The organism is Pseudoxanthomonas sp., assembly GCF_036845285.1.
In the GTDB taxonomy this organism is placed as follows: domain Bacteria; phylum Pseudomonadota; class Gammaproteobacteria; order Xanthomonadales; family Xanthomonadaceae; genus Pseudoxanthomonas_A.
Genome location: NZ_DAIUEE010000004.1, coordinates 171,522 through 286,864, shown reverse-complemented (window position 1 = coordinate 286,864; position 115,343 = coordinate 171,522). Strand labels below are relative to the sequence as shown.

At 67.7% G+C, this 115,343-nt stretch carries 97 protein-coding genes and 3 pseudogenes (2 of these 100 cut by a window edge); 47 read left to right on the top strand and 53 right to left on the bottom strand.

Translation table 11 applies throughout. The annotated features are described in order from the left end of the window. Positions 1–473, bottom strand: the 5' end (the start) of a protein-coding gene (gene tyrS, locus V7060_RS07620; RefSeq protein ID WP_334178637.1) for a tyrosine--tRNA ligase. It extends 736 nt beyond the left edge of the window; only the first 473 of its 1,209 coding nucleotides appear in the window; it begins with the start codon at positions 471–473; its stop codon lies beyond the left edge, outside the window. A 182-nt stretch (positions 474–655) separates the two neighbouring features. On the opposite strand from tyrS, the gene V7060_RS07615 reads away from it, so the two are divergent. Continuing rightward, on the top strand, positions 656–2,101 hold the full coding sequence (locus V7060_RS07615; RefSeq protein ID WP_334178636.1) for a peptidoglycan DD-metalloendopeptidase family protein: 1,446 nt from the start codon (positions 656–658) through the stop codon (positions 2,099–2,101). Between the two features lie 73 nt (positions 2,102–2,174). Beyond that, a complete protein-coding gene (locus V7060_RS07610; RefSeq protein ID WP_334178635.1) occupies positions 2,175–3,314 on the top strand; it encodes an anhydro-N-acetylmuramic acid kinase in 1,140 nt (379 codons plus the stop codon). On the opposite strand, the gene V7060_RS07605 is transcribed toward V7060_RS07610, so the two are convergent. The 3 genes from V7060_RS07605 to V7060_RS07595 are packed head-to-tail and all read right to left on the bottom strand — an operon-like array spanning position 3,311 to position 5,683. After that, a complete protein-coding gene (locus tag V7060_RS07605) occupies positions 3,311–3,538 on the bottom strand; it encodes a hypothetical protein (RefSeq protein ID WP_334178634.1) in 228 nt (75 codons plus the stop codon). The genes V7060_RS07610 and V7060_RS07605 overlap by 4 nt on opposite strands. Before the next feature lie 46 nt (positions 3,539–3,584). Then, positions 3,585–4,913, bottom strand: coding sequence for an MFS transporter (locus V7060_RS07600; protein ID WP_334178633.1), 1,329 nt, complete (start codon positions 4,911–4,913; stop codon positions 3,585–3,587). Continuing rightward, positions 4,913–5,683, bottom strand: coding sequence for an exodeoxyribonuclease III (locus tag V7060_RS07595; protein ID WP_334178632.1), 771 nt, complete (start codon positions 5,681–5,683; stop codon positions 4,913–4,915). Before V7060_RS07595 ends, V7060_RS07600 begins: the two co-directional genes overlap by 1 nt. A gap of 116 nt (positions 5,684–5,799) precedes the next feature. Here V7060_RS07595 and pyrE point away from each other — a divergent pair, with 116 nt between their 5' ends. Together pyrE and V7060_RS07585 are read left to right on the top strand one after the other, a co-directional pair. Further along, entirely contained in the window at positions 5,800–6,471 is a 672-nt protein-coding gene (gene pyrE / locus V7060_RS07590; protein WP_334178631.1) for an orotate phosphoribosyltransferase, read from the top strand. A 17-nt stretch (positions 6,472–6,488) separates the two neighbouring features. Then, complete coding sequence (locus tag V7060_RS07585; RefSeq protein ID WP_334178630.1) at positions 6,489–7,205, top strand: hypothetical protein; 717 nt, start codon at positions 6,489–6,491, stop codon at positions 7,203–7,205. Between the two features lie 75 nt (positions 7,206–7,280). On the opposite strand, the gene V7060_RS07580 is transcribed toward V7060_RS07585, so the two are convergent. The 3 genes from V7060_RS07580 to coaBC are packed head-to-tail and all read right to left on the bottom strand — an operon-like array spanning position 7,281 to position 11,325. Continuing rightward, entirely contained in the window at positions 7,281–9,620 is a 2,340-nt protein-coding gene (locus tag V7060_RS07580) for a phosphomannomutase/phosphoglucomutase (RefSeq protein ID WP_334178629.1), read from the bottom strand. A 14-nt stretch (positions 9,621–9,634) separates the two neighbouring features. Continuing rightward, positions 9,635–10,099, bottom strand: a complete 465-nt coding sequence (gene dut, locus V7060_RS07575; RefSeq protein ID WP_334178628.1) for a dUTP diphosphatase — start codon at positions 10,097–10,099, stop codon at positions 9,635–9,637. Then, entirely contained in the window at positions 10,096–11,325 is a 1,230-nt protein-coding gene (gene coaBC, locus V7060_RS07570) for a bifunctional phosphopantothenoylcysteine decarboxylase/phosphopantothenate--cysteine ligase CoaBC (RefSeq protein WP_334178627.1), read from the bottom strand. Before coaBC ends, dut begins: the two co-directional genes overlap by 4 nt. Positions 11,326–11,421: 96 nt before the next feature. On the opposite strand from coaBC, the gene radC reads away from it, so the two are divergent. The 5 genes from radC to V7060_RS07545 all read left to right on the top strand — a co-directional run bounded on the left by radC (position 11,422) and on the right by V7060_RS07545 (position 15,884). Further along, positions 11,422–12,096 (top strand): DNA repair protein RadC, encoded by a 675-nt coding sequence (radC, locus tag V7060_RS07565; protein ID WP_334178626.1) that lies wholly within the window; start codon positions 11,422–11,424, stop codon positions 12,094–12,096. An 85-nt stretch (positions 12,097–12,181) separates the two neighbouring features. Beyond that, a complete protein-coding gene (gene argS, locus V7060_RS07560) occupies positions 12,182–13,870 on the top strand; it encodes an arginine--tRNA ligase (RefSeq protein ID WP_334178625.1) in 1,689 nt (562 codons plus the stop codon). A gap of 14 nt (positions 13,871–13,884) precedes the next feature. Then, the gene (locus tag V7060_RS07555; RefSeq protein ID WP_334178624.1) at positions 13,885–14,679 is read left to right on the top strand and encodes an SPOR domain-containing protein; all 795 of its coding nucleotides are present in this window, start codon (positions 13,885–13,887) and stop codon (positions 14,677–14,679) included. Next, positions 14,676–15,098, top strand: coding sequence for a hypothetical protein (locus tag V7060_RS07550; protein ID WP_334178623.1), 423 nt, complete (start codon positions 14,676–14,678; stop codon positions 15,096–15,098). Before V7060_RS07555 ends, V7060_RS07550 begins: the two co-directional genes overlap by 4 nt. Before the next feature lie 36 nt (positions 15,099–15,134). After that, positions 15,135–15,884 carry an SDR family NAD(P)-dependent oxidoreductase gene (locus V7060_RS07545; protein WP_334178622.1) on the top strand — a complete coding sequence of 250 codons (750 nt, stop codon included), beginning with the start codon at positions 15,135–15,137 and terminating at the stop codon, positions 15,882–15,884. Between the two features lie 221 nt (positions 15,885–16,105). Here V7060_RS07545 and speA read toward each other — a convergent pair whose 3' ends face one another. Continuing rightward, entirely contained in the window at positions 16,106–18,007 is a 1,902-nt protein-coding gene (gene speA / locus V7060_RS07540) for an arginine decarboxylase (RefSeq protein ID WP_334178621.1), read from the bottom strand. Positions 18,008–18,297: 290 nt separating this feature from the next. On the opposite strand from speA, the gene speE reads away from it, so the two are divergent. Further along, positions 18,298–19,155 (top strand): polyamine aminopropyltransferase, encoded by an 858-nt coding sequence (gene speE, locus V7060_RS07535; protein WP_334178620.1) that lies wholly within the window; start codon positions 18,298–18,300, stop codon positions 19,153–19,155. A gap of 79 nt (positions 19,156–19,234) precedes the next feature. On the opposite strand, the gene V7060_RS07530 is transcribed toward speE, so the two are convergent. Both V7060_RS07530 and V7060_RS07525 read right to left on the bottom strand, forming a co-directional pair. After that, positions 19,235–20,113, bottom strand: coding sequence for a restriction endonuclease (locus tag V7060_RS07530; protein WP_334178619.1), 879 nt, complete (start codon positions 20,111–20,113; stop codon positions 19,235–19,237). After that, on the bottom strand, positions 20,110–20,448 hold the full coding sequence (locus V7060_RS07525) for a P-II family nitrogen regulator (protein ID WP_334178618.1): 339 nt from the start codon (positions 20,446–20,448) through the stop codon (positions 20,110–20,112). The genes V7060_RS07530 and V7060_RS07525 overlap by 4 nt, the downstream gene beginning before the upstream one ends. A 187-nt stretch (positions 20,449–20,635) precedes the next feature. Between V7060_RS07525 and V7060_RS07520 the strand changes: the two genes are divergently transcribed. Together V7060_RS07520 and V7060_RS07515 are read left to right on the top strand one after the other, a co-directional pair. Then, positions 20,636–20,899, top strand: a complete 264-nt coding sequence (locus V7060_RS07520; RefSeq protein ID WP_334178617.1) for an accessory factor UbiK family protein — start codon at positions 20,636–20,638, stop codon at positions 20,897–20,899. Between the two features lie 10 nt (positions 20,900–20,909). Beyond that, complete coding sequence (locus V7060_RS07515) at positions 20,910–22,409, top strand: YifB family Mg chelatase-like AAA ATPase (protein ID WP_334178616.1); 1,500 nt, start codon at positions 20,910–20,912, stop codon at positions 22,407–22,409. Positions 22,410–22,427: 18 nt separating this feature from the next. Here the strand turns inward: V7060_RS07515 and V7060_RS07510 are convergent, their stop codons facing one another. Then, on the bottom strand, positions 22,428–22,913 hold the full coding sequence (locus V7060_RS07510) for a hypothetical protein (RefSeq protein ID WP_334178615.1): 486 nt from the start codon (positions 22,911–22,913) through the stop codon (positions 22,428–22,430). A gap of 155 nt (positions 22,914–23,068) precedes the next feature. On the opposite strand from V7060_RS07510, the gene V7060_RS07505 reads away from it, so the two are divergent. Beyond that, positions 23,069–25,132, top strand: coding sequence for a S9 family peptidase (locus V7060_RS07505; protein WP_334178614.1), 2,064 nt, complete (start codon positions 23,069–23,071; stop codon positions 25,130–25,132). An 84-nt stretch (positions 25,133–25,216) separates the two neighbouring features. On the opposite strand, the gene aceA is transcribed toward V7060_RS07505, so the two are convergent. Then, complete coding sequence (gene aceA / locus V7060_RS07500) at positions 25,217–26,551, bottom strand: isocitrate lyase (RefSeq protein WP_334178613.1); 1,335 nt, start codon at positions 26,549–26,551, stop codon at positions 25,217–25,219. Between the two features lie 53 nt (positions 26,552–26,604). Further along, positions 26,605–28,236, bottom strand: coding sequence for a malate synthase A (gene aceB, locus V7060_RS07495; RefSeq protein WP_334178612.1), 1,632 nt, complete (start codon positions 28,234–28,236; stop codon positions 26,605–26,607). Positions 28,237–28,346: 110 nt separating this feature from the next. Here aceB and V7060_RS07490 point away from each other — a divergent pair, with 110 nt between their 5' ends. From V7060_RS07490 to V7060_RS07480, 3 genes are all read left to right on the top strand, one after another. Beyond that, the gene (locus V7060_RS07490; RefSeq protein WP_334178611.1) at positions 28,347–29,315 is read left to right on the top strand and encodes a LysR family transcriptional regulator; all 969 of its coding nucleotides are present in this window, start codon (positions 28,347–28,349) and stop codon (positions 29,313–29,315) included. Positions 29,316–29,327: 12 nt separating this feature from the next. Next, positions 29,328–30,035, top strand: a complete 708-nt coding sequence (locus V7060_RS07485; RefSeq protein ID WP_334178610.1) for a helix-turn-helix domain-containing protein — start codon at positions 29,328–29,330, stop codon at positions 30,033–30,035. 70 nt (positions 30,036–30,105) lie between these two features. After that, a complete protein-coding gene (locus V7060_RS07480) occupies positions 30,106–30,456 on the top strand; it encodes a VOC family protein (protein WP_334178609.1) in 351 nt (116 codons plus the stop codon). Position 30,457: 1 nt separating this feature from the next. Here V7060_RS07480 and V7060_RS07475 read toward each other — a convergent pair whose 3' ends face one another. Together V7060_RS07475 and V7060_RS07470 are read right to left on the bottom strand one after the other, a co-directional pair. Next, a complete protein-coding gene (locus V7060_RS07475) occupies positions 30,458–31,453 on the bottom strand; it encodes a hypothetical protein (RefSeq protein WP_334178608.1) in 996 nt (331 codons plus the stop codon). A gap of 83 nt (positions 31,454–31,536) precedes the next feature. Further along, a complete protein-coding gene (locus tag V7060_RS07470) occupies positions 31,537–31,797 on the bottom strand; it encodes a hypothetical protein (RefSeq protein ID WP_334178607.1) in 261 nt (86 codons plus the stop codon). 173 nt (positions 31,798–31,970) lie between these two features. Here V7060_RS07470 and V7060_RS07465 point away from each other — a divergent pair, with 173 nt between their 5' ends. Then, positions 31,971–32,804, top strand: coding sequence for a CHAD domain-containing protein (locus V7060_RS07465; protein ID WP_334178606.1), 834 nt, complete (start codon positions 31,971–31,973; stop codon positions 32,802–32,804). Between the two features lie 226 nt (positions 32,805–33,030). Beyond that, positions 33,031–35,724, top strand: coding sequence for an EAL domain-containing protein (locus V7060_RS07460; RefSeq protein ID WP_334178605.1), 2,694 nt, complete (start codon positions 33,031–33,033; stop codon positions 35,722–35,724). Between the two features lie 6 nt (positions 35,725–35,730). Here the strand turns inward: V7060_RS07460 and V7060_RS07455 are convergent, their stop codons facing one another. Next, entirely contained in the window at positions 35,731–36,474 is a 744-nt protein-coding gene (locus tag V7060_RS07455; protein ID WP_334178604.1) for a hypothetical protein, read from the bottom strand. Next, entirely contained in the window at positions 36,449–36,847 is a 399-nt protein-coding gene (locus tag V7060_RS07450) for a hypothetical protein (protein WP_334178603.1), read from the bottom strand. The genes V7060_RS07455 and V7060_RS07450 overlap by 26 nt, the downstream gene beginning before the upstream one ends. A 202-nt stretch (positions 36,848–37,049) precedes the next feature. Between V7060_RS07450 and V7060_RS07445 the strand changes: the two genes are divergently transcribed. Continuing rightward, entirely contained in the window at positions 37,050–38,156 is a 1,107-nt protein-coding gene (locus V7060_RS07445) for a histidine kinase (RefSeq protein WP_334178602.1), read from the top strand. Further along, on the top strand, positions 38,153–38,932 hold the full coding sequence (locus tag V7060_RS07440; protein ID WP_334178601.1) for a response regulator: 780 nt from the start codon (positions 38,153–38,155) through the stop codon (positions 38,930–38,932). The genes V7060_RS07445 and V7060_RS07440 overlap by 4 nt, the downstream gene beginning before the upstream one ends. 7 nt (positions 38,933–38,939) lie before the next feature. On the opposite strand, the gene V7060_RS07435 is transcribed toward V7060_RS07440, so the two are convergent. Both V7060_RS07435 and V7060_RS07430 read right to left on the bottom strand, forming a co-directional pair. Continuing rightward, complete coding sequence (locus V7060_RS07435) at positions 38,940–39,908, bottom strand: polysaccharide deacetylase family protein (RefSeq protein ID WP_334178600.1); 969 nt, start codon at positions 39,906–39,908, stop codon at positions 38,940–38,942. A 79-nt stretch (positions 39,909–39,987) separates the two neighbouring features. After that, a complete protein-coding gene (locus V7060_RS07430) occupies positions 39,988–40,827 on the bottom strand; it encodes an arylamine N-acetyltransferase (protein WP_334178599.1) in 840 nt (279 codons plus the stop codon). 174 nt (positions 40,828–41,001) lie between these two features. On the opposite strand from V7060_RS07430, the gene V7060_RS07425 reads away from it, so the two are divergent. From V7060_RS07425 to V7060_RS07405, 5 genes are all read left to right on the top strand, one after another. After that, positions 41,002–42,048, top strand: coding sequence for a DUF2272 domain-containing protein (locus V7060_RS07425; RefSeq protein ID WP_334178598.1), 1,047 nt, complete (start codon positions 41,002–41,004; stop codon positions 42,046–42,048). Continuing rightward, positions 42,045–42,428 carry a hypothetical protein gene (locus V7060_RS07420; protein ID WP_334178597.1) on the top strand — a complete coding sequence of 128 codons (384 nt, stop codon included), beginning with the start codon at positions 42,045–42,047 and terminating at the stop codon, positions 42,426–42,428. Before V7060_RS07425 ends, V7060_RS07420 begins: the two co-directional genes overlap by 4 nt. Before the next feature lie 155 nt (positions 42,429–42,583). Next, a complete protein-coding gene (locus V7060_RS07415; RefSeq protein ID WP_334178596.1) occupies positions 42,584–45,715 on the top strand; it encodes a discoidin domain-containing protein in 3,132 nt (1,043 codons plus the stop codon). Between the two features lie 165 nt (positions 45,716–45,880). Beyond that, the gene (locus tag V7060_RS07410) at positions 45,881–46,753 is read left to right on the top strand and encodes a DUF2167 domain-containing protein (protein ID WP_334178595.1); all 873 of its coding nucleotides are present in this window, start codon (positions 45,881–45,883) and stop codon (positions 46,751–46,753) included. Beyond that, positions 46,750–47,475 carry a hypothetical protein gene (locus V7060_RS07405; RefSeq protein WP_334178594.1) on the top strand — a complete coding sequence of 242 codons (726 nt, stop codon included), beginning with the start codon at positions 46,750–46,752 and terminating at the stop codon, positions 47,473–47,475. The genes V7060_RS07410 and V7060_RS07405 overlap by 4 nt, the downstream gene beginning before the upstream one ends. Before the next feature lie 13 nt (positions 47,476–47,488). Here V7060_RS07405 and V7060_RS07400 read toward each other — a convergent pair whose 3' ends face one another. From V7060_RS07400 to V7060_RS07390, 3 genes are all read right to left on the bottom strand, one after another. Continuing rightward, positions 47,489–48,460, bottom strand: a complete 972-nt coding sequence (locus V7060_RS07400) for an HPP family protein (RefSeq protein WP_334178593.1) — start codon at positions 48,458–48,460, stop codon at positions 47,489–47,491. A gap of 90 nt (positions 48,461–48,550) precedes the next feature. Next, positions 48,551–48,868, bottom strand: a complete 318-nt coding sequence (locus tag V7060_RS07395) for a DUF3817 domain-containing protein (protein WP_334178592.1) — start codon at positions 48,866–48,868, stop codon at positions 48,551–48,553. A 261-nt stretch (positions 48,869–49,129) separates the two neighbouring features. Beyond that, positions 49,130–49,507 (bottom strand): hypothetical protein, encoded by a 378-nt coding sequence (locus V7060_RS07390; RefSeq protein WP_334178591.1) that lies wholly within the window; start codon positions 49,505–49,507, stop codon positions 49,130–49,132. Positions 49,508–49,670: 163 nt separating this feature from the next. Here V7060_RS07390 and V7060_RS07385 point away from each other — a divergent pair, with 163 nt between their 5' ends. Further along, on the top strand, positions 49,671–51,692 hold the full coding sequence (locus V7060_RS07385; RefSeq protein WP_334178590.1) for a DUF2075 domain-containing protein: 2,022 nt from the start codon (positions 49,671–49,673) through the stop codon (positions 51,690–51,692). A gap of 243 nt (positions 51,693–51,935) precedes the next feature. On the opposite strand, the gene V7060_RS07380 is transcribed toward V7060_RS07385, so the two are convergent. The 4 genes and pseudogenes from V7060_RS07380 to aceE all read right to left on the bottom strand — a co-directional run bounded on the left by V7060_RS07380 (position 51,936) and on the right by aceE (position 56,588). Further along, positions 51,936–53,039, bottom strand: a complete 1,104-nt coding sequence (locus V7060_RS07380) for a crosslink repair DNA glycosylase YcaQ family protein (RefSeq protein ID WP_334178589.1) — start codon at positions 53,037–53,039, stop codon at positions 51,936–51,938. Positions 53,040–53,175: 136 nt separating this feature from the next. Continuing rightward, positions 53,176–53,454 (bottom strand): annotated as a pseudogene (locus V7060_RS07375) (addiction module antidote protein); the annotation flags it as partial. 73 nt (positions 53,455–53,527) lie between these two features. Next, positions 53,528–53,752, bottom strand: a pseudogene (locus V7060_RS07370) (type II toxin-antitoxin system RelE/ParE family toxin); the annotation flags it as partial. Positions 53,753–53,894: 142 nt separating this feature from the next. Continuing rightward, positions 53,895–56,588: a pyruvate dehydrogenase (acetyl-transferring), homodimeric type gene (gene aceE / locus V7060_RS07365; RefSeq protein ID WP_334178588.1), complete on the bottom strand. Its 2,694-nt coding sequence runs from the start codon at positions 56,586–56,588 to the stop codon at positions 53,895–53,897. A 232-nt stretch (positions 56,589–56,820) separates the two neighbouring features. Between aceE and V7060_RS07360 the strand changes: the two genes are divergently transcribed. The 7 genes from V7060_RS07360 to V7060_RS07330 all read left to right on the top strand — a co-directional run bounded on the left by V7060_RS07360 (position 56,821) and on the right by V7060_RS07330 (position 65,517). Beyond that, complete coding sequence (locus V7060_RS07360) at positions 56,821–58,851, top strand: SpoIIE family protein phosphatase (RefSeq protein ID WP_334178587.1); 2,031 nt, start codon at positions 56,821–56,823, stop codon at positions 58,849–58,851. After that, the gene (locus tag V7060_RS07355; protein WP_334178586.1) at positions 58,823–59,260 is read left to right on the top strand and encodes an ATP-binding protein; all 438 of its coding nucleotides are present in this window, start codon (positions 58,823–58,825) and stop codon (positions 59,258–59,260) included. Before V7060_RS07360 ends, V7060_RS07355 begins: the two co-directional genes overlap by 29 nt. Beyond that, positions 59,257–59,643, top strand: a complete 387-nt coding sequence (locus tag V7060_RS07350; RefSeq protein ID WP_334178585.1) for an STAS domain-containing protein — start codon at positions 59,257–59,259, stop codon at positions 59,641–59,643. Before V7060_RS07355 ends, V7060_RS07350 begins: the two co-directional genes overlap by 4 nt. Before the next feature lie 108 nt (positions 59,644–59,751). Beyond that, positions 59,752–60,138: an STAS domain-containing protein gene (locus V7060_RS07345; protein ID WP_334178650.1), complete on the top strand. Its 387-nt coding sequence runs from the start codon at positions 59,752–59,754 to the stop codon at positions 60,136–60,138. Between the two features lie 337 nt (positions 60,139–60,475). After that, on the top strand, positions 60,476–63,451 hold the full coding sequence (locus V7060_RS07340) for a TonB-dependent receptor (RefSeq protein ID WP_334178584.1): 2,976 nt from the start codon (positions 60,476–60,478) through the stop codon (positions 63,449–63,451). 228 nt (positions 63,452–63,679) lie between these two features. Beyond that, positions 63,680–64,780 (top strand): NADP-dependent oxidoreductase, encoded by a 1,101-nt coding sequence (locus V7060_RS07335; RefSeq protein ID WP_334178583.1) that lies wholly within the window; start codon positions 63,680–63,682, stop codon positions 64,778–64,780. A 122-nt stretch (positions 64,781–64,902) separates the two neighbouring features. Then, positions 64,903–65,517, top strand: coding sequence for a hypothetical protein (locus V7060_RS07330; protein WP_334178582.1), 615 nt, complete (start codon positions 64,903–64,905; stop codon positions 65,515–65,517). A gap of 15 nt (positions 65,518–65,532) precedes the next feature. Here V7060_RS07330 and V7060_RS07325 read toward each other — a convergent pair whose 3' ends face one another. The 4 genes from V7060_RS07325 to V7060_RS07310 form a co-directional block, all read right to left on the bottom strand. Further along, positions 65,533–67,830 (bottom strand): NADP-dependent malic enzyme, encoded by a 2,298-nt coding sequence (locus V7060_RS07325; RefSeq protein WP_334178581.1) that lies wholly within the window; start codon positions 67,828–67,830, stop codon positions 65,533–65,535. A gap of 115 nt (positions 67,831–67,945) precedes the next feature. Further along, complete coding sequence (locus V7060_RS07320; protein WP_334178580.1) at positions 67,946–69,238, bottom strand: hypothetical protein; 1,293 nt, start codon at positions 69,236–69,238, stop codon at positions 67,946–67,948. A 25-nt stretch (positions 69,239–69,263) separates the two neighbouring features. Next, positions 69,264–72,335, bottom strand: coding sequence for a TonB-dependent receptor (locus tag V7060_RS07315; RefSeq protein ID WP_334178579.1), 3,072 nt, complete (start codon positions 72,333–72,335; stop codon positions 69,264–69,266). Between the two features lie 47 nt (positions 72,336–72,382). After that, positions 72,383–73,738 carry a dicarboxylate/amino acid:cation symporter gene (locus V7060_RS07310; protein WP_334178578.1) on the bottom strand — a complete coding sequence of 452 codons (1,356 nt, stop codon included), beginning with the start codon at positions 73,736–73,738 and terminating at the stop codon, positions 72,383–72,385. 137 nt (positions 73,739–73,875) lie between these two features. On the opposite strand from V7060_RS07310, the gene V7060_RS07305 reads away from it, so the two are divergent. After that, the gene (locus V7060_RS07305) at positions 73,876–76,518 is read left to right on the top strand and encodes a PAS-domain containing protein (RefSeq protein WP_334178649.1); all 2,643 of its coding nucleotides are present in this window, start codon (positions 73,876–73,878) and stop codon (positions 76,516–76,518) included. A gap of 22 nt (positions 76,519–76,540) precedes the next feature. Continuing rightward, entirely contained in the window at positions 76,541–77,455 is a 915-nt protein-coding gene (locus tag V7060_RS07300) for an AEC family transporter (protein WP_334178648.1), read from the top strand. A 1-nt stretch (position 77,456) separates the two neighbouring features. Here V7060_RS07300 and V7060_RS07295 read toward each other — a convergent pair whose 3' ends face one another. Both V7060_RS07295 and V7060_RS07290 read right to left on the bottom strand, forming a co-directional pair. Further along, positions 77,457–78,101, bottom strand: coding sequence for a response regulator transcription factor (locus V7060_RS07295; protein ID WP_334178577.1), 645 nt, complete (start codon positions 78,099–78,101; stop codon positions 77,457–77,459). 48 nt (positions 78,102–78,149) lie between these two features. Then, the gene (locus V7060_RS07290) at positions 78,150–79,388 is read right to left on the bottom strand and encodes a flavohemoglobin expression-modulating QEGLA motif protein (RefSeq protein WP_334178576.1); all 1,239 of its coding nucleotides are present in this window, start codon (positions 79,386–79,388) and stop codon (positions 78,150–78,152) included. Positions 79,389–79,470: 82 nt separating this feature from the next. Here V7060_RS07290 and gltS point away from each other — a divergent pair, with 82 nt between their 5' ends. Then, entirely contained in the window at positions 79,471–80,673 is a 1,203-nt protein-coding gene (gene gltS / locus V7060_RS07285; RefSeq protein WP_334178575.1) for a sodium/glutamate symporter, read from the top strand. A 24-nt stretch (positions 80,674–80,697) separates the two neighbouring features. On the opposite strand, the gene alr is transcribed toward gltS, so the two are convergent. From alr to V7060_RS07270, 3 genes are all read right to left on the bottom strand, one after another. After that, entirely contained in the window at positions 80,698–81,942 is a 1,245-nt protein-coding gene (gene alr, locus V7060_RS07280) for an alanine racemase (RefSeq protein WP_334178574.1), read from the bottom strand. Between the two features lie 39 nt (positions 81,943–81,981). Then, complete coding sequence (locus V7060_RS07275) at positions 81,982–84,834, bottom strand: TonB-dependent receptor (protein ID WP_334178573.1); 2,853 nt, start codon at positions 84,832–84,834, stop codon at positions 81,982–81,984. Positions 84,835–84,962: 128 nt separating this feature from the next. Further along, positions 84,963–86,066 carry a serine hydrolase domain-containing protein gene (locus tag V7060_RS07270; protein ID WP_334178572.1) on the bottom strand — a complete coding sequence of 368 codons (1,104 nt, stop codon included), beginning with the start codon at positions 86,064–86,066 and terminating at the stop codon, positions 84,963–84,965. Between the two features lie 741 nt (positions 86,067–86,807). On the opposite strand from V7060_RS07270, the gene V7060_RS07265 reads away from it, so the two are divergent. Next, positions 86,808–87,704, top strand: a complete 897-nt coding sequence (locus V7060_RS07265) for a LysR family transcriptional regulator (protein ID WP_334178571.1) — start codon at positions 86,808–86,810, stop codon at positions 87,702–87,704. 9 nt (positions 87,705–87,713) lie between these two features. On the opposite strand, the gene rsgA is transcribed toward V7060_RS07265, so the two are convergent. Continuing rightward, positions 87,714–88,838, bottom strand: a complete 1,125-nt coding sequence (gene rsgA / locus V7060_RS07260) for a ribosome small subunit-dependent GTPase A (RefSeq protein WP_334178570.1) — start codon at positions 88,836–88,838, stop codon at positions 87,714–87,716. A 101-nt stretch (positions 88,839–88,939) separates the two neighbouring features. Here rsgA and V7060_RS07255 point away from each other — a divergent pair, with 101 nt between their 5' ends. Beyond that, a complete protein-coding gene (locus V7060_RS07255; RefSeq protein WP_334178569.1) occupies positions 88,940–90,220 on the top strand; it encodes a pyridoxal phosphate-dependent aminotransferase in 1,281 nt (426 codons plus the stop codon). Between the two features lie 195 nt (positions 90,221–90,415). Further along, positions 90,416–91,063: an SGNH/GDSL hydrolase family protein gene (locus tag V7060_RS07250; RefSeq protein WP_334178568.1), complete on the top strand. Its 648-nt coding sequence runs from the start codon at positions 90,416–90,418 to the stop codon at positions 91,061–91,063. A 399-nt stretch (positions 91,064–91,462) separates the two neighbouring features. Here the strand turns inward: V7060_RS07250 and V7060_RS07245 are convergent, their stop codons facing one another. Next, on the bottom strand, positions 91,463–92,275 hold the full coding sequence (locus tag V7060_RS07245; protein WP_334178567.1) for a polysaccharide deacetylase family protein: 813 nt from the start codon (positions 92,273–92,275) through the stop codon (positions 91,463–91,465). 54 nt (positions 92,276–92,329) lie between these two features. On the opposite strand from V7060_RS07245, the gene grxD reads away from it, so the two are divergent. Further along, the gene (gene grxD, locus V7060_RS07240; RefSeq protein WP_334178566.1) at positions 92,330–93,259 is read left to right on the top strand and encodes a Grx4 family monothiol glutaredoxin; all 930 of its coding nucleotides are present in this window, start codon (positions 92,330–92,332) and stop codon (positions 93,257–93,259) included. Between the two features lie 188 nt (positions 93,260–93,447). On the opposite strand, the gene V7060_RS07235 is transcribed toward grxD, so the two are convergent. From V7060_RS07235 to V7060_RS07215, 5 genes are read right to left on the bottom strand one after another with little or no spacing between them, the layout of a single operon-like run. Next, positions 93,448–93,987, bottom strand: coding sequence for a DUF924 family protein (locus V7060_RS07235; RefSeq protein ID WP_334178565.1), 540 nt, complete (start codon positions 93,985–93,987; stop codon positions 93,448–93,450). A 33-nt stretch (positions 93,988–94,020) separates the two neighbouring features. Then, the gene (locus tag V7060_RS07230; RefSeq protein ID WP_334178564.1) at positions 94,021–94,389 is read right to left on the bottom strand and encodes a VOC family protein; all 369 of its coding nucleotides are present in this window, start codon (positions 94,387–94,389) and stop codon (positions 94,021–94,023) included. Continuing rightward, positions 94,386–94,532: a hypothetical protein gene (locus tag V7060_RS07225; RefSeq protein ID WP_334178563.1), complete on the bottom strand. Its 147-nt coding sequence runs from the start codon at positions 94,530–94,532 to the stop codon at positions 94,386–94,388. The genes V7060_RS07230 and V7060_RS07225 overlap by 4 nt, the downstream gene beginning before the upstream one ends. Then, positions 94,529–94,999: a hypothetical protein gene (locus tag V7060_RS07220; RefSeq protein WP_334178562.1), complete on the bottom strand. Its 471-nt coding sequence runs from the start codon at positions 94,997–94,999 to the stop codon at positions 94,529–94,531. Before V7060_RS07220 ends, V7060_RS07225 begins: the two co-directional genes overlap by 4 nt. 4 nt (positions 95,000–95,003) lie before the next feature. After that, positions 95,004–95,780, bottom strand: coding sequence for an AMP nucleosidase (locus V7060_RS07215; RefSeq protein WP_334178561.1), 777 nt, complete (start codon positions 95,778–95,780; stop codon positions 95,004–95,006). A 113-nt stretch (positions 95,781–95,893) separates the two neighbouring features. Between V7060_RS07215 and V7060_RS07210 the strand changes: the two genes are divergently transcribed. Next, positions 95,894–97,315 (top strand): amidohydrolase, encoded by a 1,422-nt coding sequence (locus V7060_RS07210; RefSeq protein ID WP_334178560.1) that lies wholly within the window; start codon positions 95,894–95,896, stop codon positions 97,313–97,315. A gap of 113 nt (positions 97,316–97,428) precedes the next feature. Next, positions 97,429–98,685, top strand: coding sequence for an amidohydrolase family protein (locus V7060_RS07205; protein ID WP_334178559.1), 1,257 nt, complete (start codon positions 97,429–97,431; stop codon positions 98,683–98,685). A 13-nt stretch (positions 98,686–98,698) separates the two neighbouring features. On the opposite strand, the gene V7060_RS07200 is transcribed toward V7060_RS07205, so the two are convergent. Further along, positions 98,699–100,375, bottom strand: a complete 1,677-nt coding sequence (locus V7060_RS07200) for a diguanylate cyclase (RefSeq protein WP_334178558.1) — start codon at positions 100,373–100,375, stop codon at positions 98,699–98,701. Positions 100,376–100,637: 262 nt separating this feature from the next. Here V7060_RS07200 and V7060_RS07195 point away from each other — a divergent pair, with 262 nt between their 5' ends. The 3 genes from V7060_RS07195 to V7060_RS07185 are packed head-to-tail and all read left to right on the top strand — an operon-like array spanning position 100,638 to position 102,694. Further along, complete coding sequence (locus V7060_RS07195) at positions 100,638–101,585, top strand: DegV family protein (RefSeq protein ID WP_334178557.1); 948 nt, start codon at positions 100,638–100,640, stop codon at positions 101,583–101,585. 56 nt (positions 101,586–101,641) lie between these two features. Continuing rightward, entirely contained in the window at positions 101,642–101,986 is a 345-nt protein-coding gene (locus V7060_RS07190) for a hypothetical protein (RefSeq protein WP_334178647.1), read from the top strand. Between the two features lie 33 nt (positions 101,987–102,019). Further along, positions 102,020–102,694, top strand: a complete 675-nt coding sequence (locus tag V7060_RS07185; RefSeq protein WP_334178556.1) for an ATP-binding protein — start codon at positions 102,020–102,022, stop codon at positions 102,692–102,694. 563 nt (positions 102,695–103,257) lie between these two features. Here the strand turns inward: V7060_RS07185 and fghA are convergent. From fghA to V7060_RS07160, 5 genes and pseudogenes are all read right to left on the bottom strand, one after another. Continuing rightward, positions 103,258–104,094: an S-formylglutathione hydrolase gene (gene fghA, locus V7060_RS07180; RefSeq protein ID WP_334178555.1), complete on the bottom strand. Its 837-nt coding sequence runs from the start codon at positions 104,092–104,094 to the stop codon at positions 103,258–103,260. Between the two features lie 178 nt (positions 104,095–104,272). Continuing rightward, positions 104,273–105,382: an S-(hydroxymethyl)glutathione dehydrogenase/class III alcohol dehydrogenase gene (locus V7060_RS07175; RefSeq protein ID WP_334178554.1), complete on the bottom strand. Its 1,110-nt coding sequence runs from the start codon at positions 105,380–105,382 to the stop codon at positions 104,273–104,275. A 29-nt stretch (positions 105,383–105,411) separates the two neighbouring features. Continuing rightward, positions 105,412–105,687, bottom strand: a complete 276-nt coding sequence (gene frmR, locus V7060_RS07170) for a formaldehyde-responsive transcriptional repressor FrmR (protein WP_334178553.1) — start codon at positions 105,685–105,687, stop codon at positions 105,412–105,414. Between the two features lie 295 nt (positions 105,688–105,982). After that, positions 105,983–107,419, bottom strand: a pseudogene (locus V7060_RS07165) (IS1182 family transposase). 365 nt (positions 107,420–107,784) lie between these two features. Continuing rightward, the gene (locus V7060_RS07160; RefSeq protein ID WP_334178552.1) at positions 107,785–108,957 is read right to left on the bottom strand and encodes an MFS transporter; all 1,173 of its coding nucleotides are present in this window, start codon (positions 108,955–108,957) and stop codon (positions 107,785–107,787) included. Between the two features lie 204 nt (positions 108,958–109,161). Here V7060_RS07160 and V7060_RS07155 point away from each other — a divergent pair, with 204 nt between their 5' ends. Then, positions 109,162–110,064: a LysR substrate-binding domain-containing protein gene (locus V7060_RS07155; RefSeq protein WP_334178551.1), complete on the top strand. Its 903-nt coding sequence runs from the start codon at positions 109,162–109,164 to the stop codon at positions 110,062–110,064. Positions 110,065–110,217: 153 nt separating this feature from the next. Next, entirely contained in the window at positions 110,218–111,654 is a 1,437-nt protein-coding gene (locus V7060_RS07150; RefSeq protein ID WP_334178550.1) for an IS1182 family transposase, read from the top strand. Positions 111,655–111,884: 230 nt separating this feature from the next. On the opposite strand, the gene V7060_RS07145 is transcribed toward V7060_RS07150, so the two are convergent. The 5 genes from V7060_RS07145 to V7060_RS07125 form a co-directional block, all read right to left on the bottom strand. After that, entirely contained in the window at positions 111,885–112,910 is a 1,026-nt protein-coding gene (locus tag V7060_RS07145) for a hypothetical protein (protein ID WP_334178549.1), read from the bottom strand. Between the two features lie 136 nt (positions 112,911–113,046). After that, a complete protein-coding gene (locus V7060_RS07140; RefSeq protein ID WP_334178548.1) occupies positions 113,047–113,319 on the bottom strand; it encodes a DUF4282 domain-containing protein in 273 nt (90 codons plus the stop codon). A gap of 67 nt (positions 113,320–113,386) precedes the next feature. After that, on the bottom strand, positions 113,387–113,692 hold the full coding sequence (locus V7060_RS07135; protein ID WP_334178547.1) for a hypothetical protein: 306 nt from the start codon (positions 113,690–113,692) through the stop codon (positions 113,387–113,389). A gap of 1 nt (position 113,693) precedes the next feature. Then, positions 113,694–114,485, bottom strand: coding sequence for a hypothetical protein (locus tag V7060_RS07130; RefSeq protein ID WP_334178546.1), 792 nt, complete (start codon positions 114,483–114,485; stop codon positions 113,694–113,696). Next, a protein-coding gene (locus V7060_RS07125) for a hypothetical protein (protein WP_334178545.1) crosses the window boundary here: on the bottom strand, positions 114,472–115,343 show its 3' portion. The gene runs 70 nt beyond the window's last position; the window shows 872 of its 942 coding nt (coding positions 71–942); the start codon falls outside the window, past its right edge; the stop codon is at positions 114,472–114,474. The genes V7060_RS07130 and V7060_RS07125 overlap by 14 nt, the downstream gene beginning before the upstream one ends.

The following is a 115,343-nucleotide window of genomic DNA, read 5'->3' as shown; positions in this document are numbered from 1 at the left end:
TGGGCGGCGTAGCGCTTGGCGAAGTCGTCGCGCTCCAGCATGCGGGCGACGGTGTGCTGGCCGGCGAGGCGGATCATGTCTGCCGCACCCATCTTGCCGAACCATTCGGAGTTGAAGCGGACCTCGGTCTTCTCCCGGTCCAGCACCTTGAACACCTGGTCCTCGTAGGTCCGGGCGTTGGCCAGCACGTCCTCGCGGGTCAGCGGCTTGCGGGTGACGTTCTTGCCGGAGGGATCGCCGATCATCCCGGTGAAGTCGCCGATCAGGAAGACGACCTGGTGCCCGAGGTCCTGGAACTGCCGCATCTTGTTCAGCAGCACGGTGTGGCCCAGATGCAGGTCCGGCGCGGTGGGGTCGAAGCCCGCCTTAACGCGCAGCGGCCGGCCCCGCTTCAGGCGGGCCTCCAGGTCTTCGGACTTGAGGATTTCGTCGGCACCACGGCCGATCAGGGCAAACGCTTCTGCAGAGGACACGGGAGGACGGTTCCAATAGGGGCCACGTGAAGGCCAAGTCAGTGACGTGAAGCTACCGTTAAAACGAAGTAAACAGTGATACCAATCAAAAAAGCTATTTGACTCAATGGTTTGACGCGAAGTCTTCGCGTGTCTATGGTACGCGGATTGGGGCTTTGCCTTGGCCCCGGGATGCAACCTTGATGCAAACTCATGGGGGCGGCAACAGCCGCAAGCAACAATTCCGGGACCGCCTTGGGGTGCTGCGCGATACCGCCATGAAGCGGCATTTGCCGGAAGGGCGCTGGACGCGCCGCCACTGGATCCACGCCAGCCTGTTCACCACCATCGGCGTGTTGATGGCGACCATCGTGCCGGGCTTCTCCAGCGCGATCCAGGCACCGATCTCGGAACCACGCAATACGCTGCTGCTCGATCTGCCGGAATTGTCCGCGGCGCGCCAGGCCGGCACTGCCGGCGACAGCTGGCAGGTCGTACGGGTGAAGCCGGGCCAGACGATGGGGGCGATCTTCGAGGAACTGGGCATTCCGGCCGCCACCCTGCACCGCATCCTGGACAATGCCGACGCCAAGAAAGCGCTGACGCGACTGAAGCCGGGTACCGAGATCGCCTTCGACCTGCCCGTCACCGGCGGCCTGCGCACGCTGCGTTACGACCGCGACCCCAGCCATCGCATCGAATTGCTGGTCGGTAACGACAAGGTCACCGAGCGCGTGATCGCGCGCGAGACCACCACCCGCACCGTCGTGCTGAGCGGCAAGGTGGGGCGCTCCTTGAACCGCTCGGCGCGCAAGGCGGGCCTGACCTCGGCCAACATCAATTCGATGACGGACGAGATCTTCAAGTACGACATCGACTTCAACTCCGACCTGGGTCCGGAAGACCGTTTCAGCGTGGTGGTCGAACAGACCTGGCGCGAGGGCGAACTGATCAGCACGGGTCCGGTCCAGGCCGCCACGTTCACCGTCGACGGCAAGCTGCATTCCGGCTTCCGCTTCACCCGTCCGGGCGGCAAGCCGGAGTACTTCACCGCCGCCGGCCGGCCGCTGAAGAAGAACTTCATCCGCATGCCGATCGCGTATGCGCGCATGAGTTCGAAGTTCGGCGCGCGCCGCCATCCGGTGCTGGGCACCATGCGCATGCACAAGGGCGTGGACTACGCCGCGTCGACGGGCACGCCGATCATGGCCGCCGGCGATGGCCGCGTGCAGTTCGCCGGCTGGCAGGGCGGCTACGGACGCACGGTGATCCTCGATCATGGCCGCGGCCACACCACGCTGTACGCGCACATGTCGCGCATGGGCAACATCAAGCAGGGCCAGCGCGTGGCGCAGGGTACGGTGATCGGCTACGTCGGCACCACCGGCCTGTCGACCGGCCCGCACCTGCATTACGAATTCCGCATCAACGGCGTGCACCGCAATCCGCTGTCGGTGACCATGCCGCCGCCGGAGCCGCTGGCGGGCGCGCAGCTCGCGTCGTACCGCACCTACACCGCCAATGCGCTGGCCCGCATCCGCACCGTGGAAGACATCATCTACGCCGATATCGGCCCGACGGACGACGCCAAGAAGCCGGCGACCGTGGCTGCTGCGAAGGCGGCAACCGGCAAGGGCGGCAAGGGCTGATCGCCGTCCGCGTGGCGGGATGACTGAAAAGGCGGGACACTGTCCCGCCTTTTTCTTCGCCTGACGGTTTCGCATGACCCACGCCGCCGATGCCATCCCCGTCGCGCTCTACCTGGGCCTGATGTCCGGCACCAGCGCCGACGGCATCGATGCCGCGCTGGTGCGCTTCGACGGTGAGGGCCGCACCCTGCGCTGCGAACTGGTGCATGCCCGCACCTTCGGGTGGGACGCGGCCCTGCGCGCGCACCTCGTCGCGCTCGGCCAGGGCGCGGACACGGTGTCGCTGGACACCCTGGGTACGCTGGACGGGCGCATCGCGCAGGCGTTCGCGGAGGCCGCGCTCGCGCTGCTGCAGGAGGCCGGCGTACCGCGCGGCCACGTCCACGCGATCGGCTCGCACGGACAGACCATCCGTCATCGCCCGCATGCGGAACCACCGTTCACCTGGCAACTCGGCGACGGCAATGTCATCGCCGAGCGCTGCGGGATCGCCACGGTGGCCGACTTCCGTCGCCGCGACGTGGCGGCAGGCGGCCAGGGCGCGCCGCTGATGCCGGCCTTCCACGCCGAGCTGCTGGGTTCTCCGCACGAGGACCGCGCGGTACTCAATCTCGGCGGCATCGCCAACTTCACGCTATTGCCGGTCGCCGGCGATGTCCGCGGCTTCGATACCGGTCCGGCGAACGCGCTGATGGACGCCTGGTGCGAGCGCCATACCGGCCGCGCCTACGATGCCGACGGCGCCTTCGCCGCCAGCGGACAGGTCATCGCGCCCCTGCTGGCCCGCCTGCTGGCCGACCCGTGGTTCGCGCTGCCGCCACCGAAGAGCACGGGGCGCGAACATTTCCACCTGGACTGGCTGCAGGCCCGCATGGACGACGCCGGCGTCGCGCCTGCCGACGTGCAGGCCACGCTGCTCGAACTCACCGCGCGTACCGTGGCGGACGCCCTGCAGATGACGCAGCCGGACACGCGGCGCGTGCTGGTGTGCGGCGGCGGCGTGCGCAATCACGTGCTGATGGCGCGTCTCGCCGCTTCCCTGCCGCAGGCCGTCGTGGAATCGACGGCCTCGCACGGCCTGGACCCTGACTACGTGGAAGCGATGGGTTTCGCATGGCTGGCGCGAGAGACGCTGGCCGGGCGGCCCGGCAACCTGCCCGCCGTCACCGGTGCATCGGGGCGCCGCGTGCTCGGCACGGTGTATCCGGCCTAGAAGCCCTTGCCGGAAGGCACGTCCTTCAGGGCGCTGATGGCCTCGGCCAGTGCGTTGACCTCACGATCATCGAAGCCGCGACGCACTTCCGCTTCGCACGCGAACAAGCCCTGTTCCAGCAAATTGAAGATGGTGTCGTGGATCGGCCAGCCGCGGGCGTGCGAGACGCGCCGGATGCGCTCGGCCAGGATCGGGTCCACGTCCTTCAGCACGATGTCGGTCATTCCGCCTTCCCCCGCCTGCCCCTGCCGGAAACTGTAGCGCAGCCGGTCAAGCCTGCGTATCCGGCGCATCGACGCCCGTGGCGGCTTCATGTCCGTTGCCGAACCGGATGCGCGGCGCCAGCCAGAAGAACAGTACGACGGCCGGCACCGCGACCAGCGCGGTGATCCAGAAATACACGCCGTAGCCGGTCTGCTCGACGATGCCCCCGGAGATCGCACTGAGCAGCTTGCCCGGCAGCATCACCAGCGACGAGAACAGGGCGTACTGGGTGGCGGTGAAGCGCTGGTTGACCAGCGCGGACAGGAACGCCACCAGCGTGGTGCCCTGGAACCCCTGCGCCAGGTTTTCGCCGGAAATCACCAGCGTCAGCTTCCACACATCACCGTCGGCCCCGATCAGCCAGACATACAGCAGGTTGCTGACCGCGCCCAGCACGATGCCGGCCAGCAGCGGCCATTTGACGCCCCAGCGCGCGATCGCGATGCCGGCCAGGAACACGCCGCCCAGGCCCACCCAGATGCCGTAGAACTTGGTGACCGTGGCGATCTCGGTCTTGGTGAAGCCCTGGCCGAGATAGAACGGCGCCATGATGCCGCCGCCCAGCGACTGGTCGGAAATCTTCGCCAGCAGGATGAAGGCCAGCAGCGCCAGCGCCAGCGCCGGGCCAAAACGGCGGAAGAAATCGAGGAACGGCTCCACCACGCCTTCCTGCAGGCCTTCCGCCCACGTGGTCATCCTGACCCGCACCACGCCCGGCTCCGCTGCGACCAGCACCGCGACCACCGGGATCAGCATGAAGACCGCCATGGCGAGGTACACCTGCGGCCACGGCACGTGGTCGGCCAGCACGAGCGCCAGCATGCCGGTGATGATCAGTGCGATGCGGTAACCCAGCGAATACGTGGCGAGCAGCGCACCCTGCGATTCCTGCGGCGCGATCTCGATGCGGTACGCATCCACGGCGATGTCCAGCGTGGCGCCGGCGAACGCCGTCATCAGGGTGACCCAGATGAAGGGCGCCAGTTTCCCGGGCGTCAGGTGCGCCATCAGCAGCAGGCCGACGATGACGATCGCGAGCGCCAGCAGCAACCAGCCGCGACGCTGCCCCAGCCGCCCGAGCAGCGGCAGCCGCCAGCGGTCGACCACCGGCGCCCACAGGAACTTCAGCGTGTACGCCAGGCCGGCGCTGGCGATGAGGGTGATGTTCTTCAGCTCCAGTCCGTTCTCGGTCAGCCAGTAGGCCAGGGTGCCGGCCACCAGCAGGAACGGCATGCCCGAGGCGAAGCCGAAGAAGAACATCGTCCACGCCGACGGCTGCGCGAAGGCCCGCCACACGGAGGGCTTGGCCGGGCGTTCGCTGGCGGGAGTCGTCATCAGGTGTAGTCCACCGTGAAGGGGGCATGGTCGGAGAAGCGCTGCTCACGGTAGATCGAGCAGGCGGTGAGGCGGTCGCGCAACGACGGCGTGACGAACTGGTAGTCGATCCGCCACCCCACGTTGTTGGCGCGCGCGGCGCCGCGGTTGCTCCACCAGGTGTAGTCCTGCCCTTCCGGATGCAGTGCGCGGTACGCGTCGACCCAGCCGCCGTCGTCCACGCACATGCCGTTCAACCAGTCGCGTTCGGGCGGCAGGCAGCCGGAGTTCTTCTGGTTGCTGGTCCAGTTCTTGATGTCCAGCCGGCTGCGCACGATGTTCCAGTCGCCGCACAGCACGTAGTGCCGGCCGCTGCGGCGCCATTCGTCCAACACCGGCGCCAGCCAGTCCATGACCTTGAACTTGAAGCCCTGGCGTTCGTCGCCCGACGAACCGGACGGAATGTAGAACGACACCACGCTCAGGTCGCCGAAGCGCGCCTCGAGGTAGCGGCCTTCCTCGTCGAAGTCCGGCCAGCCCAGCGCCGTGCGGACCTCATCGGGTTCGCGTTTCGCGTAGATCGCCACGCCGCTGTAGCCCTTCTTGGTGGTCGCGTCGCGGAACCAGGCCGTGTAGCCGGCCGGCAGGAATTCCGGCCCGGCCAGCTGGTGTTCCTGGGCCTTGGTCTCCTGCACGCACAGCACATCGGCGTTCTGCTCGGTGAACCAGTCGAAAAAACCCTTGGTGGCGGCCGAGCGCAGGCCGTTGGCGTTGAAGCTGATGATGCGCATGTGCAGGTCGTTCGTCGGAAACCGGGCAAGCGTACCCGAACCGGCGCATTCGACGCGCGGCCTCGACCGAGGGGCGGTTATCCTGTCACCTCACCTGTTCAGTCCCGCCGCCGCCCATGACCGATCACCGCGCCCGCTTCCTCCAGCTCGCACTGCACGCGCAGGCCCTGCGCTTCGGCCAGTTCACGCTGAAATCGGGGCGGCAGAGTCCCTATTTCTTCAACGCGGGACGCTTCGACAGCGGCGCACGGCTGGCCGGCCTGGCCGCCTGTTATGCCGATGCGGTGGATGCGTCGGGCGTGCAGTTCGACCTGCTGTTCGGGCCGGCCTACAAGGGCATTCCGCTGGCGACCGCCGTGGCCTGCGAATTCTCGCGCCGCGGCCGCGACCTGCCGGTGGCGTTCAACCGCAAGGAAGCCAAGGACCATGGCGAAGGCGGCCTGCTCATCGGCGCACCGATGGAAGACCGCCGCGTGCTGATCGTGGACGACGTGATCACCGCCGGCACCGCGATCCGCGAGGCGCTGGGCCTGATCCGCGCCGGCGGCGGTACGCCGGCCGGGATCGTCGTCGCACTCGACCGGCAGGAAGTGCTGGGCGAACCCGGTACCGACGGCGCACGCCGCTCCGCCGCGCAATCGGTGGCCGAGGAAACCGGCGTGCCGGTGATCGCCGTCGCCAGCCTGCACGACCTGCTTGCTTTTGCCGGCGAAAGCGCCGACCTTGTCCACCACCGCGACGACCTGCTGGCCTATCGGGCCCGCTACGGCAGCGCGGCCCAGGACTGACCGCAGTGGGGACTGCCATGACCGTCCGTACCACCTCCTATCTGCTGGCTGCGCTGCTGGTGGCCGCGCCGTTGGCGCACGCCCAGGGCAACAAGGGCGCTGCCGCGCCGGCCAACAAGAAACTCTTCTGCTGGGAAGAGAAGGGCCAGCGCGTCTGCAGCGACGCGCTGCCGGCCGATGCCGTCAACATCGCGCGCGACGAGATCAGTGCGGCCAGTGGACTCCGCACCGGTGGCGTGGACCGTGCCATGACCGACGAGGAACGCGCGCAGGCCGCCGTCGCGGCGCAGCAGCAGCTCATCGACGCCGCCGCCGCGGACATGCGCCGGCGCACCGACGCCGCGATGCTGCTGTCGTACCGCAGCGAGGAAGAACTGCGCCGGGTCTTCAACGAGCGCACGGCCATCGTCGACAACAATGTCCGTACCGCCCGCTACAACACCATCAGCCTGCGCGACGGCCTGATCAGCCTGCTGCAGACCGCAGGCGACAACGAACTGGCGGGGCGCCCCGTTCCCAAGGAAATGGTCGCCTCCATCCACCAGCGCCACGCCGAACTCGTCCGCACCCGCCGCCTGCAGCAGAGCTTCGAGAAGCAGCGCGCGGAACTGGACGTGGAGATCGCCGATATCCTGCAGCGCTTCCGTTCGATGAAGGGCATCACGCCGGAACAGGCGGAAGAGGCCGCGCTGGACTCCGCCGCGCCGCAACCTGCCGCGCCCGTCCGCAGGTAAGCCGGCCGCGCCACCCTGGAAACGACAGCGCCGGGCAATGCCCGGCGCTGTCGTGATGGCCTGTCGCGATGACGATCAGAACGTCATCTTCAACTCCGGTGCCAGCGCCTGCAGGCGCGTGCGGAATTCCGTCTTGATGCGCTCCAGCGCGGCGGTGTTGTCCGCTTCGAAACGCAGCACCAGGATCGGCGTGGTATTGGATGCGCGCACCAGGCCCCAGCCGTCGTCCCAGTCCGCGCGCAGGCCGTCGATGGTGGACAGGCGCGCGCCTTCGAACTCGGCACCGTCGACGAAGCGCTCGACGATGGCGTGCGGCGTGCCGTCCACCACGTCGACCTTGATCTCCGGCGTGGATACGCCGTCCGGCAGGTCGGCCAGCACTTCGGATGGTGTCTCCGTCCGGTTGGCCAGGATCTCCAGCAGGCGCGCGGCCGAGTACAGGCCGTCGTCGAAGCCGTACCAGCGCTCCTGGAAGAAGAAGTGGCCGCTCATCTCGCCCGCCAGTTCCGCGCCGCTCTCGCGCATCTTGGCCTTGATCAGCGAGTGGCCGGTCTTCCACATCATCGGCGTGCCGCCATGGCGCAGCACCCAGCCCTGCAGCTTCCCGGTGCACTTCACGTCGTAGATGATGAGCGCGCCCGGATTGCGTTCCAGCACGTCGGCGGCGAACAGCATCAGCAGGCGGTCGGGGAAGATGATGTCCCCTTCCTTCGTCACCACGCCCAGGCGGTCGCCATCGCCATCGAAGGCCAGGCCGATGTCGGCATCGAACCGCTTCACCGTCTGGATAAGGTCTTCCAGGTTGTGCGGCTCGCTGGGGTCGGGATGGTGGTTGGGGAAGGTGCCGTCGACTTCGCAATACAGCGGAATCACGTCCGCGCCGATCGCTTCCAGCAACTGCGGCGCGATGTCGCCGGCGACGCCGTTGCCGGCGTCCACCACAACCTTCAGCGGACGCTCCAGCTGCACGTCGTCGGCGATGCGCTGGATGTAGTCGGCGGCGATGTCGCGCTGCTGCAGGTCGCCTGGCACGCCCGCGATGTACAGGCGGTTGTCGCGGATGCGTTCGTACAGGTCGGTGATGGCGTCGCCCGACAGGGTCTGTCCGCCGACGACGATCTTGAAGCCGTTGTAGTCCGGCGGATTGTGGCTGCCGGTGACGGCCACGCAGCTGCCCGCACGCAGGTGGTAGGCGCCGAAGTACGCCACCGGCGTCGGCGCCAGGCCGATGTCGATGACGTTGCGGCCCGCCTTGCGCAGACCCTCGATCAGGCCACCGACCAGGTCCGGGCCGGACAGGCGGCCGTCACGGCCGACGACGATGTCGGGCAGGTCTTCGTCGCGCATCACCGAGCCGATGGCCAGGCCGATCAGCTCGGCCACCTCGACACTCAGCGATTTGCCGACGATGCCGCGGATGTCGTAGGCACGGAAGATGCCGGGATCCACCTCGACCGCCTTGCCTTCGGCCTGTCGATAGGCCCCGTCACCGCCCTCCTCGGCGACCACGATGGTGCGCCCGGCGGCGGGGACGGGATCGCGCAGCAGCGCTTCACCCAGGGTCGGCTCATCCATGTCGTGCATCTCGGTCCCTTTCACGCCAAAACGTCCCACACGCATACCGCCGCGTGCGACCAGTGCGGCCACGATCGCCAGGCCGGCCAGCAACGCCGCCACCACGAGTGCCGGAATCGCGCCAAGGCCGAGCGGGCCGGAATCGCTGTCGGGCGCCGCCGTCGCCACGCGCAAGCCGGTCTTGCCCACCGCGTGGGCCATGCGCTCGGCGCCGTCTTCCAGGCGCGTGTCGCCGCGCTGCTGGATCGAGTAGGCGCCCTGGCGCAGCGCCAGGTAGCCGCCGGCCGGCATCGCCACGCCATCAAAGCCCTCGGTCAGGCGGGCCAGCGGCACGCGCACGTACAGCACGCCCTGCGGGACCGCCGCGGCCATGCCGAACGCGGTCTGCTTGCCGTCCTTCACCACACGGGCCGCCACGGCGTTGCCCTGCATGCCCGCTTCCAGCAATGCCAGCTTGCTGAAACCGAAGGTCGCGGCATCGCCATACGCGGCCAACAGCGCGCCATCCAGGATCTCGACCTGCTCTGCGTCGGCCCACCCCTCGCGGATGGCGGCGACGGCGGCCGCCGTATCGTTCGCCGCCAGCGCCGCCTTGACCGGCGCGGACGCCAGCCGCTGTTGCAGCTGTTTGACCTGTGCCGCATGACTGGCCTGCACGACCTCGACCGCCCGGTCGCGCGCGCGCTCCGTGTCTTCCAGCAGGCCGGCATCTCGCCACTGGCGGACACCGCTCCAGGCCAGCAGGACAGCCAGCAGGGCGAGCAGCACCGCCAGTTTCGGCAACGCGCTGCGCAGGTCGCCCACGGGAATCCGCACGCGGTTCTCGTTCGTCGTATTCATCGGTTTGTCCCCTGTCACCGCACGCCGGTGTGGCCGAAGCCACCCGTCCCCCGTGCGCTGTCGGCGAAAGTATCCACCACTTGCAGGCTCACGCGCACGACCGGCAGCACCATCACCTGGGCGATGCGGTCGCCGGGCTGGATGGTGAAGCTCTCGTGCCCCCGGTTCCACACGCTGATCAGCAGCGGCCCCTGGTAATCGGCATCGATCAGGCCGGTGCCGTTGCCGAGCACGATGCCGTGGCGGTGGCCCAGGCCGGAACGCGGCAGCACCACCGCGCACAGGTGCGGGTCGCCCAGGTGCAGGGCGATGCCGCTGGGCACCAGCGCCGCATCGCCCGGCTCCAGCACCAGCGGCGCATCGAGCGCCGCGCGCAGGTCCATGCCCGCGCTGGCCTCGGTGGCGTAGGCCGGCATCGGCCACTCGTCGCCGAAGCGGGGATCCAGCAGTTTCACTTCCACCGCGCGCGCTGCGCTCATGCGTTCAATCGCTCCACGATCAGGTCGATCAGTTCGTCCGCCAGCCGGGTCTTGGGCGCGGAGGCGAAGCTGCGCTCGCCGTCCTTCCAGTAGGCGGTCATCGCATTCTGGTCGCTTTCGAAACCGCCGTCGGCGATGCCCACGCGATTGGCCACGATCATGTCCAGCCGCTTGGCGTCCAGCTTCTTCCGTGCGTACTCGGCCACGTTGTTGGTTTCGGCGGCGAAGCCGACCACCAGTTTCAGCGCCTGCGTCTGCGCGGCGACCTCGGCCAGGATGTCGGGCGTGCGTACCAGGTCCAGCGCCAGCGACTCGCTGGACTTCTTGATCTTGTTGGCGGCCGGCTCGCGCGGGGTGTAGTCCGCCACGGCGGCGGCACCGATGTAGATGTCGGCCGGCAGGGCGGCGAACACGGCATCGTGCATCTGCGCGGCCGAGCGCACGTCCACGCGGTTGACCCCGGCCGGCGTGGCCAGATGCACCGGCCCGGCGACCAGGGTGACGCGGGCGCCGCGCTTGGCGGCGCTGGCGGCGACGGCGAAGCCCATCTTGCCGCTGCTGCGGTTGCCCAGGTAGCGCACGGGGTCCAGGTCTTCATAGGTCGGGCCAGCGCTGACCACGACCTTCAGCCCGGCCAGGTCCTGCGGTTCCGCCGGTGCGGCGGCGCCCTGGCCGACCAGGGCGGCGACGATCTGGTCCGGTTCGGCCAGCCGGCCGGGACCGGACTCGCCCTCGGCGAGCGGGCCGTCGTTCGGACCCACCACCTGCACGTCGCGGCTGCGCAGCGTGGCCAGGTTGGCTTGCGTGGCCGGGTGCTGCCACATGCGGTGGTTCATCGCGGGCGCGATCGTGACGGGCGCGGTGGTCGCCAGGCACAGCGTGGTCACCAGGTCATCGGCCAGACCGTGCGCCAGGCGCGCCATCAGGTCGGCGGTCGCAGGCGCGACGATGACCCGGTCGGCCCAGCGTGCCAGTTCGATATGTCCCATCGCCTGCTCGGCGGCGCTGTCCCACAGCGTGGTGCGCGTGGGCTGCCCGGACAGGGCCTGGAAGCTCAGGGGCGTGACGAACTGCTGGGCGCCTGCGGTCATCGCGACCTGCACCTCCGCGCCCGCATCGCGCAGCCGGCGCACCAGTTCCAGCGCCTTGTAGGCGGCGATCCCGCCGCCCACGCACAGCAGCAGCCGTTGCCCCGCCAGACCCCGCGTCTTGTCCGATCCACTCACGTCGGCCCATTCCTACGTCGATACAGGCGATTAGCTTACCCGAACGCCCCGTGACGCCCGATGCGTGCGGACATGCGGGCGGACGATGCTGCAGCCATGCACATCCGCGACTGGCCCCACGACGAACGTCCCCGCGAGAAGCTGCTCGCCCGCGGCCCCGCCAGCCTCAGCGACGCGGAACTGCTGGCCATCTTCCTCGGCTCGGGCCTGCGCGGACGCGACGCCGTCGCCACCGCCCGCGAGCTGCTGGCCCAGCATGGTCCGCTGCGCGCCCTGCTGGAGCGCCCGCCGGCCGAACTGACCGCCCTGCCAGGCCTTGGGCCGGCCCGGGCCTGCGCCATCGGCGCCGCGCTGGAACTCGGCACCCGCCTGCTGCACGCCTCGCTGGCCCGCGGCGACGCCATCGGCGACCCGGAGGCAGCCGGCCGCTACTTCGCGCACCGGCTGCGCGGCCGCCCGCACGAGGTGTTCGCCGCCCTGTTCCTCGATACCCGCCATCGCGTGCTGGCCTTCGAAGAACTGTTCCAGGGTTCCGTGGACAGCGCGGAGGTGCATCCCCGCGAAGTGGCCCGGCGCGCGCTGGCGCTGAACGCCACGGCGCTGATCGTGGGCCACAACCACCCGTCAGGCTGCGCGGAACCCTCGGCCGCGGACCGGGCGGTGACCCAGCGGCTGAAGCAGGCACTGGCCCTGGTGGACGTGCGCCTGCTGGACCATTTCGTCGTCGGCGACGGGCCGCCGCAGTCGATGGCCGCGCGCGGCTGGGTCTGACACGGGCATCGCTGAACCGGCCGATCCCACGCAGGGACCGGGAAAACCTAGAATAGGCGGTTCCCACGCAACACGACGGTCTTCCGTGAAAGCTTCCCTCCGCGCCTTGATCGCCCAGGGCATCGATGCCCTGCGCGCCGCCGGCACCCTGCCGGCCGACACCGCCACGCCGGATTTCGTGGTCGAGCGGCCCAAGACCCGCGAACACGGCGACTTCGCCACCAATGCCGCGATGCTGCTGGCCAAGGCCGCCCGCAGCAACCCGCGCGCGATCGCCACGGCGCTGGTCGCGGCCCTGCCGGCCAGCGACGACGTGGCGAAGGTCGAGATCGCCGGCCCCGGCTTCATCAATTTCCACCTCGGCCCCGGCGCCTACCAGCGCGAAGTGGCGACGGCGCTGGCGCAGGGCGCCGCCTATGGCCGCAACGACAGCGGGCAGGGCCGCACCGTGGGCGTCGAGTACGTCTCGGCCAATCCGACCGGTCCGCTGCATGTCGGCCATGGTCGCGCCGGCGCCATCGGCGACTGCATCGCGCGCGTGCTGGCCGCCAACGGCTGGGATGCGAAGCGCGAGTTCTACTACAACGATGCCGGCGTGCAGATCGACAACCTCGCCCGCTCCACCCAGGCCCGCGCGCTCGGCAAGACGCCGGACAGCGAGGGCTGGCCGGAAGATGGCTACCGCGGCGACTACATCGCCGACGTGGCGCAGGCCTACCTCGATGGCGATTCGGTCGAGGTCGAGGGCCACGTGGTCACTGGCGAAAAGGATCCACAGGACCTCGACGCGATCCGCCGCTTCGCCGTCGCCTACCTGCGTCGCGAACAGAACCTGGACCTGGCCGCGTTCGGCGTGTCGTTCGACCGCTACTTCCTGGAGAGTTCGCTGTACGCCGACCAGAAGGTCGAGGAAACCGTGCGCAAGCTGGTCGCCTCCGGCCATACCTACGAGGAAGGCGGCGCGCTGTGGCTGAAGTCCACCGACTTCGGCGACGACAAGGACCGCGTGATGCGCAAGTCCGACGGCAGCTACACCTACTTCGTGCCGGACGTGGCCTACCACCTCAGCAAGTGGCAGCGCGGCTACGAGCGCGCCATCACCGAACTGGGTGCCGACCACCATGGGTCGCTGGCCCGCGTGAAGGCCGGCCTGCAGGCGCTGGGCGAGGGCATTCCGCAGGGTTATCCGGAATACGTGCTGCACCAGATGGTCACGGTGATGCGCGGCGGCGAGGAAGTGAAGCTGTCCAAGCGTGCCGGCAGCTACTTCACCCTGCGCGACCTGGTCGAGGAAACCAGCGCCGATGCGACGCGCTGGTTCCTGATCGCGCGCAAGCCGGATTCGCAGCTGACGTTCGACATCGACCTGGCCCGCCAGCAAAGCAACGACAATCCGGTGTTCTACGTGCAGTACGCGCACGCCCGCGTCTGCAGCCTGCTGCGACAGGCCGGCGAGAAGGGCTACACGTACGACCAGGCGAACGGCTTGGCCCACCTGGCCCTGCTCGATGACGAGACCTCGCTGCAGTTGATGGTGGAACTGTCGCGCTATCCGGAAGTGGTGGAGGCCGCCGGCGAATCGCTGGAGCCGCACGTCGTGGCGCAATACCTGCGCGAGTTGGCCTATGCTTTCCACACGTGGTACGCCGGCACGCCGGTGCTGATCGACGACGCGGCCGCGCGCGATGCGCGACTGGCGCTGGCCTTGGCGGTACGCCAGGCGCTGGCGAACGGACTGGACCTGTTGGGCGTCAGCGCGCCCGAGAAGATGTGAGCGGAGAGCAGTAGATGGCAGCAAGGCGCGGCAAGAACCAGGCCACCCGTAACTCCGGCCATGCCACCCCGCCATGGGTGTGGCTGGTCCTCGGCCTGCTGATCGGCCTGGCGGTGTATTTCATCGTGCCCGGCCTCGGCAAGAAGGACGGCGACGGCTTCTTCCGTCCGCAACCCAATCCCGATGCGCAGCCGGCACCGATCGACAGCGCCGACGTGGAATCGGTCGTGCCCGACGCACCCTCCGGCGACACCCCGGCCACCGCCACGACGCCCGGCGAATCCGCACCCAAGGAAACGCAGTACGACTTCTACACCCTGCTGCCCGGCAAGGAAGTGCAGATGTCCGACGCGGAACTGGCGGCCAGCGCACGCGAAGAAGACGCCCGCAAGGCGCGCGCGGCGTTGAACGGCCAGGCCACGACGCCCGTCGCCGCGGCGCCGACCACCGGCACCGCGCCGGCCCAGCCGACGCCGATCAACGAAACCGAACCCGCGCGCACCACCGAAGCACCGCGCGCTGCGGACGTCGCGGCAACGCCCAGGCCGGCGGCGACCGTGGCCAGCACCGATGCCGGCGCGCGCTACATCCTGCAGGCCGGCGCCTTCGGTGCCTCCGGCGATGCCGAAGCCACCAAGGCCAAGATCGCCATGCTCGGCCTCAGCGCCCGCGTGGAATCGGCGCAGATCAATGGCAAGACGGTGTACCGCGTGCGCATGGGGCCGTACGGCACCGCCAGCGAACTGGCCGAAGCGAAACAGAAGCTCGCCAGCGGTGGCCTGCCGGCGATGGCGGTGAAAGCGCAGTGAGCGTCGCGCGGCCGACATGGCAGCGCCTGATGCTGGCCACGGCCGCGGCGATGGTCTCGCTGCTCGTCGCCTCGTGGCTGGTCGGGCGCGTGCTGCCCTCCGCATGGCAGGAGGTGGTGCAGACCCGCTGGGGATTCCTCACGCCGGCCAGCTACCTCGTCACAGCCGCCTGCATGGGGTTGGGCGGCGCACTGGCCGGCCATCGCTTCCTGATCGTCGCCGTCGGCCTGACGCTGGCCGTGTGGATCGCGACACTGTCGGTGCTGGCCGGCATCGCCGGCTCGGCCTCGGACATCGCCTACCCGCTCGGTTACCTGCTGCGGACGAACGCGCTGAGCGCGACGCTGTCCGTGGCGGCGGCCGCGTCCGGCACCTGGCTGGGCACCCTGTGGTACACGCGGCAGACGGCGCGACGCTGACCACGATCCCCTGTTCGCTTCCCCCAAGGAATCCGCATGACCCGCATCGCCCTCATCACCGGCGCCACCTCCGGCTTCGGCGCCGCCGCCGTCCGTCGCTTCGCCGCCGCGGGCTGGCGCGTGGTCGCGACGGGGCGACGCACCGAGCGCCTGCAGGCACTGGTGGACGAAATCGGCGCCGACAAGGTGCATGCCGCCGCCTTCGACATCCGCGATGAAGCGGCGATGGACGCCGCCCTCGCCGCGCTGCCGGAAGGCTTCCGCGACATCGACCTGCTGGTCAACAACGCCGGCCTCGCGCAGGGCACGCTGCCCGCGCAGCACGCCCTGCTGTCGGACTGGCGCACCATGATCGACACCAACGTCACTGCGCTGGTCGTGCTGACGCACCGCCTGCTGCCGCAGCTGGTCGAACGCAAGGGCGCCATCATCAACATCAGCTCGGTCGCCGGCGTGTATCCGTATCCGGGCGGCAATGCCTATGGCGGCAGCAAGGCCTTCGTCAGCCAGTTCTCGCTCGGCCTGCGCAGCGACCTGCACGGCACCGGCGTGCGCGTGACGACGATCGAACCCGGCATGGCCGAAACCGAATTCACCCTGGTGCGCACGCACGGCGACCAGGCCGCGTCGGAAAAGCTCTACACCGGTGCGAATCCGATGACCGCCGAGGACATCGCCGAGTCGATCTTCTACGTCGCCACCCTGCCGCCGCACCTCAACATCAACCGGCTGGAAATCATGCCGGTGACGCAGTCGTTCGCGGGATTCCAGGTGGCGCGCGACTGAAGTTCGTGGCGTGCGCCATGCGCACGTCACGCGGCATCGGGCATCCTGAGGTCGTGCGCGCAGCGCACGCTACGCCAGGGGCCAGATTTAACCACCCGAACCGGCTTGCAGCCCATCGGTGATAGGTCTGATCGCCCGCCGTGAAGACGGGCGCCACGTAGCGTGCGCCATGCGCACGTCACGGGGTATCGGGCATCCTGAAGTCGTGCGCGCAGCGCACGCTACGACAGCGGTTCGTCCGACAAGTAGGTGTAGCCGGTGAGGCCCGCTTCCAGCGCATCCGCCAGCCGTTGCGATTCCGCCGCCGGCAATCCGGCTTCTTCCACGCGCTGGCGATAGACGGCGCGCAGATCGGCGAGCTGGTAGCCGACGTAGTCGAGCATCACGTCGGTGGTGTCGCCGCGACGCTGTTGGGCGATCAGATAACCATTGCCGGCATCGGCACTGACTTCGACCGCATCGGTATCGCCGAACAGGTTGTGGATGTCGCCAAGAATTTCCTGGTAGGCGCCGACCAGGAAGATGCCGAGGCGATAGCTCTCGCCCGGCTTCATCGCGTGCAACGGCAGCGAGGAGTCCAGGCCCTCGTTCTCGACGTAGGTCTTGACCATGCCGTCCGAATCGCAAGTCATGTCGGCGATGATGCCGCGCCGCGCCGGCGCTTCGTCCAGGCGCTCGATCGGTACGATCGGGAACACCTGGTCGATCGCCCAGACATCGGGGATCGATTCGAACACGCTGAAGTTGACGAAGTACTTGTCGACCAGACGCTCGTTGAGTTCGTCCAGCAGGTCGCGATGGCTGCGCTCGTCACTGCTCAAGCGCGCACGCACGGCGTGTGCGATGGCGTAGAACAGGTCGTCGATGCGCGCACGGTGGACCAGGTCGATCTGGCCCAGCGCATACAGCGACAGGCCTTCGCTGTGGTGGTGCTGCGCTTCGTGGAACAGTTCGACGGCCGGGCGCGTATCCAGCTCGCCATGGATTTCGCGCAGGTGGCGGATCACCGCCGGTTCGTCGTCATGCGACGGCGGCACGCGGCCTTCCGGCGCCTGCTCGACTTCCGACACGTTGACCACCAGCACGGCGTGGTGCGCGGTCATGGCGCGACCGCACTCGGTGACGATGCGCGGCGGCGTCAGGCCATGCTGCTCGCAGGCTTCGGCCAGCGGCTGCACGATGTTGCTGGCGTACTGGCCGATGCCGTAGTTGATCGAGCAGTAACTGCGCGAACGGGTACCTTCGTAATCGATGCCGAGGCCGCCACCGACGTCGACATGGCTGATGGTGGCGCCCAGTTTCGACAGCTCGACGAAGTACCGCGTCGCCTCGCGCATGCCGTTGGCGATGTCGCGCACGTTGCTGATCTGCGACCCCATGTGGAAATGCAGCAGGCCCAGCGTGTCCTGCAGGCCCGCCTCGCGCAGTTGCTTCCACAGGTCCAGCACCTGGCGCGGCGACAGGCCGAACTTCGCCTTGTCGCCGCCACTGTTCTGCCATTTGCCGGCGCCCAGCGTGGCCAGCCGCATGCGCACGCCCAGGCCCGGCTTCACGCCCAGCGCGCGCGACTCTTCGATGACCAGCGCCAGCTCGGACGGCTTCTCGATGACGATGAAGGTCTGCAGGCCCAGCTTGCGGCCGATCAGCGCCAGGCGGATGTATTCGCGGTCCTTGTAGCCGTTGCAGACGATCAGCCCGCCGGGGCGCGACAGCGCCAGCACGGCCATCAGTTCGGGCTTGCTGCCGGCCTCCAGGCCGAAACCCTCACCCGCATGCGAGGCCAGCGTGCCCGCGACGCCGCGATGCTGGTTGACCTTGATCGGATAGACCGCGGTGTAGCCGCCCTTGTACTCCCAGTCGGCCTGCGCCTGCGCGAACGCGGCCTGCAGCTTGCCGAGGCGGTCGCCGAGGATGTCGGGGAAGCGCACCAGCAGCGGCAGCTGCGCGCCCTGCGCGCGCGCGGCGTCGACCACCTCCGGCAGCGGGATCAGCGGACCCTGCGCGCCCTTCGGCGACACCACGATGCGGCCGGCGGCGTCCACGTCGAAATACCCTTCGGCCCAGTGCGGGACGGAGTAGGTCTTGCGGGCGTGGTCGGTGGACCAGATGGGGCTGGAAGTCATGGCTATTCGCTGGGCTGGCGCGTGGCGACGCGTTCGTCGATACCGTAGCGGGGAGTCCACTGCGGCGCGGAGGCGCATTCTACAGGCTGCGGTCACATGGGTCCGTTACAATGCGCGCCCGTCATCCGCCCCCTCCTCCGCTTGCGGGGGAGGGTCGGGGTGGGGGCAATCGAAGCACGTCGCGCCTGTCGATGCAGCGTGCGTAAGGCCATGCGATCCGTTCGCCCCCATCCCAACCTTCCCCCGCATGCGGGGGAAGGAGCCGTCCCCTTCATCCGAGGAATCTCCCCATGACCGCCAACGACACCTGGTTCATCGAACACTTCTCGCACACCGGCTCGGCCATCGGTTTCCGCACCACCGGCAAGCTGGACGAGGTGCAGTCGCCGTTCCAGAAGATCGAGATCTACGACAGCACCGACTGGGGCAAGTTGATGGTGATCGACGGCGCGATGATGCTGACCACGCGCGACAACTTCTTCTACCACGAGATGATCAGCCACCCGGTGCTGTTCACCCACGCCGCACCGAAGCGCGTGGTGATCATCGGCGGTGGCGACTGCGGCACGTTGCGCGAAGTGTTGAAGCACCCGGGCGTGGAGAAGGCCACGCAGTGCGACATCGACGAGCAGGTCACGCGCATGGCCGAGAAGTATTTCCCCGAGCTGTGCGAGTCGAACAACGATCCGCGCGCCGAACTGCTGTTCGACGACGGCGTGGCGTACATGGCCAACTGCGAACCCGGCAGCGTCGACGTGGTCATCGTCGATTCGACCGACCCCGTCGGCCCGGCGGAAGGCCTGTTCAACAAGGCGTTCTTCGAGAGCTGCCATCGCGCGCTCAAGCCGGACGGCCTGCTGGTGCAGCAGTCGGAGTCGCCGCTGGCGCTGCTGGACCTGATCAAGGACATGCGCGCCGAGATGGGCAAGGCCGGTTTCCAGTCGTTCAAGACGCTGCCGTTCCCGCAGCCGTGCTACCCGACCGGCTGGTGGAGCGTGACCATCGCCAGCAAGGCGGCCGGCGCCGACTTCGCGTTCCGCCAGGCGGACGCCGCGGCCAAGCCGTTCGACACGCTGTATTACACCGCGCACCTGCACACGGGCGTGCTGGTCGCGCCGCCGTTCGTGGCGAAGGCGCTGGGCGAGTAGGCACCAAGACGCGCGTACCAAAAAAGCCCCGCAATGCGGGGCTTTTTTGTCTCGATTCATTCTGCGGCGCCAAAACGCTTCATTGTCGCTGTGATCTGAACTGCTCGAAGAAGGCATAGTCGATCTCGATAATCTGCTTGGGCCGCACACCCAGCCCGACATCCTCGAAAAGAGATACCAGTCGATCTCCGTCCACAAGCTCTATGGGAATGACGCCATCACGGGCAGCCTCCATCTCCGCGTCAGACGTGAAACGCCCTGTAGTTATGAACACGCCTTTCTCCGCACGTCCCAGCAAAGCGTTGCGGAATTCTCCGACAGCAGCCCTACCCACAACATCCTTATAGCGCTTAGCCTGAAATGCCACCTTGAGACTGACGAACGCACTTAATCTCAGAACACCATAGCCATCAATCCCGCCATCCCTGGATTTTTGCGTAACAGACACCGACTCAAAGCCATGTTCACGCAGCAGGCGCTCGCACACGAGCTCAAAGCCATAAGGCGGCAAGGACTGGAGCACCTCAAGTAACGACTGTTCTTGCTGCTCATCTAAAGGAAGCTCATCCACAGGCAGTGCAATCGTGCTCTCTGCCTCTGCCGGGAGGCGGCGTGTCTCTTGGTATTGCTTCACCGTGGACAGAAAAATCGCTCGACTGGAAGCGTCGTCAAGATGAGTTTTCCATCCCAGCGGTGTCAGCGTCCAAACTCCCCTGCGCGAGTCATCTATCAGTCCCTGCCAGACCAAGTACTGTCTGGCCCATTGAACCTGATTATGGAATCTGTTTGCCCCGGACTTGATCGTCAGATCCGTGATTTCCGGCGGCAAGTCCAACGTCTTTGCAATCCAACTCGACACTTCTTTCGGCTTGGCGGACCCACCGACCGAGCGAAGACAGTCAAGCAACGGCCCCATCCAGCGAACGAACTCGGTCGTTCCTTTAGTCCGCTTGCTCACAGCGCGTCAGCATCCAGTTCACCCGTCCGGATGCGCACTACCCGCTCCAGGTCATAGACGAACACCTTGCCGTCGCCGATCTTGCCGGTACCCGCCGCCTTCACGATGGCTTCGACCACCTGCTCCGCTTGGTCGTTGGTGACCGCGACCTCCAGCTTCACCTTCGGCAGGAAATCCACCACGTACTCGGCGCCGCGATACAGCTCGGTGTGGCCCTTCTGCCGGCCGAAGCCTTTCACTTCGGTGACGGTAATGCCGGCGACGCCGGATTCCGCCAGCGCTTCGCGCACGTCGTCCAGCTTGAACGGTTTGATGATCGCCATGACCATTTTCATGCAAGGTGCTCCCATCGATGCTGCCCGCAGGATAGCGCGACGCGACGGCGTGCGGTTGCGGCTGCGGGCCGTATCGCGGTTCAATGGCCGCCTCGCCGCCGGATTTTCCCGACAGCGCTGCGCAGCGAATCCCGATGGCCGGCACGGCGTCGGCCTCGCAAGCTCGATGCACTGCCGGAGAACAGACATGATCGACCTCAACCACATCGACGACCTCGCCCGCCGCCTCAGCCAGCTGGTGCCGCCCAGCCTGCGCGACTCGCAGGAAGAACTGCAGCAGACTTTCAAGTCTGCGCTGCAGGCAGGCTTGGCGAAGCTGGACCTGGTGACGCGCGAGGAGTTCGACGTGCAACAGGCCGTGCTGCTGCGCACGCGCGAGAAGCTGGAAACGCTCGAACGCACCGTCGCCACGCTGGAAGCCCAGCTGGCCGACAAGCCCGCCCAGTCCTGACCCCGCCGCCATGAGTCTGGCCCTGGTGAACAGCCGGGCACGGGCGGGCGTGTCCGCGCCCCCGGTCCGGGTGGAAGTGCACCTGTCCGGTGGCCTGCCGTCCACGCAGATCGTCGGCCTGCCCGAGGCCGCGGTGCGCGAAGCGCGTGACCGTGTGCGCGCCGCGATCCTGTGCGCGCAGTTCGAGTTCCCGACACGCCGCATCACCGTCAACCTCGCGCCGGCGGACCTCCCCAAGGATGGTGGACGTTTCGACTTGCCGATTGCGCTTGGCATCCTCGCCGCCAGCGGACAGATCCGTCGTGAGGCGCTGGCGGAGTACGAATTCCTCGGCGAGCTGAGCCTGACCGGCGAACTGCGCGCCGTGGATGGCGTGCTGCCGGCGGCGCTGGCTGTCGCCGCGTGTGGGCGGACGCTCGTCGTGCCGGAACCCAGCGGTGCCGAGGCGGCGCTGGCGCAACAGGGCCGGGCCTTCACTGGACGCACGCTGCTGGAGGTGTGCGCCCTGCTGGAGGGCCGCAAGGTTTTGCCTTCCGCCGTCGCACCACCACCGATGCCATCCTCCATCCCCGACATGATGGACGTGCGGGGGCAGGTAATGGCGCGCCGCGCACTGGAGGTGGCCGCTGCCGGTGGCCATCATCTGCTGCTGATCGGTTCTCCGGGATGCGGGAAGACGCTTCTGGCATCGCGCCTGCCGGGCCTGCTGCCAGAGCCCGACGACACCGAGGCGATGGAGAGCGCCGCCATCGCCTCGGTCAGTGGCCGTGGACTGGATCCGGCACGCTGGCGACAACGGCCCTACCGCGCGCCCCATCACACCGCCAGCGCGGTGGCACTGGTCGGTGGTGGCGCGCAACCACGGCCCGGCGAAATCTCGCTGGCACACAATGGCGTGCTCTTCATGGACGAACTGCCCGAATGGTCGCGGGCCGCACTGGAAGTGCTGCGCGAGCCGCTGGAATCAGGCACCGTCACCGTCTCGCGCGCCGCGCGGACCGCCGAGTTCCCCGCACGCTTCCAACTTGTCGCCGCGATGAACCCATGCCCCTGCGGCTGGGCCGGCGATGCCAGCGGGCGCTGCCGCTGCGGCCCCGACGTGGTGCGTCGCTATCGCAGCCGCCTCTCGGGACCATTGCTGGACCGCATCGACCTGCACGTGCACGTACCGCGCCTGCCTCCGCATGAATTGCGCCCCGATGCACCGGACGGCGAATGCACGGCCGCGATACAGGCCCGCGTGATTGCAGCGCGTATGCGGCAGCACGCCAGGTGCGGCCGCCCCAACGCACGCATGGGACAGGCCGAGACGATGGCGCATTGCCGCCTGTCGGCACGCGACCAGGCGTTGCTCGAACGCGCGGTCGAGCGCCTGCAACTCTCCGCGCGCAGCCTGCATCGCATTCTTCGCGTGGCGCGGACTATTGCGGATCTGGCCAGCAACGACATCATCAGCACAGCGCACCTGACCGAAGCGCTGGGTTACCGGAGTCCTGAGCGTTCCGCCTGACGGCAGCACGCCGGGCAATCAGTTGCAGCTGCCGGGTCCCAAGGGAGAACGGCTGCACTCCAGATTGCGCTTGCCCATCTGCACGCGGACGTCCTCGCGCTCGGCACGACGCTCTGCCACCGTCTTGCAGATGGTCTGGGGTCGGTTGCTGCCGATCGGTCGGTGCCGCTCGCACACCATCCGCTCGTCTTCGGCTGCGTTGACGATCGCCTCGATCGACTCCAACGCATTGAACAGCTCGATCTGCTGCTCCTCCTTCAACTCGGTCGTCTGCGCCACGCCCTCGGTCAGCCGCATCACCACCGCTTGCCTCTGCCGCAGTTCAGAGCGACGCGCTTCGCTCAGGTCCTTGTAGCGCCCCGATCGCAACTCGGCTTCCACGCGGATCTGCTCCTGCTGCTTCCGGATCGCATGCGCATCAGTGTTCGCATGCTGGGTGTTGGAAAACGCCGGTGCGGCAGCCAGCAGGCTCACGACCAAGCCGATGATAAGGTGTCTCCGCATACCTGCTCCCCTCCCACGGTCAGGTGACGTTAGCGCGTGATCGATGACGGGTCCAGTGCCCGAACCCTGCGGGCCACGCTCAGCCCTCTGTATGCTGTACCGACGCCGCGATGGCCCTCGTCCGCGCTCGTCCCAATCCGCCCAAGGAGACGCCCATGCGTAGTTTCTCGTTTCCCGCATCCCTGCTGCTGTCGACGGCGCTAGCCACAAGCCTCGCCGCCCACGCTGCCCCCACCGCCGCCGACCGCATTGCCGGCACCGAGCTGATCGCGCGTGATGCGCTGTTCGGCAATCCCGAGCGGGCGAACGTGCAGATCAGCCCCGACGGCAAGTACCTCAGCTGGGTGGCCGCCGTCGACGGCGTACTCAACGTCTGGGTCGCGCCGGCCGACAATCCGTCGCAGGCGAAGGCCGTCACGCAGGACAAGGCACGCGGCATCCGCAGCTATTTCTGGTCCTACCAGCCCGACACGCTGCTGTACCTGCGCGACAGCGGCGGCGACGAGGATTTCCACCTGTATGCGGTGGACCTGAAGACCGGGCAGGCGAAAGACCTGACGCCGTTCCCGAAAACCACCGCCCAGGTGGCCGGTGTCAGCCCGACGCAGCCCGGCACGATCCTGATCGGCATGAACGACCGCGACACCAAGTGGCACGACATCTACAAGGTCGACCTGGCCAGCGGCAAGCGCACGCTGCTGGAGAAGAACGAATCCGGCATCGGCGGCTACATCGCCGATGCCGACTACCAGTTGCGCTACGCCACGCGCTCGCGCCCCGACGGCGGCACCGACGTGCTGAAGCGCGGCGCGGCCGGCGGCTGGGAGAAGGTCGAGGACATCCCGTTCGAGGATGGCCTGACCACCAGCCCCGGTGGCCTGACGCTGGACGGCAAGACGTTGTATTTCACCGATTCGCGGGGCCGCAACACCGCCGCGCTGTTCGCGGTGGACGTGGCCAGCGGCAAGCGCACGCTGGTGATGGAGGATACGCGCGCCGACGTCGGCGGCACACTGGCGGATCCCGCCACCGGCAAGGTGCAGGCGGTGTCGGTGGATTACCTGCGCGACGAATGGAAGGTCGTCGATCCGGCGATCCGCGCCGACCTGGAAAAGCTGGAGGCGATCGGCCCGGGCGACGTGTCGGTCAATACGCGCACGCTGGACGACAAGACCTGGATCGTCGCGTACTCGGCCGCCGAAGCGCCGCTGGTCTACTACCGCTACGACCGTCCGGCGGGCACGCTGACCAAGCTGTTCTCCGCGCGACCGAAACTCGAAGGCAAGCCACTGGTGCCGCAGTGGCCGGTGGAAATCGCTTCTCGCGACGACAAGACGCTGGTCAGCTACCTGACCCTGCCGCGCAGCGCCGATGCGAACAACGACGGCAAGGCCGATGCGCCGGTGCCGATGGTGCTGCTGGTGCATGGCGGTCCGTGGGCGCGCGACTCCTATGGCTATGGCGGCTACAACCAGTGGCTGGCCAACCGCGGCTACGCGGTGCTGTCGGTCAACTTCCGCGGCTCCACCGGTTTCGGCAAGGACTTCACCAACGCCGGCAACGGCGAATGGGCCGGCAAGATGCACGACGACCTGGTCGACGCCGTGCAGTGGGCGGTCGAGCAAGGCGTCACCACGCAGGACCAGGTCGCCATCATGGGCGGCAGCTACGGCGGTTACGCCACGCTGGCTGGTCTGACGTTCACGCCCGACGCCTTCGCGTGTGGCGTCGATATCGTCGGTCCGTCCAACCTCAACACCCTGCTCAGCACGGTGCCACCGTACTGGGCCAGCTTCTTCGAACAGCTGGCCAAGCGCATGGGCGATCCGCGCACCGATGCCGGCAAGGCCTGGCTGACCGAGCGCTCGCCGCTGACCCGCGCGGACCAGATCAAGAAGCCGCTGCTGATCGGCCAGGGTGCCAACGACCCACGCGTGAAGCAGGACGAGAGCGACCAGATCGTCAAGGCGATGACGGCGAAGAAGATTCCGGTGACCTACGTGCTGTTCCCCGACGAAGGCCATGGCTTCGCGCGTCCGGAAAACAGCAAGGCGTTCAACGCGGTGGCCGAAGGCTTCCTCGCCCAGTGCCTGGGTGGCCGCGCAGAACCGATCGGCAAGGACTTCGCCGGCTCCAGCATCAGCGTGCCGACCGGTGCCGCCGACGTGCCGGGCCTGGCCGATGCATTGAAGGGGCACACGCAGGAAGTGAAGAAGTAAGCCGGTTCTTTCTTCCCGCAATGCCAGAAAGAGAAACGCCGGCGCAAGCCGGCGTTTCTCTTCGCGCATTCCTGCAAGCGGCGGTCAGGCCGCCTTTTCCTTCTCGTAGAACTGCTCTTCCTCGGTCGAGCCCTTCAGCGCAGTGACGCTGGAGCTGCCGCCCTGGATGACGGTGGTGACGTCGTCGAAGTAGCCGGCGCCCACTTCCTGCTGATGCGAGACGAAGGTGTAGCCCTTCTCGCGCGCGGCGAATTCGGCTTCCTGCACCTGCTCGACGTAGTGCTTCATGCCTTCGCCGCGGGCGTAGTCGTGGGCGAACTTGAAGGTGTTGAACCAGTTGATGTGGATGCCGGCCAGGGTGATGAACTGGTACTTGTAGCCCAGTGCCGACAGCTCGTCCTGGAAGCGGGCGATCTGCGCATCGTCCAGGTTCTTCTTCCAGTTGAAGCTGGGCGAGCAGTTGTACGACAGCAGCTTGCCCGGGTGCTTCGCATGCACGGCCTGGGCGAACTCGCGGGCGAAGCCGATGTCCGGCGTGCCGGTCTCGCACCACACCAGATCGGCATACGGCGCGTAGGCGATGCCGCGGCTGATCGCCTGCTCCAGGCCGTTCTTCACGCGGTAGAAGCCTTCCGGCGTGCGCTGGCCGGTGACGAAGGGCTGGTCGTTGGCATCGAAGTCCGAGGTCAGCAGGTTGGCGGCTTCGGCATCGGTGCGCGCCAGCACGATGGTCGGCACGCCCAGCACGTCGGCGGCCAGGCGCGCGGCCTGCAGCTTCTGCACGGCTTCCTGCGTCGGCACCAGCACCTTGCCGCCCATGTGGCCGCACTTCTTCACGGCGGCCAGCTGGTCTTCGAAGTGCACGCCGGCGGCACCGGCGATGATCATGTTCTTCATCAGCTCGTAGGCGTTCAGCACGCCGCCGAAGCCGGCCTCGCCGTCGGCGACGATCGGCAGGAAGAAGTCGATCGCATCCTTCTCGTCGGCCTTGCCGTCGCAGAGGTTCTTCCACTGGATCTCGTCGGCGCGCTGGAAGGTGTTGTTGATGCGGCGGACCATGGTCGGCACCGAGTCGTAGGCGTACAGCGACTGGTCCGGGTACATGGTCTCGGAGGTGTTGCCGTCGGCGGCGACCTGCCAGCCGGACAGGTAGACGGCTTCCAGGCCGGCCTTGGCCTGCTGCATCGCCTGGCCGGCGCTGATCGCGCCGAACGCGTTGACGTAGCCCTTCTTCGCCTCGCCGTTGACGAGCTTCCACAGCTTCTCCGCGCCGCGCTTGGCCAGGGTGTGCTCCGGCTGCAGGCTGCCGCGCAGGCGGACGACGTCCGCGGCGGCGTAGTCGCGCTTCACGCCGGTCCAGCGCGGGTTGTTGTCCCAGTCGTTCTGGATGGCATCGATCTGCTGTTGCTTGGTGCTCATGGCGGGCTCTCTTTCGTCGTGGGGCGTCGTGGTGGGGGTGATCAATCGATGGGTCAGTCGATGCGGTCGTATGCGGGCAGGGTCAGGAAGTCGACCAGCTCGTCGGCACGGCTCAGGTGGTCGAGCAGGGCGATGGCTTCGGAGATGCGTTCGCCGCCGGGCAGGCGCGAGTGGTCGCCCAGCTTCGCGGGCAATGCGGCCAGCGTGCGCTGCAGCAGCGCGTAGTCGATCTGGGTGCCGTCGCACAGGTGCACGTCCGGCGTATGCAGCCATTGCCAGATCTGCGTGCGCGAGATCTCGGCGGTGGCGGCGTCTTCCATCAGCCAGTGGATCGGCACGCAGCCGTTGCCATCCAGCCACGCGGCCAGGTAGCGCACGCAGACTTCGACGTTGCCTTCGAAGCCGGCGCGCGTGATGGTGCCGGTGGACGGGCGGATCAGGTCATCGCGCGTGACCGCCACGTCCTCGCGCAGCACGCCACGCTGGTTGGTCTGCGGCATGTGCTCGTCGAAGATCGCCTTCGCCACCGGGATCAGCGCCGGATGCGCGACCCAGGTGCCGTCGTGGCCGGCGGTGACTTCGCGCAGCTTGTCGGCGCGCACGCGGGCCAGCGCCTGCTCGTTCGCCGCTTCGTCGTTGTTGATGGGGATCTGCGCGGCCATGCCGCCCATCGCATGCGCGCCGCGGCGGTGGCAGGTCTGGATCAGCAGTTCCGAATACGCCTTCAGGAACGGCTGCGTCATCGTCACCTGGCCGCGCTCCGGCAGCACCTTATCGGCGTGGCGCCGGAAGGTCTTCAGGTAGGAAAAGATGTAGTCCCAGCGGCCGCAGTTCAGGCCGACGATGCGCTCACGCAGCGCGTACAGGATCTCGTGCATCTCGAACACGGCCGGCAGCGTCTCGATCAGCACGGTGACCTTCATCTGCCCGTGCGGCAGGCCCAGCGCTGCCTCGATGTGCGACAGCGCGGTTTCCCACAGCGCCGCCTCTTCCATGCTCTGCAACTTGGGCAGGTAGAAGTACGGGCCGCGGTCCTTCGCCTGCAGCGCGCGGGCGTTGTGCCAGGCGAACACGGCGACGTCGAACAGGCCGCCGGCGATCGGCGCGCCATCGATCAGCACGTGCTTCTCGTCCAGGTGCCAGCCGCGCGGGCGCACCAGCAGCACGGCCTGCTCGTCCTGCGGCTTCAGCGCGTAATGCTTGCCGGTGTCGCCCGTGAAGGTCAGGTCCCCGGCCACTGCGCCGATCAGCGCGCGCTGGCCGGTCAGCAGGTTCTGCCAGGTCGGCGAGGTGGAATCCTCGAAGTCCGCCATGAACACCTTCGCACCAGAGTTCAGCGCGTTGATGACCATCTTCGGATCGACCGGACCGGTGATCTCCACGCGGCGGTCCTGCAGCGCATTCGGCACCGGCGCCACGGTCCAGTCGCCGTCGCGGATGGCGCCGGTGTCGTCGCGGAAGTCCGGCAGGCCGCCGGCATCGAAGAAGGCCTGGCGCTCGCGGCGGGCCAGCAGACGCGCCTGGCGCTCCGGCTCGATCGCACGGTGCAGCGAGACCAGCAGGGCCAGGGCGCCGGGGGGCAGCAGGTCGTCCTGGCCCGCCACGTTGGCGGTCAGGGCGATGCCGGGGGTAGGACGGTCGGCGCGTACATCGCGCGGCGGCAGGGCGAAAGCGGTGGCGGACATGGGGGTCTCTTGGCGGCTTGCTGGAGACGCACAGTGCTCCCTGTCCGAATTATTTGACAAAACAGTTTTGTCAATGCACTAAATAAGCTCTGCTTATAATTGACTAGACCGTGAGCTCTAAAGAAGCGCCAACCCCGCGATTCCCTTACAAATCAGACCGCCTGAAGCCGCTCCGCGCCTTCTGCCAGACAGTGCGGCTGGGGTCGGTATCGCGGGCAGCGGAGGCGCTTTTCGTCAGCCAGCCGGCCATCACCCTGCAGTTGCAGGCGCTGGAACGGGACCTGGGGGTCACCCTGTTCGAGCGCAGCGGGCGCCGGCTGACCCCGAGCCGCGAGGGCCAGGTGCTGTACGAACTGGCGCAGCCGCTGGTGGCCGGCCTGGACGGGCTGGACGCAACCTTCCGCGAGAAGGTCAGCGGGCTGGAGGCCGGCGAGTTGAACGTGGCGGCCAACAGTTCGACCATCCTCTACCTGCTGCCGAAGATCGTGGAGCACTTCCGCCGGCAGCACCCCGACGTGAAGCTGACCCTGCACAACGCGGCGTCCGCCGACGGTACCGACCTGCTGCGCTCGGACGCGGTGGACCTGGCGGTGGGATCGGTGCTCGACGTGCCGGCCGACCTCAGCTACGCGCCGGTCTACCGCTTCGAACCGATGCTGATCACGCCGCCGGACCATCCGCTGGCGAAGAAGCGCGACCTGCGCCTGGAGGATCTGTCGCCGCATGGCCTGATCCTGCCGCCGAAGCGCTTGGTCACCTACCGGCTGGTCGACCTGGTGTTCCAGCAGGCGCGCGTGCCCTACACCGTCGCGCTGGAAGTCGGCGGCTGGGAGGTCATCAAGCAGTACGTCAGCATGGGCATGGGCATCTCGGTCATCGCCTCGATCTGCCTGACCGACAGCGACCGCGACCGGCTCGCGGCGCGCTCGCTGGCGCAGTGGTTCCCGTCGCGCAGCTACGGCGTGGTGGTGCGCAAGGGCAAGTTCCTGTCGCCGCAGGCGCGCGCCTTCATCGAACTGATCCAGCCCCACCTGTTCGAGCGCCGCGACTACGATGAGAGCGGGCATTCCGAACGTTGACTCGCTGCCTGCATGAGCGGCCGTTACCGACAACACGACCTTGCGCCCGGCCAGTCCCTGCTGTGCCGCTGGGATTACGTGCAGGGAGCGCAGGCCGCGCCTGCACTGGTGCTGCCGGATGCCTGCGTGGACCTGTTGTGGGACGGCACGTGCCTGAGCATCGCCGGACCGGATACGCAGGCACAGTACGCGCACATCGCGCCGGGCCACCGGCTGCAGGGCCTGCGATTCGCGCCGGCCGCCGCCGCGCGCTGGCTGGGTGTTCCGCTGCACGCGCTCGCCAACCAGCGCGTGCGCCTCAGCGATCTCGGCATGCCGCACCTGGCCGCGCTGGGGGACCGCATGGCGGAATGCGACGACGCGATGGCCTGGCTATCCGACCGGATCCTGGCCGACACGCCGCCACGCGACTGCGCAATGCAGGCCGTGCATGTGCGCCTCGCGCGCACGCAGCCCGACTCGGTCGCGCGGCTCGCGCGCGATCTCGGCATGACCGAACGCACGCTGTTGCGGAGGTGCGACGAGGCGTTCGGCTACGGACCGAAGCTGCTGGCGCGCATCCTGCGGCTGCAACGCTTCCTGCGGCGGCGGCACCCTCACGCAACCCTGCTGGAGGCCGCACTCGATGCCGGCTACTACGATGCCGCGCAGCTGGCCGGCGACGCGCGCCGGCTCACCGGCCTAACGTCCACCCAACTGCTCGCACAGGTCGCGGACTGACTGTCCGATTTCGCCAAGACAGGGCGCGCGGACTCGGACAGACTGGCGGCCTCCTCCACGGACACCCGCCATGAGCACCGCCGAACAGCACCACCGCATCGATTACATCGAGTTCACCGTCGCTTCCATCGCCGCGTCGAAAGCCTTCTACGGCGAGGCGTTCGGCTGGACGTTCCAGGACTACGGTCCGGATTACTGCGAATTCCGCGACGGCCGCCTGACCGGCGGCTTCGCGCATGGCACGCCGCGGCCGGGCGGCGCGCTGGTGGTGCTGTATTCGACTGCGCTGGAAGACAGCCTGGCGAACGTGCAGAACGCCGGCGGACGCATCACTGCCCCGATCTTCGCGTTCCCCGGCGGTCGCCGCTTCCAGTTCGCCGATCCCGATGGCTACGAACTCGCGGTCTGGTCGACGACGTGACTCAGCGCGCGTCGTAACGCGTGAGCAACGCACGGTGGCGTGAGCGCCACTGCGCGAGTTCGGCGGACGAGCCGCCGTAGGCGGTGTCGATGAAGGCCAGCGACAACGACTCGGTCGCCTGCTTGACCTGTTCGCTGACCTCGCGCGAGTCGAAGTAGCGGTGGTCGGTGAACACGTTGTGGGTGCCGTGCCGATAGACCGCCAGCACCTTGTGCGCGCCACCGATGGCATCGAACACCTTCAGGCGGTCGTCGACGCCCGAACCGAAACCGGGGATGCGGATGATGTCGTCGGCGGTGGTCACATGCAGCGTGGGAATGGCGATACCGGCCAGGATCGGGCGGAAGTCGTCGTCGCCGTAGAACGGCGGCGCGGAAATGACGATGGCGGCGCTGAAGCGCGGATCGTGCAGGTCGATCACCTTGCCGTCGCGCACCACGCGCGCGCCGGCCGACATCAGCGTGGTGTTGGCGCCGTAGGAATGTCCGGCGGCGACAATGCGTGTGCGGTCGACGTGTACGCCCCATTCGCCCGCCAGCAGCTGGTCCAGCGCGAACCGCTGGTCGCGCACGCGCGCCACTGCCTCGGCTTCGCTGGCAGCGTGCCGGAAGCGCGACACCAATCCGAACGGGTTGCCCTGCCACAGCGCGCGGTCGCTGCCGACGTGCTGCACGTGGAGGCTGGCGATGCCGTGCTTCGCCCAGTACTGGCCCAGGTACGTATAACCATCGCGCGCGCTGCCGATGCCGTGCGAGAACACCACCAGCGGCACCTTGCCGGTGCGCGCCGCATCCGGCCAGAACAGCTTCACCGGCACGGCGCGGCCGCGTGCGGGATCCACCCAGTCCAGGTCCTGCACGCGGTAGCCCGCCTGCATCCCGATGCCGGCATCGCTGCGCACAGGCACGTGCGACGACGCCACCAGCATCGGCGCCAGCAACAGCAGGGACAGCAGGACCACCACGCGATGGCGGCGGAGCAAGGTGGCAACGTTCATCGGCAACACATCCGCGACAGTGGAATCCCACGCGCCCGGCAGCGCATGGACAGGACAACACGGCTGCCGCGCGGGCGCGGCCTCTACGTCTTCTTCGGGCGGCCGGCCTTGACCGGCGCCAACGCATCCAGCGCCTTGGCAAGCGCCTGCGGCGACAGGCCGGACAGCGCATGCAGGCCGGCGCGCAGCAGTTCGCTCTTCTTCGCCGGACGCTGCACCTGCAGCGCACGGCCCTTCAGCACATCGACCAGGGCGAAATCGTCGGCCGGCATGGTGAAACTGTCGCGGACCAGCGTGGATGCGGCGGCCGCACCGTCGGCCGCCGCGACGGCCGGAGGGCGCACTTTCCGTGACTTCGGCATGGCACCCCCTAAATCGTATAAACGATTTATACCTTTTCGCCCGGCGTCCGCCAAGAGGGGTCGGGCCGACGAGCGGCGCATGTTCAGCCGGAACGGACCGCAGGCCTGCCACGACTGACCCTAGACTGTCGCTTTTCCGCCACGGTGGTCGCCCCATGAGCCCCCGCGCCGCCCCTTCCCGCGCCGGCGAACGCGCCGCCGCGCTTGCCGCCGACGACGCTGGCGGACTGGCCGCTGCGCTGGTGGTCGCACCTGTCGATGCGGCCGGCGTGCATGAGGCGCGCAAATGCGTGCGTCGATTGCGCTCGCTGCTGGCGCTCGGTCGCCGCGCGCTCGGCAGGGAACGCGTCGATGCGATCGACCACGAGCTTCGCGCATTGGCCAGGGGCCTCTCCGCGCTGCGCGACGGGCAGGTGGTCCAGGACACGGCACGACGGCTCGCGCGCGATGCCGACGATGCCGACGATGCCGATGAGACGTCCAGCTGGGACGCCCTGCTGCCCTTGCTCGCGCAGCACCAGCACCAGCGGCTCGCCGATGCGCTGCGCGAAGACCCGGGTTTCATCCGCCGGCAGGCGCTGGCGCATCGCCTCGCGGAACAGCTGCAGCGGCTTCCCTGGCACCGCGTGCATGGCGACGACCTGAACCAGGCACTGGCGCGCTCGCGGCGGCGCCAGGCGGATGCGCAGGCGGTGGCCCTGGCCTCCGGACGCGCCGATGACCTGCATGACTGGCGCCGCCGGTCGCGCCGGCTGCGCATGCAGCTGTCCGCGCTGCGCAAACTGCGGGTGAGTGCCCGTGCGGGTGGACACGACGTCACCCCCAGCCTGCGCCATGTCGCCAGGCTGGTGGACGAACTCGGCGTCCTGCAGGACCTCGCCCTGCTGCGGCAGGCGCTCGACGCCCTGGAACGGGCCGAGGCGCCTGCCGCGCGGCCGCCTGCGCGACACCGCAAGGCGAAACCCGTGCAGCTGCGGCCGCTGGGCTAGGCGCGTTCGTACCGCCCAACGCGCCAGGGCGGGTGCGTCAAGAACACCCCATCCGGGCCGATAGTGACCCATACGGTCCTTCCGGACCGCGTGCAGGAGTCCGCACGCCCCCGGAAGGCCGTGGATCCGGTGTTCCGGCATGCCGCCGGTTTGGCACGAAGCCTGCTTCCCTCCATGGAACGGCCCGTGCCAACCGCCCCCCATTACGCAGGATCAAGGCCCGCAGGTGGATTCCACCCCTCCACGTTCCGACGACGCCCTGGCGCCGTCGGCCCCGCCCTCCCGTCGCGCCGGCCTGCCGCCGCTGGCATGGTCGGCGGCTGTCCTGCTGCTGGGCGTGGCCTGCACCTCGATCGTGGCCTTCCGCGAATGGCACGACCTGCACCAGCGCGGGGAGGACGCCCGCCATACCTTGGCCGATACCGGCGCCGCCCAGCTGCGCGTGCCGCTGGAACAGGCCGCATCGATGCTGCGCGCGATGCAGACGGTGTACCTGGCCAACGACCGGATGGACCAGGCCCGCTTCAGCCAGTACCACGCCAGCCTGCGCAGCCCGCTCGCACCGGGCGCCTACACCTCCGTGGCCTTTGCGCGCCGCCTGCCCGTGGACCAGCCGCTGGCCGACCAGGTGTCGTACCGCTACGAATTCGTCTCGCCCTACCAGGCGAACGCGTCGCTGGTCGGCTTCGACATGGTCGGGCAGAAGGCGAACCTGGCGGCCCTGCTGCGCGCCCGCGACACCGACACCGTGGTGATTTCGGCACCGTTCGCCCTGCGCCAGAGCACGCCCGCCGGCCAGAACCCGCTGGGCGTGACCATGCGGCTGCCGGTGTATTCCGGCGGCCCGTCCCCGACCACGCCGAACCAGCGGCGTGCCCGCGAACTCGGTGCACTGGCCATCGGCATCCGCCTGCAACCGCTGGTGGAGACGGCCATGAGCGGCAAGGTGCTGGACGGCTTCCGCGTGCGCCTGTACGACGCGACGGCGGACGCCCACCCGTTCTACGACTCCGCAACGCCGGTCGAGGCCGGCCTGCCGATGCAGCAACGCCGGCTGGACTTCGGTGGCCGCCAATGGCGCATCGAGATGCAGCCACGCCCGCAACCGCTGGACGCCGGGCGGCTGCAGGCCATCCTGGCCGGCGGTGGCGTGATCAGCCTGCTGCTGGCCGCCCTGACCTGGTCGCTGACCACCACCAGCCGGCGCGCGATGGCGCTGGGCGAACAGATGAGCCGGCGCTACCGCGAGAGCGAACTGCGGTTCCGCGCACTCAACGAACTGCTGCCCGCACTGGTGCTGCTGGCCGATGCCGACGACGGCAGGATCGTCTACGCCAACCAGGCGGCCCGACTCCATCTGGGCGACCCCACCGGCCTGCCGCTGTCCGCGCTGTTCTCCGATCCGCAGCTGCAGGCGCGCGCGCGCGACACCGCCGCCATCGGCAACAACTGGGGCAACCTGGAAGCAGTGCTGCTGAGCCCGGGCGGCGGCGCGTTCTGGGCGAGCGCCTCGATCGCACAGGTCGACATGGATGGCGCACCGCACCTGCTGATGGTGGCGACCGACATCTCCGAACAGCGCGAACTCACCGAGCGCCTGAGTTACCAGGCCACGCACGATGCGCTGACCGAGCTGTGCAACCGCCGCGAGTTCGAGCGCCGCATCGATGAAGCGCTGGCCGAACGCAAGGGCCGAACGGTGTGCGATCCGTGCGCGCTGCTGTACATCGACCTGGATCAGTTCAAGCTGATCAACGACGTGTCCGGCCACATGGCCGGCGACCAGTTGCTCGCCCAGCTCGCACTGGCGATGCGCCAGCAGTTGCGCGGCGGCGACGTGCTCGCGCGCCTCGGTGGCGATGAGTTCGGCCTGATGGCCTTCCACGTGGATGCCGAGGGCGCACGCGCCTTGGCCGAGCGGCTGCGCGAACGCATCGAGGCGCTAATGTTCGTCTGGCAGGACCGCACCTACACGGTCAGCGCCAGCATCGGCGTGGTGGTAGTCGACCAGCAGGAGCCGACGTTGAAGGACCTGCTGGCCTGGGCGGATACCGCGTGCTACCTGGCGAAGGAGAACGGCCGCAACCGCGTGCACATGTACCGCGAGGACAACGAGACCACGCGCCGCCACGGCGAGATGGAATGGGCCAACCGCCTGCGCTGGGCGTTGGAACAGGACCGGTTCCTGCTGGACTACCAGCAGATCGTGCCGCTCGACGGGCGCGACACCGCGACCAGCATCGAACTGCTGCTGCGGCTGCGCGACGAGGAGGGCGGCATCGTGCTGCCGGGCGCCTTCCTGCCTGCGGCCGAACGCTACGGGCTGATGCCGGCGATCGACCGCTGGGTGATCCGCAACGCACTCGCCCACTTCGGCCAGCTGCACCACTCGGGCATGCGCCTGGGTACCTGCGCGATCAATCTGTCCGGCGCCAGCATCGAGGACGAAGGGCTGGCGGATTTCATCCTCGCGCGCATCACCGAATACGCGGTGCCGCCGCACGCGCTGTGCTTCGAGATCACCGAAACGGTCGCCGTGCGCAGCCTGCTGAAGGTGGTGGGCGTGATCGAGCGCCTGCGCCGCGTCGGCTGCCGCATCGCGCTGGACGACTTCGGCGCCGGCATGTCGTCCTTCGGTTATCTCAAGAACCTGCCGGCGGACCTGATCAAGATCGACGGCAGCTTCATCCGCGACCTCGAGACCGACCCGATGAGCCGCACCATCGTCAGCGCCATCGCGCAGATCGGCCACCAGCGCGGCCTCAAGGTCGTGGCCGAATGGGTCGCCAGCCCGAAGATCTGCGATGCCCTGCGGTCGCTCGGCGTGGACTACGGCCAGGGCTACGCCCTGCACCGCCCGGAGCGCGTGCTGTTCCAGCGCGACGAACCCTCGCCGCGCCGGCTGGCCGTGGTGCGCTGAGGCGGCTTATTCCGCCGTTGCGTCGACCGCGCGCGGCCGTATGTACTCCAGCAGGCTGACCAGGGTCTTGCCCGGCTCCTCCCACGGCATCATGTGCGCGGAATGCTCGAACCAGACGCCCTGCCTGTAGGGCGCCTGCACGCGCGCCCGCCAGGCCGCGGTCGGTTCGGACGGCGTGGTGTAGTCGTGCCGCCCATGAACATCACCACCGGGATCGGGAACCGCTCGACGCCGCTGAAATCGACCTGCAGGAATCGTCCAGCAACCGGCCGAGCGAGAACACGCTGCGCGCAATGATGATGCGCTCGCAGGTGATGGGCTGGTCACCGGAATACCGCGCGATGGATTCCATCTCGCGCACGGCAGCGCGGCCAGCAGCGTCCGCTTGCCGGCACCCGGGCGCATCACCCGCAGCACGCGGTCGGCGCGTCGCGGCTGCATCGTCGCCAAGTGCTTTCCCTCGACATGGAAACTGGGTGCATTCCACTTGATGGCTTCGCCGATGCGCGCATCCGTTGCCAGGATCGCTGCGCACAGCGCACGGATCGTGGCATCCATCACGTGCGCGGCCTGGTGCAGGGAGGTGTCGACGCCGGGCGAAGCGGCAGACTTCCCGGCGGGCATGGAGATCCCTTCGATGGTCCCGCACGGACGGGACCGTGTCGCAGACGGTACCGCGTGGGTCGGCCACCGCACAGTGTCCGTGACGCTCGTTTGCGCCCCGTCACTCGCCGGTGTGCCGTGCGGCACGCGCCGCATCCTGTTGCACGGCAACCATCGCCTTCGTTGCCTGCGCACGCAGCGGCTGGATGCGCAGCCCATGATGGCGGCACAGGTCAATGGCGGGATACACCGCGCGGCGACCATTGACGAACTCCACCTCCACGTCGTGCACGCACTGGTCGCTGGCGAGTTGCACGGTCACCGCGTCGCCACCGCCGGTGATGGTGTCGCCATGGAGCAGTTCGCGCCACGCCGAGCCACCGACCGGCGTCGTGGCGACCGAGACCACGCGATCGTGCGCGCGGTTCACGAGGTACAGGTAGTGGGTACGTTCGCCTGCCTGGACGTTGGCGATCGGACTGGCGGCGATGAGCAGGGCGATGACGGACAGACGGGGCATGGCGTGATCTCCGGTAGTGAAGGCGCCACCGGTGACGCGGGATTGCGTACGGGGCGACCGCATCTCGCGCCCATCCGGCCAGGCCGGCAACGGATTCGTGTCGAATCGTCGTGCCGCCGGGATGAATCGTAGTCGGCGCCATCGGTGGCTTCCCGTCCCTCGCGCGTGGCCCTACGATGCGGACGCCGATTGGGAGGGCCGCATGAAAATCCGTCTGGGCAATACCGAGATCGGCCTGTTCCGTTACCTGGCCCTGTGGACGGCGGTCGCGCTGCTGTTCACCCTGCAGACGAAACTCAACAATGGCCTGCATCGTCCCACCTGGCCGCTGTGGGACCTGATCCGCTGGTCGCTTATCCAGTGGTACACGTGGGCGGCGCTGGCTCCCCTCGTATTCCGCCTGGCCGAGCGCTACCCGGTGAGCAGCCCGCTGCGCTTGCGTGGGCTGGGCAAGCAACTCGTGGCCAGCCTGTGCACGACCTTCATTGCCATGATGATCGGCGCGCTGGTCTCCACGCTGTTCGAACCCAGCGGTTTCTTCGAACAGCTCGGCTACTTCCTGGAGCAGCATTTCGCCATCGGCCTGCTGACCTACTGGCTGCTGTTCGCCATCCAGCAGGCCATCCAGTTCCACGCCGAGAAGGCGCGGCGCGAACTGGAAGCCAGCCAGCTGGCGACCGAACTGGCGCAGTCGCGGCTGCAGGTACTGAAGACCCAGTTGCAACCGCACTTTCTGTTCAACACGCTGCATGCCATCGTCACCCTGCTCGACGAGGACAAGGTGTCCGCCGAAGACATGCTGCTGCGCCTGAGCGAACTGCTGCGCGCGTTCCTGGAGGACTACGACGGCCAGGAAATCCCGCTGCGGCGCGAACTGGAACTGCTCGAGCTGTACCTCGGCATCCAGCGGCATCGCTTCAAGGACCGGCTGACCACGCGCATCCATGTCGCACCGGATGTACTGGATGCCGCCGTCCCCAGCCTGGTGCTGCAACCGATCGTGGAGAACGCGATCCGCTACGGGATCGGCCAGCACGTCGGCGACGACTGCGTCGAGATCGACTGCCGGCGCGAAGGCGGCGTGCTGTGCATCGACGTCCGCAACTTCAACAGCACCCTCGACGAAGGCGGCCACGCCGGCGGTCACGGCATCGGCCTGTCGAACACGCGGATGCGCATGCGCGAACTCTATGGCGGCGAGGCCAGCCTGCGGCTGGACCTGATCGTGCCGCGCGGCGTCGCCTGCCGGTTGCGCCTCCCGTTCCACGAACTGGAAGACGACGCACTGACGGAGCACGTGCCGGCATGAGCCTCACCGCGCTGGTGATCGACGACGAACCGATCGCGCGCCATGCGGTGGTGCGGCTGCTGCGCGAGGATCCGGACATCCAGGTGGCCGGCGAATGCGGCGATGGCGTGTCGGCCGTGGCGGCGATCCGCGAGCTGTCGCCCGACCTGGTGTTCCTGGATATCCAGATGCCGGCCATCACCGGCCTGGACGTGGTGGCGACGATCGGCGTGGCGCGCATGCCGGCGACCATCTTCGTCACCGCCTATGAGCAGTTCGCCGTGCGCGCGTTCGAAGCGAACGCGGTGGATTATCTGGTGAAGCCGTTCAGCCGCGACCGCTTCGCCGAAACGCTGCGCCGGGCGAAGCAGCGGCTGGCCACCGCGCGCGGCGCGGATGCCGACACGACGTCGCGCATCATGCAGGCGCTGGCCTCGCTGCAGCAGCGCGATGCCTACGTGGAACGGATCCCGGTGCGCGAGGACGAGCGCGTGGTGCTGGTCGACGTGGACGACATCGTCTGGATCAAGGCCAGCGGCAACACGGTGCGGCTGCACCTGGCCGACCGCGTACATGAACTGCGCGAGACCATGGCCGCGCTGGCCGCGCGCCTCGACCCGCGCCGCTTCGCCCGCGTGCACCGGTCGGCCATCATCAACATCCGCCGGGTCAAGGACATCCATCCGTGGTTCAACGGCTACCACGTGGTGACGATGGACACTGGACAACAACTGCGCATGAGCCGCTACCAGCACGAGGCGTTCCTGAAGCTCGCCACGCTGCGGCGCGACGACTGACGCGGCGTTATTCCGATTCCACGCCCGCCAGCGCCAGCACCCAGCCCGGCACCACCGGCTCGCCGGCATAGAAGTCCTTGGGCTTCTTCTCGGCCATGGCCCAGCGATGCAACCAGCTGGGGCCGTAGCGGCCGTTGTATCCGTCCTCGCCACGCGCGTATGCCGGATCGCGCATCGCTTCGTCCAGCGTCACCACGCGGTAGCCGCGACGCTGCACGCCGGCCACCAGGTCCGCGTAGGCGACGGCGTTCAATTCGTTGGCATGCAGCAGCCATACCTGCGGCAGCGCATGGCCCAGCAAGGCCTGCGATTGCGCTTCGTAGTAATCGACCTTGTTGAGCATGTACGGGAGGTAGCCGCGGCGCAGCCGCTCCAGGGTGGCGGCGCGCTCGGGCGTGTCGGGCTGGCCGTCGAGCACGTTGGCGTAGGCGAACGCCCATACCCACTCGCCGTTGTCGACGGTGACGGGCGCGATGCGGTAACCGTGTTCGCGGAGAAAGGCCGACAGCACCGCGCGATCCTCCGGCGTGCGGCCGGCGCGCAGGTAGGGATGGCGGAACCAGCGCGGTACCTGTCCGCGCTCGGCGAGCAGCGGCCGCAGCACGCGCTCGCCGTCCAGGATGTCCTGCTGGAAGGCCGGCAGCCCCACCGCATGCAGATCGAGATGCCCGTGCGTGTGGTTGCCGAGTTCATGGCCCGCGTCGAGCCAGTCGCGCAGCATCGCCACGCGCGCCGGCTGCACCTGGCCATCGACCTCCAGCTTGCCTTCGTTGACGAAGCCCACCACCGGCACGCCGGCCTGCTTCAGCTGCGCCATCAGCTGCGCGTGGCGCGAGGCCAGTTCCGCCGTCGGCGTCTTGTCCACGCGTTGCCATGGCAGGTCGTCGATGGTGATGGCGATGCGGCGATCAGGCTCGGCGGCATGCGCCGCCAGGGCGGCCAGCGACAACACGATGACGCTCAGGAGAAAGCGCATCCGCGATCCGGGGTGGGTGAGGGAGGGGCGAGCTTACCTGTCGCCGCCGTCGCGCGACCACCGTGCCGCACGGGATCGCTCATGTATCGGTGTGCGCATGCGCCTGCAGCCATCGTGCGATCGCCGGCTCCAGCGCGGGATGGTCGGGCACGCGAAGGCCGAAGCCCTCCCGTAGCTGCGTGATCACTGCGTCGACATCCACCAGCCGCGTCCGCTCGCTGGCCTGGCCGATGCGGTGCAGCGCGACGCTCCCGTTGCCCAGCGTCCTGCGCCAGCCCGGACCGGTGCGCGCCACGCGCAGCTGGCCAAGGAACGGGGAGTCCGGATGCGTGCTGACGAACCAGTTGCCGACGACGTAGTCGATCTCGGCCTGCGGCTGCAGGTCGAACACGTACAGCGCGCGCCATGCGCCGGCCACCTGCGCCTGCAAGGTGTACTGGTCGCCGTGGCGGGCGAAGCGATACGGCTCGTGCGGCGTGGACTGCGCATCGTCGCGATCCAGTCGCAGCGGTGCGGTCGGGACCATGCCGCCGAAGCCGACATCGACGGTGTAGCGCACGCCGCCGATGGTCACCAGCGACAGCAGGTGGGTGCGCGCCGTGACGGTACCCTCCGCCTCGCCCATCATCACGCGACCAGTGATGCCGCGCGCGTCGTACCCCAGCGTCGACAGCAATGCCAGGAACACGCGGTTGAGTTCGTAGCAGTAGCCACCCCGCCCTTCATGCAGCAGCTTGTGCTCGATGGCGTGCAGCTCCATCGGCACCGGCTGGCGCAGCAGCGTCGACAACGTTTCGAAGGGGAATGCCGCCGTGTGCCGGAGCTGCAGCGCACGCAGGGTGTCCAGCGTCGCCGGCGGGGGCCGGTCGTAGCCGAGCCGTTGCAGGTACCGCGCCGTGTCGGTGAGAGAGGAGGGCATGACGGCTCCAAGAGTGACGTTACGCCGACGGTGCACCCTCAACCGCGATTGAGGTCAAGCCTGCACGGCCCTCGCGCCAGACCTTTTCCATACCTTCATGCCGCGTGATGACGTGGTGTCCTGCCGATGCGGCATGATGCGTAACAAGGATCACCGACCCCCAAGGACCCTCTGATGCGTGCATGGCTGTTGCTGCCCCTCCTGCTGCTGACCTCCGGTGCCGCGTTCGCGGCCGATGCCTGCCCGCAGTTGTCGCAACAGACACCGTCGGACGTCGCCACGCGCATCGCCGCGGTCGCCTGCCGCGAACATGTGCTGTGGTACCGCCCCTTCATCGACCGCAACGGCCGGCTGGCGAACGCGCCGGTGATGGAAGCCGAGTCGTCGCTGCTGTCGCTGGGCGACGACCGCGCCTGGCAGCGCGTCGCGCGCTACTGGCGCGACAGCGGCCTGCTCGCGGCGATCGGCCACCGCCGCGGCGCGACCGACTGCCTGTACGCCTCCGCGACCGGCCCGCAGGCCGAAGCCTGCCGCGGCTTCGTGGTGGACACGCCGTGGTCGGCCGCCTTCATCTCGTGGGTGATGCGCGAAGCCAGGGTGCCGGGCTTCCGCGGTTCCGGCCGCCACTTCACCTACGTGCAGGCGGCCTACCAGAACCCGTCGACCAACGCCTTCGACGTCATCGATGTGGCGAAGGCCAAGCCGGTGGTCGGCGACCTGATCTGCTATGTGCGCCAGTCCGGCCGCCTGTTCGGCTACGAGGGACTGGTGCCGCTGCTGCGCAGCGGCAGCTCGCTCGACATGCATTGCGACATCGTGGTGGCGGTCAACCCGAACAACGACAACACCGCGTACGCCATCGGCGGCAACGTGCAGCAGAGCGTGACCATGCGGATGCTGCCGCTCAACCGCAATGGCGAGTTCTGGGGCGGCCTGCCGCTGCGCATCGGCGACGGCACGCTGTGCGCGCCGGACAACGAGGCCGCGTGCAACATGAATCGCCAGGACTGGGCGGCGATCCTGCGGCTGAAGTCGCCGGAGCAGTTGGCGAAGCTGCAAGGCTACCTGCCGCCCGCACAGGAAGCGCCGGGCAGCGAATCGCCGGAAAAGGCGGAATGCTGCATTCACTGTGTCGTCGGATCCGGTGTGCCAAGGTGCCCCGCGGAATCGGCCGCTCCTGCCGGCGCCGCCCCGACCTCCGACACGGAATCGCCCCGATGATCCTGCGTCACCGCACTCCCTTGCTTGCCGGGCTGGCCGTCGTCACGGCGCTGCTGCTCGGCGCCTGCACGACCACGCCGACCGCCACGCCCAGCGCCACCCTGGCGGCCGGCCAGCAGGCCACCGTCGACGGCACGATCGTCAGCGTGGACACCACGCCGTGGACCTACGACGGCAGCGCGATCGTGAAGATCGCCGCGGACAACGGCCAGGTCGACGTGCACCTGCCTGCCCGCTGGAACCTGTGCAAGGCGCCGCCGCCGGACGACGTGCAGTCGCTGAAAGCCGGCGACCGCGTGCAGGCGACCGGCACCGTCACCGACGACGGCGCCCTGGTGGTCTGCGAGAACGCGGCGCACGGGCTGCGCAAGACGCCCTGATCCGGCGCGGACCGCGCGTCACCGATCGCGGAAAAAACGGTTCGTCCATCGTCGCGTCCGGCCACGGAGATGGTGCAGCGCAGCTCGCATGTAACCGTTTTCATGGCTAGTGTCCGGCGCTCCCGGGTCGCCCCACGCCTGCCAGGAACCGCCGCATGAACCCCACGCCGTCGCCTCGCGCGCTGCCCGTTTCCCTTCACGTCCTCGCGCTCGTCCTGGGCGTGCTGACCGCCGATGCCGCCCGCGCTGCGGACGGGCTGCCGCCCCGTTCGACCTGGGTCGCCAGCAGCTCGGCCAGCACCACGGTGGAGATGGCACCGGCGAAGGCGATCGATGGCGATCCCGCCACCAAGTGGGGCGGTGCGTTCTCGCAGGGCCACTGGTACCAGGTCGATCTCGGCAAGCGCACGGCCGTCGGCGCGCTGGAACTGCACTGGGAATGGGGCGGCGCGCGCACGTACACGATTGAGGCCTCCGACGACGGCGAGCACTGGCGCACCGCGTTCCGGACGCGCGACGGCGTCGGCGGCATCAGCTACGACGTCTTCCCTAGCGTGCAGGCGCGCTACCTGCGGCTGGCCGCGCCGGACCGCACGGCCGACTGGGGCGTGTCCGTCTTCGAATTCCAGCCTTATGCAGCGGGCGACGCGCCGCGGATCCGCGGCGCCGGCAGCAAGGCGGCGACCCTGTGGACGGGCGACGGTGTGCAGGCGATGCAGGGCGCTCCGGCGAAGGACGGCACACGCCAGGTGGAGATCGACCTGCCGCGCCCGCTGTCGCTGGCCGGACTGGAGGTGTTCTGGAAGGACACGCCGGGCAGCGCGCGCCTCGAGGGCCGCGAAGCCGGCTCCGACCACTGGATCACGCTGGCCGAAGATCCGCGCGCCTACGGCGACAGCGCGTTCCTCGCCGATACCCAGGCGCGCACGCTGTCCGCGCTGCGGTTGAGCGTGCAGGCCACCGATGCGCGCGCGCCCACGCTGCAGCGCTTGCGGCTGATCGGACCCAAGCGCGTGATGACGGCGATGAAACGCTACGAACTGGCGGCCTCGCGCGAGTACGCAGACCTGTTCCCGTCGTCGCTGCACCAGCAGCAGGTGTACTGGACGGCGATCGGCATTCCCGCAGGCCGGCAGAAGTCGGTGCTCGACGAGTTCGGCCACGTCGAAGCCTTCAAGGGCGCGCCGCTGGTGCAGCCGATCTGGCGAGATGCGTCAGGCCGCGCCAGCGCCGCCAACACGCAGACCGCGATCACGCACACCCTGCGCGACGGCTGGATGCCGATGCCGTCGGTGCAGTGGTCGCCGCAACCGGGACTCGAACTGACCACCTCGGCGATCGCCATCGAACAGCGCGGCGCACCGGTGACGCTGGTGCGTTACCGCCTGCACAACACCGGCAGCACGCCGGTGGCCGGCACGCTCAACCTGCTGACGCGCCCCATGCAGGTCAGTCCGCCGTGGCAGAACGGCGGGCCGTCGCCGATCCGCGACATCGCCATCGACACAGCGGCCGGCAACACCGCGGTGAAGGTCAACGGCCGCACGCTGTTCCAGTCGCTGGTGCCTGTGCAGCACGTGTCGGCGTCCGCCTTCGGCGCGCATGGTGAAGGCGAGATCACCAGGTTGCTGGTCGCCGGCACGCTGCCGGACAGTCGCCAGGCGCACGAAGACAGCGGTCTCGCCGCCGGGCAGGTCGGTTACGACGTGGCACTGGCCGCAGGTGCCACACAGGACATCGTCATCGCGTTCGCGCTCGGCGATGCGCGTCTCGATCCGGCCAAGCCATTACCGGCCGCGCCCGCGATCGACCTCGCGCCGCTGATCGGCGACGACGCCTTCGACAGACTGGGCGACCAGGTCGCGAAACAGTGGCAGGCACGCCTCGGACGTATCGGCCTGTCGCTGCCGGATGCCTCGCTGGTCGATATGCTGCGCGCGCAGGCCGCGTACATGCTGATCAACCAGAGCGGCCACGCCATGCAGCCCGGTCCGCGCAACTACAACCGGTCCTTCATCCGCGACGGTGCTGCCACTGCCGCCACGCTGGTACGGATGGGCATGCCGAAGACCGCGCGCGACTACCTGCAGTGGTACGCCGGGCATGCCGTGCACGAGAACGGCCTGGTCTCGCCGATCCTCAACGACGACGGCTCGGTCAACACCGGCTTCGGGTCCGACATCGAATACGACAGCCAGGGCCAGCTGATCTGGCTGGTCGCCGAGATCGCGCGGCTCGACGGCGGCGCGGCCAGCGTGCGTGCGTACCAGGACAAGGTGACGCGCGCGATGAAGTTCATGCAGGAACTGCGCGAGCGCACGATGGTGCCGGGCTACCTGGCCGACCAGCCGTCGCCCGAGCGTTTCCACGGCATCCTGGCGCCCTCGATCAGCCACGAAGGCTATCCCGTTCCCACGCACAGCTACTGGGACGACTACTGGGCGCTGAAGGGCTGGCACGACGGCGCGTGGCTGGCCGAACAGTGGGGCGATGCGAAGACCGCCGCCTGGGCGCGCCAGCAGTACGCCGCCTTGCGTGCGTCCCTGTCGGCCTCGATATCGGCGACGATGACGTGGAAAGGCATCGACACCATTCCGGCCGATGCCGACATGGGTGGCAGCGATCCGACCAGCCTGTCCATCGGCCTGGATCCGGCCGGCCAACAGGACGTGATGCCGGCCGATGCGCTGAAGACCACGTTCGACCGCTACCTCGACGAGGTGCGCAAGCGCGATGCGCCCGATGCGCTGTACGCGTACACGCCGTACGAGATCCGCAACGTGCTGACCTACGTGCACCTCAACCGGCCGCAGGAAGCGCACGAACTGCTGATGCGCTTCCTCGGCGACCGCCGCCCCGCGCCGTGGCAGGTACTGGCGGAAGTGGTGTACTCCGATCCGCGCCACGCGATCTATCTCGGCGACATGCCGCATACGTGGATCGGCTCGGAATACGCACGCGCGATCTTCGGCATGCTGATGCACGAAGGCGACGACGCGTTGTCGCTGCTGCCCGGCACACCACCGGCATGGGTCGCGGGCGACGGCCTGCACGTTGACGGCCTGCCGACCGCCTACGGCACGCTGGCGATGGCCGCAAAGCAGGAAGGCCAGACCCTGCGCATCACGCTGGGCGCGGGCCTGCGCAAGGACACCGCGTTGAAGGTCAGTTGGCCGAACCGCACCAAACCGTCGCGGGTGACGGTGGATGGCAAGGCGGTGACCGACTTCGACGATCAGGGTCTGCGCACGACGCGACCGTTCAAGGACCTGATCGCGACCTGGTGATGCGGTGCGCGCCACGCGCGCCGAAAACCTGAGAAGAGGATGGCCGCTTTCGCCCCCAGGCGGCCTGCTACGCTTGCATCCGTACCGCTGTCGCCGGCCAGCGATACGGCCGGCCGATGCGGCAGGGCTGGGGAGTCCGGCACGCCAATGGGGAGGGAACCACCGATGCGTACTTACTGCGCGGCGCTGCTGGCCGCGGTCTTCATGCTGCTCCTGTTTTCCGGCACCGCACGTGCACAGGAAGATGCCGCGCCGAATCCGATCGGGGAACTGCCCTGGCAGGTCGGCCCCGCGACCGGCAAGATCGGCGCCCGCGCCACGATCGACGTGCCCGAGGGCTACGCCTTCCTGGACGTCGACGGCACGCGCCGGCTCAACCAGTTGCTGGAGAATCCCCCGGACGGCAGCGACACCTACACGCTGGCGCCGCACGACCTGTCGTGGATCGGCTTCTTCTCGTTCCGGGAGATGGGCTACGTCAAGGACGACGAGAAGGTGGATGCCGATGACGTGCTCGAAAGCGTCCGCAAGGGCACCGAGCAGGGCAATGAAGAGCGACGCAAGCGCGGCTGGGAGACGATGCGTATCCTCGGCTGGTCGTTCAAGCCGCAGTACGACGAACAGCTGAAAGCGCTGGAGTGGGCCATCCTCGCCGAGACCGGGACGAGCAAGAGCAAGATCGTCAACTACAACACCCGCGTCCTCGGCCGTCGCGGCGTGATGGAAGTGATCGTGGTGGCCGATCCGGAAACGCTGCAGCCGGCCATCGCCGACTTCAAGCGGCTGATGCCGGGTTACAGCTTCGCGGCGGGTGAAAAATACAGCGAGTTCCGCGCCGGCGACCATGTCGCGGAAGTCGGCCTGGCGGCGCTGATCACCGGTGGTGCCGCCGTGGTGGCCTCGAAGAAGGGCTGGCTGGCCGCAGCCGGTGTCATGCTGGCCAAACTGTGGAAACTGCTGTTGATCGGCTTCTTCGGCGTGGTCGCCGCGGTACGCGGCCTGTTCAAGCGCAAGCAGCAGGACAAGACGGTCCGGTGAGTTTCACCAGCGAGTGGCTGCTGGTCGCCGGCATCCTGGCGTTCTACGTCCACGATGCCGCGCGCCTGGCCTACTTCGACGAGGTGGTGGTAGCGGGCGGACGGCAATGGCGGGTCGCGGTCGAAGCGGCTGTCGAGATGCGCGGCCGCTTCCTCTGGATACCGTCTCCACTGCTGCCCGCACGCACGGCCTTGCGTGCGAGCTGGCTGGCGCCTGCCGATCAGGGCGATACCGACACGCAGGAAAGCTTGGCGACCTTCGCCCGCTCCCTGTGGCCGATCCGCGCGGGCTGCGTCGTGGCCGGCATGATCGTGCTGATCGCGCTCCCCGCGCTGCTGTTGTGGGCGGCGCCGCCGACCTGGCTGCTGGCGTGCCTGGTGGCGTGGCTGCTGGTGAGCCTCGCGCTGGTGGGTACGGTCGTCGCGCAGCGCCGACGCCTGGGCCTGAGCGGTCGCCAGGTGGCGTCGCTGGCGACCGAGTGCCTGCTCTGTCCGCCCTATACCGCCAACCTCTATCGCAAGCTGTGCGACCTGCGCGGCTTCCGGGGCGATCCCATCGCCTTTGCCGCCACGCTGCCGGCCACGCAACGGCAGGCGTTGCTGGCCGCCATCGAATGCCGCATCGCCCTGTTCGGAACGTCCGACGGCGAAGTCGCGTGCAAGTTGCAACAGGCGCGATCGCGGATACGGATCGCGCTGGCAACGCCTGGCATCGAACCCTAGAACACCTGCCGCGCTACGGACGCGCAGTGGCCTCGTCCGCCTTCATCCACCGTCCGTTGTCCTGCAGCACGACTTCGAAGCGCGCCCACTGCCGGAACTCGTCGGGGCTGGCCGACCCCGAGCTGCCGGTCTGCTCGCCCGCAATGACGCGGTACCGCAGCGCAGGAGCCTCGCCTTCCAGCACATGGCGCACGCTCCACAGGCGGCCGAGTTTGCCATTGCTGTAGAAACGGCCGCGGACGATGGCGTCCGGATGCGTGATGTTGCGCTCGGCGTGCTGCTTGGCCAGCTCCAGCAGTTCGGTGAGGTTTTCGGTGGTGATGTCGACGTAGGAGTTGAGCTGCTCCATCGCCGCGGAGAAATCTTCCTGCGTCAGTTCGAACTGGCGCGCGGCCGGACGCGTGGCGGGAATCGGCTGGCGGCGTTTGTGCAGGTGCGCCGGGTAGCGGCGCCACGGGAACAGCGCGTTGAAGGCGATGGCCATGGACAGGATTGCGGCCACGTTGATCAGCACCGGCATCAGCAGGTAGCCGTAGTCCAGCGCATGCACCTGCGTGCCTCCGATCACCGCCGCCAGCGCGGTGGCACCACCGGGCGGGTGGATGCAGCGCAGGTAGTACATCGCCAGCACCGCCAGGCCCACGGCGATGGCGGCGGTCCAGGCGTGGCCGGGAAACAGTTTCTGGCAGCTCACGCCGATGAAGGCGGACAGCAGGTGGCCACCCACCACCGCCCACGGCTGCGACAGCGCGCCCTGCGGCACGGCGAAGAGCAGCACGGCGGAGGCGCCCATCGAGGTGACCATCAGCGCGCCACCGACGGCACCGGCCGCGTGCTCGGGGAACGTCCAGCGGGTCAGCCAGTACACCGCCACGATGCCGAGCAGTGCACCGATGCCGGAGATCCACTTCTCACCGTGGCGGGTGGTGTTGCGCTCGATACCCAGCAGCAGGCGCAACTCGGTCAGGCGGGACGGCGTGCTCATGGGCGGACGAACAATGGGGAGGCGACGCAGTCTATGCGAAGGCCGCGCCCGTCCGTCGTAGGGTGGGCCTTGGCCCACCGCCTCCGGATGTCAGACGCGCGCGCTGAGCAACCCGATCCGGCGGAACCACATCTCCAGCGGCACGGTCACCAGCGGCGGCACGGCAGCGATCACCGCCAGCAGCGTGGCCCACCACGGCCAGCGCAGCCGCAGCGCGGACAGCACCGTGACGACGACGTAGAACAGGAACGCGCCGCCATGCAGCGGCCCGAAGATCTTCACCCCCAGTTCGTTGCCCACCGGCCCGTACTTGAGCCACATGCCGATCAGCAGACCGGCCCAGGTGAAGCCCTCCAGGAAAGCAGCTACAGCGAACAGGCGCCCGGCGGGCGCAAGGGGGATGGACATGCAGGAACTCCAGTGAGGGGATGCCGGATGCGATGGCGGCTGCGGCGCTCGCTGGCGTGCGGACTTTAGCGCTTCAAACCGAAAATACGTAGGGTGGGCCTTGGCCCGCCATTGCCGCCCTGCGAATCGCATTGGCTACTGAATGAAGTGTGGCGGGCTTGAGCCTGTGAGATGCGGTGTACTCGTCTCCAAGACCTCAGCGGGCCCGTCCACGCTGCAACTATTTCACAGGGGCAGATGTAGGACGGCAATAACGCAGGATCATAAGAAGCAGTTCGGAGACAGGCGAACGTCCCAGCGACCAGCCGCGGAAGAAAATCTTTCTAGCAGACTCGCAAGAGTCGTTTCAACCCGAAAGGATTCCCGATCTTCAATTGTGGCCAAGCGCAGACAAACAAATTCATGGAATGCATGATCCATGTCGCTTGGCCCATCGCCACAATCCTTCCAATGCTTCTGGCAAAGCGCGGGAATCGATACCTGCTCAGCGACAAATGTCTTTCCCGAACCTAAGGACTCTAGAATTCTTGCTTCCGCCGATTGATCAAATCCAGTCAGCAGCACAATTCCATAGGTCTTCCAGTTTCCAGCATCTCGATATACGTATTCAAATACGGAGAAATCGCCATCTTGCACCATGATTGCTTCCTGTCGTCAGTTTCTTGCAGGCTGCCCTGGGGATGTCTTAAAAGTTGCGACTGTCGACAGCGTTCATGGCAGACAGATAGAAGTCATTGACGGGACATTCTGTTCATAGCCCTTGAGCTGATACCCTGCGCAAATCCAAACGCAACCAAACAGCATGGACCACTCGAGCGCAACGACTCTGCCTATCCCGCCACGCCGCTGGCTGTACGGTGCCGGGTTTCGCCAGTTCCTCGATACCGATCCAGACCACATCCTCGGTGAACTGGTTCGGTATACCGGCGCCGACGTTGATCACAACCAGACGAATGCTTGGTTAGAACAGATTCGGCTGCTCAAGATTCTGGAATTGCCAGCCCATCTTGCTGACACAGCAAAACTCTACTTTGAGTACACCATTCCCCGCTTGGGCCGACGCGTTGATGTGATCCTTATCGTGGGGCATGCTCTGTTTGTCATCGAGTTCAAAATCGGCGAGCGGCACTTCACTTCCTCGGCCTTGGATCAAGCCTGGGATTACGCACTGGACCTCAAGCATTTCCACGAAGCCAGCCACGGACTCAGCATCGCGCCGCTGGTGGTGGCGACCGAAGCACCCCAGCAACCCATCGAAGTCCAAGCAACCCTGCATGACGATGGCCTTGTACGGCCAGTGTGTACCAGCGGCAGCAACCTATCCGCCGCGATCGACCAATGCCTGTCTTTCTTTGACGCTCCTGATATTGATGCACAAGCTTGGGAGCATGGCCGATATTTACCCACGCCATCGATCATCGAAGCCGCCCGAGCGCTCTATGCAGGCCATTCGGTCGATAGCATCTCGCGCAGCGATGCCGGCGCTCAGAACTTGGCCGTGACGTCGCGCGCAGTTGACCAAGTTATCGAGCAGGCCCGCAAACAGGGTCGAAAGGCCATCTGCTTTGTCACGGGCGTCCCCGGCGCAGGAAAGACGCTTGTGGGCCTAGATGTCGCCACCCGGCATATGGATAAGGACGATGCGACTTACAGCGTATTCCTGTCTGGCAATGGACCATTGGTCGCTGTACTACGGGAGGCGCTGGCAAGAGACAGCGTCGAACGCGCCGCCACATCGGGCGAGACCTTGCTCAAAGGCAAAGCTAGGCAGGAAGTATCGGCATTCATTCAGAACGTTCATCACTTCAGGGATGACTGTCTAAAGGATTCAGCAGCGCCACCGGAGCATGTAGTTCTGTTCGACGAGGCACAGCGGGCCTGGACGTTGGAAAAGACTGCTTCGTTCATGGCGCGAAAGAAAGGTCTTCCAAACTTTGATAAATCCGAACCTGCCTTCCTTATTTCTTGCCTAGACCGCCATCAAGATTGGGCTGTCGTAATTTGTCTGGTAGGCGGCGGACAGGAGATCAATACCGGTGAAGCGGGCATTCGGGAGTGGTTGGAAGCGATACTGACGCACTTCACTGCATGGGATGTGCACTTACCACCACAGCTCAACGAATCCGAATATGGCAGCCGTGACGTGTTGGAACAGGTGCTTACCCGTCCTGACACTTATCCAAATCCAGCCCTCCATCTCGCTACCTCCATGCGCTCGTTCCGAGCAGAGTCTCTGAGTAAGTTTGTCAGGGAGGTTCTTGACCTTGAGATCGAAGCAGCTCGCGCCACATTACTCGAGCTGCAGTCACGCTATCCCATTCGGATTACGCGCAACCTTCCCCGTGCCAAGCAATGGCTATGCGATCAGGCGCGCGGGACCGAGCGCTACGGCATTGTTGTTTCATCACAGGCACAACGCCTGAAGCCGCATGCCATCGACGTTCGAGTAAAGACCGATCCTGTTCGCTGGTTTCTCGATGGCAAGGAAGACGTGCGTTCCTCCTACTACCTAGAGGACGTATCTACTGAATTTCAGGTGCAGGGCCTAGAGCTTGATTGGACCTGCGTAGTCTGGGATGGGGACCTGCGACACGTAGGCGATGCGTGGTCACACCACGAATTCAAAGGGACTCGCTGGAATCGCATCAATAAGCAAGAGCGGCGTGCGTACTTGAAGAATGCTTATCGCGTTCTCTTGACGCGCGCCCGGCAAGGTATGGTGATCGTCATCCCGGAGGGCAGCGCCAATGACCCAACTCGGGCCGCCGGCTACTACGATGGCACATACGACTACTTGCGACTGCTAGGGATTCCACACATCTAGCTAAACAGCTTGTAAGCTGAAGCCAGCGTAGATCGACGACCGCGCCGGGAGCTTTACGTAGCTCCAAGATTCTCCCCGATTGGCCGAAGAGCAACGGATACGCTGCACTTGCTAGGGCTGCGCATAGCCAACGCTCACTTTCGACCCTTAACCTGTTTCCAGTCCTTAGGTTGCGCTAGCTTCATCAACCCGGCATGACCTGGCTTCAATGCGAAGACGCCGGGTTAATGAAACCAACCAAGCTTACGTAATGCTGGGTCCTAGGAATGTCCGGACGCGCTCCAGCTCCTCCTCAAGCGCAACACGAAAAGCGACATCCCTCGGCCCACGCCCCTCCACATACCCAAACGTCGACCGCAACTCCCCATCGACAACGCCAAGATTTGCCCACCCAACTACCCGGTCGCCCCACAGCACCGGTAGCGCGTAATACCCCAGCTTCCGCTTCGGTGCCGGTGTGTACGCCTCGAAGCGGTACGTCCAGCCCCAGAACATCTCGAAGCGGCGCCGATCCCACACCACCGGATCGAACGGCGTCAGCAGGCGCACGTGGTCGTCCGGCTTCCAGCGCCGCGAGCGCGGATCCTCATCCGCCGGCCAGTACCAGTCCACCCCGTCGACCCGCGCCGTCCCCAGGCGCTGGCGCGCACGCTTCAGTGTCGTCGAGCGCAATCCCTCCCATTGCGGCACCCCACGGCGCAGGTAAGCCAGCAACTGGCCCAGGCTGGCCGCCGGCAACGGTGCGTACTTGTTGACGATGATGTCTAGCAACGCATCCAGCCGCGCCTCCGCATCGGACACCGCGACCGGCGTCGCATCGCCGATGCGCGGCGCGTAGACACGCGTGCCACCCTCGCGACGCGCGACCCGCAGCAGCCCGCGGTAATGCATGCCGTCCAGCAACTGCGTGCTCGCGTTGGACGAGCCGCCGAACCAGTTGGTCGTCTTGCCATGCCCGAAATGCGCGTCCACGTCGCGAGGATGCGCGGTGCCACGCTCACTGACGAAATCGAGCACCGCGCGCGCCTGCTTCCAGCGCGCGGGCGTCCACGCCTCGCGGGCCGTGCGCGGATGCATCAGCTGGTGATGCGCGCGTGGCAGGAAACCGTAGTTGACGAAGAAGTCTTCTTCCAGCGGCAGGCGTGGATACCGCCGCTCGAGGTCGCCGGCGCGATAGCCGGCGACGCGGTGGCGCAGGGTCAGGTCCTGCGCGCGTGCCGGCGCCCGGATCGGGTCCGCCTGCACGAAGCCCAGCCGCTGGATCGCACGCGCCAGCGTGGTCGGTTTGAACAGACTGCGGGCGACGGCATAGCGGCGCAGGTGGTCGAGGGTGAGTGTCATGCCCAAGGCGCACGCTGCCGGACGGTGTTGGCACTCATCCCTGCTTGGCCTGCGCGACACGCCGCTTGCCCGCACAGGTGGGCGCGTCCGGTGCCACGGCCTGCTTGCCTACCCTGCGACCCGGCTTGGCCCGCTTGCTGACCAGCGCAAACCGGTAGCCCATCGCGTCGGCCACTTTCAACACCGTGCCGAAGCTGGGGTTGCCGTTGGTGGACAGCGCCTTGTACAGGCCCTCGCGCGTCAAACCGGTGTCGCGCGCCAGCTGGCTCATGTTGCGCGCCCGCGCCGCCACACCCAGTGCATGCACGAGGAAGGCCGGATCGTCGCCGGCCTCCTTGAAGCACGCGTCGAGATAGGCGGTGATGTCCGCCTCGGTTTTCAGGTACTCCGCCGAATCCCAGGGCGTGGTCTTCAGTGCCATGTCGGTTCTCCAACGCGTTCGCGAGCGCCAATGCCACCTTGATGTCCGCACGTTGCGATGCCTTGTCGCCGCCGCACAACAGCACGAGCCATGCATTGCCCTGCCGCACGAAATAGACGCGGTAACCCGGACCGCAATCGATCTTCATCTCGCACAGCCCACCGGCCAGCACGCGGTGCTGTCCGGGGTTGCCGACTGCAAGACGATCGATCCGTGCCTGTATGCGCATCCTCGCCTGCCGGTCGCGCAGCGAAACGAACCAGTCCTCGAATATCCGCGTCTTCCGGATCTCGATCATGCCGCGTCATCCTTGACGTCCATTCGGCTTGAACTGTGAACCACGGTTCACGGACTGTCAATCGATCCGGCAACAAAAAAGCGGCCATGGGCCGCTTCTTCGTCCAGTCATCCTCTCCGCGTGCGGAGAGGAACGACGTGCATCACACGGTGACCGGGTTCGCCTTGTCCACGTCGATCTTGTACTGCTTGATCGCGCGGGCGACGTCCTTGCCGGTCATCTTGCCTTCCTTCGCCAGGGCGGCGATGGCGGCGTGGGCGATGTAGTAGCGGTCGACTTCGAAGTGGCGGCGCAGGTTGGCACGGGTATCGCTGCGGCCGAAGCCATCCGTGCCAAGCGCCGTGTACGCCGCCGGAACGAACGCGCGGATCTGGTCGCTGTAGGCGCGCACGTAGTCGGTCGCGGCGATCACCGGACCCTGGCGGCCTTCCAGCAGTTCCGTCACGTACGCCTTGCGCGGCGTCTTCGCTTCCGGGTTCAGGCGGTTCCAGCGCTCGGCGTCGAAACCGTCGCGACGCAGCTCGTTGAAGCTGGGGCACGACCAGATGTCGGCGGTGACGCCGAAATCCTTGTCCAGCAGCTCCGCCGCCGCGATCGCCTCGCGCAGGATGGTGCCGCTGCCGAGCAGCTGCACGCGCAGCTCGCCCTTCTTCGGCTTGCCGGCATCAGTCAGCAGGTACATGCCCTTGATGATGCCGTCGGCAGCACCTTCCGGCATGTCCGGGTGGGTGTAGTTCTCGTTCATCAGGGTGACGTAGTAGTACTCGTCCACCTGCTCCTGCAGCATCTTCTGCATGCCGTGCTGCAGGACCACCGCGACCTCGAAACCGAAGGTCGGGTCGTAGCTGCGCACGTTGGGGATGCTGCCGGCGATGACGTGGCTGAAGCCGTCCTCGTGCTGCAGGCCTTCACCGTTGAGCGTGGTGCGGCCTGCGGTGCCGCCGAGCAGGAAGCCGCGCGTGCGCATGTCCGCTGCCTGCCACGCGATGTCGCCGATGCGCTGGAAGCCGAACATCGAGTAGTAGATGTAGAACGGCAGCATCGGCACGTTGCTGACCGAATAGCTGGTGCCCGCCGCCATCCACGACGACATCGCGCCTGGCTCGCTGATGCCCTGCTGCAGCACCTGGCCCGACTGGTCCTCGCGGTAGTACATCAGCTGGTCGGCGTCGACCGGCTTGTACTTCTGGCCGAACGGCGCGTAGATGCCGATCTGGCGGAACATGCCTTCCATGCCGAACGTGCGCGCCTCGTCGGCGACGATCGGCACCAGGCGCGGGCCGACCTGCTTGTCGCGCAGCGCGATGTTCAGGCCCTGCACGAACGCCATGGTGGTGGAGATCTCGCGCTCGCCGGTGCTCTTGAGCAGGCGCTCGAAGGCTTCCAGCTTCGGCGTCTCGAACGACTCGCTGGCCTTGCGGCGACGCTGCGGCAGGTAGCCGCCGAGCGCGGCGCGGCGCGACTTCAGGTACTGGATCTCCGGCGAGTCTTCGCCCGGGTGGTAGAACGGCACCTGCGCCGATTCTTCCAGCTGCTTGTCGCTGACCGGGATGTTGAAGCGGTCGCGGAACGTGCGGATGGCTTCGTCGTCCAGCTTCTTGGTCTGGTGGGTCGGGTTGAGCGATTCGCCCGCCGACCCCATGCCGTAGCCCTTCACCGTCTTGGCCAGGATCACCGTGGGCATGCCCTTGGTGTTCACCGCCTCGTGGTAGGCCGCGTAGACCTTGTGCGGATCATGGCCGCCGCGGTTGAGGCGCCAGATGTCGTCGTCGGACAGGTTGGCGACCATCGCCGCCGTCTCCGGGTACTTGCCGAAGAAGTTGTCGCGCGTGTACTTGCCGCCGAACGCCTTGCAGTTCTGGTACTCGCCGTCGACGGTTTCCATCATCAGCTTCTTCAGCACGCCGCTGGTGTCGCGCGCGATGAGCGGATCCCAGTAGCTGCCCCACAGCAACTTGATGACGTTCCAGCCGCCGCCGCGGAACACGCCTTCCAGTTCCTGGATGATCTTGCCGTTGCCGCGCACCGGACCGTCCAGGCGCTGCAGGTTGCAGTTGACCACGAAGATGAGGTTGTCCAGGCCTTCGCGGCCGGCCAGCGCGATGGCGCCGAGGGTTTCCGGCTCGTCGCTCTCGCCGTCGCCGATGAAGCACCACACCTTGCGGTCGGACTTCTCGATCAGGCCGCGGTGCTCCAGGTACTTCATGAACTGCGCCTGGTAGATCGCCGCCAGCGGGCCGAGGCCCATCGACACGGTCGGGGTCTGCCAGTAGTCCGGCATCAGCCACGGGTGCGGGTACGACGAAATGCCCTGGCCATCGACTTCCATGCGGAAGTTGTCGAGCTGCTGCTCGCTGATGCGGCCTTCCAGGAACGAACGCGCGTAGATGCCCGGTGCGCTGTGGCCCTGGATGAACAGCAGGTCGCCCGGATGGCTGTCGCTGGGCGCGCGCCAGAAATGGTTGAAGCCGACGTCGTACAGCGTCGCGCCGGAGGCGAAGCTGGCGATGTGGCCGCCGAGGTCGCCGGGCTTGCGGTTGGCGCGCACGACGGTGGCCATCGCGTTCCAGCGGATGATCGAACGGATGCGCCATTCCAGCGCGGCATCACCGGGGCTCTTGGCCTCGTTCTGCGGCGAGATGGTGTTGACGTATTCGGTGGTCGGCGAGAACGGCAGGTAGGCGCCGGCGCGGCGGGTGACTTCGACCATGCCTTCGAGCAACTGGTGAGCACGCAGGGCGCCGTTCTTCTCGATCACGGCCTGCATGGAATCGATCCATTCACGGGATTCCTGCGGATCCGGATCGCTCTGCAACATCTCGTTCAACCAGTTCATTCCCACTCCTGTTGCGCCGCGCGTGGGGCACGGCGGTGCCGTTCTTGTAGAGCGTTGAAGTGTAACGCACGCACCCCGCGCGGCACTTGGCTACGCAGGCGTATGGAAAGGACGTTGCGTGCCTGTCCCGGGACAGTGGCAACACCAAAATCAGACCTTTGGATTATTGCGATGCAGCACATGAAGTCGGCTTATGATCGGCGTCCGGGGGGAAGGCGACGATAGGGTCGGCATGCGCAACGCAGTGCCCAGCAGTGTCGTGCCAGGACAGGATGCCGCCGGTGCCGCGCACTGGCGCAGCAGCCTGCGCACGCGCATCGCGCTGTGGGCCGGGCTGATCAACGTGGTGCTGCTGGTGCTGCTGGTGCTGGCGACGGCGTGGTTCGCGCGCCGGATGATCCTGGACGATGCGCGCCGCGATACCCACGCGACCGCACAGGAAGCCGCGCAACGGCTCGACGGTGCGCTGCACGTGGTGACGATCACCACGCACGGCATATCCGATCTTGTCGGCAGCGCGCAGCTGTCGCCCGACGAACTGATCGCCACGCTGCGCGCGATGGTGAAGGCCACGCCCGGCTGCGCCGGCGGCCTGCTGGTGCTGGAGCCGCGCGAGCGGGGCGACATGCCGTTCGCGCGCTATGTCGCCGCGGCCGGCAACGACCGCGACTTCATCGCCGACGGCTATCCGTTCCGCGACCAGGGCTGGTACCAGCGCACGGTGGCCTCGCCCGGTGGCTGGTGGTCCGAGCCCTACATCAACCAGACCGCCGGCGGCGTGTGGATGGTCACGTACAACATGCCGCTGCGCGAACCCGGCCGCGGCGCACGTACGCGCGGCATGGTCAGCCTGGACCTGCCGCTGGCCAACCTGACCGACCCGGTGGACTCGCTGGCACACCTGCCCGGCTGGCGGGTGTCGCTGGTGGCGCCCGCCGGCACGCTGGCGCTGGATCCGGAGGTCGGCATCGAACGGCGGGAAACCCTGGACGACTACATCGCCCGCGCCGGCCGCAGCGACTTGCGCCAGGCCGCGCAGGCCGTGCGCCTTCGCCAGCCGCTGCAGTACGCGCACGCGGACGCCGTGAGCGGCGAACGCCGCTACACCGTGGTCGAGCCGATCGGCGACAGCGGCTGGAGCTTGCTGGTCGCGCAGTCGTACGACCTGGTCACCGACCGCCTGGCGCAGGCGCTGTGGCTGCTGGTCGCGATCGGCGCGCTGCTGGCGCTGGTCTGCATGCTGGTGGTCCGCCGCCTGGCGCAGCACATCAGCCAGCCGGTGGAAGGCCTGTCGTCGGCCGCCGCGCGGCTGGCGTGCGGCGATTACGACGTGCCGGTGCCGCACGTGCACCGGCCCGACGAAGTCGGCCAGATGGCACGCACGCTGGAGCACGCACGCGGCTCGATCCGGCAACAACTGCGCGAGATCGAGGACATGACCGCCGCGCGGCAGAAGCTGGAGAGCGAGCTGTCGATCGCACGCGAGATCCAGCAGGCGATGCTGCCGCCCGGCCTCGTGATCGACCGCGAGCACGCCCACCTGGAAGCCTACGCACGGCTGGAACCGGCGAAGGCCGTCGGTGGCGACTTCTACTGCTTCATCCAGACCGATCCGGACTGTCTGTGGTTCGCCATCGGCGATGTGTCCGACAAGGGCGTGCCGGCGGCGCTGTTCATGGCGCGCACCGTCACCGTGCTGGAGGTCGCGGCCAGCACGCATCCCTCGCCGGAACGGGTGCTGGCCGAAGCTTCGAAGCGGCTGGTGCAGGGCAACGATGCCTGCATGTTCGCCACCGTGCTGTGCGGGCGCGTGGACGTGCGCAGCGGTGCCTGCGTGCTCGCCAGCGCCGGCCACGACGCGCCGCTGCTGCTGCATGCCGACGGGCGCCACGAAATGCTGTCCGTGCCGCCCGGCCCGCCGTTGGGCTTCGAAGTGGGCGATGCATTCCCGCTGTGGTCGGGGCAGCTGCCCGCGGGCGCGACACTGCTGGCCTGGACCGACGGCATCACCGAGGCGTTCGACGGCGACAACCGCGCATTCGGTCCGGAGCGCATCCCCGAGGCCCTGCTGCCCGGGGCGACCGCGCGCGCGCAATGCGAAGCGCTGATCGCCAGGGTTCACGCATTTACCGACCCCGCGCCCCAGTCGGATGACATCACCGCACTCGCCATCCGCCGCCGGCTGGACGGTGCCCCGCTTTCCCCCGAAGCTTCGCCGACACAGGAGACCGCACATGCAGATGCGACTGTTCATCCCGCGTGAGCACGCCCGCGTGGACGACCTCAACGCCTCGCTGGAAGCCGTGCTGGCCAACAACGGCGTCAGCCGCGCCATCCAGGGCGACGTCCGGCTGATCGTCGAGGAACTGGCCAGCAATGCCATCGAACATGGCGACGTGGCGCGCGTCGATGCCGAAGAACACGAGCTGTGCGTGGACATCGCCATCCGCGACCACCTGCTGACGCTGGAATTCCGCGAAAGCGGCGTACCGTTCAACCCGCTCGAGCAGCCCTCCCCGGACCTGGATGCCGACATCCTCGACCGGCCGACCGGCGGCCTGGGCCTCCACCTGGTGCGCCAGGTGGCCGAAATGGCCGTCTATCAGCGAATGGGTAACTACAACGTCCTGCGCCTGTCCCTGCGCATACCGACCGAGGAGAATCCCGCATGAGCCTGACCATCGAACTCCACCCCCCGGGCAAGGGCAGCCAGCGCGCCGAGGTGCGTGGCCGCCTGGACACCCATACCTACGAAGACCTCGACGAAGCCCTGGCGCCGCTGCTCACGCGGCACCTGCATTCGCTGGTGCTGGACCTGTCGGGGCTGGACTACATCAGCAGCGCCGGCATCCGCTCCCTCTTCAAGGCACGCAAGGCGCTGGCACCGCACGGCGGCAAGGTGCTGCTGGTCAACCCGCAGCCGCAGATCCAGAAGGTGCTGGACATGGTCAAGGCGGTGCCGTTGAACGAGATCTTCTCGTCCACGGCCGAAGCGGATGCCTACCTGGACGTGATGCAGCGGAAGATCCTGGATGCAGGCGAGGACGACGATTGAGGCGCATTGCACCGGCCGCACCATCGCCTCGCATTTGTTTTACGATCCAGCGTCACGCCTCCGCCTCCCCGGGCTATCCCACCCGGCATATCCGCGACACCGAGATGCCTGATGACACTGGAGATTGAGGTCTACCCACCGGTCAACGGCAACCAGTACGTGCTGCTCGGCGGCCGGCTGGACACCGTGAGCCACGTGCAGCTCGACGAGGCCCTGGCGCCTATGCTGGCCGCACGCCCGCAGGCGCTGGTGCTGGACCTGGCGCACCTGGACTACATCAGCAGCGCCGGCGTGCGCAGCATCCTCAAGGCACGCAAGGCGCTGGCGCCGCACGAAGGCCGCCTGCTGGTGGTGCATCCGCAGGAGCAGATCCGCAAGGTCATCGAGATCGTGCAGGCCGTGCCGATGGACGAGATCTTCGAATCCAGCGCCGACGCCGACGCCTACCTGGATGCGTTGCAGCGGCGAATCCTGGATGGCGAGGAAGAGGGCTAACGGCTGTTGTAGGAGCGACGTCAGTCGCGACCGCACACTGTCAGACACTCTGGACGCTGGATTCATGCGGTTGCGACTGACGTCGCTCCTACAACAAGCATGACCCACCGAAGCAAAACGCCCCGCATGCGGGGCGTTCTGCTTTGCAGGTCCGGACCGGTCAACCCATCGGGGCCGCCGTTCACCATGCCCTGCCGGAAGTCACGATGACCTCCGGCGACCGCGCTTTTTCATCCTGACCACACGCATTCGCGGGGGCGCATCGCGCTGCCTAACGTCGCGACCTCTGGCCACCACCCGGCGCGCCAGTCCCGTCGATTGCCATTGGAAAGGAACGATGAACAGAGGTCGCATCCGCACGCAGTTCCGCATCACCACGCTCAGCCTCGCGCTGGCCACCTGTTTCGCCGGCGGCGTACAGGCGCAGTCCAACACCACCGGTTCCGTGTTCGGCCAGGCGGCCGATGGCGACCGCATCACCGTCACCCACGTCGGCACGGGCCTGGAGCGGTCGGTCAGCGTCGGCAACGGTGGCGACTTCCGCATCGGCGCGCTGCCGCCGGGCCAATACCGCGTCACCCGCACCGATGCGGACGGCCAGGTCACCACCCGCGACATCGTCGTCACCACCGGCTCGGGCAGCAACGTCTCCTTCGTCGCCCGCGACGCCGCCACGCTGGACGCGATCACGGTACGCGGCACGTCGGCGGTCAATCCGATCGACGTGTCGTCGGTGGAGTCCGTGACCATCTTCACCGAGGCGCAGATCGACCGCCTGCCGGTGTCGCGCGACATCACCAACGTGGCGTTGCTGGCGCCCGGCACGGTCAAGGGCGATCCGCGCTTCGGCAATGTCGCTTCGTTCGGCGGCAGCTCGGCGGCGGAGAACGTCTACTACGTCAACGGCTTCAACGTCACCAACATCGTCACCGGCCTGGCCTTCAACCAGGTGCCGTTCGAGGCCATCGCCGAGCAGCAGATCAAGACCGGCGGCTACGGCGCGGAATTCGGGCGCTCGCTCGGTGGCGTGCTCAACGTCACCACCAAGCGTGGCACCAATGAATGGAAAGGCGGCGCCAATGTCTTCTGGAGTCCGGATTCGCTGTCCAGCGGCCGCGCGCTCGCGCACGATCCCGACCGCGACGGCGACTACCGCATCGTCGAGAGCGGCTCGAAGATCGACTCCACCGTCTACAACGTCTACGGCGGTGGCCCGCTGGTGAAGGACAGGCTGTTCTTCTTCGGCCTGTTCCAGGGCCAGCAGGACAAGGAGGTGCTGGACTACGAGAACGGCCACGAGCGCTCCACCATCGACTCGCCGCAGGGCCTGGTGAAACTCGACTGGTACATCAACGACGACCACCGCCTGGAACTGACGGCGTTCCGCGACAAGGCGGTCGAGGACGGCGTCACCCACCAGCGGCCGGCGGGCGACCTGTCGGTCGGTGGCGGCGATCCCATCGGCACGTTCCGCCGCACCACCGGCGGCGACAACTACATCGCCAAGTGGACCGGCTACATCACCGACGACCTCACCCTGTCCGCGCTGTACGGCTACGGCAAGTATTCGCGCGGCAACGAGAACTCCAACGCCGAGAACTGCCCGTACATCTACGACGGACGCAGCACCGGCCTCCCGCCCATCGGCGTGGCCGGCTGCTACATCGACGCGCTGCCGGGCATCGGTGGCGCGGGCGACACGCGCAAGGCGTGGCGCTTCGATGGCGAATGGGCGCTCGGCGACCACACGCTGCGCTTCGGCCTGGACAACGAGGAGTTCATCACCGTCGATGGCAGCGCCTATTCCGGTGGCGAGTACTGGCGCTACTACAACACCACGCCGGGCTCGACCGTGGCGCCGGGCGTGGTGGTGCCGGTGGGCGTCACCGAAATGGTCCGCCGGCGCGTGCTGCAGAACGGTGGCACGTTCACCACCCGCAACACCGCGTGGTACCTGGAGGACACCTGGCAGGTCAGCGACCGGTTCATGGCCTCGCTCGGCATCCGCAACGAGGGCTTCGAAAACCTCAACGCGGAAGGCGGCTCCTTCATCGACATCCAGGACACGTGGTCGCCGCGCCTGGGCTTCTCGTGGGACGTGCGCGGCGACTCCAGCCTGAAGGTGTTCGGCAACATGGGCCGCTACTACATCCCGGTCTACGCGAACACCAACGTCCGCCTGGCCGGCGCCGAACTGGACTACAACGAGTGGTATACGTTCACCGGCATCGACCCGGTGACCGGCGTCCCGGTGGTGGGTCCGCAGGTGGGGCCGCGCAATTACACCAGCGACGGGGAGATCAAGGATCCGCGTACGGTCGTCGACAACAACCTGGAGCCGATGTACCAGGACGAATTCATCGCCGGCTGGCAGTGGCAGTTCGCGCCTAACTGGACGCTGGGCATGCGCGGCGTCTACCGCGAACTGAAATCCGGCATGGACGACATGTGCGCCGGCAGCGGCGCGCACGACTGGGCGCTGGCCAACGGCTATTCCGCCGCGCACGCCGACGCCATCGCCGACGCGCTGTCGCACTGCTTCCTGACCAATCCCGGCAAGGACATGTCGGCGAATGTCGACCTGGACGGCACCGGCCAGCTGACGGTGGTGGACATCCCGGCGAGCGCCCTCGGCCTGCCGGCCGCCAAGCGCAAGTACCACGCGCTGGAGTTCATGGTCGAACGCGCGTGGGATGACCGCTGGTTCATGCAGGCCTCGTACACGTGGGCCAAGAGCCGCGGCAATACCGAAGGCTACGTGAAGTCGGACATCGCCCAGGAAGACGCCGGCATCACCCAGGACTTCGACTTTCCCGGCCTGATGGACGGCGCCTACGGCGACTTGCCGAACGACCGTCGCCACAGCCTGAAGGTGTTCGGCGCCTACCAGATCAACGAGCAGTGGCGCGTGGGCGCGAACCTGATCGCGCAGAGCGGACGGCCGGTGAACTGCTTCGGCATCTATCCTGCCGATGGCCCTGACGGCGAGGCGGTGCAGTACGGGGCCGCGTCGTTCTACTGCGGCGAAGGCGTGCAGTCGCCGTACTCCATCGACGACAGCCTGCGTCCGCGCGGCACCTCGGGCCGCGTGCCATGGGCGACCACGATGGACCTGCGCGTGGACTACCAGCCGACGTGGGCGAAGGGCCTGACGCTCGGCCTGATGCTGCAGAACGTGTTCGACAGCCAGGACTACTACCGCGTGGTCGAGGTGTGGGACGCGGGCGGCGGTGCGAAGGCGTACGACTACAAGCACCCGCGCAGCTTCGTCGATCCGCGCCGGATCACCCTGAGTGCCAGCTACGAGTTCTGAGCCTCCCGGCGGGTATCGCGCACGCGATACCCGCCTTTCCCACGGCAACCCCCATGCCCATCTGCTGCTTCCACTATGTCGGCGAAGTGCACGCCCGCGTGCAGCGCCTGACCTCGCGCCACCGTCCATCCTCACCGACCGTGCTCCCTGCGGAGCCGCGCGTGGCCTGCGCGCCACGTGTTCCGCGTTCCCCTGCTCTACAGGGGCTTTTGCTTGGACCAGGATCCGGTGACACCGACGACATGCCTGGGCGTACGCACGCCTGCCCCCGCTGACTCCTTCGATGCCGCGCGCGATGCGGCCCCCCTCAACACCCGCCTCGTGCTGGCGCATCGCCCGGTCGACCGCGACATCGCCGAGTGCTTCCGCATCGAGCACGTCCCGCTGCCCGCGCTGCGCGATGGCCAGGTGCTGCTGAAGACGGAACAGATTTCGATCGACATCTGCGCGGCCGGCCGCATGCACGAGAACGCACCGGACGGCGACATCCTGGCGATGGGGGGCGTCATGCCCTGCAGCACCGTGTCGCGCGTGCTGGCATCGCGCCATGTCGGCTTCAAGGAAGGCGACTGCGTGCTCGCGCACAGCGGCTGGCAGAGCCACGACCTGGTCGATGGCGCCGAGATCCGGCGCAAGCTGTATGCCGCCGTGGCGCCCGTCGGCGCCGCCCTCGGCGTCTACGGCCTGTATGGCTTCATCGCCTGGTCGGCGGTGCGCGAAGTCTGCGTGCCACGCCCGGGCGACACCATGGTGCTGGCCGCCGCCAGCGGACCGATCGGCGCCACCGCCGGGCAACTCGCGCAGCAGCACGGCGCACGCGTCGTCGCGGTGACCAGCAGCGACGAGAAGTGCAGGCATGTGCGCGAGCAGTACGGCTTCGAGGTGGCGCTGGACCGCCACGCACCGGACTTCGCCGACCAACTGCAGGCCGCCTGCCCCGACGGCATCGACATTTTCCTGGAAGGCGTGCACGGCCACTGCATCGATGCGGTGATGCCGCTGCTCAACGACGGTGCGCGCCTGCCGCTGTGCGGCATCATGGAAGGCGAACTGTGGCCGTCGATGTCGGCGGACCGGCTGCCGGCCTTCTTCAACGCCGTGCTGATGCGGCGGCTCGTCGTACGCTCGTTCACCCACCGCGACATCACCCGCCTGCATCCGCAGCACCTGGTGGACCCCGCGTTCCTCAGCGACATGGGCGCGCTGTTGCGCAACGGCCAGGTGCACTGGCACGAACAGGTCCTCGACGGACTGGAGCAGGCGCCGCGCGCGCTGGCGCTGCTCGCGCGCGGCGACAACCTCGGCAAGCTGATCGTCCGCATCGCCTGACCCCTGCCGGATGTCATGGTGACCTTCAGCGACACGCGTTGGTCCGGAGGACTTCATGACGTCGTGCGAGGTCGCCGTGCTGCCTACAGTCGGAGGCCCTCGACTTCCCAGGCGACATCGCGATGCCCCGCTTCCCCTGCACCCTCCTCCTGGCCGGCAGCGCGTTCGTCGCATCCGCGGTTCAACCCGCGCTGGCGCAGATGCCCGACCCGTCCGTGTTCGCGCAGGCCGCGAACGTCGCGCGCCTCAGCGATTCCGATGCGACCTGCGAACAGCTCTACGCTGAAGCCGAATGGCTGGGCACGCGCATCGCCGCCCTGCCGCAGGCGGCCGATCCGATGGTGCTGTCGCGCCAGGCTACCGAGGACATGCGCCAGGCACAGAAGAAGATGATGGGCGGCCAGCGCGCGCGCAGCTTCGGCAGTGCGCTGCTCGGGCTGGTGCCGGGCGCCGGCATGGCCGCCGGCGCGCTGTCCTCGCTCGGCGGGCGTCCCAATACCGACGCCATGTACGACGCGATGGACAAGACCATGAAGGCGCAGCAGGACAGCATGGCGACGATGGCGCAGCACGCACAGCTGCATGGTCGCCGCGAACACGTGACCGACCTGTTCCTGAAGCGGTCCTGCAAGGTGTCCACGCTGGACCGGACCGCGGTGTCACGGGCCACGTCGGAGCTGGATGCGGGTGTCGCACCCGGCGCCGGCGCCGCACCGGATGCGTCCGTCACGGAGTGACGGACGCCGTCGGGATCAGCCCGGGCCGGTACGTTCCGCTTCGCGCTGCAGGCGGATCTGCGCATCGACCGCGGCGATGGCGGTCATGTTGATCACGCGGCGCGGCGTGGCACTGGTGGTCAGGATGTGCACCGGCTTGGAGATACCCATCAGGATCGGCCCGATGGCCACGCCGTCGGTCACCACGCGCACCATGTTGTAGGTGATGTTGGCCGCATCCAGGTTGGGCATGACGAACAGGTTCGCGCGGCCCGACAGCGTGCTGCCCGGCATCATCCGGCTGCGCAGCACCTCGTCCCACGCGGTGTCGCCCTGCATCTCGCCATCGACGTTGAGGTCGGGCTTGCGCTTCAGCAACAGCTCGCGGACCTTGCGCATCTTGATCGAACCCGGCGTCTCGTGGCTGCCGAAGTTGGAGTGCGACAGCAGCGCGATGCGCGGCTCGATGCCGAACAGCTTCAGGCGGTACGCGGCCTGCAGCGTCGCTTCGGCGATCTGCTCGGCGGTGGGGTCGTCCTGCACGTGGGTGTCGAGGAAGAAGTACGCGCCCTGGTTATTGATCACGCCAGTCATCGCCGAGGTCGACTGCACGCCCGGATCCAGCGGGATCATGCTGCGCACGTAGCCCAGCTTCTTGTGGAAGCGGCCGACGATGCCGGTGATCATCGCATCGGCTTCGCCGCGCGCCACCATCACCGCCGCGATCAGCGTGGGCCGCGAGCGCATCAGGTTCTTCGCGGCCGACGGCGTGACGCCACGGCGCGAAGTCAGCGCGTGGTAGTGCTGCCAGTAGTCGTTGAAGCGCGGATCGTCGTCCTGGTTGGTGATCTCGAAGTCGACGCCGGCACGCATGCGCAGGCTCAGCCGCTGGATGCGCGCCTCGATCACGTCCGGGCGGCCGATCAGGATCGGGAACGCCAGGCCTTCATCGATCACGGTCTGCACGGCGCGCAGCACGGTCTCTTCCTCGCCTTCGGCATAGACCACGCGCTTCTTGTCGGCGCGCGCACGGTCGTAGACCGGCTTCATCATCAGGCTGGTGCGATAGACGAACTGGCCCAGCTTCTCGCGGTACGCCCACATGTCGGGGATCGGGCGCAGCGCCACGCCGGAGTCCATCGCCGCCTGCGCGACCGCGGCGGCCACTTCCACCAGCAGGCGCGGGTCGAACGGACGCGGGATGAGGTATTCGGGGCCGAAGCACGGCACGTCGTCGCCGTAGGCGCTGCCGAGGTCGGACGCCTCGCGCCGCGCCAGCTTGGCGATGGCGTGCACGCAGGCGACCTTCATTTCTTCGTTGATCACCGTGGCGCCGACATCCAGCGCGCCACGGAAGATGTACGGGAAGCAGAGCGCGTTGTTGACCTGGTTCGGGTAGTCGCTGCGGCCGGTACCGATGATGACGTCCGGGCGCACGGCCTTGGCGTCCGCCGGGGAGATTTCGGGGTTCGGGTTGGCCAGCGCCAGGATGACCGGCTTGTCCGCCATCGTGGCGACCATCTCCGGCTTGAGGATGCCGCCGGCCGACAGGCCCAGGAAGATGTCCGCACCTTCGACGATCTCCGCCAGCGTGCGCTTGGCGGTGTCGCGTGCGTAACGCGCCTTGTCGGGGTCCAGGTTCGGACGACCGGTGTAGATGACGCCGTCGCGGTCGAAGGCCAGGATGTTCTCCGGCTTCAGGCCCAGCGCGACCAGCATGTCGAGGCAGGCGATGCCCGCCGCGCCGGCGCCGCTGGTGGCCAGCTTCACGTCGCCGATCTTCTTGCCGATCACTTCCAGCGCGTTGACCACCGCCGCACCGACGATGATCGCCGTGCCGTGCTGGTCGTCGTGGAAGACCGGGATCTTCATCCGCTCGCGCAGCTTGCGCTCGACGATGAAGCACTCCGGCGCCTTGATGTCTTCCAGGTTGATGCCGCCGAAGGTCGGCTCCAGCGAGGCGATGATGTCGACCAGCTTGTCGGGGTCGGTCTCGTCGATCTCGATGTCGAACACGTCGATGCCGGCGAACTTCTGGAACAGCACGCCCTTGCCTTCCATCACCGGCTTGCCGGCCAGCGCGCCGATGTTGCCCAGGCCGAGCACGGCGGTGCCGTTGGTGACCACGGCCACCAGGTTGCCGCGCGCGGTCAGTTCGCTGGCGGTCTTCGGGTCCTCGACGATCGCCTCGCAGGCATAGGCCACGCCCGGCGAATACGCCAGCGCCAGGTCACGCTGCGTCAGCATCGGCTTGGTGGGGGCGACCTTGATCTTGCCCGGCGGAGACAGGCGGTGGTATTCCAGCGCGGCCTGCTTGAAATCGTCGTTCGTCATTGCGGAAACGGTGCCTGTGGTGAAGGCGGGGGAGCAGCGATTCTACCCCTTCCCCGCCGGGGCCGGACCCGGCCGGTTACGGTGCTGCGTCACGCCACGGTCATGCAGCCTTCGCTCAAGGGGCGATGAAGCGGCAGGCATCGCGTGCCTGCGACACACGGCCGCAGGTATCCGCGAATGCGGTGGCGGCGGGCCGTTTGCCGCTGTCCAGCCACTGTTCGAGCACCTGCAATGCGCTGGCGTATGTCGCATCCTGCAGCCGGCTGTGGTCGCTTTCGTCGGTGAGGGCCTGCAGCAGCAGGTCGCTGCGTCCGGCCGCTTCCACGGTGGCGGCATAGATCGCCTCGGCCTCGTACGACACGGTCGGATCGTGGCGCGCGTGCACGGTGACGGTCGGCCGCACGATCAGGCCAGACAGGTCGGCGTCGTAGGCGAGCATGGCGACGGCCGCGGGATCGGCGCTGAAACGCTCGACGCCGGCATTGAGCGCGCGGTCGTCGCGCGATCCGCGATACACCGTCTTGTGGTTGTCGAACGGGTTGCGGCCGCCGAGCCGCTTCTGCACGACGTCCTGGAAATGGAACGTGCCCCAGGCGAGGTGCGCGACCAGCTGTTTCTCGGCCACGCCGGTGACGGCGAGGATGTCGCGCAGGTTCGCCGCCTGCGCCGGCGTGCGCTTCGACGCCGACTGGTCGACACCGGTGCACGCGTCCACGCGCGTGCGCAGGTCGTCGCGCGTCATCTTCGCGCCGGCCGGCAGCCCTTGCCACAGCGGGTACTGTGCTTCATCGGCCGCCGGATGGTTGCGGCAGTAGTACTGGTAGACCGCGCGCAGGTCGGCGCGGAAGCCGTAGCCGCGCGTGCCGCCGGACAGCAGCCCGTTGGTGGTCAGCACGCCGTCGTAGTTGGCGCGTCCGTCGATGTCGAGCGCATACAGCTCGGCCACCTTCGCCGCCACGTTGCCACCCCACGACTGGCCGTGCAGCAGCGTGCGCTCCGGGCGGCCCCAGCGCGACCAGAACACGCGACGGCTGACGTCCACGTCGGCGGCCGCCATGCGTACGCCATAGCCACCGCGGCGGTAGGTGCTGCCGATCCACGCATAACCGCTGCGCACCATCACCGCGAAGCGGTCCAGGTCTTCCGCAGAATCGCCCGCTTTAGGCGCACCCAGCCGCGGCCCGCCGTGCGCGTGCACGATGAGCCGGCGGTTCCACGTCTTCGGCATCGCCACCAGCAGCCATGCCCCGTTCGCATCGCGGGCCTCGTGGCAGTCGACCTGTGTGCCGACCGAGGCGGGACAGGCGACCGGAGCGAACGTCGCCTTGCCGTCGGCATCGGCCGCCCCGGCAGGCAGGGCGACCGTGCCCAGCACGGCAAGCACGGTGGCGATCCAGCGACGGCTCATGCTTCGCATCGTGCCTGCGTCCTCCTCAGAACGAACGGGCGATGTTGACGTACCAGTAGCGACCCCACGGATTGTGCAGCGAACCGCGGTAACCGCCATCGGCCAGCGACGGGCCTTCGTCGGTCAGGTCGCGCACGCCCAGGCGCACGGCGGTGCCATCGGGGAAGCGGTACTGGCCGTACAGGTTGTGGGTCAGGCGCTGGTCGACCACCCACGGGTCGCCCGAGAGACCCAGCAGCTGCGGCTGTTCGAACGAACTCATGTACTGCGCCGAATAGCCCACGCGCCATGCCGCCTTGTTCCAGGTCAGCGAACCGCTGGCACGCCATTCCGGGCGGCCGTTCTGGCCGATCAGCTGGCTCGGGTCGGGCAGCGGCGTCAGCGGATCGATGGTGCCCGCCGCACGCGCCGCATACAGCGCGTTGACGATGTCGCCCGGATCGCGGGTGAACTCCAGCAGGCGGGTCGCGTTGAGGTTGACCGAGAACGAACCGAAGCGCGTGCGGCGCAGCGACCAGTCCAGGCCGAAGTCCAGGCCACCGGCGGTCTGCGGCTGCAGGTTGATGAAGCGGTCGTTGATGGCGGTGACGCGGCCCACGGGATCGATGCCGGTGCCGGCGAACGCGTCGATGTCCTCCTGCGTCGGCGCCTCGCGCACCACCAGCGGGTTGCTGCCGCCGCCGACGCGCGCCAGGTAGTCCACTGTCAGCGCGGTCTGCGCGCCCAGCAGGCCGACGATCTTCTCCTGCTCGATCTTCCAGCGGTCGACGGTGAAGGTGAAGCGGCCGAAGCGCTCAGGGATGAAGGTCGGCTGGAACACCACGCCGAACGAGGTGTTGGTGCTCTCTTCCGGTTCCAGGTCCGGGTTGCCGGCCACCAGCAGCGACGCGCCCGAGGTGCTCTGTCCGCAGGCGCTGAACGAGGCGATGCGGCCGGCACGCAGGTCGGCCTCGCAGCGGATGTGGTCCACGCCACTGGCCAGGCGTGCGTACTGGGTGGCGTTGGTCTGCTCCAGGTTCGGCGCGCGGAAGCCTTCGGAGTAGGAACCACGCAGGCGCAGGCCCTCCACCAGGTCCCACGCCAGCGCCACCTTGGGCTTGGCGACGGAGCCGAAGTCGGAATAGTGCTCGTAGCGGCCAGCCAGCTGCATGTCGAGGCGATGCACCAGCGGGATGCCCATGTCTTCCGACACCAGCGGCACCGCGAATTCGACATAGGCCGAACCGACGTTGCGCGAGCCGCGCGTATCGGGGTTCGGGCTGACCGCCGCGACATTGCTGAGGTTGGTGGCGCCGGTGACCATGTCCGTGAAGGTGTAGGTGCCATCGAGGTTGGCATCGCGATCGTCGCGCTGCGTCTCGCGGCGCGCTTCCGCACCGAACGCCATGCCGACACTGCCGGCCGGCAGCGCGAACAGGTCGCCGCGGCTCATCTTGAAGTCGGCCATCGTCAGCGTGGTGCGCGACTCGCGCACCAGGTCGAACACGATGCCGTCAATCGCCGCCTGCGAACTCGGCGAGCAGTCGCCGTAGCTCGGCGTGGACACGCAGCCGCCGCTGAACGGGTTGTAGGCGTCCGGCGTCGCCAGCGCCAGCTGCTGCTGCAGCTTGGTCATGTTGATGTTGGGCGAACGGTCCTCGGCCTCGGCTTCGGAGTACAGCAGCGCCGTTTCCCAGTTCCAGCCGTTCCACTCGCCGCGCAGGCCGGCGAGGAAGCGCGCCTGGTAGTTCTCCACGCGCACGCGCTGGAAGCCGGCGTCGACGTAGCGGTAGTTGCTCATCTGCACGGGCAGGCCGGCGGCGGGCACGCCGGTCAGGCCGGGCAGGCGGTTCGGGTTCGGCGAACCATCGGGCAGCGTGGCGGCACCGAACGGATTCCAGTAATTGGTAGCCGGGATCCACAGGCTGTTGAGGTTGACCACCGGCGGCTGCGTCGCTTCGCTGACCGCGTGGTAGAAGCCGACTTCGCCGAACGCCTCGACGTTGTCGCCCACGTCGTAGTGGCCGGTCAGGAACAGGTTGATGCGCTCCACCGACGGCCGCACGCTGGTGCCATGGCGCGTGTCGTAGCGCATCTCGCGATTGGTGGTGTTGAAGTTGTGGTTGCCGCTGGCCAGGCACAGGTCGTTGCCGAGGCTGACGCCGCAACCGAAGCTCGACGGCTGGACGCGGAACGCGCCGGCGGTGTTCGTCACCGCCACGCCATTGGACCGGATCACCGCGCGCGGCCCGACGGTCAGGCGCGCCCACGGCGTATGCGACGAACGGCCGTCGAGCGCGGCCAGCCCGGCGAAGTCCGGATAGTCCGCGAACAGCGCGCGCAGGTCGTCGGTCGCGGTGAAGTCCTGGTCCGATGCCATCAGTTCGGAGCGGTCGGTGTAGTTCAGGAACAGCGAGACGTTGCCGCGGTCGACGTTGTGGCCGGCGAACAGGTTCACCTCGAACTCGTTCATGCCCGTGCCTTCCGCACCGCCGTAGCGCGTGCTGGCGCTGACGCCGTCGAAGTCGGTCTGCAGCACGGTGTTGACCACGCCGGCCACCGCATCGGCGCCGTAGATGGCCGCCGCGCCGTCGAGCAGGATCTCCATGCGGTCCAGGCCGGAGACCGGGATCGCGTTGGAATTGAAGCTCTGCACCGGCACCGTGCCGGTGTCGGACGTGCCCTGGCTGGTCGGGTGCTGCACCAGCCGACGACCGTTGAGCAGCACCAGCGTGTTGCCGACGCCGAGCGAGCGCAGGTTGACCGAATTGACGTCGCCGCGCGCGGCGTTGCTGGTCTGCGGATTGTTGGACGCGTCGAACAGCACGTCGCCCATCTGCGGAATGGTGCGCATCAACTCGTCGCCGGAGATCGCGCCGGAGGCATCGATCTGGTCCGCGCCGACCACCAGCACCGGCAGCGCATCGGTGGTGGCCGCGCCCTGGATATGCGAGCCGACCACGGTGACCTTGTCCAGCGTGGTGGCCGGTTCCTCCGCGGGCGCCGACTGCGGTGCCGGCGCGGCCGGTGGCGTGGTGTCCTGGGCGGCGGCGGCATGGATCACCGCCAGCAAGGCCAGGGTCAGACTGCTGCGCAACGGGGTGCGGCGTGGGTTCAAGGCATGCATCGTTCAGTCCCTCCTCTGAAGACGTGGTGCGGCCAGCGTCAGTCGGCCGTGAGTCGTGTCGGATCGCCCGGGCCTGCGGCCGGATCGGGTGCGGCGGCGATCGGGGCGGACGGTCCGCCCAGCGCGCGCGCCAGCGCATCGCGGTCGAGCGCGTTCTCCCAGCGCGCGACCACCAGCGTGGCCACCGCGTTGCCGGTGAAGTTGGTCAGCGAGCGGCATTCGCTCATGAAGCGGTCGATGCCGAGGATCAGCGCCATGCCGGCGACCGGCACTTCCGGCACCACCGCCAGCGTCGCGGCCAGCGTGATGAAACCGGCGCCGGTGACGCCTGCGGCGCCCTTCGAACTCAGCATCGCCACCAGCAGCAGCATGATCTGGTGGCCCAGGCTCAGTTCGGTATTGGTGGCCTGCGCGATGAACAGCGCGGCCAGCGTCATGTAGATGTTGGTGCCGTCCAGGTTGAACGAGTAGCCGGTCGGCACGACCAGGCCGACCACGGACTTCGATGCGCCGGCGCGCTCCATCTTCTCCATCAGCGACGGCAGCGCGGACTCGGACGACGACGTGCCCAGCACCAGCAGCAGTTCCGCCTTCAGATAGCGGATCAGGCGGAAGATCGAGAAGCCACACCACCACGACACCAGGCCGAGGATGACGACCACGAACAGCAGCGAGGTCAGGTAGAACGAACCGACCAGCCACGCCAGGTTGACCAGCATGCCGACGCCGTACTTGCCGATGGTGAAGGCGATGGCGCCGAACGCACCGATCGGTGCGGCGCGCATCAGGATGTGTACCAGCCGGAAGACCGGCGTGGTCAGCGCTTCCAGCACGGTCAGCACCGGGCGGCCCTTCTCGCCGACCAGCGCCAGCGACAGGCCGAACAGCACCGCCACGAACAGCACCTGCAGGATGTTGTCGCCCACCAGCGGGCTGACCAGCGTCTTCGGGATGATGTCCATCAGGAAGCCGACCAGCGACAGCTCGTGCGATTTCTGCACGTAGTCCTGCACCGCGGACTGGTCCAGGTCGGCCGGATTGATGTTCATGCCGGCGCCGGGCTGCACCACGTGCGCCACGATCAGGCCGACCACCAGCGCCAGCGTGGAGAAGAACAGGAAGTACGCCATCGCCTTGGCGAACACGCGGCCGACCGTACGCAGCTGGGTCATGCCGGCGATGCCGGTGACGATGGTCAGGAAGATCACCGGCGCGATGATCATCTTCACCAGCTTGATGAAGGCATCGCCCAGCGGCTTCATCGATTCGGCCAGCGCCGGCTCGAAATGCCCCAGCGTCGCGCCCAGCACGATGGCCACGATCACCTGGAAGTACAGCTGCCTGTACAGCGGCACCTTCGGCGGCGGCACGTAGGGGGTATCGGCCAGGTGCATGGGGGACACTCCGTGGATGGCGACGCCACCCGGATCGGCGGCCGGCATGTTGTACCCCCGCATCGCCGCCGCGCCGATAACCTATTGGTACTAGCCCGCCCCGATGCTGCGCCGCACCTTTTAGACTGCGGCCCATGCTGCGTGCCCGCCGCCACCGCCAGATCCTGCTGGTCCTGCTGTCGATCCTCGGCGGCGCTGCGCTGGTGATGGCGCTGGCCTACCATGCGGCCGGCACGCGCGCGCAACGTGCGGAAACGGCGCAGCTGGAGCGGCAGCTGGACCTGCATGCGCAGGCGCTGCAGCAGCGCATCGACCGCTACCGCACGCTGCCGCAGGTGCTGGCGCAGGACCCCGACCTGCGCGCGGCGTTGCTGGCGCCGGTGGACGACGCGCGCCGCAACGCGCTCAACCAGCGCCTGGAGGACGCCAACAGCGTCACCCGCTCGTCCACGCTGACGCTGATCGACCGCCACGGCATCGCGCTGGCAGCCAGCAACTGGCGCGCGCCGACCAGCAACGTCGGCGAGGACTACAGCTTCCGTCCCTACGTGAAGCAGGCGCTGCGCGACGGGCAGGGGCAGTTCTACGGCATCGGCCTGACCACCGGCGAGCCGGGCTATTTCCTGTCGCAGGCAATCACCGGCGATGGCGGCGACGTCATCGGGCTGATCGTCATCAAGATCGAACTGGACGCGCTGGAACAGGAATGGCTGCAGACGCCGGACATCGTGCTGGTCAGCGACGCGCACGGCGTGATCTTCCTCGCCAGCCAGGATGCCTGGCGCTATCGCACGCTGCGGACGCTGACCGATGCCGATCGCCGCGAGCTGGCCGCCACCCGCCAGTACGCACGGCAGACGCTCACGCCGCTGCAATGGCAGGACCTGTCCGCGCCGGGCGATGGCGCACGCCGCGTGCAGCTGCGCGATCCCGCGCTTCCCGGCACGGTGCTGTGGCCGTCGATGGCGCTGCCGGAAGAAGGCTGGCAACTGCATCTGCTGCACGACGCGTCGGCGATCACCGCGGCGGGGCGCACCGCCGCCCTGGCCGCCGGCGGCGCCTGGCTGGCGCTGTCGTTCCTCGTGCTGTTCATGCAGCAGCGCCGCCGGATCGCACTGCTGCAGCGGCGCAGCCGCGAGGAACTGGAAACCGTATTGCAGCAGCACGCGCAGGAACTGCGCACCGCCCGCGACGGCATCGTCGAGGCCGCGCGCTCGGCCGATGCCGGCCTGAGCCGCAGCCTGGAGCACCTGCCGCAGGGCGTGGTCATCATCGATGCCGACCTGCGCCTGGTGGCGTGGAACTCGCGCTACATGGACCTGTTCCGCTTCCCGCCCGAGCTGATCCACGTCGGCCGACCGATCGAGGACGTATTCCGCCACAACGCGCGTCGTGGCCTGCTGGGACCCGGCCCGGTGGAAGAGGCGATCCAGCGCCGGCTGGACCACCTGCGCAGCGGCAAGCCGCACATGCGCGAAAGCGAGAAGGACGACGGCGTGGTGCTGGAGATCCGCGGCAATCCGCTGCCGGACGGCGGCTTCGTCACCAGCTACGCCGACATCACCAGCTACAAGCACGCCGCACGCGACCTGCGCTCGCTGGCCGATGCGCTGGAACACCGTGTCGAAGAGCGCACTCGCGCGCTCGCCGAGGCCACGCAGGCGGCGGAGAACGCCAACCGCTACAAGACGCGCTTCGTCGCCTCCGCCGTGCACGACCTGCTGCAACCGCTGAACGCCGCGCGCATGTTCGTGTCGGCGCTGCGCGGCCGGCTGCACGACGACGAGGCGCATCGCCTCGCCGACCACGTCGACAATGCGCTGGCCGCGCAGGACGCCATCCTCAACAGCCTGCTCGACATCGCCCGGCTGGAATCCGGCACGCTGCCGACGCAGGTGCGCGACTTCGCGCTGGCGCCGCTGCTGGAAACCCTGCTGCGCGAGTTCGGCATGCTCGCCGAAGGCCGCGGCCTGGTACTGGACGGCGTCGCGACCCGCGCCATCGTGCGCAGCGATGAAGCCTTGCTGCGCCGCATCCTGCAGAACTTCCTGTCGAACGCGCTCCGCTACACGCCGCGCGGGCGCGTGCTGCTGGGCGTGCGCCGGCGCGGCGATCGCGTGCGCATCGAGGTGCACGACCAGGGACCGGGCATTCCGGACAGCCTGCAGGCGGAGATCTTCGAAGAGTTCCGCCGCCTCAACGACGGCGTCGCCAACGACCGCGGCGCCGGCCTGGGCCTGGCCATCGTGGAGCGCATCGGTCGCCTGCTCGGCCACCGCATCGGCCTGCGCTCGCAGCTCGGCCGCGGCAGCGTGTTCTGGGTGGAACTGCCGCGTGGCACCGCCGGCATTGCGGCCATCGACGCACCACCGGCGCAGGCCGACGTCGACGACGGGTCGCCGCTGCGTGGCCGCCACGTGTGGTGCGTGGACGACGATCCGCGCGTCTGCGACGCCACCCGCGCACTGCTCGAACGCTGGGAGTGCCACGTCGGCCTGGCCGCCGGTCCGGCCGATGCGATGGCGGCGGGGGTGCCCGGCCAGGCGCCGGACCTGCTGTTGCTCGACGTGCGGCTGGGCGACACCGACGGACCCTCGCTGTACGTACGCCTGTGCGAGCGCTGGGGCAGTGCGCCACCGGTGATCCTGGTCACCGCCGAGCGCGACGAGGCGCTGCGCGCGCTGGCGCTGGAACACGGCTGGGGGTTCCTCGCCAAGCCGGTGAAGCCGGCCGCGCTGCGCGCACTGATGACCCAACTCCACGTGCGCCGCGCACGCTGAGGATCGACCCGATGCCGTGCCAATGCTGACCTACGTCATTCCCGTCCTCGCCATCGTGCTGCTCGGCGCCGCGCTGCGTCGGGTGCGGCGCGTCCCCGACGGCCTGTTCCCGGCGATGGAGTGGTTTTCCTTCCACGTGGCGTTCCCTGCGCTGCTGTTCGTCGGCGCCGCACGGCTGAAACTGTCGGCCAACGATGCGCTGGACCTGGCGCTGGCCGCGCTGCTGCCGACGCTGGTGCTGACCGGCGTGGTGCTGCTGGCGCTGCGGCTGGCGCCACGCCTGCCCGGCCCCAGCCGCTCATCCGTCGTGCAGGGCGCGGTGCGGCCCAGCAGCTACTTCGGGCTGGCGGTGGCGGCGCTGCTGTTCCCGCCGGAGACCACCGCGATGGTGATGCTGGCGCTGGCGATCTGCCTGCCGGTGGTCAATGTCATCGCCGTCGTCGCGCTGGCGGTGTGGGGCAGCGGCGATGCCAGCGCGCGTGGCATCGCGCTGGCGCTGGCGCGCAATCCCATCATCCTGTCGACGCTGGCCGGCCTGCTGTACAACCTCAGCGGTCTGCCGCTGCCCGTGCCGCTGGCCGCGGCGCTGGACATCCTCGCCGATGCGGCACTGGCGCTGGGGCTGCTGTGCGTCGGCGGCGGACTGCAGTTCCGGCGCGACCACGTGCGGCCCGCGCTGCTCGGCGCGACCTCCGCATTGAAACTGCTCGCGCTGCCGCTGCTCGCCGTGCTGGTGTGCCGGTGGCTGGACGCCAGCACGCCGGTGACGGTCGCGGCGTGCTTCTACGCGGCGCTGCCGACCGCATCGAACGCCTACATCATGGCGCGGCAGATGGGTGGCGATGCGCCGCTGATGGCCTCGCTGGTGACGTGTCAGACGCTGCTCGCCGCCGCGACGGTGCCGCTGGCGATGCAGCTGCCGGCCTGGCTCGGCTGACTCACTCGACCGGCGGGCCTTCCGGTTCCAGCGACTTCACCAGCACCGCCGCCTGCGTGCGGCTATGGCATTCCAGCTTCTTCAGGATCGCGGTGACGTGCACCTTCACCGTGTTCTCGGCAAGGCCAAGTTCGTGCGCGATCTGCTTGTTGAGCAGGCCGTCGGCCAGGCACAGCAGCACGCGGAACTGCTGCGGCGTCAGCTGCGCCAGGCGCGCCGCGAGCGCCGCATCCTGCTCGGAGCGCTCGACGGTCAGTGGCGGAAACCACGCGCCCCCGTCCAGCACCGCCGCCACCGCCTCGCCGATGGTCTCGGCCGGCGACGACTTGGGAATGAAACCGGCCGCACCGAACTGCTGCGCGCGCCGGATCACCCGCGGATGTTCGTTCGACGAGATCACCACGACCGGCACCTCGGGATGCTCGCCACGCACGTGGAGCAGTGCGGAGAATCCGTGCGCGCCCGGCATGCTCAGGTCCAGCAGTACCAGGTCGGTATCCGGCCGCGCATCCAGCGCCTGCCCCAGGCTGGCCGCGCTGGCGGCCTCGGTCACGCCGGCACCGGGCAACGCGCCTCGCAGCGCGTGGATCACGGCGGTGCGGAACAGCGGATGGTCGTCGGCGACGAGGATGGCGGGCGAACTCATGCGCCCAGTGTGCCATCGGCGGCGGACGGGGCGCGTAGCACTTTGTGGCTAGGCCGCCGGGCCCAGCTTGTCCAGGCGGATCCGGTTGGCGAACAGCGAGAACGCCAGCATGCCCGCCAGGCCGTTGGCGCGGCTGACCCAACTCGGCAGCCAGCGCGGCGGCACCAGCACGCCGGCATCGAACATCGGCTCGAACGCGGTCACGTCCTCCAGCGTCATCTTGCCGGCGAACAGGCGGCGGCACAGGCGCAGCCGGTCCTGCTGCAGCGAGCGGCGGAAGAAGGTGTGCACGCCGATCAGGCCGCGCAGGTACACGGTGTCCTTGGTGAACGCCGCGCCACCGGACGTCGGCACGCCACGGAACACGCGCTGCGCCGACGAGAAGCTTTCCGCCGCGTTCTGTCCCGCATCGGTGAAGTAGCGGAACACCTCGATGAAGTCGGCGCCTGCCAGCGCCATCGCGACCGCCTCGATGCGCAGGCTGATGCGCTTCATCCGCTCGATGTCGATGCTGCCGGTGATCTGCTCGGCGAACGTCGCCAACCCTTCCTGGGTGGCGGTGACGCGCGGCGAGGCCAGCGCCAGGCTCGGCAGCACCGCCTGCTCGCGCCCGTTCAACGCGGTCAGCGAATGCACCAGCGCCTCGTGCTGCAGCAGCTGGCGGCGGTCGTAGTCGCTGAAGGCGGCGCCATGCCGCAGCCGGATGCGGGTGGCGCCGGCGGCGGCCTTGGCGATCAGCTGGCGATCCAGTTCCACGGTGATGACGCGGCCATCGAAGAAATCGTCCAGGTCCGCCTGCAGCTGCAGCTGCAACGCAGTGGCGGACACGGGCACCTGCTCCTCGGGCGACAGCAGTTCGTGATCCAGCTCGTTGGCAATGGCGATGAAGTGGCCGGCGGCATCGCGCGTGGTCGGGCCATCGCCCGGCAGGCAGGCCTCCGGCGTGCCGAACAGCGCGATCGAATGCGTGGTCACCGCCGGCGTACCCAGCGATTCCAGCAATTGCGCGGCGATGTCCCAGCTGTGCACCGACTCGCGGAGGTAGCAGCCCAACGGATGCGACGGGTCTGCGGCAGCGGCGATGCCGGCGAGTTCGCGTCGCGCGTCACCGAAATCGAGTCGCGGATAGTCGATGACCGGCAACACGGGCTGGCCACGCTCGAAGCCTTCCAGGAACGGCGCCTGCACCTCGGCAGGCCAGCTGGCCAGGCTCAGCAGCTTGATGCCGCGCACGGCCTTGACCAGGCGCGCATCGAGCGCGGCGTGATGGGCGATGTCGGGCTGCATGGGATCCTCCGGGCGTCACTGTAGCCCACGGCGCCCGTCACTCGACTATGCTCGGGTCTCGTCCAACAGTTGCGGGGGCAGCATGCTGGAGCTTGATGCGGTGCAGACCCTGGCCTTCGCCGGCCTGGCGCTCTTCCTCGGCTATGCGCTGTGCCGCGTGGTCCCGCTGTTCTCGAAGTACAACCTGCCGGCGCCGGTGATCGGCGGCCTGGTGGTGGCCGTGGCGGTGCTGATCGCGCGCCGCTACGAGGTGACGCTGTTCACGCTGGACACCAGCCTGCAGACGCCGCTGATGATCGCGTTCTTCACCACCATCGGCGTCAACGCCAGCGTGGCGCTGCTGAAGCTCAGCGGACGCCAGGTGGTGATCTTCCTGCTGCTGGCCAGCGGCTTCGCCATCGTGCAGAACCTGCTTGGCATGGCAGTGGCGATGGGCTTCGGTCTGCATCCGCTGTTCGGCGTGCTGGCCGGCTCCACCACGCTGACCGGCGGCCCGGCGACGGGCCTGGCGTTCGCGCCGCTGTTCGAACAGGCCGGCGTGGAAGGCGCCGCCACGATCGCGGTGGCCGCGGCGATGGCCGGCATCCTCTGCGGCGGCCTGATCGGCGGACCGGTGGCCACCGTGCTGATACGCCGGCACAAGCTGTACGGCGGCGTGCGCCTGGGCGCACCGGACGAATCCGCCGCCGAGCCGACCGGCGCACGCGACACGCCCGATTTCGCCACGCGCGAGTCCGCCGCGCTGAAAAGCATCGTGGTGATCCTGGTGGCGATGTGGCTGGGCGCCGGCGTCAGCCAGGGCCTGGCCGCCGCCGGCCTCACCCTGCCCGCCTACGTCGGCGCGATGATGGTCGGTGCGCTGATCCGCTACCTCGACGACCGCACCGGCTGGATCGGCCTGCCGGTGGCGACGACGGACCTGATCGGCAACGTCTGCCTGGCGCTGTTCCTGGCGGTGGCGCTGATGAACCTCAAGCTGTGGGAACTGGCCGGCCTGGCCGCGCCGCTGCTGGTCAACCTCGCGCTGCAGGTGGTGCTGGTCGCACTGTTCTGCGGGGTGGTGTTCCGCGTGATGGGCCGCGACTACGACGCGGCGGTGATGGGCGGCGGCTTCATCGGCTTCATGCTCGGCACCACCGCGAACGCGATGGCGGTGATGCGCACGCTGGTCGAACGCTACGGCATGGCGCCGCGCGCCTTCCTCGTCGCCCCGCTGGTCGGCGCGTTCTTCATCGACTTCACCAACGCGCTGATCATCACCGGCTTCATCAACCTCTGGGATTAAGCGCGCCGTATCGCCGCGGCACGTTCAGCGGCGCAGCCGCTTGGGATTCGTGGCGCCCCAGACCGTGTACTGGTCGGCAAGGATGACGCCGGTCAGCGCCTCGATCTCGGCCTGCGTGATCTGGTCATCGCCCTGCCTGCCGAACAACACCGCTTCATCGCCGGCTTCGACGCCCGGGATGTCGGTCACGTCCACCATCGTGGTGTTCATGGTGACGCGGCCGACCACCGGGGCGCGCCGCCCGCGCACCAGCACGCTACCCTTGTTGGAATAGGCGCGGCGGTAGCCGTCCGAGTAGCCCACCGGCAGGTTCGCCAGCAGCGAGTCCCGCTGCAACACGAAGGTACGGTCGTAACTGACGGTTTCGCCGGCGCGATAGGCGTTGACCGACGCCACCCGCGACTTGAATGCCGCCACGTGCGCGAACGGGGGCTTGTCGGTGCCCCCGTAGCCGTACAGCGCGCCGCCGGTACGGGTCATGTCCAGATGCGCCTCGGGCACGTGGAGTGTGGCGAACGAATTGGCGGTGTGCAGCAGCACCTCTTCGCGCCGCAGCGCGGTGTTCGCGAACAACCAGGCGGTTTCCTGCCCGAACGCGTCGAGCACCTTCAGCACGTCCGCGCGTTCCTCCACCGGAAAGTGCGTCATCATGCCGACGACGCGCAGGCCCGGTGTTTCCACCAGTTCGCGCGCGTCCTGCCGGTCACGCTCGGTGACCATGTCCAGGCCGTTGCGGCTCATGCCGCCGGCGTTCAGCGCCAAGTGCACGCGCAACGCGTGGCCGCGCTTGCGGGCACGCGCGCCCATCGCGAGCGCCACGTTGAGGTTGCCCACGAGTTCCTCGACCCGGTAGGGACGTGCGGCCTCCACTTCGTCCGGGGTGCCGGCGCGCACGCGCATCACCGCCCCCTTGAAGCCGCAGGCCCGCACCATGCGGGCCTCCTCGTTGCTGGCGATACCCACGTACGGCACGCGCGCCTTGATGAGGCTGGGCATCACCATGTCGATGCCGATGCCGTACGCATCGGCCTTCACGATGGCGCACAGCCGCGCGCCACCCGCCAACGCCGCCTGCACCAGGCCCAGGTTGTGCTCGAACACCACCGGATCGACTTCGATCCACGCATTGGCCGCGACGGCGCGCCGCTTTCCCGGCATGCCAAGCAAAGGCGCTGCGTGCGCATCGAGTGCGGCGGCCACGGTCGTTCCCATCACCGCCGCGATGAAACTGCGGCGGCCGAAGGAGGCCACGGGGCGCTTATCCGCCATGGCGGCCTCCCACCGGCGCCGCCTGGACGGGGCGCCGCCTCATTCGAACCGGTACTCCACCGACAGCGCGAACGAGCGGCCGCGCGGATCGGCCACGCGCGGCTCCCAGGCCGCGCCGGAAGCGAAGTCCACCTGGTGCGCGGTGAACGGCGGGTCCTCGTTCAGCAGATTGCGCACCACGAAGGTGAACTTCGTGTTCTCCAGGCCGGCCCAGCTCAGGCTGTAGTTGTAGGTGATGTAGTCGTCGACATCAGGGTTCCAGTTCGGCGGCGTGTAGGTGCCCCCGGCCACGCTGACCGGCAGTTCGTCCTTGTAGCCGGCGCGGTAGACCTGGGTCAGCGTATGCGCCCAGGCGCCCTTGGCCCAACCGAAGGTCAAGGTGTGCTTCCACTCCAGCGGCAGGTTGTAGAACTGGACGTAGTCGCCCACCTTGTTCTTGCCGTACGGCTCGTTGGAGAGCGCCTTCTCCTTGAAACTGTCGATGTAGCTGCCGTTGAGGTTGGCGTACCAGCGGCCGCCGGCCAGTTCGCCGCTCAGGTTGGCGTCCAGTTCCACGCCGGTCATCAGGGTGCCGCCGGAGTTGATGAACCGGCGGTCGATCGCGGTCACCGCGCCGCTGCCGTTGCGGATCCAGTTGGCGGAGAACAGGTCGTAGTTCTCGATCAGCGTATCCAGGCTGGGCGAACGAATGGTGTTGGTGCGCTCGATCTGCCACCAGTCCAGGCTGACGTTGAAGTTGCTGGTGGGCGCGAAGACCAGGCCCAGGCTCTTCTGCTTGGATTCTTCCGGCTGCAGGTCGACCTTGCCGCCGGTGATGATGGTCGGCTGGATCAGCTCGCACCCCGGCACCGCCGAGTTGGCGACGCCGCTCGGGCACGTGGCCGGATCGGCCAGATCGCGGCCGAAGTAGTCCACCTGGTTGACGCCGGCGAACAGCTTGGTGAACTCGGGCACCTTGAACCCGGTGCTGTACGCACCCCGGAAGGCCAGCGATTCGATCGGCTGCCATTTGAACGACATCTTGGGATTGGTGGTGCCACCGAAGGTGTCGTAGTCATCGCGGCGCACCGCCAAGGTCAGGTCCAGCGCTTTCACCACCGGCAGGTAGACCTCGGCATAGATCGCCTTGACGTCGCGGCGCACCTGCGGCAGTTCGCTGGTTTCGTCGAACGGCGCCTGGTAGATGGTGTTGTAGTTGAGCGGCAGTCCGTTCAACTCCTGGACCCCGCCGAACTTGAACTCTTCACGGCGAGCCTCGACGCCGGTCGCCAGCTGCACCTCGCCTCCCCACAGGTTGAAGCCCAGGCCGCCGCTGGCGCTGGCGTCGACGGTGGTGACGACGGACTCGCCGCCGTAGAGGCTCACGCCGGTGGCCGACGCCGCCTGCAGTGCGGCCATGCCTTCGGGGCTCTGCTGCTGGCCCGGCATCAGGAACGGGTTGAGCAGTCCGCTGCCGAGCGCCTGCTGCAGTCCGCTGGAGAAGTAGTACCCGCCCATCAGCATCGATTCCGCGTTGCTGGACGCGCGCGACAGGCCGACGTCGTAGTCCCAGTCGCCGAAACTGCCTTCCACCCCGGCAAGCAGGCGATAGGCCTTGGTGGTGGTCTCGATCTGGCGTGGACCACAGGCCATGCAGCGCCAGCGGTAGGGAATGCGGTTGCCGTACACCAGGTTGGCCGAACCGAAATAGCCGGCCAGGGCGTTGAAGATGGTGTTGTAGGTGCTGCGCGTGCTGTCGTTCAGCGGATACCACGTGCTCGGGTTGAGCACGGAGGTGGCCGATGCGCTGGACGTGAGCTGCAGCGGCTCGTACTCGCGCCGGGACTCCACCCTCGACCCCATCGCCTCGGCATAGACACGGTGGTTCTCACCGATCCTGAACGTCGCTCGCCCCAGGACCTGCAGGCTCTCCTGCGGTTGCTGCAAGGCCTGCGCCGCCGGGTAGTCCCAGGCGCAGGCGTACTTGGAGCTGGCGCTGTCCCACAGGCGGTAGTCGTAAGGCCCCATCGCGGGGCCGCCATTCTCGCAGCCGGCCCCGCCGGGCAGGTTGAGGATGTTGATGAAGCGCTGGGAGCCGCCGCCGGCCGGATCGGCCAACGATCCATTGATGATGCCGCCGGTCGCATTGGTCACCGTGGCGAACGGCGTGCCGCGCGTGTCCGGCGATACGCCGCGGTCGGGCTGGAAGCTGTTGGCGAAATCCCGCTGGTAGCTGCGCAGGATCTCCGCCTGCCGGTAGGTGACCGTACCCCAGGCGTTCCAGCCGTCCGCATCCAGGTCGCCCATGCCGCCCAGCACGCTGTACGTATAGATTTCGCCACCGCCGTCCTGCGGCACGTCGAAGCCCGCATTGACGGTGACGCCGCGGTAGTCGGTGCGGGTGATGAAGTTGATGACGCCACCGATGGCGTCCGTGCCGTACACCGCCGAGGCGCCATCGCGCAGCACTTCGACGCGGTCGATGGCCGCGAACGGGATCGAGTTCAGGTCCACGGCCTGGCCGCGCAGGCCGTGCGTGGCGACCCGGCGCCCGTTGAGCAGCACCAACGTGGCATCCGAACCCTGCCCTCGCAGGTTGGCGCCGGACACGCCCGCCGTACCGCGCAGTTCGCCCAGGTCCATGTCGACAGCCGCCGAGGTCAGGCCGTCGGCGCCATTGCCGGCGATGTTGAGGAACTGCAGCAACTGTTCCGCCGAGGTGATGCCCTGCGCATCGATCTCCGCCTTCTGCACGATGGTGATCGGCAGTGCCGCCTCCACGTCGGTGCGCTTGATGCGCGAGCCGGTGACGGAAACCCTGTCCAGTGTGGTCGTCGCCGGCGCCTGTCCGCCGTCCTGCGCCATCGCGGGCACGGCCATCGCGGCCAGCAGGGCCGTACTAAGGAGGTTCAAGCGGAGGACTTGGTGCGTTTGCATGGCGTTACCTTCGGGGTGGGCTGGGCGATGGAGGGACAGGATCGATACACAGGTCGGGCGGCATCGCCGAGGGCGGGATGCGGACAGCACGGCGCACGCCCCGGTCAATGCGGTTCGGGCGGTTCGCCGTCCAGGAACAGCGCGCCGATCGCCATTGCGGTGTCGTATGGCGTCGGGTCGTTGCGGTTGCTCAGCAGGATCACGGTCAGGCGCTGCTTCGGCCAACGCACCAGGGTGTTGCGGAAGCCGATGCTCTCGCCGCTGTGCCACTGCCGGCTGCCGTCTTCGTTGATCCGCCAGCCGTAGCCGTAGTAGGTCGCTTCGGGACCGTCGGCGACCTTCACCTGTTTGCCGAAGGCCTGCGCGCGGGTGGCCGCACTGAGCAGACGATCGTCGTCGAGGGCCGCATCCCAGCGTGCAAGGTCGTCGATGCTGGAATAGATCCCGCCGTCGCCGAGCACGGCACTGTACGCATTCTGGTCGGTGCGCTCCCACCCCTCGCCGGTCGCGCTGTATCCCCAGGCACGGTGCGGCACCTCGGGGCCTCCGTCGACGCGCGCCAGCGAATCGCGCATGCCGAGCGGCGCGAAGATGCGGGCATGCAGGAACTCGGCGAAACTCATGCCCGAAGCGCGCTCGACCACCAATGCAAGCAACGCGTAACCGCTGTTGCTGTAGCGGTAGGTGCTGCCGGGCGTGAAGTACAACCGGTCCTGTGCGGCCAGCAGCGCGAGCACCCCGGCGTCGCTGATCTGGCCCTCATAGGGCTTGGCCATCAGGTCTTCGTAGTCGAGCAGGCCGGAGGTGTGGGTAAGCAGGTGACGCACGGTGATGGCATCGTCCGATGCCGGCAGCGAAGGCAGCCACGTGCGCACGGGATCATCGATCGCCAGCCGGCCATCCTGCACGAGCAGCAGGACCGCGGCGGAGGTGAACTGCTTGGTCACCGACGCGAGCCGATAGTTGGTCGACGGCCCGGCCTCGACCTGCCGCTCCAGGTCGGACCGCCCGTAGCCCTGCCTCACCACGGCTTGGCCGTCCTTCAGCACGAGCAACGACGCGCCGGGGACGTCGCCGTCGTAGGGATGCATCAGGCGGCCGATCTCGGCCTGCTGTACCGCGGACAGGGCAGGCACGCTTGGCGCGCCAGCGGCCTGCACCAGGCAAGGGGTCGCACACAGAACGAGGAGGACGAGGAAGCGCCTCATGCCGGAGGCCTGCCATAGCGTCCCGCAGCGCTCCAAACCCGCGCGTGAGGGCGGGCCGATCGGCGGTAGTGCCGGATTCGCATAGCGGCTCCCGGACGAAAGAATCAAGACGGTTGGAAAGTGGCGTTGGCTTGCGAAGCCGGAGCGGTGGGCGGGCGTGCATCCCCACGCTCCGTGTTGCTGTCTTGAACTCCTGTCGATCCGGTTTCCCCTCGGATCGCATCGCATGTGCCGCCGTCGTTTTCCAGCTGTTTAGCATGGCGTCTTCGAGAACGTCAACGCGCCGGCAGAGGCGTGTTCCCACCCCGCGAAACCGCACTTCCGCACCATCGCCGGCGCACGCCATGCGAGGGCGGAAGGCATCCTCCTCCGTGCGGAAAACCCATCGAATCTGCTGCTTATCTCGTGTGCCCCGACCTCCGCGACACCACCGGGCGGCACACGCCCGCACGCCGGCTGGCCACGCACCGAACGCGCAGCCCATAACCTGCAGTTGGTACTCGCAGAACGAATATGAGGGGAAACGACATCCCAGACGTCATGCACGCGGCACGGCCTTCGTGCGAACACTTTCATTTGTCACCAATCCGGGGACGGAGGAACGACCACGACGACACGCCCACCGCAACCCGGCGAGACCCACGGCGCTTCCGGCGCGGGCTTCGCGCCGTCGCCGAACGGCTATAGTCGCGGCGTCGAGGCCCGCTTTTTTTGGTGGGTCGCCATCCATGATCGAGCCCCATGCGTTTCCGCCAGATCGAAGTCTTCCACGCGGTCTACACCACCGGATCCATCAGCGCCGCCGCCCGCGTGCTGCACGTCTCCCAGCCCTCCGTGAGCAAGGTGCTGCACCACACCGAACAGCAACTGGGCCTGGCGCTGTTCCGGCTGGTGCGGGGCCGGCTGGTCGCCACCGACGAGGCGCACGCACTGTTCGTCGAGGCCTCGGAGGTCTTCAAGCGACTGACCTCGCTGCAGAAGACCGCCGACAACCTGCGTGACCAGGCCGATGGGCGCATCCGGCTGGCGGTGGTGCCATCGCTGGGCCTGCACATCGCACCGCTGGCGATCGCGCGCTTCCGCGAGCGCCATCCGGACACGACGTTCGTGGTGAAGACCCTGCACCACGACGAGCTGTTCGAAGCCCTGCACGAGCGCACCTGCGATATCGCCATCGCCTACGACCCGCCGCCGCACCCGCGCCTCAAGCGGCGCGAGCTGGATACCGCGGAGCTGATGTTGATCTTCCGCCAGGCCAGCCTGCCCGGTGTTGGCGAACGCATTCCCCTGACCCGGCTCCAGGGCCAGGACATGATCGGCCTGACCGTGGGCGGCCCGGTCGGTGACCTGTTCAACCACGAACTGCGGCACCATGACGTGCAGGTGCGCGAAGTCGTATCCAACCAGACGTTCTACGTGGCCGCGGCGCTGACCCGTTATGGCGCCGGCATGGCGGTGGTGGATGAATTCACCGCACGCGCAAGCGCGGGCATGGACGCGAACGTGCTGTACCGGCCGTTCTCGCCGCCCATCCGCTACACCATCCAGTGCGTTCACCTGGACGACCGCCCGCCCTCGAAGGCGGCCAGCCAGTTCATCACCCTTTTCTCGCAGGTCTTGCGCGAATCGCGGGGTTGACGCGCGCCTTCAGCGGCGGCCGTACTTGTCCGACAGCCGCTTGTTCAACGCCTTGTTCTGCACCTTGGCATTGGACTTGTCTGCCAGCCGCGAGGCGAGCTTGTCGGCGGCGGCGGCGACTTCGTCACGCAGCTTGAGGTAGTTGAGGAAGCGGCCTTCGTCCAGCTCCTCGCGCTCGATCGCCGCGCGCACCGCGCAGCCGGGCTCGCGGTCGTGCGAGCAGTCGCGGAACTTGCACTGCTCGGCCAAGGCCTCGATATCGGCGAAACCGCCGTCGGCCAGGTCTTCCTCGCCGGTCGGCTTCAGTTCGCGCATGCCGGGCGTGTCGATCAGGCAGGCGCCCGCCGGCAACGGGATCAATGCGCGGAACGTGGTGGTGTGGCGACCACGCGAATCGCTCTCGCGCACTTCGCCGGTCTTCATGCGCTCGTCGCCGAGCAGCGTATTGGTCAGCGTCGACTTGCCCGCACCCGACGAGCCGACCAGCACCACGGTATGGCCCGGGTCCAGCCAGGGCGCCAGCTGCGCCACGCTGTCGGGGTCCTTCGCATTGACGGTGAACACCGGCACGCCCTGCGCGGTGAGATCGGCCAGCACCTCGACCGCGTCGTCGGCGTACTCGGTGCGGTCGGCCTTGGTCAGCACCACCACCGGCTGCGCGCCACCGCCGCCGACCAGCAGCAGGTAGCGCTCGATGCGGCGCGGATTGAAGTCGGCATCCAGGCCGCAGACGATGAATACCGTATCGATGTTCGCCGCGATCACCTGCTGGTGGTAATGCTCGCCGGCCGCGCCGCGCTTGATGCCGGTATGGCGCGGCAGCAGCGCGACGATGCGCGGGCGCTTGGAGGCCGCGTCTTCCAGCAGCACCCAGTCGCCGACCGCGGGGCGCTCGTGGGCGGGAAACCGCGGACGCTGCCATTCCGGCAGCGATTCGGCCTTCACCCCCACGCCGGGCGCATCGGCCACCACGTAGCCCGAGCGGTGCTGCTCGCTCACCCGCGCCGGGGTGGCCGCCGGATGCGCGGCCATGGCGTCCCGCCATACGGGGTCCGTCGGCTCGCCCGTGTACGGCCAGCCGATGGCGCGCAGCAGGGTGATGTCGGACACGCTGGGGACGGGGGTTTCGGGCATGGCGCGCATTCTAGACGGGGGCCGGGTCTGGCGGGGCCGGGCCGGCGAATATCCGCTAAGCTGGCCGCCCCTTCCTGTTCCGCCCTCTCGCGGTCGCCGCCATGTCCACTCCGCCCGTCAAACCGCTCGCCACGCGCGAACGCCTGTCCGAAGTCCGCTACGAGATCCGGGGCGAACTGGCACGGCGAGCGCGGGAGCTGGAAGCGCAGGGACAGAAGCTGATCAAGCTCAACATCGGCAACCCGGGCGCGTTCGGTTTCCGTGCGCCGGAGCACCTGCAGCGCGCGATCGCCGACGACATGGGCCGCACCGATCCGTACACGCACCAGCAGGGCCTGCCCACGGCGCGCGAGGCCATCGCGGCGGCGTACGCCAAGCGCGGGGCACCCGACGCGCACCCGGACCGCGTGTTCGTCGGCAACGGCGTGTCGGAACTGATCGACCTGTCGCTGCGCGCCCTGCTCAATCCCGGCGACGAAGTGCTGGTGCCGTCGCCGGACTACCCGCTGTGGTCGGCCGCGACCATCCTCAACGACGGTCGCCCGGTGTACTACCGCTGCGATCCGGACAACGACTTCCTGCCCGATCCCGGCGAGATCGAGCAGCTGATCAGCTCGCGCACCCGCGCCATCGTGCTGATCAATCCGAACAACCCGACCGGCGCGACCTATCCGCGCGAGCTGCTGGAGCGCATCGTCGCCATCGCCGCCAAGCACCGCCTGCTGCTGATGGTCGACGAGATCTACGACCAGGTGCTGTACGACGGCGCCACGTTCGTGCCGGTCGCACCGCTGGCCGGCGACGTGCCGTGCATCACCTTCAGCGGCCTCAGCAAGGTGCACCGCGCCTGCGGCTGGCGCGTGGGCTGGGGCGTGGTATCCGGCCACGGCGACGTGGTGCGCGACTTCCTGCATGCGATGGACCTGCTCAGCGCACTGCGCCTGTGCGCCAACGTGCCTGGCCAGTACGCCATCGAGGCCGCGGTGAATGGTCCCGACACCATCAGCCCGCTGTGCGCACCGGGTGGCCGCCTGTATGAAACCCGCCGCGCGGTGATCGAGGCCTGCGAAGCCAGCGCGCACCTGGACCTGGTGAACCCGGCCGGCGCGCTGTACGCGTTCCCGGCGGTGGTCGGCGACGCGGCGAAGCACTTCGACGACCACGCGTTTGCGCTGGAACTGATGGAAACCGAAGGCGTGCTGGTCGTGCCCGGCTCCAGCTTCAACGTGCCCTACCGCCACCACTTCCGCGTCACCCTGCTGCCGGAAGCCGACACGATGCGCGAAGTCTTCGCCCGCATCGACCGCGCCCTCTCGCGCCGCGCCGAAGCGGCCACCAAGGTGGTGCCGATCAAGGGCAAGCCGCGGCCGGCGGCGGCGTAACAGACGCCGCTGTCCCCCTGTAGGAGCGACGTGAGTCGCGACCGCACGCCGTGACGCATCGCTCAATGTTTGATCGAGCGGAAACGCGACTCCGTCGGCAGTGTTCCAAAGGACCGACATCGTCTTGGCTGTGTTGGTTCGCGGTCGCGACTCACGTCGCTCCTACAGAAGACGGGAAGGGCGCATGATGTCGCCATGACGACCACCATCCGCCCGCACACCACCGCCCTTACCACCGAGCTGCGCTACCTGGCGCTCGGCGATTCCTACACCATCGGCGAAGCGGTGGACGAAGCAGGCCGCTGGCCGATGCAGCTGGCGCGCCTGCTGCGCATGGAAGGCGTGCTGCTCGGCGATCCGCGCATCATCGCGACCACCGGCTGGACCACCGACGAACTCGACGCCGCCATCACCGCCTCCGAACCACTGGGCGAGCATGACTTCGTCACCCTGCTGATCGGCGTGAACAACCAGTACCGCGGCCGCGACGTGGAGGAATACCGCACGCAGTTCGCCGCGCTGCTGTGGCGCGCGATCGGCTTCGCCTGCAACCGCCCGGACCGCGTGCTGGTGCTGTCGATCCCCGACTGGGGCGTCACCCCGTTCGCCGCGCAGTCCGGCCGCGACACCACACAGATTGCGCGCGAGCTGGATGCCTACAACCTCGCTGCACGCGAAGTCTGCGCACAGCGCGGCGTCGCCTTCGTCGACATCACCGCTGTCAGTCGTGCGCGCGGCGGCGAAGCGGAGATGCTCGCCGACGACGGCCTGCATCCCTCTGCCGCGATGTACACCGAGTGGACGCGACTGGCATTCCCGATCGCGCATCACCTGCTTTCGTAGCGTGCGCCGTGCGCACGACGCGCGGTGACAGGACCCATGTCGTGCGCATAGCGCACGCTACATCGGCATCGCGCCCTCAAGCCCCTCTCCCGCCGGGAGAGGGGTTGGGGTGAGGGTCCGGCAGCATCATCGGCGGTGAACCGTCCTGACGTTGCCGCACCCCATCCGGCACCGCGCCACCCCGCACGATGGCGCGATGACAGATCAATGCGTCGCGCGCGCAGCGCACGCTACCTGGCCGGAGTCCCTCCCGCCGGGAGAGGGGTTGGGGTGAGGGTCCGGCGGCATCATCGGCAGTGAACCACCCCGGCGCCGCCACACCCGCATCCGCCGCTGCGCGCCACCCGGACGTAGCGTGCGCCATGCGCACGACGCGTGGTGACAGGCGCATGGCGCGCGCTACGCGGCGGCGATGGCGGTCACCGGCGCCGCGTCCGATTCCGGCACCACCGTGCGATAGCCCTGCGCGTCCAGCCATGCCAGCAACTGGGCCAGGATCGCCACGTTGTGTCCGTGCGTCGCGCCCTCATGCAGCAGCACGATGGCGCCGGGCGCGATGTCGCGGGTGATGCGGGCCAACACCTCGTCCGGCTGGCAATCGACGCCGTCGAAGCCGCGCGCGCTCCACGCCACGCGTGCCAGCGCATGCCGCTTCAGCGACAGGCCGACGAAGGGATTGGTCATGCCCACCACGCTGCGGTACCAGCGCGGGGTGTCGCCGGTGATGGCGGTCAGGATGGACTGGTTGCGGCCGATCTCGTCTTCCAGCGCCCCCGGCCCCAGCCGCCAGAAGCGCGTGTCCGGATGGCTGGCACTGTGGTTGCCGATGCCATGGCCGCGGTCGCGGATGGCCTGCACCAGTTGGGGCTGCGCCAGCGCCCGCTCGCCGACGAGGAAGAAGGTCGCCTTGGCGCCATGCCGGTCCAGCAGGTCCAGCATCGCGGCGGTATCGGCCGAGGGACCATCGTCGATGGTCAACCACACCACGCGTTCGCCGGTCGGCAGCCGCGACAGCGCGGGGCAGAACAGGGCGGCGCGCGGATACAGCGTCGCCCAGACCACCAGCAGATGGGTGGCCATCATCGCCGACAGCCCGACCGCCCAGCCGTAGCGCCACCACAGCCAGGCCACGCCCACTTGCGACAGCGCCAGCAGGCCCAATATCAGGCCGGGACGGCGCGGCGGACGATGCAGTGTTCCTGTCGTGCTCATGCCCCATGATGCCACGGGGCGTAAAATCCCCTTCCCGCTTACCGGTAGCCGTTCATGTCCCTCGATCCCGCCCTGCGTTCGCGCATCGAATCCCTCCTGCAGTCCAACCGCGTGGTGCTCTTCATGAAGGGCCAGCCGACCATGCCGCAGTGCGGCTTCTCGGCGAAGGCGGTGGGCGCACTGTCTGCGCTGGGCGTGGACTACGCGCACGTCAACGTGCTGGCCGACCAGGAAATCCGCGAAGGCATCAAGGCCTACGGCGACTGGCCGACCATCCCGCAGCTGTACATCGACGGCGAACTCGTCGGCGGCAGCGACATCATCGAGCAGATGACCAACTCCGGCGAACTCGCCACCGTGCTGGGCCTGCAGGCACCCGACCGCACGCCGCCGGCGATCACCATCACCCCGGCCGCCGTCGAAATGCTGCAGAACGCCGTGGCCGACGCCGGCCCGGGCGCGGCGCTGGCGCTGTCGATCAACGCGCAGTTCCAGCCCAACTTCCAGCTGGCGCAGTTCGACGCCAACGCGATCGCCAGCGAATCCAACGGCGTGCGCGTGCAGTTCGACCTGGCCAGCGCGCGCCGCGCCGACGGCATCACCATCGACTGGGTGGACGACATCCGCGGCAAGGGCCTGGCCATCGACAACCCCAACGCGCCGAAGCCGGTGCAGGCGCTGTCGCCGATCGATGCGGACGCGAAAGCCCGCGCCGGCGAGGTGTTGATCGTCGACGTGCGCCCGGCCGACGAGCGCGCCGTCGCCTCGGTGAAGCTGCCCGTCAAGACCTTCGACGGCGCCGGCCGCACCGAGCTGGAAGCGCTGCCGAAGGACACCGCGCTGGCCTTCCTGTGCCGCAGCGGCGGCCGCAGCCAGCAGGCGGCAGAGGAATTCCGCGCGCTCGGCTTCTCGAACGTCTACAACATCACCGGCGGCATCAACGCCTGGGCGGACGACGTGGACGGCACCATCAGCAAATACTGAGCCGGCGGGTTCATGCGGCACACGGGAAAGCGGGCTTCGGCCCGCTTTCTTTTTGTCCACGTATGGCGTCCGCCTCGTAGGGTGGGCCTTGGCCCGCCATCGCGGACTTTCAGCGCCTGGACTCCCGGGTTTTCGTCAAAGACCGCGGCCATGACGCATGGCAATGGTGGGCCAAGGCCCACCCTACGTCAGCCGCTGAATCCGCCCGCCGCCAGGTAGTCGCGCTCCTCCTGCGTGGAGATGCGCCCCATCGCCTCGTTGCGGTGCGGGAAGCGCCCGAAGCGGGCAATCAGGTCGTAATGCAGCTGCGCGTACTTCATGTACTCCTCATTGCCGACGGCGCGGAACAGGTCCAGCGCGCGCTGCTGGTCATCCAGCGCCTCCGAGTGCTCGTACGGCATGTAGAAGAAGATCTTCAGTGCCGGATCGACCTGCGCGTCGAAGCCGGCCTCGATGGCACGGTCGGCGTAGTGCCGCGCCAGGCCGTCGGTGGCGTAGGAGTGCGCGCTCTGCCGGAAGCAGTTGCGCGGGAACTGGTCGAGCAGAAGGATCAATGCGAGCGCGCCGTCGGCATCGCCCATCCAGCCCTCCAGCTCGCGCCGCGCCGCGCGGAAGTGCAGCCCGCGGAACCGCTGGTCGAAGTCGGCGTCGAACGCATCGTCGTTGGCGAACCACTTGTCGTAGCCCGCATTCTTCCAGAAGGTGATGACATCGTTGGATTCGTTCATGGGCTGCCTCTTGTTCGGACGAAGGATCAGGCCTCACCCAGAAATGACATGCCCGATGCGCCACAGCACGCCGGTCGGGTCGATCAGGGTGAAGTCGCGGAGGCCCCATGGTCGGTCATCCGGTGTACTGAGGCGAACGGAGAACCTGTCCACGACACCCGAGTCTTCGACGTTCCGGTGCCAGTCGTCCGCATTCTCGACCAGCAGGTGCATGACGAAATTCTCCGCATGCTCTCGATTGTAGAACTGCGAAAGCAGGAATGCCGTCCTGCCGTGGCAAAGATAGGCCAGGTCGTCCGACTCCATCGTTGCCTCGAAGCCCAGCGCTTCGTAGAAGGCGATGGACTCGGCCAGATCCCGCGCAGGAACGAAGGCCTTCATCTCGATCGTTTCAAGGTTCATGCAATGTGTCCTGTGAACGTGTCGAGAGACCTGGACCAACGTCTGGCCTTGCCGAAGACGGACAACGCGATGAAATGCATCGGATAGACGAACACAACCCCCAGCAGGGCAATCAAGAAAATTATGCCGATGAGCGCGTTCATTGCGCTCCCACCATAGCTTCCCATCGAAGCTTAGAGGAAATAAGCCAGTACTGATCGCAGGTCCAGTCCCGGTTGTCCCAGCACACATGGATGGCAGGATAGTCTCGTCGTGAAGCGCCCATCGCGGGCGCGATCATGTATTCGCGCGACTCCCCTGCACCCAAGCGCGCATCGTGCGTCAGCACGATGGCGTTGTCGCCGAAATCGAGGTTCGGCCGCGGCACGCGTCGGGTGGTAGCGTCTTCCTGCCATACCAGGTCATTGGTGCGTATCAACACCCTCCTGCGGGAATGGTTGGTGACGACCACGGTTCCGCTACCGGCCACCGCATCGACCGCGATGGCGCTTATCTCGATGTCGGGCGGCACCGTGTCATCGTGCCGCAGCGATGCGCACCCTGCGAACACCATGGCACTGGCGAACATCATCGTTCGCAGCGCCGGTCGCACGCGCATCGCCGCGACCATGCCGCTACTCGTCGAACCGCAGATGCCGCACCGACTTCCCATTGCGGCGGATCAGCTTCAACGCCTCGATCCCCACGGTGATGTGGTTCTCCACGAACGAGGAGCTGACCCTGGCGTCGCTGGCTTCGGTCTTCACGCCTTCCGGGATCATCGGCTGGTCGCTGACCAGCAGCAGCGCGCCTACGGGGATGCGGTTGGCGAAGCCGGCGGCGAAGACGGTGGCGGTTTCCATGTCGATGGCCATGCAACGCATCGCACGCAGGCGCTCCTTGAACGCGACGTCGTGTTCCCACACGCGGCGGTTGGTGGTGTACACCGTGCCGGTCCAGTAGTCGTGGCCCAGGTCGCGGATCATCGTGGACACCGCGCGCTGCAGGGCGAAGGCGGGCAGTGCCGGCACTTCCGGCAGCAGGTAGTCGTTGCTGGTACCTTCGCCGCGGATGGCCGCGATCGGCAGTACCAGGTCGCCCAATTCGTTCTTGCGCTTCAGCCCGCCGCACTTGCCGAGGAACAGCACCGCCTTCGGCATGATGGCCGACAGCAGGTCCATCATCGTGGCGGCGTTGGGGCTACCCATGCCGAAGTTGATCATGGTGATGCCGTCGGCGGTGGCGCTGGCCATCGGCCGGTCCAGGCCGACGATGGGCGCACCGGTCAGTTGCGAAAACACGTTGAGGTAGCCGCCGAAATTGGTCAGCAGCACATGCTCGCCGAACTGGTCCAGCGGCACGCCGGTGTAGCGCGGCAGCCAGTTGTCGACGATTTCGTTCTTGTCCTTCATGGAAGCCTCTTTTTCTTGTTGTTGTGCGGGGATTCTGGCACGACTGCGACGCGCGCACTTGGCAAGGCGCGCCGCGGCCGGTTAGGTTTCGGGTCTGTTCCGGGGGATACACGATGCGAATGACCTTGTTGGCCGGGCTGGTCCTGGCTGCGCTGGGCGGCGGCGCGCATGCCGCCACACCCGCGTCCCGTTTCACGCAGGACCCTTACCCCAGCACCTACCGCGCCCTTGCGGCCGGACCGGTGTTGCTGGCCAATGCCACCGTGCTGACCGGCACCGGCGAACGCCTGGAAGGCGCCGACGTGTTGCTGGCCGACGGCAAGGTAGTCGCCGTGGGCCGGGGCCTGTCCGCGCCCGAGGGCGCCACGCGCGTGGACGCGACCGGCAAGTGGGTGACGCCGGGGCTGATCGACGTGCACTCGCACCTGGGCGTGTACCCCAGCCCGGGCGTGAAGGCGCACAGCGACGGCAACGAGGCCACGGCGCCAGTGACGGCGAACGTGTGGGCCGAGCATTCGATCTGGGCGCAGGACCCGGGCTTCCATACCGCGCTGGCCGGTGGCATCACCTCGCTGCAGATCCTGCCCGGCTCGGCCAACCTGGTCGGCGGCCGCGGCGTGACGCTGAAGAACGTGCCGTCCACCAGCTACCAGGGCATGAAGTTCCCGGGTGCGCCGTGGGGCCTGAAGATGGCCTGCGGCGAGAACCCCAAGCGCGTGTACGGCGGCAAGGCCGGTCCTGCGACCCGCATGGGCAACGTGGCCGGCTACCGCGCGGCGTTCATCGACGCCAGCGAGTACCTGAAGAAGAACGCGCCCAAGCCGCAGCAGCCGAAGAAGAAGCGCTGGTGGGAGCGCGCCAGCGGCGACGACAAGGCGGACAGTTCCGGCGACAGCGGCGGCAAGCGCGACCTCAAGCTGGACACGCTGGCCGGCGCGATCAACGGCGAGATCCTGGTGCACATCCACTGCTATCGCGCCGATGAAATGACCACGATGCTGGACCTGGCCAAGGAGTTCGGCTTCAAGATCGCCGCGTTCCACCACGGCGTGGAGGCGTACAAGCTGGCCGACCGGCTGGCGCAGGACGGCGTGTGCGGTGCGCTGTGGGCCGACTGGTGGGGCTTCAAGATGGAGGCCTTCGACGGCATCCAGGAGAACATCGCGCTGGTCGACCGTCCCGCAAACAGCTGCGCGATCGTGCATTCGGATTCTGACGAAGGCATCCAGCGCCTCAACCAGGAAGCGGCCAAGGTGATGGCGAGCGCGCGCCGCGCCGGCATGGGCGAGATCGCACCGGAACGCGCGATCCGCTGGATGACCAGCAACGCCGCGAAGTCGCTGGGCATCGCCGAACGCACCGGCACGCTGGAGGCCGGCAAGATGGCCGACGTGGTGGTGTGGAACCAGAATCCTTTCAGCGTGTACGCCAGGGCCGAGCAGGTCTACATCGATGGCGCGCGCATCTATGACCGCGGCGATCGGAGCCGGCAACCGGTGTCGGACTTCATGCTGGGCCAGGAGGTGATGCCATGAGGCGCATCAGGAATGCTTCATTCCGTCATCCCGGCGAAGGCCGGGACCCAGCGACGTTCGATAGGCTCCGCGATACCGACCGCAAGAGGCACTGGGTCCCGGCGTTCGCCGGGATGACGGTGAAAACGCTGGTAGTGGCGATTGCACTGGCGTCTTCCTCGTTCGCGGCGTTCGCCCAGGACATCCTGATCCGCAACGCCACCGTGCATACCGCCGGTGCGCAGGGCACGCTGAAGAACGCCGATGTACTGGTACGCAACGGCGTGGTGCAGGCGGTCGGCAGCGGCCTGGCCGCACCCGGCGCGACGGTGGTGGAAGCCAACGGCCGTCCACTGACGCCGGCACTGTTCGGCGGCATCACCGAGATCGGCATCGAGGAAGTGTCGGGCGAATCGTCGACCGCGGATTCGTCGGTGACGCTGGAAGACCAGCCGATGCGGCCCGAGTTCGACGTGACGCTGGCCTACAACCCGGCATCGGTCGTCATTCCGGTGACGCGCGTGGAAGGCATCGGCTTCACCCTGCTGGCGGCGACGACCGGCGGCTCGTTCATCGCCGGCCAGGGCGGCGTGATGCGGCTGGACGGCAGTGCCGATCCGCTCGGCCCGCGTGCGCTGTTCGTGCGACTCGGTGGCGGCAGTGCCGCCGACCTGAGCGGCAAGTCGCGCGCGGCGCAATGGATGCTGCTGGACCAGATGGTGGCCGAAGCGCGCGGCCGCGTGCCGGTGGATTCGCCGCATGCGCTGCTGACGCCGGCGGGGCGCGCGACGCTGGCGCGCTACCTGGCCGGCAACGGCCGCATCGTGGTGCAGGTGAACCGCGCGGCCGACATCCGCCAGCTGCTCCGCTGGGCGCAGCGCGAGCACGTGCGCATCGCCATCGCCGGTGGTGCGGAGGCGTGGAAGCTGGCGCCGCAACTCGCGCAGGCGAAGGTGCCTGTGTTCGTGGATGCGCTGGCCGACCTTCCGGCAGACTTCGACCAGATCGGTGCATCGCTGGAGAACGCCGCGCGGCTGGACAGCGCGGGCGTGCCGGTGGGCTTTTCGCAGGCCGGCGAATCGCACAACGCGCGCAAGAACCGCCAGTTGGCCGGCAACGCGGTGGCCAACGGCTTGCCGTGGGAAGACGGCCTGGCCGGCCTGACCCGCGTGCCGGCGGAAACCTTTGGCGTGGGCGACCGCGTCGGCAGCATCGCGCCGGGCAAGCTGGCCGACCTGGTGCTGTGGAGCGGTGATCCGCTGGACGTGGCCCATACGGCGGAACAGGTGTGGCTGGGCGGCCGGGCGATCCCGATGCGCTCGCGCCAGACCGAACTGCGCGACCGCTACCTGCAACAGGCCGGTCCGCTGCCGCGCGCGTATTCGAAGTAGTCGCGCGGCGGTATCAGTCCACGGAGGCGCCTGCGGGCGCCTTCATGGTGTGCAGGGGCTGTGCGACGGCACGTTCGTCCATCACGCGATCGCCGCCGGCGCGTTTCGCGGCGTACATGGCATGGTCCGCGCGCGCGATCAGCGACGCCACCGTATCGCCATCGCGCGCCTGCGCGACGCCCAGGCTGGCGGTCAGGGCGACGTCGATGCCTTCCACCACGGCGCACTCGTGGCGGATGCGCGCGACCACCTGTTCGCCGATGCGGGTGGCCGATACCAAGCCGGCGCCGGACAGCACCAGGACGAATTCCTCGCCGCCGAGCCGGCCGAGCTGGTCGCCGTACTGGAACTGCTCGCTGACCGCGCGCGCCACCGCACGCAGGCAGGCGTCGCCCAGGGCATGGCCGTAGCGGTCGTTGACCTGCTTGAAGGCGTCGAGATCGATGAAGAGCAGGGAAACCGGGATGTGTTCGCGCTGGCGTTCGATCAGCGCCCAGTCGAGGCGGTGCTCGATGCCGCCGCGATTGAGCACGCCGGTCAGTCCGTCGCGCTCGGCATGGGCCTGGGCACGGTCGCGTTCGCGGCGGAAGGTCAGCATGCGGTCGGCCAGGCCCAGCGCCAGCACCACGGCGGTGAAGGCGAGCACCCACGGCAGGCCGTATTCCAGCCAGGGCTCGGCGCGTTCGCCCGCACTGAAGCGCAACGCACGCGTCATGGTGAGGACCAGCAGCGGGACCCAGGCGATCAGGACGTAGGTGGCGTGGCGTTGCCCGCGATGCCAGGCCACGACCAGCGTGATCAGCGCGATGGCGTTGGTCAGCAGGAACAGCGCATTGGCGACGTCGGGAAACCAGGCCTTGTCCGCAGGCCACGGCGACAGCAGCAGCACGAGGGTCAGGCCGCAGCCGTAGGCGCCGACGGCACGCATGGCCTGGGCGAGGCGCGGCGTGACCTTGCGCAGGCCGGCATAGTCCATCCACAGGAAGACCAGCAGGATGGTGGCCAGCGTGCCGGTGATCCAGATCCCCTGCGCACCGAAGCGCGCCAGTACCGACAGGCCCGGCCACGCATAGGCTTCGCCGTACGAGCACAGCGCGTACAGCAGCTGGAACAGCATCGCGCCCGCATACAGCAGGTAGACGCGGTCGCGCAGGACCGCCCAGAACAGCAGCACGGCCAACGACACGCCCAGCACCACGCCGACCGCAGGCAACAGCATGCGGATATGCCACAGGTCGGCGGCCGCGTAGGCCGGCCCGGATTCCACCGCGACGCGCAACGGATACCGGGCATCCTCCACCGTCACGTAGACCGGTTCATCGTCCCGCAGGGGAAACACCAGTCCGCGCCGGCTGTACTGTGGATCGAGATCGGCACTGAAGATGTCCTGCCGCCGCGCTGCACCGCCGGGCCGCTCGCGCACGGTCACGCTGGCGGTATACGGGTGGTAGAACACCAGCAGCGGTTCGGTGACGCCGGGCGCGGGCTGCACTAGCCAGTCGCCATTGCCGATCACGCGCGCGCCAGCGGCGCCGCCTTCGAAGCGACGTTCCGAAAACAGTCCAGCGCGCTGTCCGGCCTGCTGCTCCAGCCCCAATGGCTGGAGGCGGTCGATGCGCGCGATGTTCTCCCCATGCGCGGCCGCCGGCAGCAGGGCCAACAGCAGCCATAACCACCACCGCTGCGTCATGTTGCTCCTTCCCCTTCGCGGGAGTGTCATGTGCGGGGTGAAGCGGAACAAGACCGATCGCGCCATTTTTGTGACGCTACTCACACAACAGCTGCGGAACACACCCCATCGCACACCTGACGGGGGACGCGTTTTGGCCGGTGACGCGCATTGCAAAAAGTGACACGAATCACACTTCATGCGTTTATCAAGCGACTTGCCTGACGTTCTCGGCTAGTTTCCCGAAGATAGATACAGATGCGACGATGCCGGGAGGGGCTAGATGCGCATAGGGATAGTCGTGGATTCGGCGTGCGACCTGCCGCTGGAATACCTCGAACAGCACAATATCGTCATCCTGCCGATCACGGTCCGCATCGGCGAAGCCGTCCTGGCCGACCATCGGGACGAGCAGGCCACGCTGAGCTTCCTGCACGCGCACGTGGCCGAGCGCGGCCACGAGGCCGAGACCACGCCGTTCACCGTCAACCAGATCCGCGACCTGTTCCTGGGCCGGCTGGTGATCGACTACGACCACGTCTTCTGCATGACGATCACCAAGACGCGTTCGCCGATCCACGAGAACGCGATGCAGGCCAGCTTCGCCATCCTCAACGACTACAAGCCGGTGCGGCAGGCCGCGGGCCACAACTCGCCGTTCGCACTGCGCGTGATCGACACGCAGAACCTGTTCGCCGCGCAGGGCATCACCGCGGTTGAAGCCGTGCGCATGCGCGAGGCCGGCGCCAGCGTGCAGCAGATCCGCGTGCGCCTGGAGGAACTGGCGCAGAACACGCACGGCTACATGATCCCGCGCGACCTGTACTACCTGCGCAACCGCGCGCGCACCAAGGGCGACCGCAGCGTCGGCCTGCTCAGCGCCGCGCTCGGCAGCGCGCTGGACATCAAGCCGGTGCTGTACGGCCATGCCGGCAACACCGAGCCGGTGGCCAAGATCAAGGGCTTCGACAATGCCGTGGAACAGATGTTCAAGTTCACCGGCAACCGGGTGATGGCCGGCCTGATGACGCCCACCGTGTGCCTGAGCTACGGCGGCGAACTGTCGGAACTGCGTGCCCTGCCCGGCTACCAGCGCCTGCGCGACATCTGCGAGAACAACCAGGTCGAGGTGTTCGAGAGCGTGATGAGCCTGACCGGCATGGTCAACGTGGGCAAGGGCGCGGTCGTTGCCGCGTTCGCCGCCCCGCCGGCCCCGTTCAAGGCGGCATAACGGCGGGCTAACGCGCCGTGGATAACGCTATGCCCCAGCGTTCAACCGGGGGTGCCATGGCCGTCCGTTACTACATCAGCCTGCCGGATCCCGGCCGCGCACGCGGCGGCGATCCGGCTTTCAGTTTCGATGCGCACGGTGCGGACGAATTCGCCGCCCAATTGCAGCATGCGCTGCGCACCAGCAGCCTGTTCGATCGCTGGCGCGCGCGCCAGGAAGAACCCGATGAAGTCGATCCCGGCCTCGGCGTGGTCGACGGCGATGCGTCGGTGAACGGACGACAGGACGACCTCAGCATCCTGCTGGTGGCCACGTCCTCGATTCCCGGCCAGGTGCTGAAGCATCGCCTGCGCCTGCTGGCGGGACACGCCTGGGAACTGCGCGATGTGTCCGCCGCGTAGCGTGTGGCGCGCGCGGAACGTATCGACCGGCCGATGACGGAGCGTACCCCCGTCCTGCTCGCCTGGAGCGGCGGCAAGGACGCGGCGTGGACGCTGCACGCGCTGCGCCAGCGCAATGACGTCGAGGTCGTCGGCCTGCTGACCACGGTGACCGAGGACGACCAGCGCGTGTCGATGCAGGGCATCCGCCGCAGCGTGCTGCATGCGCAGGCGCGCGCGACCGGCTTGCCGCTGATCGAGGCGATGATTCCCGCCCGCTGCACGAACGACGACTACGAGCGCGCGATGACGGACGCACTCGCGCGTGCGGCGCAGCGCTGGCCGACGCTGCGCACGACGGCCTTCGGCGATCTGTTCCTGGACGACATCCGCGCCTACCGGGTGCAGAACCTGGCCAAGATCGGCTGGCAGATCGTGACGCCGCTGTTCGGCGCGGACACCGCTGCGCTTGCGCGGGAGATGCTGGCCGGCGGACTGCGTGCCCACCTGTGCTGCGTGGATACGCAGCAGCTCGATGCGGCGTTCGCCGGCCGCGTCTTCGACGAAGCGCTGCTGCGCGACCTGCCCGTGGACGTCGATCCCTGCGGCGAGAACGGCGAATTCCACACCTGCGTATCGGCAGGCCCGATGTTCGATGCGCCGCTCGTGCTGGTGCAGGGCGATACCGAACTGCGTGACGGGCGCTTCGCCTTTACCGACTACACGTAGCGTGCGCTGTGCGCTGTGCGCTGTGCGCTGTGCGCTGTGCGCTGTGCGCTGTGCGCATGTGCGCATGTGCGCATGTGGGCACGATGTTGGCATCCTTGTGGTCGTGCGCGTGGCGCACGCTACGGGTGGTCTGCAGCCTCGTAGGGTGGGCCTTGGCCCACCATCGCTCTTACGACCCACCTTGCGCGGCGGGCCGAGGCCTGCCCTACGGTTGCAGCGCCTTCGCGTGGTGCGCGATGTGGTCGCCGATGACGTACGTAGCGTGCGCTGTGCGCACGTAGCGCGGTATTGGCATCCTTGCGGTCGTGCGCGTGGCGCACGCTACGGGTTCCCGGTGGTCCGCAGCCTTGTAGGGTGGGCCTTGGCCCACCCTCGCTCTTGCGACCCACCTTGCGCGGCGGGCCGAGGCCTGCCCTACGGTTGCAGCGCCTTCGCGCGGTGGGCGATGTGGTCGCCGATGACGTACGTAGCGTGCGCTGTGCGCACGTAGCTCGGTGCGGGCATCCTGCAATCGTGCACCTTACGCGATGTTGGCATCCTTGCGGTCGTGCGCATAGCGCACGCTACAGCGCCAGGGCTTTTGCGTGGTGCGCGATGTGCTCGCCGATGAAGCTGGCGATGAAGTAGTAGCTGTGGTCGTAGCCGGGCTGCAGGCGCAGCGTCAGCGGGTGCCCCGCGGCATCGGCTGCTGCCTGTAGCAACTCCGGCTTCAACTGGGTCTGGAGGAATTCGTCCCCATCGCCCTGGTCGACCAGCAGCGGCAGCCGTTCCTTCACCTGCGCGATCAGTTCGACGGCGTCGTACTGCTTCCACGCATCGCGGTCTTCGCCGAGATAGGCGCCGAACGCCTTCTCGCCCCACGGCACCTGTGAAGGCGCGACGATCGGCGAGAACGCCGACACGCTGCGGTAGCGACCGGGATTCTTCAGCGCGATCACCAGCGCGCCGTGCCCGCCCATCGAATGTCCGCTGATGGAGCGCGCGTCGGTCACCGGGAGGTTCGCTTCGATCAGCGCCGGCAGCTCGTCGACGAGGTAGTCGTACATCCGGTAGTGCGCCGCCCAAGGCGCCTGCGTGGCGTTGACGTAGAACCCGGCGCCCTTGCCCAGGTCGTAGCCATCGGCATCGGCCACGTCGTCACCGCGCGGACTGGTGTCGGGCGCGACCAGGATCACGCCATGCTCGGCCGCATACCGCTGCGCACCCGCCTTGGTGATGAAATTCTGTTCGGTGCAGGTCAGGCCGGACAGCCAGTACAGCACCGGCAGCTTCTGCGTTCCGGCTTGAGGAGGCAGATAGACGGCGAACCGCATCGTGCAGCCCAGGCTGCTCGATGCATGTTCGTAGACGTCCTGCCAACCGCCGTGCATGGCACGGTGTTCGATGCGTTGTAGTGTCATGGTGATTCCCGTTTCCCTTCTCCCGCCGGGAGAAGGTGGCGCGAAGCGCCGGATGAGGGTTGGATGGAACGTGGCGGGTGAACAGCGGCGGACGCTGCAGGCAGCGCGGCGTCCGATGATCGGGATGTCGCCGCACCCTCACCCCAACCCCTCTCCCGGCGGGAGAGGGGCGCAAGCGTCAGAAATGCACCACGCTGCGGATCGACTTGCCCTCATGCATCAGGTCGAAGGCTTCGTTGATGCCGTCCAGCGGCATGGTGTGGGTCACGAACGGGGCGAGTTCGATATCGCCCTTCATCGCATCCTCGACCATGCCCGGCAGCTGCGAGCGACCCTTCACGCCGCCAAATGCGGTACCCATCCACTTGCGGCCGGTCACCAGTTGGAACGGGCGCGTGGAGATCTCCTGGCCCGCGCCGGCCACACCGATGATCACGCTCTGGCCCCAGCCGCGGTGCGCGCATTCCAGCGCCGCGCGCATGACGTTGACGTTGCCGATGCATTCGAACGAATGATCCACGCCCCAGCCGGTCATCTCGACGATGACCTGCTGGATCGGCGTGTCGAAGTCCTTGGGGTTGACGCAATCGGTGGCGCCGAACTGCCGGGCCATCTCGAACTTCGAGGGATTGGTGTCGATGGCGATGATGCGCCCCGCCTTGGCCTGGCGCGCACCCTGGATCACCGCCAGGCCAATGCCGCCGAGACCGAACACGGCGACCGAATCGCCTGCCTGCACCTTGGCGGTGTTGTGTACGGCGCCGATGCCGGTGGTGACGCCGCAGCCCAGCAGGCAGACATGCTCCGGATTCGCATCGGGATTGATCTTCGCCAGCGAAACGTCGGCGACGACGGTGTACTCGCTGAAGGTCGAGCAGCCCATGTAGTGGTACAGCGGCTGGCCTTCGTAGGAGAAGCGCGAGGTGCCGTCCGGCATCACGCCCTTGCCCTGCGTCGCGCGCACGGAGGTACACAGGTTGGTCTTGCCGCTCTTGCAGAACAGGCACTCGCCGCACTCGGCGGTGTACAGCGGAATCACGTGGTCGCCCGGCTTCACGCTGGTCACGCCTTCGCCGACCTCGACCACGATGCCGGCGCCTTCATGGCCCAGCACGACCGGGAACAGGCCTTCCGGATCGTCGCCCGACAGCGTGAACGCGTCGGTGTGGCAGACGCCGGTGTGGGTGATCTTCACCAGCACCTCGCCTTTCTGCGGCGGGGCGACGTCGATCTCGACGATCTTCAGCGGTTCGCCTGCGGCGAAGGCGACGGCGGCACGGGATTTCATCGGGGCACTCCTGCTTGCTTGAGTTGGGACTACTTCAGGTACGAACGGACCAGCGCGACCGCGGCGTCGATGCCGGCCTCACGCTGCTTCCGGGTCGAGGCGGAATGCGCGAATTCCTCGCGCAGGTGGCTTTCGAGGATTTCCGACATCAGCCCGTTGACCGCACCCCGCACGGCGGCCAGCTGCTGCAGCACCGGCGCGCAGTCCGCACCCGCTTCCAGCGCACGCTCGAGCGCGTCCAGCTGGCCACGGATACGGCGCACGCGCGCCAGCGCTTTCTTCTTGTCGGCGGGAGAATGCGGCATCACGGCCCCACTCGAATAGTGGGGGGGAGTATATACCGCTCTCCCCGATCGTGCGCCCTGGATACCTGTGTGAACGGAAGACCATGGTTGCGACCGAAGAATCCGACAGCGGTCAATCCGGGAAGACCACACCATGGTCCACAGCCGTTGGCGGGACGCGCCGTAGAGCCGATACGGCAAGTAGCGACCCTCGTGACAGCGATCGGCCGAGTCTGTGTAAAAACGTCTGACGGCAGATCGCTGGCGGTTTGCCGATGCTCGACCTACGTTTGTCTGGTTGATGGCATCGCAATTCTCATGCCGCGATCGCCTTCAACATGCCAGGCATACCGATGATCTTGATCATCCGCTTCATGTTGTAGGCCAGCACGGCCAGGCTGATCTCTGCTCTGACCTTCGGCAACGTCTTTGTTAGAAGTGGCGTGGTGCCCAACCACGCCTTGAGGGTGCCGAAGACGTGCTCGACCGTCTGCCTTCGCGCAACGGCGACCTGCGGCCTGGCGTCGAGCCGCAGTTGCATCGCGTCGAGCACGTGTTCGTGTTCCCAGCGGCTGATCCGCCGGTAACGCGCCGTTGTGCATTGGTCGCGCATCGAGCAGTCTGGACAGGCGGATGACCAATACTTGCGCAGCGTCAGGCCGTCCTCTTCGCTGGTAAAGCGATGCGTGGCGTGCTCGCCCGCAGGACAACGATAGGCATCCAGCGTCGGCTCGTAGATGAAGTCCCGCTTGTCGAAGCGCCCCTGGGCCTTGCTGTTCGAGGTCAGCGGCTTGAGCACCAGTGGGATGATGCCGCTCTGCTCGCAGGTCAGGATCTGTTGAGCGTTGTAGTAGCCGCGATCGGCCAACGCGGTCAGGTGGTCGGTGCCTAGAGCGGTCTTGGCTTTGAGCGCCATGGGCGCAAGCTGCGTCCGATCGTGTCCAACGTTGGTGACTTCGTGGGCCACGATCAGGTGATGCTCCGCATCGACCGCAGCCTGCAGGTTGTAGCCCACCGTGCCGGTGGCACGTCCTGTCGAGGTCATCGATCGTGCATCCGGGTCGGTCAGTGAGATCTGGCTATCGGGCGCATCTTGCAGTTCCTGTTCGATGCGATCCAGCGCCGCCATCTGCTCTCGCACCTTGGCCAGCTTGTCGCGTAGCTACGGGATACGTGCCTCGGGCAGCAGCGCCGGGTCGCGATCGGCACGATCCAGTTCGGCCAGATAACGGGCCACGCTCTCGTCCAGCTGGCTACGCCGCGCCTTGATCTTGCCGACGGTGAAGTTGCGATCGCGGCTGTTGACCGCCTTGAACTTGCTGCCATCGATCGCGACCACGGCGTGCGAGAACACCTTCATCCGGCGGCACAGCGCAGTGAAGCGACTGCAGACCGCCACGATCGCGGTGCCGTTGTCCTTGCGGAAGTCGGCAATCGTCTTGAAGTCAGGCGCCAGTCGTCCGGTTAACCAGATCAGTTCCAGGTTGCGCTGCGCCTCGCGCTCCAGCCGACGGCTGGACTGCACCCGGTTGAGATAGCCCTAGATGTAGATCTTGAGCAGCGCGGCTGGGTGGTAAGCAGGTCGGCCACCGGCGGCGCGGCTGGCGGCCTCGAAACCCAGTGACCCGAGATCCAGCGCATCCACGAAGGCGTCGATGAGACGAACAGGATTGTCCTGATGGACGTAATCCTTGAGCCGGTCAGGCAGCAGGAGCGCCTGGGTCCGATCCACGCCATCGACGAATCGCTTCATGATCAGCACCGACCGAGGAGTGCTTGAATCTTGCCAGTGGTGTTGAGGTTTTCACACAGCCTCGGCCAGAAGCAGACTTAGCGCCTCAAGCTGCAAGACTCTCGATAGCCTCGCCACGGCGCCTCATCGAGCGCAACCGGAAGATGCCGTCCCTGCCCTAGATGAACATCACTTGCGGCCATTTTTTCAGCATAGCTGCCGAGAATTGACAGCCTTTACCACCATCGAACACATAAAGAAGCTAACGCGCGCCCTTACGTTGCAAACTTATCGTATGTCCCGTGGCCGGAGGACGCACTACCCGCCTTCTTTGAAGCTCTTCCCATAGGCTGAGCCATTGCAGAGGCGGGTAACGACACCCCATCCTACTGAACCCATTTACCTCGCCGCACAACGATGAACACCACCGCAAGCGAGGCGAACATCCATCCGCTCCAGATCGCGCCAGGCATGCCGATCCACGTGATGAGGCCACCGCCGACGGCCGAGCCGAACACCACACCGAGGTTGGCTGCGGAGATGTAGAGGCTAGTGACGAACTCCGGCACCTCCGGAGCCGCCGAGGCCATCCACACCTGGCTCACGATCAGGCCGCAGGTATGGGCGGCGCCCCACAACAGGCAAACCGGCAGCATCACCACGAACGACGGAGAGCCGAACACCTGCAGCACCGCGTAGGCGACGGCCAGCACGATGGGATAGCCGAGCACGGTGCCGACTAGGCTGCGACCGAGCCACCGGCCGGCCAGCGGGTTGCCGAGTACACCGCCGACGCCGAAGACCACCAGCAGCACGCTGATTGCCTCGCCGCTGAGGCCGGTTTCGCGCGCTAGGTACTCGGCAGCATAGCTGTACACCGAAAACATCGCGCCAAACACACAGACCGTCATGCCAATCGACAGCCACAGCGCCGGCTTGCGCAGAACCGCGAACGATTGTCCTTGGCTGCCTGCCACCGTGCCGCTCCGTGGCGGCAGCACAATCCACACACCGACCGCGGCCACCAGATTGACGATCGCGCAGAAGTAGAACGAGGCCTCATAGGAGACCCGTGTCCCGATCCAAGCCGTCAGCGGCACGCCCAGCACCAGCCCCATGCTGGTGCCGACGAAGGCCATCGCCGTGGCATGCGTGGCACGCTCGCGCGGATACAGAGACACCGCTGCGGCGAAGGCCACCGAGAAGAACACCGGATGCAGCAGCGCCGAGGGCACGCGCAGCGCCATCAGCAGGCGGAAGTCAGGTGCCCAGGCCGACAGCACACTGCACAGCGCGAACGCCAGCAGCGCGCCGCCCAACACCTTGCGGCGATCGAAACGCGACAGCCACAGCACCATCACCGGTCCGCAGACCGCAACGATCAGTGCGAACAGTCCGACCAGCCAGCCGGCCTCGGCGACCGTGATGTCATAGCGCTCAATGATCGACGGCAGGATCCCGACCACGCCGAATTCGACCGCATACAGCCCGAACAGGCCCAGCGCGATGAAGAACAGGGCGCGGCCGCCACCGGCCTCATGTGTCGTCGGCGCCGTCATCGCGCCGCTCCGCGGGTGTAGACGTTCAGGACAATAGCGACTGCGGTTAGCGCCAGCGCGGGCTTCGCGGTTGCGGATATCGAAACGGACAAGGCGATTCTTCCAGACGTGACCGGCCGCCACGATAGGAACCGTTCGACTGCAGAAAAAGTGGGCTAGAGTTCCTTGCTGAACGGACATCAGCGTCCGTAATCGAGATCTCGTATGGAAAGCCTGAGCGGCTTCACCGTCTTCGTGCAGGTAGCCGAGACACGCAGTTTCGTCGCCGCCGGGCGGCGGCTGGGCGTATCGGCTTCGGCTGTCGGCAAGAGGGTGGCCCGGCTCGAAGAAAAGCTCGGCGTGCGCCTGTTCCACCGCAGCACGCGCAGCGTCATACTGACGGCCGAGGGCACGCTATTTCTAGAACGCAGCCGCCGCATCCTGACCGAGATCGAGGCGGCCGAGCAGGAACTGTCACAGGCCTCCGCCACGCCGCGCGGCAGGTTGCGCGTCAGCCTGCCGCTGGTCAGTTCGCTGGTGCTGCCGGTGCTTGGCGACTTCATAGCCGCCTACCCCGAGATCGAACTGGACCTGGATTTCACCGACCGTATGGTCGACGTGATCGAGGAAGGCTTCGACGCCGTCGTCAGGACGGGTAGCCCGGCCGACTCGCGCCTCACGGCACGCCGGCTGGGTGCGTTTCGCTCGCTGCTGGTCGCCTCGCCCGACTACCTGGCGCAACGCGGCGTGCCACGAACGCCGGGGGACCTGCTCGGACACGCCTGCCTGCATTACCGCTATCCGAACAGTGGCAAGCTGGAAGCCTGGCCATTGCACCGCGCCCCGGACGAACCGGAACTGCCACTGCCGACCACGATGATCTGCAACAACATCGAGACGCGCGTGTGTTTCGCACTACAGGGCCGTGGCATAGCTTGCCTCCCCGACTTCGCTATCCGTGAGCCGCTGGCCGACGGCAGGCTACAGCCGGTGCTGGCCCAATACATCGAACGCACAGGCGACTTCCACGTACTGTGGCCAGCCAGCAGGCATCCATCACCGAAGGTTAGGGCGCTGGTCGATTTCCTTGCCGCGCGTGTGTTTCCGACGGCTGAAACAGCGGCCTGATGACTCAGGTCAGGCAACAGTCCCTCCCCGCAGCTGCTCAACACGTCCAACCAAACTGCTAGGGTCCTGCTTCGAGGTCCGCTTCGGGTCGAGGCTGTGTGAAAACCCCGCCTCCACTGGCATGATCTGAGCACTGGCCGATGGGTGCTCTGCATGAAGCGATTCGTGGATGGCGTTGATCGTTCCCAAGGGCTTCTGCTCCCTGATCGACTGGAAGACTTCGTCCACGATGACAACCCGGTACGGGTGGTTGATGCCTTCGTGGACGCACTTGATCTGAGCGGACTGGGCTTCGAGGCTGCCAATCGCGTGGCTGGCGGTCGTCCTGCGTATCACCCCGCGGCACTGCTCAAGATCTATATCTACGGTTACCTCAACCGCATCCAGTCCAGCCGCCGCCTGGAGCGGGAGGCACAACGGAACCTGGAGCTGATCTGGTTGACTGGCCGGCTGGCACCGGACTTCAAAACCATTGCCGACTTCCGCAAGGACAACGGCAGCGCGATCACCGCGGCGTGCAGCCAGTTCGTCAGCCTCTGCCGGAGCATGAAGGTCTTCTCGCACGCAATCGTCGCGATCGATGGCAGCAAGCTCAAGGCGGTGAACAGCCGGGACCGCAACTTCACCGCTGGCAAGATCAAGGGGCGCCGGCAGCAACTGGAGGAGAGCGTTGCGCGCTATCTGGCCGAGATGGACCGCGCGGATCGTGATCCAAGCTTGTTGCCAGAGGGTCGCGTTCCTCACTTGAAGGACAAGCTGGCCAAGCTGCGCGCGCAGATGGAGAAGCTCGACGCCATCGAAAAGCAGCTTGAGGCCACTCCAGATCGCCAGATATCACTGACGGATCCGGATGCACGCTCGATGGCCACGAGCGGCCGTGGAACGGGTGTGGTGGGCTACAACGTCCAGGCGGCTGTTGATGCTGAGCACCACCTGATCGTCGCCCACGATGTCATCAATGATGGTCATGATCGTGCCCAGTTCTCGCGCATGGCAACGAAGGCAAGGGAAGCCCTTGGCACCGAACGCATGACGGCACTGGCAGATCGAGGCTACTTCAATGCGCCAGAGATCCTGGCATGCGAGGAGACAGGCGTCATTCCGTTGGTGCCCAAGCCGCTCACGTCGAACAGCAAGGCCGAAGGCCGGTTCGACAAGCGGGACTTTGCTTATGACGAAGCCGCGGATGAGTACGAGTGTCCGGCAGGCGAAAGAGCAATTCATCGCTTCACGGCCGAAGAAAAGGGCCTGACCCTGCATAAGTATTGGTCCTCAGCCTGCCCCCGCTGCCCGATGCGGGCGCAATGCACGACCGCTAGCTACAGACGAATCACCCGCTGGGAGCACGAACATGTGCTCGAACGAATGCAGATGCTGCTGGATGCGAGGCCGGAAGCTGCCGTAGCACGACGACAGACGGTGGAGCATGTCTTCGGCACGCTGAAATCGTGGCTCGGCACGACGCCGTTGCTGACCAAGACCCTTCCGAAGGTCAGAACGGAGATCAGCTTGGCGGTTCTGGCCTACAACATGAAGCGGATGATCAAGATCATGGGCACCGATGGCATGGTGAGGGCCATCGCGGCCTAGTCATCACGCTTTTCGCTGTATCACCGGCCGCTCGAACTGCTCACGCCAACGTCGCTAGTCCCTTGCCGACGAGTTTTTACACAGCCTCGGTCGGAAGCTGCCGTGACCGTTGAGCACAGCAAACCGTGCTCAGCGCAGCTTGAGCTGCACTGAGCAGGCGCTGTCTGCTTGGTAGTGCCGCGCCAGGCACCCCCTTTCCAGGACGGGGATGGCCCGACGGGCGATGGCGATCATCGTTTCGCGTAGCCGGGCGTGCCGTCCGCGTAAAGCACGATCTGCTCCCACACGTCGCCGTCGCGTTCGACAATGCCGCGACGCAGGTAGCGCTCTCCAGGCTTCAGTGTCTCCAGCACCGGCGCTTCCGCATCCGGAAACTCGCGCACCTGCACCGTTCCTTGCGCCTGCCATTGCCCTCCCTGCGGCTTGACGCGGAACTCCAGCATCGCCATCCGCGCCATCACGGGATCGTGCACATAGGCCTTGCGCTTGTCCGGACCCCACGGCGCGACTTCGATCCAGCCGGTCGTCCCCACGATGCCGCTGACCGGCACCAGGAAATCCCTGGCCAGGTCGTCGATCGGCGGTGCCTGCGGCGAGGGCGCCGCGCGAAAGACCACCGGCGATGCCGCAAGGTGGCTCCACTTCGGCAGGTTGCGGCTGCGCAACAACGTGGGGGGCTGTGCGGATAGCGCGATGCCGGCCGGCACGATGCCCGCGGCGCGTGGCTCATCCAGCACCTGGGCGGACAGGTCCGCGAGGTCGCGGGGATTCCCGGCCACCACGTTCACGCGCTTACCGCTGCGATAGACCAGCGTGGGGAAAGCGAACGTCGAGGAACGATCGTAGGGACGCAACTGGTAGTTGATGCTGTCCATGACGCCCTGGTTGTACGCCAGCCCACGCTGCGCGCGGGCATCGACGACACCGGGTGCCCGGCCGGCGAACGCGTTCGCGACGGCCGTGGCATCGCGTGCGGCAAGTACCGACGCCGCTGTCCCGCCGGCGACCGGAATCCAGCGGAGCTGCACCTTGCCGACCAGCCCACGGGTATCGTCGAACAGGCGCCGGCTCCATGCGCACTCCGTGCTGTACACCACGTAGACCACCTTGGTGGCGGGTTGGCCATCGGCGGCCCAGATCGCGTTCTCCACCGCGTCCATCAGCCGCGCGGCATCGTCGGCCTTGCTGACGACGACCTGCTTGCCGCGATCCACCGCGTGCAGCGACGGCGACAGCACGGCCGCGATGAACAACACGGCACAGGATCGCCACGGCGCTGAGGTCCATGGCCCGATACTGCGAATGGGAGCGGTTGCCGCCATCGTCGATTCTCCGGGTGGGTGATGACACGACGACGGACGCGCAGCCTCCGCCGCCAGCTTCCTGCGTGCGCTACTTGCGCCGGATGTCCTGCAGGGCTTCGTTGATCTTGAACAGCACGATCATGATTTCGCAGTAGATGCGCGCCAGCAGCGCGAACAGCGTGGCCAGGATGGGCGCGGCGACGATCATGCCGAAGCCGGCGAAACCGGAGTACCGCATCATGCCGAAGCCCTTCACCATCAGGACCAGGCCGGAGACGGCCGCGCCGGCCAGCAAGATCCAGTAGATGAACGTGATGATCTTCGGCGTCACCATCGCATCGAAGTAGAGCCAGTCCCGCATGTCGCTTCCTCCTCGTTGTAGTCCATGACGTGCCGCGCCGTTCGCGCTGCACGGTGTTCCGCGCCACTCAGTCGGCGACGCGCGTATAGGTCACGCCCAGCGGGCCGGACAGCGTGTCCGCATCCACGCGGGTCAGTACCAGGGCCGCTCCCTCGACATCGGGATGCCGCATGCGGATGCGGTCGCCTTCCACCTCGTAGCGCAGCTGGCGCTCCACGCCCCCCAGTCCGGACGACTGCACCACCACGCCACCGCGTTCGAAACGCAACTGCGTCAAGCCCATCGCGTCTTCATAGGTGCCCGTCAACCCGCTTCCGCACGCGCACAGCAGCAGCGCCGCAGAAACCGCCATCGCCTTGGCCCGCAAGGTCATGTCAACGTCCCCTTCCGCCATCGAACGTCAACTCGCCGAATGTCGCCGGGCGGTTGTAGCGATCGCTGCCGATCGTGTATCCCGACAGGCGTGCCGTGATCACCACGCCTTCGCTGCGCTGGCTGATGCCCGTGACGAGGAACCGGCTGTCCAGCACCACGCTGCGCACACCACTGTTGCGCGCCAGTACGTCCTGGGCGGCGGCCGGATCCAGCGGCCAGAAATTCAGCTCCTCCGGATTGTCCACCTGCAGGCGAACCTGCTGCCTCTGCATGGATGGCGATGGCTGCGCACTGAAACTGAAAACGCTGCCCGGCATGAAGGCATCCAGGTAGTAGCCACCCCGTGCCGTGTCGTACTCGCCGAAGTGCGCATTGACGTTGAGCCGCAAGCGACCGACATCAGCCGTGCCATCGTAGATGGCCTGCAGGCGTTCCTGCTCTTCCTTCAACAGCGACGGACGCTTGAATTCGTCCGCATGCACGACGCGCGACTGCGCGGCCGCCCATGCGTCGATGGGTGGCGTACGTCCTTCCAGGCGATAGGCCAACATCAGGATCTGCAGGTCGTCGGGATGATCGAGCTGGCGTTCGCCGAACTGCGGCGGCGAGGGTGTGCTGGACGCAGCGGCCGCGGACGGTGCATGCGCGGGCGATGGTGCGGGGGACGCGTCGACCGTCGATGGCGCCGACGACGGTCCACCCGCCTCGCGCTGCCCGCTTTCGCAGGCGGCCAGAGCCGCCGTGAGCACGAGGGCCACGCAAGCCGCCTTGTACGCATCAGAGGCGGACATCGCTGGCCTCCTTCACTTCGGCATCGCGCCGCGTCTGGCCGATGCGTTGCAGTTCCGCCTGCATGCCGGCGACATGCGCGTAGGTGTCGCTCTGCTGGAGCATGGCGGTATGCAACTCCATGGCAAGACCGGGATTCTTGCCGCTCAGCACGACGCGTGCGCTGATGTTCAGGCCGCAGCCTTCGGTCCAGCTGGCCCCCGTGTTCTCGCCACCTCCATAGACGCCGTTGCGGCAGCGGCCGAACAGCGGGTTGGCTTCCGACAACGGATTGCCCGCGCGGTCGTAGATCCATTGCAGGTCGCGCGTGCCGGCGGAGTAGCCGCGCGGCGCATTGCTGTCCTCGCGCACTTGCGGCTGTCCGTACTTGGCCGTCAGCGCTTCGAGCGTGGCGTCCACCGACGGCATCTGGCCATCGCGGAACTTCTGCGTGCGCCACACGACCATCGCGGTTTCCTTCCCCGGCACACCCGGGGTGGCGACGCTGACGATCTCGTCGGTGTGCTCCCACTTGAACTTGCCGCGGCACTCCTGCCACTCGCGCGCGAAGTTGCATGGGCGGTAGCTGCCCTTTTCCACCGTGAAGAACTGCGTGCCCAGCGCCACGCCATGGGTATCCAGGCGATCGAGCCAGCGGTTCTCCTCGCTGACCACCGCGTCCTCGCCCAGGCTGCAGCGCACGGTGGACAGCGCTTCCTCGCGCGTCATGCCGAGGCGCAGGCCGGTGATGTCGGGTCCTTTCAGTTCCTTGCGCACCCTGGCCGGGCAGCGCAGCGGCGCACTTCCCTCGGGTGCGGCCATGGCCGCCTCCTCCAGTTCGTCCAGCGGCACGCCCCCTTCTTCCTGGCCATCGGCCAGTT

What these genes read in the sequence shown, in the direction of transcription:
- V7060_RS07225 (WP_334178563.1), bottom strand. Translation starts at nt 94,532, where the DNA reads ATGAACGCGCTCATCGGCATAATTTTCTTGATTGCCCTGCTGGGGGTT.
- V7060_RS07155 (WP_334178551.1), top strand. Translation starts at nt 109,162, where the DNA reads ATGGAAAGCCTGAGCGGCTTCACCGTCTTCGTGCAGGTAGCCGAGACA.
- dut (WP_334178628.1), bottom strand. Translation starts at nt 10,099, where the DNA reads ATGAGCGCAGCGCGCGCGGTGGAAGTGAAACTGCTGGATCCCCGCTTC.
- V7060_RS07235 (WP_334178565.1), bottom strand. Translation starts at nt 93,987, where the DNA reads ATGAACGAATCCAACGATGTCATCACCTTCTGGAAGAATGCGGGCTAC.
- V7060_RS07310 (WP_334178578.1), bottom strand. Translation starts at nt 73,738, where the DNA reads ATGCACCTGGCCGATACCCCCTACGTGCCGCCGCCGAAGGTGCCGCTG.
- V7060_RS07440 (WP_334178601.1), top strand. Translation starts at nt 38,153, where the DNA reads ATGAGCCTCACCGCGCTGGTGATCGACGACGAACCGATCGCGCGCCAT.
- V7060_RS07355 (WP_334178586.1), top strand. Translation starts at nt 58,823, where the DNA reads ATGCAGATGCGACTGTTCATCCCGCGTGAGCACGCCCGCGTGGACGAC.
- V7060_RS07255 (WP_334178569.1), top strand. Translation starts at nt 88,940, where the DNA reads ATGTCCACTCCGCCCGTCAAACCGCTCGCCACGCGCGAACGCCTGTCC.
- V7060_RS07320 (WP_334178580.1), bottom strand. Translation starts at nt 69,238, where the DNA reads ATGAGCCGTCGCTGGATCGCCACCGTGCTTGCCGTGCTGGGCACGGTC.
- aceA (WP_334178613.1), bottom strand. Translation starts at nt 26,551, where the DNA reads ATGAGCACCAAGCAACAGCAGATCGATGCCATCCAGAACGACTGGGAC.
- V7060_RS07290 (WP_334178576.1), bottom strand. Translation starts at nt 79,388, where the DNA reads ATGCAGCCCGACATCGCCCATCACGCCGCGCTCGATGCGCGCCTGGTC.
- V7060_RS07610 (WP_334178635.1), top strand. Translation starts at nt 2,175, where the DNA reads ATGACCCACGCCGCCGATGCCATCCCCGTCGCGCTCTACCTGGGCCTG.
- V7060_RS07250 (WP_334178568.1), top strand. Translation starts at nt 90,416, where the DNA reads ATGACGACCACCATCCGCCCGCACACCACCGCCCTTACCACCGAGCTG.
- V7060_RS07445 (WP_334178602.1), top strand. Translation starts at nt 37,050, where the DNA reads ATGAAAATCCGTCTGGGCAATACCGAGATCGGCCTGTTCCGTTACCTG.
- gltS (WP_334178575.1), top strand. Translation starts at nt 79,471, where the DNA reads ATGCTGGAGCTTGATGCGGTGCAGACCCTGGCCTTCGCCGGCCTGGCG.
- V7060_RS07390 (WP_334178591.1), bottom strand. Translation starts at nt 49,507, where the DNA reads ATGGTGCAAGATGGCGATTTCTCCGTATTTGAATACGTATATCGAGAT.
- V7060_RS07415 (WP_334178596.1), top strand. Translation starts at nt 42,584, where the DNA reads ATGAACCCCACGCCGTCGCCTCGCGCGCTGCCCGTTTCCCTTCACGTC.
- V7060_RS07360 (WP_334178587.1), top strand. Translation starts at nt 56,821, where the DNA reads ATGCGCAACGCAGTGCCCAGCAGTGTCGTGCCAGGACAGGATGCCGCC.
- aceB (WP_334178612.1), bottom strand. Translation starts at nt 28,236, where the DNA reads ATGTCCGCCACCGCTTTCGCCCTGCCGCCGCGCGATGTACGCGCCGAC.
- V7060_RS07545 (WP_334178622.1), top strand. Translation starts at nt 15,135, where the DNA reads ATGACCCGCATCGCCCTCATCACCGGCGCCACCTCCGGCTTCGGCGCC.
- V7060_RS07330 (WP_334178582.1), top strand. Translation starts at nt 64,903, where the DNA reads ATGCCCCGCTTCCCCTGCACCCTCCTCCTGGCCGGCAGCGCGTTCGTC.
- V7060_RS07270 (WP_334178572.1), bottom strand. Translation starts at nt 86,066, where the DNA reads ATGAGGCGCTTCCTCGTCCTCCTCGTTCTGTGTGCGACCCCTTGCCTG.
- V7060_RS07600 (WP_334178633.1), bottom strand. Translation starts at nt 4,913, where the DNA reads ATGACGACTCCCGCCAGCGAACGCCCGGCCAAGCCCTCCGTGTGGCGG.
- V7060_RS07585 (WP_334178630.1), top strand. Translation starts at nt 6,489, where the DNA reads ATGACCGTCCGTACCACCTCCTATCTGCTGGCTGCGCTGCTGGTGGCC.
- V7060_RS07245 (WP_334178567.1), bottom strand. Translation starts at nt 92,275, where the DNA reads ATGAGCACGACAGGAACACTGCATCGTCCGCCGCGCCGTCCCGGCCTG.
- V7060_RS07510 (WP_334178615.1), bottom strand. Translation starts at nt 22,913, where the DNA reads ATGCGGAGACACCTTATCATCGGCTTGGTCGTGAGCCTGCTGGCTGCC.
- V7060_RS07430 (WP_334178599.1), bottom strand. Translation starts at nt 40,827, where the DNA reads ATGCCCTCCTCTCTCACCGACACGGCGCGGTACCTGCAACGGCTCGGC.
- V7060_RS07185 (WP_334178556.1), top strand. Translation starts at nt 102,020, where the DNA reads ATGACGGAGCGTACCCCCGTCCTGCTCGCCTGGAGCGGCGGCAAGGAC.
- V7060_RS07595 (WP_334178632.1), bottom strand. Translation starts at nt 5,683, where the DNA reads ATGCGCATCATCAGCTTCAACGCCAACGGCCTGCGCTCGGCCGCCACC.
- V7060_RS07340 (WP_334178584.1), top strand. Translation starts at nt 60,476, where the DNA reads ATGAACAGAGGTCGCATCCGCACGCAGTTCCGCATCACCACGCTCAGC.
- V7060_RS07400 (WP_334178593.1), bottom strand. Translation starts at nt 48,460, where the DNA reads ATGAGCACGCCGTCCCGCCTGACCGAGTTGCGCCTGCTGCTGGGTATC.
- V7060_RS07515 (WP_334178616.1), top strand. Translation starts at nt 20,910, where the DNA reads ATGAGTCTGGCCCTGGTGAACAGCCGGGCACGGGCGGGCGTGTCCGCG.
- pyrE (WP_334178631.1), top strand. Translation starts at nt 5,800, where the DNA reads ATGACCGATCACCGCGCCCGCTTCCTCCAGCTCGCACTGCACGCGCAG.
- V7060_RS07300 (WP_334178648.1), top strand. Translation starts at nt 76,541, where the DNA reads ATGCTGACCTACGTCATTCCCGTCCTCGCCATCGTGCTGCTCGGCGCC.
- V7060_RS07485 (WP_334178610.1), top strand. Translation starts at nt 29,328, where the DNA reads ATGAGCGGCCGTTACCGACAACACGACCTTGCGCCCGGCCAGTCCCTG.
- V7060_RS07200 (WP_334178558.1), bottom strand. Translation starts at nt 100,375, where the DNA reads ATGACGCAGCGGTGGTGGTTATGGCTGCTGTTGGCCCTGCTGCCGGCG.
- V7060_RS07615 (WP_334178636.1), top strand. Translation starts at nt 656, where the DNA reads ATGCAAACTCATGGGGGCGGCAACAGCCGCAAGCAACAATTCCGGGAC.
- V7060_RS07475 (WP_334178608.1), bottom strand. Translation starts at nt 31,453, where the DNA reads ATGAACGTTGCCACCTTGCTCCGCCGCCATCGCGTGGTGGTCCTGCTG.
- V7060_RS07325 (WP_334178581.1), bottom strand. Translation starts at nt 67,830, where the DNA reads ATGACGAACGACGATTTCAAGCAGGCCGCGCTGGAATACCACCGCCTG.
- V7060_RS07435 (WP_334178600.1), bottom strand. Translation starts at nt 39,908, where the DNA reads ATGCGCTTTCTCCTGAGCGTCATCGTGTTGTCGCTGGCCGCCCTGGCG.
- V7060_RS07420 (WP_334178597.1), top strand. Translation starts at nt 42,045, where the DNA reads ATGATCCTGCGTCACCGCACTCCCTTGCTTGCCGGGCTGGCCGTCGTC.
- V7060_RS07175 (WP_334178554.1), bottom strand. Translation starts at nt 105,382, where the DNA reads ATGAAATCCCGTGCCGCCGTCGCCTTCGCCGCAGGCGAACCGCTGAAG.
- V7060_RS07580 (WP_334178629.1), bottom strand. Translation starts at nt 9,620, where the DNA reads ATGAATACGACGAACGAGAACCGCGTGCGGATTCCCGTGGGCGACCTG.
- V7060_RS07230 (WP_334178564.1), bottom strand. Translation starts at nt 94,389, where the DNA reads ATGAACCTTGAAACGATCGAGATGAAGGCCTTCGTTCCTGCGCGGGAT.
- V7060_RS07150 (WP_334178550.1), top strand. Translation starts at nt 110,218, where the DNA reads ATGAAGCGATTCGTGGATGGCGTTGATCGTTCCCAAGGGCTTCTGCTC.
- V7060_RS07140 (WP_334178548.1), bottom strand. Translation starts at nt 113,319, where the DNA reads ATGCGGGACTGGCTCTACTTCGATGCGATGGTGACGCCGAAGATCATC.
- V7060_RS07295 (WP_334178577.1), bottom strand. Translation starts at nt 78,101, where the DNA reads ATGAGTTCGCCCGCCATCCTCGTCGCCGACGACCATCCGCTGTTCCGC.
- aceE (WP_334178588.1), bottom strand. Translation starts at nt 56,588, where the DNA reads ATGAACTGGTTGAACGAGATGTTGCAGAGCGATCCGGATCCGCAGGAA.
- alr (WP_334178574.1), bottom strand. Translation starts at nt 81,942, where the DNA reads ATGGCGGATAAGCGCCCCGTGGCCTCCTTCGGCCGCCGCAGTTTCATC.
- V7060_RS07205 (WP_334178559.1), top strand. Translation starts at nt 97,429, where the DNA reads ATGACGGTGAAAACGCTGGTAGTGGCGATTGCACTGGCGTCTTCCTCG.
- V7060_RS07450 (WP_334178603.1), bottom strand. Translation starts at nt 36,847, where the DNA reads ATGCCCCGTCTGTCCGTCATCGCCCTGCTCATCGCCGCCAGTCCGATC.
- frmR (WP_334178553.1), bottom strand. Translation starts at nt 105,687, where the DNA reads ATGCCGCATTCTCCCGCCGACAAGAAGAAAGCGCTGGCGCGCGTGCGC.
- V7060_RS07195 (WP_334178557.1), top strand. Translation starts at nt 100,638, where the DNA reads ATGCGCATAGGGATAGTCGTGGATTCGGCGTGCGACCTGCCGCTGGAA.
- V7060_RS07525 (WP_334178618.1), bottom strand. Translation starts at nt 20,448, where the DNA reads ATGAAAATGGTCATGGCGATCATCAAACCGTTCAAGCTGGACGACGTG.
- V7060_RS07265 (WP_334178571.1), top strand. Translation starts at nt 86,808, where the DNA reads ATGCGTTTCCGCCAGATCGAAGTCTTCCACGCGGTCTACACCACCGGA.
- V7060_RS07160 (WP_334178552.1), bottom strand. Translation starts at nt 108,957, where the DNA reads ATGACGGCGCCGACGACACATGAGGCCGGTGGCGGCCGCGCCCTGTTC.
- V7060_RS07215 (WP_334178561.1), bottom strand. Translation starts at nt 95,780, where the DNA reads ATGAAGGACAAGAACGAAATCGTCGACAACTGGCTGCCGCGCTACACC.
- speE (WP_334178620.1), top strand. Translation starts at nt 18,298, where the DNA reads ATGACCGCCAACGACACCTGGTTCATCGAACACTTCTCGCACACCGGC.
- V7060_RS07555 (WP_334178624.1), top strand. Translation starts at nt 13,885, where the DNA reads ATGGCAGCAAGGCGCGGCAAGAACCAGGCCACCCGTAACTCCGGCCAT.
- grxD (WP_334178566.1), top strand. Translation starts at nt 92,330, where the DNA reads ATGTCCCTCGATCCCGCCCTGCGTTCGCGCATCGAATCCCTCCTGCAG.
- V7060_RS07190 (WP_334178647.1), top strand. Translation starts at nt 101,642, where the DNA reads ATGGCCGTCCGTTACTACATCAGCCTGCCGGATCCCGGCCGCGCACGC.
- V7060_RS07410 (WP_334178595.1), top strand. Translation starts at nt 45,881, where the DNA reads ATGCGTACTTACTGCGCGGCGCTGCTGGCCGCGGTCTTCATGCTGCTC.
- V7060_RS07135 (WP_334178547.1), bottom strand. Translation starts at nt 113,692, where the DNA reads ATGACCTTGCGGGCCAAGGCGATGGCGGTTTCTGCGGCGCTGCTGCTG.
- V7060_RS07605 (WP_334178634.1), bottom strand. Translation starts at nt 3,538, where the DNA reads ATGACCGACATCGTGCTGAAGGACGTGGACCCGATCCTGGCCGAGCGC.
- V7060_RS07210 (WP_334178560.1), top strand. Translation starts at nt 95,894, where the DNA reads ATGCGAATGACCTTGTTGGCCGGGCTGGTCCTGGCTGCGCTGGGCGGC.
- V7060_RS07385 (WP_334178590.1), top strand. Translation starts at nt 49,671, where the DNA reads ATGGACCACTCGAGCGCAACGACTCTGCCTATCCCGCCACGCCGCTGG.
- radC (WP_334178626.1), top strand. Translation starts at nt 11,422, where the DNA reads ATGCACATCCGCGACTGGCCCCACGACGAACGTCCCCGCGAGAAGCTG.
- V7060_RS07465 (WP_334178606.1), top strand. Translation starts at nt 31,971, where the DNA reads ATGAGCCCCCGCGCCGCCCCTTCCCGCGCCGGCGAACGCGCCGCCGCG.
- V7060_RS07395 (WP_334178592.1), bottom strand. Translation starts at nt 48,868, where the DNA reads ATGTCCATCCCCCTTGCGCCCGCCGGGCGCCTGTTCGCTGTAGCTGCT.
- rsgA (WP_334178570.1), bottom strand. Translation starts at nt 88,838, where the DNA reads ATGCCCGAAACCCCCGTCCCCAGCGTGTCCGACATCACCCTGCTGCGC.
- V7060_RS07520 (WP_334178617.1), top strand. Translation starts at nt 20,636, where the DNA reads ATGATCGACCTCAACCACATCGACGACCTCGCCCGCCGCCTCAGCCAG.
- V7060_RS07130 (WP_334178546.1), bottom strand. Translation starts at nt 114,485, where the DNA reads ATGTCCGCCTCTGATGCGTACAAGGCGGCTTGCGTGGCCCTCGTGCTC.
- V7060_RS07425 (WP_334178598.1), top strand. Translation starts at nt 41,002, where the DNA reads ATGCGTGCATGGCTGTTGCTGCCCCTCCTGCTGCTGACCTCCGGTGCC.
- speA (WP_334178621.1), bottom strand. Translation starts at nt 18,007, where the DNA reads ATGACTTCCAGCCCCATCTGGTCCACCGACCACGCCCGCAAGACCTAC.
- V7060_RS07220 (WP_334178562.1), bottom strand. Translation starts at nt 94,999, where the DNA reads ATGGTCGCGGCGATGCGCGTGCGACCGGCGCTGCGAACGATGATGTTC.
- fghA (WP_334178555.1), bottom strand. Translation starts at nt 104,094, where the DNA reads ATGACACTACAACGCATCGAACACCGTGCCATGCACGGCGGTTGGCAG.
- V7060_RS07505 (WP_334178614.1), top strand. Translation starts at nt 23,069, where the DNA reads ATGCGTAGTTTCTCGTTTCCCGCATCCCTGCTGCTGTCGACGGCGCTA.
- V7060_RS07480 (WP_334178609.1), top strand. Translation starts at nt 30,106, where the DNA reads ATGAGCACCGCCGAACAGCACCACCGCATCGATTACATCGAGTTCACC.
- V7060_RS07350 (WP_334178585.1), top strand. Translation starts at nt 59,257, where the DNA reads ATGAGCCTGACCATCGAACTCCACCCCCCGGGCAAGGGCAGCCAGCGC.